The organism is Shewanella sp. 30m-14, assembly GCF_052977125.1.
Window position 1 is genome coordinate 1 of the sequence record NZ_JBRILW010000009.1, and the last position, 115343, is coordinate 115343.

87 protein-coding genes and 3 tRNA genes (1 of these 90 running past the window's edge) are annotated in these 115343 nt (G+C 44.1%); 41 read left to right on the forward strand and 49 right to left on the reverse strand.

The features are described from left to right. Nucleotides 1-263: 263 nt before the first annotated feature. The 9 genes from ACVBIU_RS08535 to ACVBIU_RS08575 all read right to left on the reverse strand — a co-directional run bounded on the left by ACVBIU_RS08535 (nucleotide 264) and on the right by ACVBIU_RS08575 (nucleotide 9302). On the reverse strand, nucleotides 264-2129 hold the full coding sequence (locus tag ACVBIU_RS08535; protein ID WP_447161597.1) for a SurA N-terminal domain-containing protein: 1866 nt from the start codon (nucleotides 2127-2129) through the stop codon (nucleotides 264-266). A gap of 214 nt (nucleotides 2130-2343) precedes the next feature. After that, nucleotides 2344-2616 carry an HU family DNA-binding protein gene (locus ACVBIU_RS08540; protein ID WP_447161596.1) on the reverse strand — a complete coding sequence of 91 codons (273 nt, stop codon included), beginning with the start codon at nucleotides 2614-2616 and terminating at the stop codon, nucleotides 2344-2346. A gap of 256 nt (nucleotides 2617-2872) precedes the next feature. Further along, nucleotides 2873-5230: an endopeptidase La gene (gene lon / locus ACVBIU_RS08545; RefSeq protein WP_447163526.1), complete on the reverse strand. Its 2358-nt coding sequence runs from the start codon at nucleotides 5228-5230 to the stop codon at nucleotides 2873-2875. Between the two features lie 148 nt (nucleotides 5231-5378). Then, the gene (gene clpX / locus ACVBIU_RS08550; protein WP_447161594.1) at nucleotides 5379-6656 is read right to left on the reverse strand and encodes an ATP-dependent protease ATP-binding subunit ClpX; all 1278 of its coding nucleotides are present in this window, start codon (nucleotides 6654-6656) and stop codon (nucleotides 5379-5381) included. 84 nt (nucleotides 6657-6740) lie between these two features. After that, the gene (gene clpP / locus ACVBIU_RS08555) at nucleotides 6741-7352 is read right to left on the reverse strand and encodes an ATP-dependent Clp endopeptidase proteolytic subunit ClpP (protein WP_447161593.1); all 612 of its coding nucleotides are present in this window, start codon (nucleotides 7350-7352) and stop codon (nucleotides 6741-6743) included. Between the two features lie 89 nt (nucleotides 7353-7441). Further along, nucleotides 7442-8746 carry a trigger factor gene (gene tig / locus ACVBIU_RS08560; protein ID WP_447161592.1) on the reverse strand — a complete coding sequence of 435 codons (1305 nt, stop codon included), beginning with the start codon at nucleotides 8744-8746 and terminating at the stop codon, nucleotides 7442-7444. A 255-nt stretch (nucleotides 8747-9001) separates the two neighbouring features. Continuing rightward, nucleotides 9002-9077, reverse strand: a tRNA-His gene (locus ACVBIU_RS08565). A gap of 8 nt (nucleotides 9078-9085) precedes the next feature. Then, nucleotides 9086-9162: transfer RNA gene (locus ACVBIU_RS08570), tRNA-Arg, on the reverse strand. A 63-nt stretch (nucleotides 9163-9225) separates the two neighbouring features. After that, nucleotides 9226-9302 (reverse strand) — tRNA-Pro (locus ACVBIU_RS08575). A 477-nt stretch (nucleotides 9303-9779) separates the two neighbouring features. Between ACVBIU_RS08575 and folD the strand changes: the two genes are divergently transcribed. Continuing rightward, nucleotides 9780-10634: a bifunctional methylenetetrahydrofolate dehydrogenase/methenyltetrahydrofolate cyclohydrolase FolD gene (folD, locus tag ACVBIU_RS08580; RefSeq protein WP_447161591.1), complete on the forward strand. Its 855-nt coding sequence runs from the start codon at nucleotides 9780-9782 to the stop codon at nucleotides 10632-10634. 257 nt (nucleotides 10635-10891) lie between these two features. Here folD and cysS read toward each other — a convergent pair whose 3' ends face one another. After that, the gene (cysS, locus tag ACVBIU_RS08585) at nucleotides 10892-12271 is read right to left on the reverse strand and encodes a cysteine--tRNA ligase (RefSeq protein WP_447161590.1); all 1380 of its coding nucleotides are present in this window, start codon (nucleotides 12269-12271) and stop codon (nucleotides 10892-10894) included. Nucleotides 12272-12579: 308 nt separating this feature from the next. Between cysS and ACVBIU_RS08590 the strand changes: the two genes are divergently transcribed. Then, nucleotides 12580-13074, forward strand: coding sequence for a peptidylprolyl isomerase (locus ACVBIU_RS08590; protein ID WP_447161589.1), 495 nt, complete (start codon nucleotides 12580-12582; stop codon nucleotides 13072-13074). A gap of 10 nt (nucleotides 13075-13084) precedes the next feature. Next, the gene (locus ACVBIU_RS08595; protein WP_447163527.1) at nucleotides 13085-13801 is read left to right on the forward strand and encodes a UDP-2,3-diacylglucosamine diphosphatase; all 717 of its coding nucleotides are present in this window, start codon (nucleotides 13085-13087) and stop codon (nucleotides 13799-13801) included. Nucleotides 13802-13860: 59 nt separating this feature from the next. Here the strand turns inward: ACVBIU_RS08595 and miaE are convergent, their stop codons facing one another. Continuing rightward, entirely contained in the window at nucleotides 13861-14643 is a 783-nt protein-coding gene (miaE, locus tag ACVBIU_RS08600; protein ID WP_447163592.1) for a tRNA isopentenyl-2-thiomethyl-A-37 hydroxylase MiaE, read from the reverse strand. 218 nt (nucleotides 14644-14861) lie between these two features. Here miaE and ACVBIU_RS08605 point away from each other — a divergent pair, with 218 nt between their 5' ends. Then, nucleotides 14862-15458, forward strand: a complete 597-nt coding sequence (locus tag ACVBIU_RS08605) for a Yip1 family protein (RefSeq protein WP_447161587.1) — start codon at nucleotides 14862-14864, stop codon at nucleotides 15456-15458. A gap of 149 nt (nucleotides 15459-15607) precedes the next feature. On the opposite strand, the gene glnS is transcribed toward ACVBIU_RS08605, so the two are convergent. From glnS to ACVBIU_RS08620, 3 genes are all read right to left on the reverse strand, one after another. Continuing rightward, nucleotides 15608-17278 (reverse strand): glutamine--tRNA ligase, encoded by a 1671-nt coding sequence (glnS, locus tag ACVBIU_RS08610; RefSeq protein WP_447163528.1) that lies wholly within the window; start codon nucleotides 17276-17278, stop codon nucleotides 15608-15610. Nucleotides 17279-17450: 172 nt separating this feature from the next. Continuing rightward, the gene (gene feoB, locus ACVBIU_RS08615) at nucleotides 17451-19745 is read right to left on the reverse strand and encodes a Fe(2+) transporter permease subunit FeoB (RefSeq protein ID WP_447161585.1); all 2295 of its coding nucleotides are present in this window, start codon (nucleotides 19743-19745) and stop codon (nucleotides 17451-17453) included. Further along, the gene (locus tag ACVBIU_RS08620; protein ID WP_012155917.1) at nucleotides 19738-19977 is read right to left on the reverse strand and encodes a FeoA family protein; all 240 of its coding nucleotides are present in this window, start codon (nucleotides 19975-19977) and stop codon (nucleotides 19738-19740) included. Before ACVBIU_RS08620 ends, feoB begins: the two co-directional genes overlap by 8 nt. A gap of 446 nt (nucleotides 19978-20423) precedes the next feature. Between ACVBIU_RS08620 and ACVBIU_RS08625 the strand changes: the two genes are divergently transcribed. The 16 genes from ACVBIU_RS08625 to panP all read left to right on the forward strand — a co-directional run bounded on the left by ACVBIU_RS08625 (nucleotide 20424) and on the right by panP (nucleotide 47533). Next, on the forward strand, nucleotides 20424-21383 hold the full coding sequence (locus ACVBIU_RS08625) for a DmsE family decaheme c-type cytochrome (protein WP_447161584.1): 960 nt from the start codon (nucleotides 20424-20426) through the stop codon (nucleotides 21381-21383). 15 nt (nucleotides 21384-21398) lie between these two features. After that, complete coding sequence (locus ACVBIU_RS08630) at nucleotides 21399-23519, forward strand: MtrB/PioB family decaheme-associated outer membrane protein (RefSeq protein ID WP_447161583.1); 2121 nt, start codon at nucleotides 21399-21401, stop codon at nucleotides 23517-23519. Between the two features lie 34 nt (nucleotides 23520-23553). Continuing rightward, nucleotides 23554-25482 (forward strand): OmcA/MtrC family decaheme c-type cytochrome, encoded by a 1929-nt coding sequence (locus ACVBIU_RS08635; RefSeq protein ID WP_447163529.1) that lies wholly within the window; start codon nucleotides 23554-23556, stop codon nucleotides 25480-25482. An 82-nt stretch (nucleotides 25483-25564) separates the two neighbouring features. Beyond that, nucleotides 25565-27724: an OmcA/MtrC family decaheme c-type cytochrome gene (locus ACVBIU_RS08640; RefSeq protein WP_447163530.1), complete on the forward strand. Its 2160-nt coding sequence runs from the start codon at nucleotides 25565-25567 to the stop codon at nucleotides 27722-27724. Between the two features lie 527 nt (nucleotides 27725-28251). After that, the gene (locus tag ACVBIU_RS08645; RefSeq protein ID WP_447163531.1) at nucleotides 28252-30588 is read left to right on the forward strand and encodes an OmcA/MtrC family decaheme c-type cytochrome; all 2337 of its coding nucleotides are present in this window, start codon (nucleotides 28252-28254) and stop codon (nucleotides 30586-30588) included. Between the two features lie 453 nt (nucleotides 30589-31041). Further along, nucleotides 31042-33363, forward strand: coding sequence for an OmcA/MtrC family decaheme c-type cytochrome (locus tag ACVBIU_RS08650; RefSeq protein WP_447163532.1), 2322 nt, complete (start codon nucleotides 31042-31044; stop codon nucleotides 33361-33363). A gap of 356 nt (nucleotides 33364-33719) precedes the next feature. After that, nucleotides 33720-35702 (forward strand): OmcA/MtrC family decaheme c-type cytochrome, encoded by a 1983-nt coding sequence (locus tag ACVBIU_RS08655; protein ID WP_447163533.1) that lies wholly within the window; start codon nucleotides 33720-33722, stop codon nucleotides 35700-35702. A 126-nt stretch (nucleotides 35703-35828) separates the two neighbouring features. Beyond that, on the forward strand, nucleotides 35829-36815 hold the full coding sequence (locus tag ACVBIU_RS08660) for a DmsE family decaheme c-type cytochrome (protein WP_447163534.1): 987 nt from the start codon (nucleotides 35829-35831) through the stop codon (nucleotides 36813-36815). A 13-nt stretch (nucleotides 36816-36828) separates the two neighbouring features. After that, a complete protein-coding gene (locus tag ACVBIU_RS08665) occupies nucleotides 36829-38946 on the forward strand; it encodes an MtrB/PioB family decaheme-associated outer membrane protein (RefSeq protein WP_447163535.1) in 2118 nt (705 codons plus the stop codon). Nucleotides 38947-39443: 497 nt separating this feature from the next. Continuing rightward, entirely contained in the window at nucleotides 39444-40022 is a 579-nt protein-coding gene (locus tag ACVBIU_RS08670) for a hypothetical protein (protein ID WP_447163536.1), read from the forward strand. 31 nt (nucleotides 40023-40053) lie between these two features. Next, nucleotides 40054-40695, forward strand: a complete 642-nt coding sequence (locus tag ACVBIU_RS08675) for a uracil-DNA glycosylase family protein (RefSeq protein ID WP_447163537.1) — start codon at nucleotides 40054-40056, stop codon at nucleotides 40693-40695. Nucleotides 40696-40804: 109 nt separating this feature from the next. Then, entirely contained in the window at nucleotides 40805-41974 is a 1170-nt protein-coding gene (locus ACVBIU_RS08680; RefSeq protein ID WP_447161573.1) for a sugar diacid recognition domain-containing protein, read from the forward strand. Further along, nucleotides 41971-42507, forward strand: coding sequence for a prepilin-type N-terminal cleavage/methylation domain-containing protein (locus ACVBIU_RS08685; RefSeq protein WP_447163538.1), 537 nt, complete (start codon nucleotides 41971-41973; stop codon nucleotides 42505-42507). The genes ACVBIU_RS08680 and ACVBIU_RS08685 overlap by 4 nt, the downstream gene beginning before the upstream one ends. Nucleotides 42508-42759: 252 nt before the next feature. Further along, a complete protein-coding gene (locus ACVBIU_RS08690) occupies nucleotides 42760-44118 on the forward strand; it encodes a GntP family permease (RefSeq protein WP_447163539.1) in 1359 nt (452 codons plus the stop codon). Between the two features lie 128 nt (nucleotides 44119-44246). Further along, nucleotides 44247-45401, forward strand: coding sequence for a glycerate kinase (locus ACVBIU_RS08695; RefSeq protein ID WP_447163540.1), 1155 nt, complete (start codon nucleotides 44247-44249; stop codon nucleotides 45399-45401). Between the two features lie 485 nt (nucleotides 45402-45886). Then, nucleotides 45887-47533, forward strand: a complete 1647-nt coding sequence (gene panP, locus ACVBIU_RS08700) for a pyridoxal-dependent aspartate 1-decarboxylase PanP (RefSeq protein WP_447163541.1) — start codon at nucleotides 45887-45889, stop codon at nucleotides 47531-47533. A gap of 128 nt (nucleotides 47534-47661) precedes the next feature. On the opposite strand, the gene ACVBIU_RS08705 is transcribed toward panP, so the two are convergent. Next, a complete protein-coding gene (locus ACVBIU_RS08705) occupies nucleotides 47662-48657 on the reverse strand; it encodes a zinc transporter ZntB (protein WP_447163542.1) in 996 nt (331 codons plus the stop codon). Between the two features lie 528 nt (nucleotides 48658-49185). Here ACVBIU_RS08705 and ACVBIU_RS08710 point away from each other — a divergent pair. Next, nucleotides 49186-49530, forward strand: coding sequence for a hypothetical protein (locus ACVBIU_RS08710; RefSeq protein WP_447163543.1), 345 nt, complete (start codon nucleotides 49186-49188; stop codon nucleotides 49528-49530). 443 nt (nucleotides 49531-49973) lie between these two features. On the opposite strand, the gene ACVBIU_RS08715 is transcribed toward ACVBIU_RS08710, so the two are convergent. Both ACVBIU_RS08715 and ACVBIU_RS08720 read right to left on the reverse strand, forming a co-directional pair. Next, nucleotides 49974-50459 carry a VOC family protein gene (locus ACVBIU_RS08715; protein WP_447161559.1) on the reverse strand — a complete coding sequence of 162 codons (486 nt, stop codon included), beginning with the start codon at nucleotides 50457-50459 and terminating at the stop codon, nucleotides 49974-49976. 463 nt (nucleotides 50460-50922) lie between these two features. Next, entirely contained in the window at nucleotides 50923-52644 is a 1722-nt protein-coding gene (locus ACVBIU_RS08720) for a phospho-sugar mutase (RefSeq protein WP_447163544.1), read from the reverse strand. Nucleotides 52645-52971: 327 nt separating this feature from the next. On the opposite strand from ACVBIU_RS08720, the gene ACVBIU_RS08725 reads away from it, so the two are divergent. Next, nucleotides 52972-53823 (forward strand): pseudouridine synthase family protein, encoded by an 852-nt coding sequence (locus ACVBIU_RS08725; protein WP_447163545.1) that lies wholly within the window; start codon nucleotides 52972-52974, stop codon nucleotides 53821-53823. Nucleotides 53824-53899: 76 nt separating this feature from the next. Here the strand turns inward: ACVBIU_RS08725 and ACVBIU_RS08730 are convergent, their stop codons facing one another. Together ACVBIU_RS08730 and ACVBIU_RS08735 are read right to left on the reverse strand one after the other, a co-directional pair. Next, entirely contained in the window at nucleotides 53900-54655 is a 756-nt protein-coding gene (locus tag ACVBIU_RS08730; protein WP_447163546.1) for a cytochrome b/b6 domain-containing protein, read from the reverse strand. A 358-nt stretch (nucleotides 54656-55013) separates the two neighbouring features. Further along, entirely contained in the window at nucleotides 55014-55685 is a 672-nt protein-coding gene (locus ACVBIU_RS08735; RefSeq protein WP_447163547.1) for a glutathione S-transferase, read from the reverse strand. A gap of 110 nt (nucleotides 55686-55795) precedes the next feature. Between ACVBIU_RS08735 and ACVBIU_RS08740 the strand changes: the two genes are divergently transcribed. Both ACVBIU_RS08740 and ACVBIU_RS08745 read left to right on the forward strand, forming a co-directional pair. Further along, the gene (locus ACVBIU_RS08740) at nucleotides 55796-58090 is read left to right on the forward strand and encodes a U32 family peptidase (protein ID WP_447163548.1); all 2295 of its coding nucleotides are present in this window, start codon (nucleotides 55796-55798) and stop codon (nucleotides 58088-58090) included. 200 nt (nucleotides 58091-58290) lie between these two features. Then, nucleotides 58291-59139, forward strand: coding sequence for a mechanosensitive ion channel family protein (locus ACVBIU_RS08745; RefSeq protein ID WP_447161553.1), 849 nt, complete (start codon nucleotides 58291-58293; stop codon nucleotides 59137-59139). 54 nt (nucleotides 59140-59193) lie between these two features. Here the strand turns inward: ACVBIU_RS08745 and oleD are convergent, their stop codons facing one another. The 6 genes from oleD to ACVBIU_RS08775 form a co-directional block, all read right to left on the reverse strand. Next, the gene (oleD, locus tag ACVBIU_RS08750) at nucleotides 59194-60291 is read right to left on the reverse strand and encodes a 2-alkyl-3-oxoalkanoate reductase (RefSeq protein WP_447163549.1); all 1098 of its coding nucleotides are present in this window, start codon (nucleotides 60289-60291) and stop codon (nucleotides 59194-59196) included. Between the two features lie 6 nt (nucleotides 60292-60297). Beyond that, entirely contained in the window at nucleotides 60298-62019 is a 1722-nt protein-coding gene (oleC, locus tag ACVBIU_RS08755) for an olefin beta-lactone synthetase (RefSeq protein ID WP_447163550.1), read from the reverse strand. A 5-nt stretch (nucleotides 62020-62024) separates the two neighbouring features. After that, the gene (locus ACVBIU_RS08760) at nucleotides 62025-62954 is read right to left on the reverse strand and encodes an alpha/beta fold hydrolase (protein WP_447163551.1); all 930 of its coding nucleotides are present in this window, start codon (nucleotides 62952-62954) and stop codon (nucleotides 62025-62027) included. A 132-nt stretch (nucleotides 62955-63086) separates the two neighbouring features. After that, nucleotides 63087-64136 (reverse strand): 3-oxoacyl-ACP synthase III, encoded by a 1050-nt coding sequence (locus ACVBIU_RS08765; protein ID WP_447161549.1) that lies wholly within the window; start codon nucleotides 64134-64136, stop codon nucleotides 63087-63089. 260 nt (nucleotides 64137-64396) lie between these two features. Beyond that, the gene (locus ACVBIU_RS08770) at nucleotides 64397-65713 is read right to left on the reverse strand and encodes a methyltransferase (RefSeq protein WP_447163552.1); all 1317 of its coding nucleotides are present in this window, start codon (nucleotides 65711-65713) and stop codon (nucleotides 64397-64399) included. A gap of 108 nt (nucleotides 65714-65821) precedes the next feature. Further along, the gene (locus ACVBIU_RS08775; protein ID WP_447163553.1) at nucleotides 65822-67000 is read right to left on the reverse strand and encodes a chemotaxis protein; all 1179 of its coding nucleotides are present in this window, start codon (nucleotides 66998-67000) and stop codon (nucleotides 65822-65824) included. A 274-nt stretch (nucleotides 67001-67274) separates the two neighbouring features. On the opposite strand from ACVBIU_RS08775, the gene ACVBIU_RS08780 reads away from it, so the two are divergent. After that, nucleotides 67275-67514: a DUF1289 domain-containing protein gene (locus ACVBIU_RS08780; RefSeq protein ID WP_447163593.1), complete on the forward strand. Its 240-nt coding sequence runs from the start codon at nucleotides 67275-67277 to the stop codon at nucleotides 67512-67514. Between the two features lie 100 nt (nucleotides 67515-67614). On the opposite strand, the gene ACVBIU_RS08785 is transcribed toward ACVBIU_RS08780, so the two are convergent. From ACVBIU_RS08785 to ACVBIU_RS08810, 6 genes are all read right to left on the reverse strand, one after another. Next, entirely contained in the window at nucleotides 67615-67977 is a 363-nt protein-coding gene (locus tag ACVBIU_RS08785; RefSeq protein WP_447161546.1) for a YajD family HNH nuclease, read from the reverse strand. A 79-nt stretch (nucleotides 67978-68056) separates the two neighbouring features. Then, nucleotides 68057-70033, reverse strand: coding sequence for a BCCT family transporter (locus ACVBIU_RS08790; protein ID WP_447161545.1), 1977 nt, complete (start codon nucleotides 70031-70033; stop codon nucleotides 68057-68059). Nucleotides 70034-70635: 602 nt separating this feature from the next. Beyond that, nucleotides 70636-71346 carry a phosphate signaling complex protein PhoU gene (phoU, locus tag ACVBIU_RS08795; protein WP_447161544.1) on the reverse strand — a complete coding sequence of 237 codons (711 nt, stop codon included), beginning with the start codon at nucleotides 71344-71346 and terminating at the stop codon, nucleotides 70636-70638. Nucleotides 71347-71367: 21 nt separating this feature from the next. Next, nucleotides 71368-72186, reverse strand: coding sequence for a phosphate ABC transporter ATP-binding protein PstB (pstB, locus tag ACVBIU_RS08800; protein WP_447161543.1), 819 nt, complete (start codon nucleotides 72184-72186; stop codon nucleotides 71368-71370). A gap of 31 nt (nucleotides 72187-72217) precedes the next feature. Then, the gene (pstA, locus tag ACVBIU_RS08805) at nucleotides 72218-73870 is read right to left on the reverse strand and encodes a phosphate ABC transporter permease PstA (RefSeq protein ID WP_447161542.1); all 1653 of its coding nucleotides are present in this window, start codon (nucleotides 73868-73870) and stop codon (nucleotides 72218-72220) included. 87 nt (nucleotides 73871-73957) lie between these two features. Beyond that, complete coding sequence (locus ACVBIU_RS08810) at nucleotides 73958-76213, reverse strand: ABC transporter permease subunit (protein WP_447161541.1); 2256 nt, start codon at nucleotides 76211-76213, stop codon at nucleotides 73958-73960. A gap of 260 nt (nucleotides 76214-76473) precedes the next feature. Between ACVBIU_RS08810 and ACVBIU_RS08815 the strand changes: the two genes are divergently transcribed. The 3 genes from ACVBIU_RS08815 to ACVBIU_RS08825 all read left to right on the forward strand — a co-directional run bounded on the left by ACVBIU_RS08815 (nucleotide 76474) and on the right by ACVBIU_RS08825 (nucleotide 79026). Beyond that, complete coding sequence (locus tag ACVBIU_RS08815) at nucleotides 76474-76974, forward strand: glycine cleavage system protein R (RefSeq protein WP_447163554.1); 501 nt, start codon at nucleotides 76474-76476, stop codon at nucleotides 76972-76974. Nucleotides 76975-77311: 337 nt separating this feature from the next. After that, nucleotides 77312-77896, forward strand: coding sequence for a hypothetical protein (locus ACVBIU_RS08820; RefSeq protein WP_447163555.1), 585 nt, complete (start codon nucleotides 77312-77314; stop codon nucleotides 77894-77896). Nucleotides 77897-78207: 311 nt separating this feature from the next. Next, nucleotides 78208-79026 carry a DUF2797 domain-containing protein gene (locus ACVBIU_RS08825; RefSeq protein ID WP_447163556.1) on the forward strand — a complete coding sequence of 273 codons (819 nt, stop codon included), beginning with the start codon at nucleotides 78208-78210 and terminating at the stop codon, nucleotides 79024-79026. Between the two features lie 166 nt (nucleotides 79027-79192). Here the strand turns inward: ACVBIU_RS08825 and ACVBIU_RS08830 are convergent, their stop codons facing one another. From ACVBIU_RS08830 to ACVBIU_RS08840, 3 genes are all read right to left on the reverse strand, one after another. Beyond that, complete coding sequence (locus ACVBIU_RS08830; protein ID WP_447161537.1) at nucleotides 79193-79606, reverse strand: hypothetical protein; 414 nt, start codon at nucleotides 79604-79606, stop codon at nucleotides 79193-79195. A gap of 73 nt (nucleotides 79607-79679) precedes the next feature. Beyond that, nucleotides 79680-80252, reverse strand: a complete 573-nt coding sequence (locus tag ACVBIU_RS08835) for a DUF4136 domain-containing protein (RefSeq protein WP_447161536.1) — start codon at nucleotides 80250-80252, stop codon at nucleotides 79680-79682. 206 nt (nucleotides 80253-80458) lie between these two features. Then, nucleotides 80459-83302, reverse strand: coding sequence for a collagenase (locus ACVBIU_RS08840; protein ID WP_447163557.1), 2844 nt, complete (start codon nucleotides 83300-83302; stop codon nucleotides 80459-80461). Nucleotides 83303-83517: 215 nt separating this feature from the next. Between ACVBIU_RS08840 and ACVBIU_RS08845 the strand changes: the two genes are divergently transcribed. The 8 genes from ACVBIU_RS08845 (at nucleotide 83518) to ACVBIU_RS08880 (ending at nucleotide 90361) form a co-directional block, all read left to right on the forward strand. Beyond that, the gene (locus ACVBIU_RS08845; protein ID WP_447162352.1) at nucleotides 83518-83802 is read left to right on the forward strand and encodes a hypothetical protein; all 285 of its coding nucleotides are present in this window, start codon (nucleotides 83518-83520) and stop codon (nucleotides 83800-83802) included. Nucleotides 83803-84088: 286 nt separating this feature from the next. Beyond that, a complete protein-coding gene (locus tag ACVBIU_RS08850) occupies nucleotides 84089-84682 on the forward strand; it encodes a LysE family translocator (protein ID WP_447162351.1) in 594 nt (197 codons plus the stop codon). A 20-nt stretch (nucleotides 84683-84702) separates the two neighbouring features. Beyond that, on the forward strand, nucleotides 84703-85269 hold the full coding sequence (locus ACVBIU_RS08855; RefSeq protein ID WP_447162350.1) for a DUF1415 domain-containing protein: 567 nt from the start codon (nucleotides 84703-84705) through the stop codon (nucleotides 85267-85269). A 71-nt stretch (nucleotides 85270-85340) separates the two neighbouring features. After that, nucleotides 85341-86105: a ribonuclease H family protein gene (locus ACVBIU_RS08860; protein WP_447162349.1), complete on the forward strand. Its 765-nt coding sequence runs from the start codon at nucleotides 85341-85343 to the stop codon at nucleotides 86103-86105. 101 nt (nucleotides 86106-86206) lie between these two features. Then, the gene (locus ACVBIU_RS08865; RefSeq protein ID WP_447162348.1) at nucleotides 86207-86626 is read left to right on the forward strand and encodes a hypothetical protein; all 420 of its coding nucleotides are present in this window, start codon (nucleotides 86207-86209) and stop codon (nucleotides 86624-86626) included. A gap of 117 nt (nucleotides 86627-86743) precedes the next feature. Continuing rightward, nucleotides 86744-88105 carry a leucyl aminopeptidase family protein gene (locus ACVBIU_RS08870; protein ID WP_447162347.1) on the forward strand — a complete coding sequence of 454 codons (1362 nt, stop codon included), beginning with the start codon at nucleotides 86744-86746 and terminating at the stop codon, nucleotides 88103-88105. A gap of 215 nt (nucleotides 88106-88320) precedes the next feature. After that, on the forward strand, nucleotides 88321-89535 hold the full coding sequence (locus tag ACVBIU_RS08875; RefSeq protein ID WP_447162346.1) for a hypothetical protein: 1215 nt from the start codon (nucleotides 88321-88323) through the stop codon (nucleotides 89533-89535). 394 nt (nucleotides 89536-89929) lie between these two features. After that, complete coding sequence (locus tag ACVBIU_RS08880; RefSeq protein WP_447162345.1) at nucleotides 89930-90361, forward strand: DUF2059 domain-containing protein; 432 nt, start codon at nucleotides 89930-89932, stop codon at nucleotides 90359-90361. 260 nt (nucleotides 90362-90621) lie between these two features. Here the strand turns inward: ACVBIU_RS08880 and ACVBIU_RS08885 are convergent, their stop codons facing one another. The 3 genes from ACVBIU_RS08885 to ACVBIU_RS08895 form a co-directional block, all read right to left on the reverse strand. After that, complete coding sequence (locus ACVBIU_RS08885) at nucleotides 90622-91584, reverse strand: universal stress protein (protein WP_447163558.1); 963 nt, start codon at nucleotides 91582-91584, stop codon at nucleotides 90622-90624. 1090 nt (nucleotides 91585-92674) lie between these two features. Next, complete coding sequence (locus tag ACVBIU_RS08890; protein WP_447162343.1) at nucleotides 92675-94267, reverse strand: ABC-F family ATPase; 1593 nt, start codon at nucleotides 94265-94267, stop codon at nucleotides 92675-92677. A 303-nt stretch (nucleotides 94268-94570) separates the two neighbouring features. Continuing rightward, on the reverse strand, nucleotides 94571-96826 hold the full coding sequence (locus tag ACVBIU_RS08895; protein ID WP_447163559.1) for a heavy metal translocating P-type ATPase: 2256 nt from the start codon (nucleotides 96824-96826) through the stop codon (nucleotides 94571-94573). A gap of 102 nt (nucleotides 96827-96928) precedes the next feature. Here ACVBIU_RS08895 and cueR point away from each other — a divergent pair, with 102 nt between their 5' ends. Continuing rightward, the gene (gene cueR, locus ACVBIU_RS08900; protein WP_447162341.1) at nucleotides 96929-97309 is read left to right on the forward strand and encodes a Cu(I)-responsive transcriptional regulator; all 381 of its coding nucleotides are present in this window, start codon (nucleotides 96929-96931) and stop codon (nucleotides 97307-97309) included. Nucleotides 97310-97357: 48 nt separating this feature from the next. Here cueR and ACVBIU_RS08905 read toward each other — a convergent pair whose 3' ends face one another. The 9 genes from ACVBIU_RS08905 to ACVBIU_RS08945 form a co-directional block, all read right to left on the reverse strand. Beyond that, nucleotides 97358-99391, reverse strand: a complete 2034-nt coding sequence (locus tag ACVBIU_RS08905; RefSeq protein WP_447163560.1) for a prolyl oligopeptidase family serine peptidase — start codon at nucleotides 99389-99391, stop codon at nucleotides 97358-97360. A gap of 92 nt (nucleotides 99392-99483) precedes the next feature. Continuing rightward, nucleotides 99484-99711, reverse strand: a complete 228-nt coding sequence (locus ACVBIU_RS08910; RefSeq protein WP_447162339.1) for a hypothetical protein — start codon at nucleotides 99709-99711, stop codon at nucleotides 99484-99486. A 273-nt stretch (nucleotides 99712-99984) separates the two neighbouring features. Beyond that, on the reverse strand, nucleotides 99985-100743 hold the full coding sequence (locus ACVBIU_RS08915; protein ID WP_447163561.1) for an SDR family oxidoreductase: 759 nt from the start codon (nucleotides 100741-100743) through the stop codon (nucleotides 99985-99987). Nucleotides 100744-100747: 4 nt separating this feature from the next. Beyond that, nucleotides 100748-101689: a 3-hydroxyisobutyrate dehydrogenase gene (gene mmsB, locus ACVBIU_RS08920; RefSeq protein ID WP_447163562.1), complete on the reverse strand. Its 942-nt coding sequence runs from the start codon at nucleotides 101687-101689 to the stop codon at nucleotides 100748-100750. Nucleotides 101690-101835: 146 nt separating this feature from the next. After that, complete coding sequence (locus ACVBIU_RS08925) at nucleotides 101836-103047, reverse strand: enoyl-CoA hydratase/isomerase family protein (protein ID WP_447163563.1); 1212 nt, start codon at nucleotides 103045-103047, stop codon at nucleotides 101836-101838. Then, nucleotides 103047-103850 (reverse strand): enoyl-CoA hydratase, encoded by an 804-nt coding sequence (locus ACVBIU_RS08930; RefSeq protein WP_447162334.1) that lies wholly within the window; start codon nucleotides 103848-103850, stop codon nucleotides 103047-103049. The genes ACVBIU_RS08925 and ACVBIU_RS08930 overlap by 1 nt, the downstream gene beginning before the upstream one ends. 86 nt (nucleotides 103851-103936) lie before the next feature. Continuing rightward, nucleotides 103937-105094 carry an acyl-CoA dehydrogenase family protein gene (locus ACVBIU_RS08935; RefSeq protein ID WP_447162333.1) on the reverse strand — a complete coding sequence of 386 codons (1158 nt, stop codon included), beginning with the start codon at nucleotides 105092-105094 and terminating at the stop codon, nucleotides 103937-103939. 237 nt (nucleotides 105095-105331) lie between these two features. After that, the gene (locus ACVBIU_RS08940) at nucleotides 105332-106831 is read right to left on the reverse strand and encodes a CoA-acylating methylmalonate-semialdehyde dehydrogenase (RefSeq protein ID WP_447163564.1); all 1500 of its coding nucleotides are present in this window, start codon (nucleotides 106829-106831) and stop codon (nucleotides 105332-105334) included. A gap of 199 nt (nucleotides 106832-107030) precedes the next feature. Further along, on the reverse strand, nucleotides 107031-108221 hold the full coding sequence (locus tag ACVBIU_RS08945; protein WP_447163565.1) for an acetyl-CoA C-acyltransferase: 1191 nt from the start codon (nucleotides 108219-108221) through the stop codon (nucleotides 107031-107033). 412 nt (nucleotides 108222-108633) lie between these two features. Here ACVBIU_RS08945 and ACVBIU_RS08950 point away from each other — a divergent pair, with 412 nt between their 5' ends. Beyond that, nucleotides 108634-109050 carry a DUF3568 domain-containing protein gene (locus ACVBIU_RS08950; RefSeq protein ID WP_447163566.1) on the forward strand — a complete coding sequence of 139 codons (417 nt, stop codon included), beginning with the start codon at nucleotides 108634-108636 and terminating at the stop codon, nucleotides 109048-109050. Between the two features lie 93 nt (nucleotides 109051-109143). Here the strand turns inward: ACVBIU_RS08950 and metA are convergent, their stop codons facing one another. Both metA and ACVBIU_RS08960 read right to left on the reverse strand, forming a co-directional pair. Then, complete coding sequence (metA, locus tag ACVBIU_RS08955) at nucleotides 109144-110082, reverse strand: homoserine O-succinyltransferase MetA (protein ID WP_447163567.1); 939 nt, start codon at nucleotides 110080-110082, stop codon at nucleotides 109144-109146. 75 nt (nucleotides 110083-110157) lie between these two features. Continuing rightward, nucleotides 110158-110559 (reverse strand): YbaY family lipoprotein, encoded by a 402-nt coding sequence (locus ACVBIU_RS08960; RefSeq protein ID WP_447162328.1) that lies wholly within the window; start codon nucleotides 110557-110559, stop codon nucleotides 110158-110160. A 217-nt stretch (nucleotides 110560-110776) separates the two neighbouring features. On the opposite strand from ACVBIU_RS08960, the gene ACVBIU_RS08965 reads away from it, so the two are divergent. Then, nucleotides 110777-111550 (forward strand): SDR family NAD(P)-dependent oxidoreductase, encoded by a 774-nt coding sequence (locus tag ACVBIU_RS08965; RefSeq protein WP_447162327.1) that lies wholly within the window; start codon nucleotides 110777-110779, stop codon nucleotides 111548-111550. Nucleotides 111551-111696: 146 nt separating this feature from the next. Here the strand turns inward: ACVBIU_RS08965 and ompW are convergent, their stop codons facing one another. Then, on the reverse strand, nucleotides 111697-112347 hold the full coding sequence (ompW, locus tag ACVBIU_RS08970) for an outer membrane protein OmpW (protein WP_447162326.1): 651 nt from the start codon (nucleotides 112345-112347) through the stop codon (nucleotides 111697-111699). Nucleotides 112348-113049: 702 nt separating this feature from the next. Here ompW and ACVBIU_RS08975 point away from each other — a divergent pair. Both ACVBIU_RS08975 and ACVBIU_RS08980 read left to right on the forward strand, forming a co-directional pair. Continuing rightward, a complete protein-coding gene (locus tag ACVBIU_RS08975; RefSeq protein WP_447162325.1) occupies nucleotides 113050-114153 on the forward strand; it encodes an efflux RND transporter periplasmic adaptor subunit in 1104 nt (367 codons plus the stop codon). Between the two features lie 9 nt (nucleotides 114154-114162). Then, nucleotides 114163-115343, forward strand: partial view of an efflux RND transporter permease subunit gene (locus ACVBIU_RS08980; RefSeq protein ID WP_447162324.1) — the 5' portion only. 1924 nt of this gene lie beyond the right edge of the window; the window shows 1181 of its 3105 coding nt (coding positions 1-1181); its start codon is at nucleotides 114163-114165; its stop codon lies beyond the right edge, outside the window.

Genomic DNA, 115343 nt, shown 5'->3' on the forward strand with positions numbered 1-115343 from the left:
GTGGTAAATAAGCTCTAAAGTAAAAGCCAATGCGATACACCACGAAGGACACTGAGCGCTGCGCTACACGAAGAAATGCATCAGCAAGATTAACTATAAGATAATAGCTTTGCTTTTTTGCTCTCCTTCGTGATCTCCGTGAAAGCGGAGCGCTTCATAGTGTGGCAGTTTATTCAGCCCATAAAAAAACCGGCCTCAGCCGGTTTTTTTAATGCCTCTATGAGGCGCACTGCTATTTATTAGTAGCGCATATTCAGCAATTCTTATTCAGCAACAGGGTATAAAACCTCACCCTTAGCTTTTAGCGTTGCAATCACAGCGCGGTAATCATTTTCACTGTACTGAGAGCTCAAACGTTGCTTCAGTGCATCAAGCAAAGACGCATCAACGCCTTCAGCCGCATTCACTTGCTTCAACACAACAACTGCATAACCGTTTGCTAGCGCTACAGTATCAACAGATGGCTTATCTGTTGGCTGTGCCATTGCAAAAGCTTTATTCACAATCGCGCCATCTACATCTTGAGCAAAGCGTGCAAGCTTATCTTGAACAACAAAATCAGCAGGTACACCAGACGCTTCCACAGCAGTCATCAGCTCTTGTGCTTGCTTGCGTGCAGCTTCATTAGCTTGCTCTTGCTTTAAGCGGTTAGCAATTGCATTACGCACATCAGCTAAATCCATTGTGCCTGCCGCTTTATGGGTATTGACGCGAATAACCACAACATGGTTCGGCTCAACTTCTAATACATCACTGTTCATACCATCGAGTAGCACATTCGAAGAGAATGCTTCATTGAGCAACTCTGGCTTGCTAAATAGTTCTGGCGGATTAGAACGAGTAAACTCAGCGGTGGTTTGAACTTCAACACCAAGATCCTTCGCCGCTTCAACCAGCGTATCAGGTACTTCGTAACTGCTATCAGCCAATACTTGCTGTAGCTCGTAGAACTTATCTACCGCTTGCTTATCTTGCAGCTGAGCAATAATTTTCTCTTTAACATCAGCAAATGGTGCTTGAGCGCCAGGCTGAATATCAAGCGCCTTAATAATGTGGTAACCAAAGTTTGTTTTCACAACATTTGAGTATTCACCTTTATTAAGTGCAAATAGCGCTTGGTCAAATTCAGGCTCCATTACGCCCGCTTCAAACCAATCTAGTTGACCGCCTTGCTCACCGCTAAAGGTATCTTCAGATTCAGTCTTGGCTATTTCTGCAAAATCCGCACCGTCTTGAAGCTGCTTATAGATTGCTTCTGCTTTAGCTTTCGCTGCAGAATCATCATCACCTAACTGCACTAAAATATGCGCAGCTAAACGCTTCTCTGCTTGAGTATACTGAGCTTGGTGTTCGTCGTAGTAAGCTTGTGCGTCAGCATCTGTTACAGTTACATCGCTAGCTAAGTCTTTTGCATCAAGTTCAATGTAATCAAGACTCACAACTTCTGGGCGAATAAATTGGCCAAGGTTTGAATCGTAATATGTCTTGATCTGCTCATCGGTCACACTGATATCAGCAAGGAACGGTGTTGCATCGATAACTTTGTAATCAATGTCACGAGTTTGACCTTGAAGATCAGCTAAATACTTAGCTTCACCAGGTAAAACAAATTCAGAGCCTATTAACGTCGCAACAAGTTGGCGGCGAGTCATATCAGTACGCATCATGTCGCGAAAAGAGTTGGCTTGGTAGCCTAGCTGACGCAAAATAGCTTGATAACGGTCATTATCAAAGTGGCCATCAGTTTGGAATGCTGGCTCAGCCTTGATAGCAGCGATAACCTGTGCATCAGATACGCGCAATCCTAACTCTGCTGCGTTTTGATCCAGCAGCTTCTCAGCCACTAAACGCTCCAACACACTTTGCTTAACACTTTGCATATAGTTGTCATCAGCAGACAAGGTGGCAAACATGTCGCCTAACTGTTGCTCCAAACGACTACGTTCGTTTTGATATGCTTGTTCTAAAGCTGAGTTGCTGATCTCTTCACCATTTACGGTAGCAGCTGCAACCTCAGTTGAAGAACCCAAATAACTACTTACACCTGTAAATGCAAATGAAAGTATCACTAGGACTAATATGCTTTTAGCAATGACACCCTGTGAGCCTTCGCGAATCTTTTCTAACATCAGACTTCTCGCTTGTTGCGATTAATAAAATAAAAAGGCGCATCACTGTTTGGATGCGCCTTTTTGTAATTTAAAGGAGGAGAAAATAAAAAACCTTCAGACTCCTGCTGGCAAAATTAAGGTGATACTTAACTTGTGCCCTTTCTATTTGTAAAAAGCACTGACAATCAGTGCTTTCTTCAAAAGCCTTACAAAGGCTGCATTGCTAACTTTATTAGTTAACAGCGTCTTTTAGAGCTTTACCAGCTTTGAACGCTGGAATATTTGCTGCAGCGATTTTGATCTCAGCACCCGTTTGTGGGTTACGACCAGTACGCTCTGCACGTTGACGCACTTCGAAAGTACCGAAACCAACAAGAGCAATCTTATCGCCTTCTTTAAGGCCGTCAGTAATAGCGCCGATGAAAGAGTCTAATGCACGGCCAGCTGCCGCTTTAGAAATGTCAGCACCAGAAGCGATTTTCTCGATTAGTTCAGATTTGTTCATGTCATCCCCTTGAATGTAATTTGTGCGCCGCACCCAAATTCTTGTCTAGAGCGGTCTGCGGAGGCTTTTTATAACAAGCTTAGAACCAAAGTTCAAGCCTTATAGGAAAACCAAATAAATAAATTAGGATACTACTCAAAACCAGTCACTCCAAGGGCTGGAGCGACTGACTCTCCACAGACTTAGGCTACCACAGCTTGATAGCTAGGTAAGCCCTTTTTACTGTTTTTTTAAAGCATTCCTGCAATTTATTGCGTTAGTCCACGTTTTCTACGACTTCGAAGCCTTCAACTGGTCGCTCTAACGCCAACTTAAGTACCTCATCAACCCATTTCACCGGGTAAATTTTCAGATCGGCAATAACGTTTTGAGGAATTTCTTCCAAATCACGCTCATTTTCTTTTGGAATAAGAACAACTTTCGTTCCACCACGATGGGCAGCCAGTAGTTTTTCTTTCAACCCGCCGATAGGTAATACTTCACCGCGAAGAGTAATCTCACCTGTCATTGCTACATCAGCACGCACAGGGTTACCTGTTAAGCTCGATACCAGTGCTGTACACATTGCTGCGCCAGCCGATGGACCATCTTTTGGTGTCGCACCTTCTGGTACGTGCACGTGAATATCACGCTTTTCGTAAAAGTCAGGGTTAATGCCTAGCTGCTCTGCACGCGCACGAACAACTGTCATTGCCGCTTGAATCGACTCTTGCATTACATCGCCAAGTGAACCGGTATAAGTCAGCTTGCCTTTACCGGGCACTGAAGTGGCTTCAATCGTTAGCAAGTCGCCACCGACTTCAGTCCATGCCAAGCCAGTAACTTGACCAATCTGGTTATTAGACTCTGCTTTACCGTAGTCACAACGCTGTACACCCAGGAATGACTTAAGGTTATCTTGGTTAACTTCAACGTGCTTAATGCTCTTATCCAGCAAAATCTGTTTAACCACTTTACGGCAAATTTTTGATAATTCGCGCTCTAATGCACGTACGCCCGCTTCACGAGTGTAGTAACGAATAATGCCGATAATAGCACTGTCATCTACTGTCACTTCTTTCGCTTTTAGGCCGTTACGCTCAATCTGCTTCGGCAGCAAGTGTTGCTTAGCAATATTGAGCTTTTCATCTTCGGTGTAGCCCGACAAACGAATCACTTCCATACGATCTAATAATGGACCAGGAATATTCATCGAGTTAGATGTAGCCACGAACATCACATCAGATAAGTCATAATCGACTTCCATATAGTGATCACTAAACGTTGAGTTTTGCTCTGGATCTAACACTTCAAGCAATGCAGAAGCCGGGTCACCGCGCATATCACTGCTCATCTTGTCGATTTCATCGAGCAAGAACAGTGGGTTTTTAACGCCCACTTTAGCCATTTTCTGAATAACCTTACCTGGCATTGAACCAATATAAGTACGACGATGACCACGGATCTCGGCCTCGTCACGCACGCCGCCTAAGGCAACACGTACATACTTACGACCGGTTGCTTTAGCAATTGACTGACCCAGAGAGGTTTTACCTACACCTGGTGGCCCAACTAAACAAAGAATCGGGCCTTTAAGCTGCTTTACTCGGCTTTGAACCGCTAGATACTCAAGAATGCGTTCTTTGACTTTTTCAAGACCAAAGTGGTCTGTATCTAATACATCTTGTGCTTTAGCCAAGTCACGTTTAATTTTTGATCGCTTATGCCAAGGCACTGAGACCATCCATTCAACATAACTTCTCACCACAGTTGCTTCAGCAGACATGGGTGACATCATTTTTAATTTATTCAGTTCAGCAGAGGCTTTTTCTTTTGCCTCTGTAGGCATTTGCGCCTCTTCAATCTTTTTCGCTAAACTTTCAAATTCATCATGAGATTCGTCAATATCACCCAGCTCTTTTTGAATCGCTTTCATTTGCTCATTCAAATAGTACTCGCGCTGACTCTTCTCCATCTGCTTTTTCACACGGCTACGAATGCGTTTCTCAACCTGTAACAGGTCAATTTCAGCTTCCATCATCGCCATCAAATATTCGATACGCTCGCTAACATTAACCATTTCAAGCACAGACTGTTTGTCTTCAAGCTTAAGTGGCATATGGGCAGCCATGGTATCAGCAAGTCGTGCAGCTTCATCGATCCCTGACAACGAGGTCAATACCTCTGGTGGGATCTTCTTATTGAGTTTGATGTAACCTTCAAATTGCCCAACAGCTGTACGAATAAGCACTTCCTCTTCTTTTTCAGACAGAGGTTCTGACTCAAGGTAGTGAGCAGTCGCTTGAAAAATCTCATCTTGCTCAGAGTAGTTGTCGATGCGTGCACGCTGCCCGCCTTCAACCAATACTTTTACCGTGCCATCTGGCAACTTAAGTAACTGTAAAATCGACGCGACTGTACCAACGTCAAAAATATCATCGCTAGTTGGATCGTCTAACTCTGCATCTCGCTGAGCGACTAAAATGATTTGCTTATCTTGCTCCATTGCTTTTTCTAAGCAACGAATAGATTTCTCTCGACCGACGAATAACGGAATTACCATGTGGGGATAAACCACCACATCTCTTAGTGGTAGTACGGGTAGTTCGATTCGCGCATCACGCTCTAGGGTCATAGCTCGATTCCGTTTTTTATGATTACTAATGAGTATATTGGGATGATTGGATAGGATTCAATGGCGAAAAAAAATTATTTAAAGAAGTGTACAAAAAAGGAGCCAATTTGGCTCCTTTTCAACTCACCATCAAACTATAGGTGAAATTTTATTCAGCTGTTGCAGCTTGCGCTTCGTTGTTAGCGTAAATCAGTATAGGTGTTGATTCACCTTTAACCACTGATTCATCGATAACCACTTTAACAACATCATCTGTCGATGGAAGATCATACATAATATCAAGTAGGATCCCTTCAACGATTGAGCGAAGACCACGAGCACCGGTCTTACGAGTTTGCGCTTTAAGGGCAATCGCCTTTAACGCATCTTCTCTAAACTCAAGCTCTACATTTTCCATCTCAAATAATGCAGCAAACTGTTTAGTGATCGCATTCTTTGGCTCTGACAGAATTTGGATTAACGCTTCATCGTCAAGCTCAGACAGTGTCGCAAGTACAGGTAGGCGACCGATAAACTCTGGGATCAAGCCGAACTTAACTAAGTCTTCTGGTTCCACTTCTAACAGTGAATCCGAGATAGTCTTCTTATCAGCTTCACCTTTTACTTTGGCGCCAAAACCAATACCAGTACCGACATGAGCACGCTGTTCGATGACTTTTTCCAGACCTGCGAACGCACCGCCACAAATAAACAAGATCTTAGAGGTATCAACCTGTAAAAACTCTTGCTGTGGATGCTTACGACCACCTTGTGGTGGTACTGCTGCAACAGTACCTTCGATCAGCTTAAGTAGTGCTTGCTGCACCCCCTCACCCGATACGTCACGCGTAATTGATGGGTTGTCAGACTTGCGACTGATTTTATCAATCTCGTCGATGTAGACAATACCACGTTGCGCTTTTTCAACGTCGTAGTCGCACTTTTGCAGTAGCTTCTGAATGATGTTCTCGACATCTTCACCTACGTAACCCGCTTCAGTTAGCGTTGTCGCATCTGCCATCGTAAATGGTACATCAAGAACACGTGCCAACGTTTCGGCTAACAAGGTTTTACCGCTACCGGTTGGACCAATTAGCAAGATGTTACTCTTGCCAAGTTCTACGCCATCTTTAGGGCTCGCATTTTTAAGACGCTTGTAGTGATTATACACTGCGACTGCAAGCACCTTCTTCGCTTTATCTTGACCGATTACATAATCATCCAAATGCGCTCTTAGCTCATGAGGCGTAGGCAACTTGTCTTGATCTTGCTTTGGTGAGATCTCTTTAATCTCTTCTCTAATAATGTCATTGCAGAGTTCAACACACTCGTCGCAAACATATACAGAAGGCCCAGCGATGAGTTTTCTTACTTCATGCTGGCTCTTACCACAAAAAGAGCAGTACAGCAGTTTTCCGCCGTCACCGTTACCTTTGTCTTCACCCATTACTTTACCTCTGTTTGCAGTAATCCTACTGCCTAAATCTTTTCATTACTTCATATTTGAGCATAGCTCAGAGGAGAGTAAAAATCAGCCTCGTTTTGCTATCACTGAATCGACCAATCCGTATTCAGCAGCTTCAGCTGCGCTCATGAAGTTATCACGGTCTGTATCACGTTCAATCACTTCAAGAGGCTGGCCAGTATGCTCAGCTAACATAGAGTTAAGCTTGTTCTTAATGCCCAGGATCTCTTGAGCATGAATAGCAATATCTGATGCCTGACCTTGGAAGCCACCTAATGGCTGATGGATCATTACTCTTGAATTTGGTAAGCAATGGCGCTTGCCTTCTGCACCGCCTGCTAATAAAAATGCGCCCATGCTCGCCGCTTGACCAATACACACTGTGCTCACATTTGGCTTAATAAACTGCATAGTGTCATAAATAGCCATACCCGCAGTCACGCTGCCACCTGGTGAGTTAATGTATAGATAGATATCCTTATCTGGGCTCTCTGATTCCAAAAACAGTAACTGAGCAACGATAAGGTTAGCCATATGTTCTTCAACTTGGCCAACGAGAAAGATCACTCGCTCTTTTAAAAGGCGAGAATAGATATCATATGAACGTTCACCCTTAGCTGTCTGTTCGACAACCATAGGAACGAGTGCGTTAAGTACTGATTCTGGCGCTTTGTGCATGATTAACTTCCCTAAATAAAAATGGCCCGCATGAGGAACCTCATACGAGCCATTATAAATGGCTAATAGCCATTTAAGTCAAGCGATGGTTACGCGCGACCTGTAGCCTTGTTCATAAATTCTTCAAATTTGACTGCTTTTTCAGTCAAAGTTGCAGTTTTTAACAAAGCTTCAACCGCTTGCTCTTCTAGAGCAACGTTACGCATGTTCTGCATAAGTTCTTCGTTACCATTGTAGTATGCTACAACTTCACTTGGATCTTCGTATGCAGAAGCCATAGAAGCGATCAAACCTTGAACACGCTCATCTTCAGCTTTAAGCTCGTTAGTCTTGATCACTTCGCCAAGTAGTAGACCTACTTTAACGCGACGTGCAGCTTGCTCAGTGAATAGATCAGCTGGTAGCTCAGGCATGTTTGCAGCTTGGTCGCCGAAACGTTGCATAGCTTGCTTGCGCAATACTTCAACTTCGCCGTCGATTAGTGCTGTTGGCAATTCGATGTCGTTTTGCTCAACTAGACCATTAAGCACTTGCTCTTTAACATTCGCTTTAAGCGCTTGCTCAAGCTCACGGCTCATGTTTTTGCTGATTTCAGCGCGAAGAGCATCGATGCCACCTTCAGTGATACCGAATAATGTAGCAAACTCATCGTTAACTTCAGGAAGGTTAGCCGCTTGAACTTCGTTCAGAGTAATAGCGAAAGTTGCTACTTTACCCTTCAAGTTTTCTGCGTGGTAATCTTCAGGGAAAGTCACTTCGATATTGAACTCTTCACCTGCTTTGTGACCTTCAACACCAGACTCGAAACCTGGGATCATACGGCCGCTGCCTAGTTGTAGTTCGAAATCGTCAGCTTTGCCGCCTTCAAACTCTTCACCGTCGATTGAACCAACAAAGTTGATTTTAGCTTTGTCGCCTTCAGCCGCTGCGCGGTCTGCTACTTCAAAAGTAGCGTGTTGGTTACGTAGCGTTTCAATCATAGCGTCAACGTCAGCTTCTGTTACTTCAGCAGTAGGCTGCTCAACAGTGATTGACTCTAGACCTTTTAGCTCTACTTCTGGGTAGATTTCAAAAGTAGCAACAAACTCAAAGTTTTCGCCTTCAGTTGAACCAGGAGTTAACGTTGGTGCGCCTGCTGGGTTTAACTTCTCAGCAATGATTGCTTCAACGAAGTTACGCTGCATCACTTCACCAGTGATATCTTGACGAATTGCATTACCATAACGCTTATTAATAACGCTTACAGGTACTTTTCCTGGACGGAAACCTGGGATACGGGCACGCTTAGCTTCGCTTTTTAATGCTTCTTTAACAGTGTTCTCGATCTGCTCAGCAGGTACAGAAATTGTTAGGCGACGCTCTAGGCCTTGTGTGGCTTCAACAGAAACTTGCATTTTTTTACCTCGAAATATGTCTATCGTCCTTTGCAATAGTCGAAAAATCAACTATTCAGGTATTCGTTTCTTGATCCGTAAATTTCACCAAAATGCCCATAATTACTGAAGATCGGCACAGGTATCTTTTAGTTGATAATTATCAAGACGCGACATTATAGCTATGGAATGCGCCAGAGTCGAGCCTCAAAGCGTGATTTACAGGTGTAAAAAAAGCGACCTGAGGTCGCTTTCTTAACTTCTTTGCAGAATGAGTGGGGTGACTGATGGGGTTCGAACCCACGACAACCGGAATCACAATCCGGGACTCTACCAACTGAGCTACAATCACCACAAAAATGGTACGCCCGGCAGGATTCGAACCTGCGGCCACCCGCTTAGAAGGCGGGTGCTCTATCCAACTGAGCTACGGGCGCTCGGTAATGAAATAAATTCCATTTCCTGAACTGGGCAACTAACGTGTTACGCTAGTTTAAATGTGGTCGGTGATAGAGGATTCGAACCTCTGACCCTCTGGTCCCAAACCAGATGCGCTACCGGGCTGCGCTAATCACCGAAATTTGAAACCTAATGTAAAGTACGTTTTCACGCTGGGACACCCTTTACTGTTTCTGGCTCTCAAGGACAACAACTTGCTGCTCGTTGAGAACGGAGCGCATAGTACCCCCGCACCTAAAAGTCGTCAATGACTTTTTTAAAAAATACACTCACATGGCTATTTAACACACTAACGGGTGCAGCTTTGACCATTGTGGCCAAAATTAAGACTACGCAGAGTGATTTGCTGCTAATGACTAACTAAAGTGACATAACTGGTATTTAAAACCAAACTTCAATACAGTTAATACTGCAATCAATTGCCTAAAGCTTAATACTGCAACCAAATGACTAAGCTAACCTTGTTCCATACAGAAAGTTATTATCCGTATATTAGAATTGTTTGTTAACAGTCTAAATCAATGACACCCTTGGTCTGTCCTGTTAAAATGCAGCCGTTTTCCATTATCGCGTCGTATAAAGGACACCAACCCCAATGACAGCCCAAAACATCGATGGTAAAGCGATTGCGCAAACCATTCGAACACAGCTCAAAGATAAAGTCACCGCCCGTAAAGAGGCTGGTCAAAGAGCCCCAGGTTTAGCCGTAATTCTTGTTGGAGCAGATCCTGCATCGCAAGTTTATGTCGGCAGCAAGCGCAGAGCCTGTGAAGAAGTCGGTTTTATATCTCGTTCTTACGATCTAGACTGCAGCACATCAGAAGACGCCTTATTGTCACTCATTGATGAATGTAACGACGATCCAAGCATAGATGGGATCTTAGTTCAGCTACCTCTTCCAGAGCATATCGAAGAATCGAAAGTTATTGAGCGTATTCGCCCAGACAAAGATGTAGATGGCTTCCACCCCTATAACGTTGGTCGTTTAGCTCAGCGGATCCCAGTACTTCGCTCATGCACTCCCATGGGGATAATGACACTGATCCAATCGACAGGTATTGATACCTTTGGTTTAGATGCTGTTGTCGTCGGCGCATCTAACATCGTTGGCCGCCCAATGTCACTGGAGCTGCTATTAGCAGGCTGCACGACCACAACATGCCATCGTTTTACCCGTAACCTTGAAGATAAAGTAAGACAAGCCGATTTAGTCATTGTAGCAGTGGGTAAACCTGGGTTTATTCCTGGCGATTGGATAAAGCCCGGCGCAATCGTTATCGATGTAGGTATTAACCGTTTGGAAAGCGGTCAGCTTGTAGGTGACGTACAGTTTGATGAAGCTGCCGAGCGTGCAAGTTTTATCACGCCAGTACCTGGCGGTGTAGGTCCGATGACGATCGCAAGCCTACTTGAAAACACGCTATATGCTTGCGAGCAGTATCACGATTAACAGAAGGTTCTAGTTTTAAAACAAGGTCCTAGGAAAAGCAGCTAACAGCCAAGACGGAAAAGCTATTTCCATGATATTCCATCTATCCATGTGTGGTGGTATAAATATTCCAGACCTAGTTACTCAAAAAAGAGATACCACACCTTTCCATCCATGGGGTGTGGCATAAGTGTTCCAGACCTAGTTACTCAAAAAGAAAAGCCTGCATTAAGCAGGCTTTTTTGATGTCTTACATCAGAGCAATCAGTGGTTAAGAATTACTTCTTACGCCAGGTGGTGCCTTCTGGACCATCTTCTAAAATCACACCTAATGCATTAAGCCCGTCACGTGCAACATCGGCTGCAGGCCAGTCTTTTTCTGCACGAGCACGGTTACGCTCAACAATTAAGGCTTCAATTTCTGCCACTTCGTCATCAGTCCCCTCTCCTTTAAAGAAGGTATCAACATCTTGACCTAAAATGCCTAGTACATCCGCCAGCTCTTTAAGTGCGACACCTAATGCTGAGGCTTTTGCCATGTCAGTTGCTTTTAAACGATTGATCTCACGCACCATATCAAACAATACCGAATAAGCTTCAGGCGTATTAAAATCATCATCCATCGCCGACTTAAACTTGTTAACGAAGTCTTCAGCAGGTGCGGCTTCAACCGTTAGGTCTAAATCTTTAAGTGCAGTATAAATGCGCTCTAATGCTGATTTAGCTTGCTTAAGGTTATCTTCTGAGTAGTTTAGCTGGCTGCGATAATGACCAGATAACAAGAAGTAACGAACCGTTGCAGCGTCGTAGTGACCCAGCACATCACGGATAGTGAAGAAGTTATTCAAAGACTTTGACATCTTCTCTTTATCTACCATCACCATACCAGTATGCATCCAATAGTTTACATATGGCGTATCATGAGCACAGCAAGACTGAGCGATTTCATTTTCATGATGTGGGAACTGAAGATCGCTACCGCCGCCATGGATGTCGAAATGGATCCCTAAATGCTTGCTATTCATTGCTGAACATTCGATATGCCAACCTGGACGACCAGGTCCCCATGGAGAATCCCAAGTCGGCTCGCCTGGTTTTGACATTTTCCACAATACGAAATCCATTGGATCGCGCTTAGTGTCTTCAATCTCGACACGAGCACCCGCTTGCAGTTGCTCAAGGTTCTGCCCAGATAAACGACCATATTCAGGGAATGATGACACGCTAAATAGCACATCCCCACTTGAAGCAACATAGGCGTGATCACGTTCTATGAGTCTTTCGACCATATCGATGATTTCAGGTATATGCTGTGTGGCACGAGGTTCATTATCTGGACGAGCCATGTTCAAGGCATCAAAATCTTTATGCATTTCAGCAATTAGACGCTCAGTTAACGAATCACAACTTTCATGATTTTCATTCGCGCGCTTAATAATTTTGTCATCAACGTCGGTAATATTACGTTGAAAATTAACGTCATATCCGCTGTATCTTAGGTATCTAACAATCATGTCGAAAGATACAAATGTACGCCCATGGCCAATATGACATAAATCATAGATGGTCACCCCACACACATACATGCCAACCTTTCCTGGCTGTATTGGCACAAACTGCTCTTTTTGGCGGGTAAGACTATTGTAAAGCTTCAACATTGATTATTCTCTTCAACGGCTATATTTAGAAATTAGTTGTTCAGTCTACCACTGCAAAAGTCGCTGTTCCAAGCTGTTTTCGTACACCAAGCCCGCAAAATTGAGCAGATATACCGCAACTAAGCAAGTTTGCGATCTTATCCCGATGATTCACAAGCGTTACAACAATGCTGTGGTGCACTTTCGATTCCAATATCGCATAAATGGTGCTTAATTTAATTAGCCAAACACACAATGCTTTATGGTTTTACGCAATTACGTTAGAATCCAACCATTATTACAGCGTGTTAAATGACGAGAGTTTAAATATGATCACACTTCATACAAACCATGGCGAAATCAAAATAGCTTTGAATACTGAAAAAGCGCCGAATACTGCCGCTAATTTCTTAAACTATGCTAAAGAAGGTTTCTACGATGGCACTGTTTTTCACCGTGTAATCGACGGTTTCATGGTCCAAGGTGGCGGTTTTACTGAAGATATGGGCCAAAAACGCCCTAACGAAACAATCGCAAACGAAGCAAATAACGGTTTATCGAACAAAATCGGTACTATCGCAATGGCTCGTACTTCTGATCCACACTCAGCAACTGCACAGTTTTTCATCAACGTTGGCGACAACACTTTCCTAGACTTTAAGTCTGAGTCAGCTCAAGGCTGGGGTTATTGTGTATTTGGTGAAGTAGTTGAAGGCATGGATGTTGTTAACAAGATTAAAGCCGTTAGCACTGGTAACCGTGGCATGCATCAAGATGTTCCTCTTGAAGCTGTTATCATCGAAAAAGTAACCATCGAAGAGTAACATTGCCTCGATGCGAACTCTATTTGTGGGCGATTTGCACCTAAGTGCCGATCGCCCCGATATCACCCAAGCTTTTCTTACGTTTCTCGATACTCAACTTCACGACACTGATGCATTATACATCCTTGGTGATCTCTTCGAAGTATGGGTTGGTGACGACATCGCTGAACCTTTTGCTAACCAACTTGCTGATGCAATAAAACAAGCCTCAAAAAAACTGCCTATTTACTTTATTCATGGCAATCGGGATTTCCTAATTGGCAATGCATTTGCTACACGTAGCGGTATGACACTGTTACCTGAAGTCTATACTTTAGATTTATATGGGGTAGCTACAGTGATTTTGCATGGCGATAGCCTCTGCACCTTAGATAAACCTTACCAGCGTTTTAGAAAATTTCGAAATATGAGCTGGGCCAAGTGGCTTTATGCGCATTTACCGCAATCTAAACGACTTGGTATTGCCAGTAAACTACGAGCAAAAAGTCAGAGCAGTAATCAACAAAAAAGTTATAGCATTATGGATGTTGAACCTGAGGCTGTGCTTGAGCTACTCGATGAGACGAAAACCAAGCAGATGCTCCACGGTCATACTCATAGACCCGCAATTCATCAACTTAACAATGGTAAACGCCGTATTGTTGTTGGGGATTGGTATGATCAAGGCAGCATGCTAAGTGTTAGTAAAGACTGTGTTGAACTGATAGAACTTCCTTTCGGCAAGTAGTTTACTGCTTGCCTCTTTAGGATTCCCCTTTAATGACAGCCTAAGTAAAGACAAGCAATTTAATTGCTTGTCACTGTTGCCAGCGGCGCCCCGCTATGGAACTTAAAATCTTCATCATCAGATAAAATAAGCTCCGCTTCTACTGCGGCAAAATGGGCTACTCTATCACTGATATCGGTAGCTGAAATAGCCTGCGCCAATGTCAGGTAATCTTGATAATGACGCGCTTCAGAGCGCAGCAAGGAATTATAAAACTTCTTTAGCTCTTCATCTAAATGCGGTGCCAACTTAGCAAAACGCTCACAAGAACGTGCCTCAATAAATGCACCAATAATTAATTTATCGACAAGCTTGGCAGGATCATGAGTTCTAACCTCTTTCATCATGCCTTTGGCATAACGCCCCGCGCGAATGTTCTGGTATTCAATACCTCGACTATGCATGATGACCAGTACCTGCTCAAAGTGATGAAACTCTTCTTTGATCAAGCGTACCATCTTATTGATTAAATCCCTGCCGTGTTCGAAATCATCACGAGCGATAAGCTCTGCTGAAAACTCATTTTTTTTACTGTCTTTGGCCAAAAAAGATTCTGTATTTCTGCCCTTATCATAAACAAATTCTTCATAGGGTTTTACCCAGTCAAGCAGCACTTGGCCACTTTGTTTATCTACGGCATATTTACGGACTAAAAACAGAGCCGTCTGCGCAGCCTTTAGCTCACAGTTACAATGATCGATTAATAGTCCTGTTAATTGCTCAGGTTTCTTTGCCTCTTCAACCCAACTATCTGGCGTTTCGCATTTTAAAAAATTGTAAATTGGCGCTAATAGCTGCTGCATGGCTAAGTTCATCCTGGTCCCATCTCGACCTTGTCAATAGGACACTATTTTATCAGCAATTTTCAGCAGAGTCCTAGCTTAACACCTATGATTAATTTGACAGGCTTGACTCTTAGCAGATTTTGTTCAATAAATAACCTTAGAGCTGTAACAAGTTCGTCTGCAGTTTGGCGAGCCAATTTAATATAAAAGTTAAATGCTAAACGAGGATAATTATAATGATATTGAATCACTTAATGGGGCTATACACTCATCCAAAGGAAGAGTGGCACACTATTGAAAAAAACCACGAAGCACTGCGCAGTAGCTTAAGCCATATCGTCATTGTTGCGCTTATTCCAGCTATCTGTTCTTTTATCGGCACATCTCAAATTGGTTGGGACTTAGGCGTTGGTGACCGTCAGTTCCTAACTGCGCAAAGTGCTATGATCATGTCTACTGGAATGTATTTTGGCCTAATCGCCGGAGTGTTTGCCCTCGCCTACCTCGCTTTTTGGATGGCAAAAACCTTCGATGCAAAACCGAGTTATACCCAAGCACTAGAGCTTGCAGCCTATACTGCTACACCGCTGTTTATGGTGGGCTTAGCGGCGCTTTATCCTACACTGTGGTTTATCATGGTTGTCGGGCTTGCAGGCCTTGCTTACTCGGTTTACCTGCTTTATACCGGTGTACCGATTATTATGAATATCCCAGAGGAAAAAGGCTTTATTTACGCAAGCTCTGTTGTGACTGCTGGCTTAGTCTTGCTGGTCGGGCTAATGGCTTCGAGCGTCATTCTTTGGAGTGTCGGTTTTGGCCCTATGTATCAATAAGCTCACTTTGACTACTTTCAACTCTTTATATTGATAGGTATTCATACCAATCAATATCACAAAGTAAGCCAGCGAACTCCAAAACACAAGCAACAAAAAAGCCGACATTATGTCGGCTTTTTTAGTGTTAATAAGTACTTAGATTAGGCTTACTCGAAAGAGTCTCTTAGTGGCACGGTTAAGTTAAACACTAACGCGTCCTCTGTAGAATCTTTACTGTCTGCGCAGAAGTAACCTTCACGCTCAAACTGATAAGCTTTTTCAGCTTCTGCAGTGATAAGGCTAGCTTCTACTAAACCATGCTTAGTTGTTAACGAGTGCGGGTTTAGCACTTCGTCAACAGACTCAGCAGCAGCTGGATTAGGGTCGCTGAACAATCTTTCATACATGCGAAGCTCTGCAGGTTTTGCAGTCGTTGCTTCAACCCAGTGAATAACGCCTTTAACTTTACGACCATCACTTGGGTTTTTACCCAAAGTCTCGTCGTCATAAGTACAGAAGATCGTAGTGATATTACCATCAGCATCTTTCTCACAACGCTCAGCTTTGATCACGTAAGCATTACGCAAACGTACTTCTTTGCCTTGGACTAAACGCTTGTACTTCTTGTTTGCTTCTTCGCGGAAATCATCTGCATCAATAAACAGTTCACGGCCAAAAGATAGCTCGCGCTTACCCATCTCTTCCTTGCTAGGATGATTTGCTGCGTTAATGATCTCAACCTGACCTTCTGGGTAGTTTTCGATAACCACTTTCACCGGGTTAATCACTGCCATTGCACGAGGAGCGAACTCGTTAAGCTCTTCACGAATACACGCATCAAGCATTGCAACTTCGACCATGTTGTCTTGCTTAGTAACACCAATACGCTTACAGAATTCACGAATAGACGCAGCGGTATAGCCACGGCGGCGGTAACCCGCAATCGTAGGCATACGCGCATCGTCCCAACCTGTTACTAGGTTGCGTACCACTAAGTCATTAAGCTTACGCTTTGACATTAATGTGTATTCAAGATTCAATCTTGAAAACTCGTACTGACGTGTTCTGTTTGGCGCTTGGAAGTCATCTAATTGATCTAGCACCCAATCATACAGTCTACGGTTATCTTGGAATTCTAGCGTACACAATGAGTGGGTAATGTTTTCAATCGCATCAGAAATACAGTGAGTAAAGTCGTACATTGGGTAAATGCACCACTTATCGCCCGTCTGATGATGATGAGCAAAACGAATACGGTAGATGATTGGATCACGCATACACATAAATGGTGATGCCATATCAATCTTAGCTCGAAGCGAACACTCGCCTTCTTTGAACTCACCTAAACGCATTTTTTCAAATAACGCCAAGTTCTCTTCAACTGAGGTATCGCGGTATGGGCTGTTCTTACCAGGCTCTTTAAGCGTACCGCGATATTCGCGAGTCTCTTCACCATTTAAGAAGCACACATAAGCTAAGCCTTTAGTGATTAATTCAACCGCGTACTGATGTAATTGGTCAAAATAGTTTGATGAATAACGAATATCACCATCCCACTGAAAACCGAGCCACTGCACATCAGCCTGAATAGAATTAACGTAATCGATATCTTCTTTTTCAGGGTTGGTATCATCAAAACGTAAGTTACATTGACCTTTATAGTCTTGTGCAATACCAAAGTTTAGGCAGATAGACTTAGCGTGGCCGATATGAAGAAAGCCGTTTGGCTCTGGTGGAAAACGAGTTTGAACACTCGTGTGCTTACCAGTAGCGAGATCTTCATCTATGATGTTACGTATGAAGTTACTAGGACGTACTTCAGTGTCCACATGACTCATGGAATTCCTCTTTGCGAACGATGATTAAAGACTAAAAATGCATAATCCTACAGATCTTGTAAAGGATCAACGACTGAGGTTTAAAAACCTCTCTAATGGCTATATTTATAGCGCAAAAAGCAGCGAATCATCGCTGCTTTTTATTATTTGATCACAGTATACGCTATTCGCGTTATTCAGTAATCACTTTAATGCCAGGGATAATGGTCTGTGTTTTCTTACCCTTTTTCTTTAGCCAGAGATAGAAGACAACTAAAGCTATTACGAAAAATCCTATCCATAAGCTTGATTGCAATGGGTGTTGTGCAAACGTTGCGCCTTGATAGAATACGGTAGCAACACCATAAGCTAAAGCAAATGTCCAAAGCCCTGCAAATCTTGCCCAACGGCTACCAAACTCGTTCACCAATGCGCCCATAGCTGCTACGCAAGGTGTATATAACAAGATAAACAATAAGTAAGCAAATGCAGCAGTGACCCCAGCGAAACCAGCCTGCAGTGCGCCAAAGGTCGACGTATCCACTTCAAGCTCTTCAGATGCAGCCTCTACCGATGACACATCCCCCACTGAAATCGATAACGGATCATCAGGGGCAATACCAAATAAATTCTCAGGGATTGTTGCTAGCGCTTCACTAAACGTGTCGCTTATTGGCGCTAAAGCTTCATCACCCGCACCGGCATCTGAATAAAGGCTATTTAGAGTACCTACTACGGCTTCTTTTGCAAAAATCCCCGTAATAATACCTACTGTTGCTGGCCAGTTATCTTGCTCAACGCCCATAGGGGCAAATAACGGGGTTACTTTTTGGCTCACTACACTCAATACTGACTCTGAACTATCTTCATGACCAAATGAGCCATCAGTACCGATTGCATTAACAAAGTTAAGCAGAGTCACTACAATCACAATCGTTTTACCCGCGCCCATGATAAAGCTCTTGGTACGCTTACCCGTTCGCGCCATGACGGTCTTGAACTTTGGTTTCTCGTAGCTAGGTAGCTCCATAACCACTGCGCTGCTAGAACCTGGAAGTAAGGTTGAGCGAAGTAATAATCCAGTACCGATAGCAGCAAAGATACCAATAATATAGAGCAAGAAAACTAAATTCTGACCCGATTCAGGGAAAAAGGCTGCTGCAAATAATGCGTAAACAGGTAGTCTTGCGCCACAAGACATAAATGGCGCCATCATACCAGTAACGATACGCTCACGCTCACTGCCTAGGGTACGGGTTGCCATAATCGCAGGTACCGAACAACCAAAACCAACAATCATAGGCACAAATGCACGTCCAGGAAGGCCAATACGGCGCATTAAACCATCAACAACAAATGCCGCACGCGCCATATAGCCAGAACCTTCAAGCACTGACAGCGCTAGAAATAACGCTGCAATGACCGGAATAAAGGTCGCAACAGTTTGAATACCTTGACCCACACCACCAGCGATAATGGTGACCAACCAGGCCGGAGAGCCTAGGCTAGACATGAATGCGCCTAAATGATCAACAAAAAGCGCACCTGCTGTAATATCGAAGAAATCAATAAATGAGCTGCCCACGTTGATACTGAACATGAACATTAAGTACATAACAAATAAGAAAACAGGAATACCTGCTACAGGGTGCAGTACAATTTTATCTAACTTATCGGTGAATGTTTCACGATTATCGCTATCTACTGAGCCGGTAAATACACGCTCAACGAAATCAAATCGCGTTGTCGCAACCATGATCTCAATGTCTTTCCCTTGGCTAGATAATGCCTGAGAGTATTGCTCTACTTCACTCGCCATTTGACTGTTTTTACACTTACCACAGCCTAATCCATTAGCCAGCATAGCCAGAGCACGACCGCGACTTAATGAGTCATCTTGAGCCAATAAATTGGTCACGCCCGCTTCAATTTCTGCGTCGTAATTAAGCACTAATGGCGCTTCAGAAACCTTACCGTCGAGTAAAGCAACAAATTGCAGCTTTATCTTTTCAATATCTTTTTCTTCACGAGAACACACTGCGACGACAGGGCAACCTAACTCTTCGCTCATTTTAGCGACGTCAATCTTAATACCACGTTCGAGCGCCGCATCAATCTTGTTCAGCACAACGACCAACGGAATGCCTAGCTCACGAAGCTGTACCGTTAGGTATAAATGGCGTTCAATATTAGTTGCATCAACAAGGTTGATAATGCCATCAATAGATTGTTCAGCTAGGTATTGCTGTGCAATCTGCTCATCTAACGAGCAATCACAACTATTACCCGCTGGAAGCAGATCGTAAATACCGGGTAAGTCAGTCAAGAAGACATCGGTGCCTTGCAGTGCAAACTGGCCAGTTTTTTTCTCAACCGTCACACCCGACCAATTACCCACTTGCTGGTTAGAACCCGTTAATGCATTAAACAGTGTGGATTTTCCCGCATTTGGGTTACCAACAGTTACGCAGTTAAATTGTTTAGCCATTCGCTTTTTCAACCTCAATAATATCTGCTAAATCGCGACGCATACATAATTTACTGCCACGGATATCTAACTCTACGCCCGAGCCCATCGGCGCTCTGCGGATCAAGGAGAATCGAGTATTTGGGGTGATCCCCATCGAAAGGAGTTTGCGTTTAACTACCGCGGGCAAATCTATCTGGCCCACTTGAGAAATTCTGGCTACATCGCCTGGATTCAATTCACTTAACTTCATTGTGCATTCCACCTATTTACAGGCCTCGACTCTCTTTGAAATTAATGCTGATTCTAAAGCAGACAAAAGAGTAATAACTTTACCTAGATCAACATTTCGGACTGTAAACGATAATAATTTTCAATTGTGTTCTCCATTATGTGACAAATATCTCAACTAATAAATGCCTACGCCGAGATAAATTTTCCTGCCGAACCACCACACTAATTAAGAATGGTTATTATTTAACAAATATCAGTTCATTGATTCAACAAACGGCAAGTGTGATCGGCATCACACTTATCGACTTAGTTCTATATAAATCAGTCTATCCAGTAAATTAAACACACATTTTTGTTATGGGATTGTAATAAACTCACCCTATAATTAAACATTAGTAATTTACATAATTACTAATTTTAAATTATCAAAAAATAATCGCTTTAAAGGCGAATGGGAATGAGATGATGAACAAGAACACTGGATGGTTCTCTAGCGCCTTGGTGCGTCTGCTGTTAATAACCTTAGTGGCATTAAGTACAAGCGTTTACTCCGCTCCGTGGGACGACCAAGATCCACAAGAAGTAGAAGCTATACTCGACAAAAAGTTTGCTGAAGGGAAATACTCCCCAAAAGGCGCTGACTCCTGCTTGATGTGTCATCGGAAAAATGAAACTGTCATGGCGCTATTTGACGGTGTCCACGGCAGCAGTGTTCAAGGATCACCAATGGCCGATCTTCAATGCGAAGCGTGCCATGGTCCCCAAGGTAAACATAATCGTGGTGGTAAAGAGCCCATGATTACCTTCGGTTCAAATTCTCCCGTCCCAGCTGAAAAGCAAAATAGTGTTTGTCAGAGTTGCCATAACAATGACAACTTCATGGCTTGGCAAGGCAATCATCATGACAATGCCGATGTGAGCTGCGCCGACTGTCACTTAGTCCATACAGGGCAAGACCCAATTGCACAGCGAAGCACGGAAGTGGCTGTGTGTACCAGTTGCCATACTCAGCAAAAAGCAGACATGAATAAACGCTCATCGCATCCATTAAAATGGCAACAAATGGTATGTACAGATTGCCATAACCCTCACGGAAGCTTAGCTGACGCCAATCTAAAGCAGATGAGCGTCAATGAAAATTGTTACTCGTGTCATGCAGAAAAACGTGGACCCAAACTTTGGGAGCACGCCCCGGTTACTGATGACTGTGCGACTTGCCACAATCCTCACGGCAGTGTCAATGAAGCCATGTTAACCACAAAACCTCCCATGCTTTGCCAGCAGTGTCACGCATCGGTAGGTCACACATCGAATGCCGTCTTTGGTGGTCAGCCTAACGCGTTTAACGCTGGGCAAAGCTGTATGAACTGCCATTCACAAGTTCATGGTTCAAATCACCCGTCTGGCAAATTACTGCAGCGCTAACAAGGAGTGGCCGTTATGTTTGGAATAAACAAAAATATCAACACGCCGCAGCAACTATCAATACTAGCGCTGGCCATCAGTGCCAGTATTTCCCCTGTGTTTGCAGACGGCTATGGCTTAAAGAATGTCAATAGAGACCAAGCAAACACCGCTGAGTGGGAGTGCAAACGCTGTAACGTTGAATCTGGCTTTAAAGGCAGCGTCGGCGTAGGAGCTGCTTATAATGATGCGTCAGATATTCACTTTGGCAATACGACCGGTACAGATAAAGATGGTGCAGTAGCTCATCTAGAAGCAGACTTAACTAACAAATCCGAGTCTGGCTACCAAACTTCTTTTGTTGCTGACAAGCTGGGTTACGACACTGGCAGTGCTCGCTTAGAAACTGGACGTCCAGGGCAATATAAGCTGGCATTCGGTTATCGAGGTTTTGCCCTATACGACACAAATTATGCCCTAAGCCCCTATACCAATAGCGGTGACGATCTATTGTTGCCAGCAAACTGGCAAGCGGGCGCAGTTACCTCACAAATGCCTAACTTACTCGAGGATGTCACTGACGTTGAATTAAAAATCCAACGAGAACGTTTTTTGGTCGATGCGCAATACAAAAGCTCATTTTATCAAGCTGACATCAATTACCGACATGATAAGCGAGAAGGAAAACGGACTTTCTCTGGAAACTTTCTCACCAATAGTGCAATGCTCGCACAACCAATCGATGACAGCACTGGTGAGCTAGGTGCAAAAATTTACTTTAATGGTAACGGCTGGCTCGTTGGCCTTGACTCAAGCTTTAGTCAATATAAAAACGACCATAACGCTCTCAATTGGCAAAATGCTTTTACGCCTACATTTGGTGCCGCCTACGCAGGCCAAAGTGCTGTTTCACCCGATAATAAAGCCTATCGTATTGGCGCCAATGCGCAACTTGGCGGCAACGGGCATCAAATACTGATGCATTTAGGTGTTGCAAGTTTTACCCAAGACGAAGCTTTCTTGCCTGCGACAATCAATGGACCAAGCCCCGCCTTGCCAACAACCAGCCTCGACGGCAAAGTTGATACCACAGATATGAAGCTCAAATACACAGGTCGTGTCATGCGCGGGCTAAGTATCAGGGCGAGCTACGACTATTCCGATAGAGACAACAAAACGGCACTTAACCCCTACCCTCAAGTCATAACCGACAGTTATTATGCCGGTAACGCAATCAACCCTGAGTACGATAGAACCAAGCAACAAGCAAAGGTAGGTGCAAAATATCGCTTTACTCGGACTATCTATCTTGATGCAGGCTATCAATATGATCATAACGACTATAGTGATTTAGACAGGGACTCATTGCAACAAAACGGACTGTTTGCTCGAGTGAGCTATCAAATTACACCGTCTTGGAGCACCTGGTTAAAAGCTGACTTTAGTGACCGTACAGGTAGTACTTATAAAGCAGTCACTACCACTGGTAGCCCAAGTAACCCATACCTTAGAAAATCCTATTTAGCCGATAGAGAGCGCCAAGAGTACCAGCTGAGTGTGAACTATAGCTCAGAGTCCAACCTCTCTGCGAGTGCAAACCTTAATGTCACCAGTGACGACTACGACGATACATTAGTTGGCTTAACAAAGGTCAATACTCAAGGTTATGACGTCTCTGCTAATTATCTATTAAGCGACGATATCATCATCAATGCCTTCCTCAATCAAGATTGGCGTGATAGCGATCAAGCCGGTAGTAGCAATTTTGGCCTGCCAAATTGGTACGTCAATACAGACGAGGAGTCTACCTTAGTCGGCGCAGGTCTCGACTACCTTCAGCTATTAGATAAGAAGCTCGATTTAGGGGTCGCTTACACCTACTCCGATGGTCAAAGTGATACTGAGATAACCCAAGGTCTCACTTCTCCCTACGGTGACTATTTTGCAAAGAAACATAACATCAATGCCTTTGCCAAGTATCAGCTTGGCGAGCAAATGGCGTTACGTTTTGATTGGATATTTGAAAACTATAAAGATTCTGATTGGCTAAACCAGGGGTTAACGGTCGATTCAATTCCCAACGTCTTAACGTTCGGCGACCTTAGCCACAATTATAGTGCTCACTATGTTGGCCTAACTTTCAGTTACCAACTATAGCCATGTCAATTAAAAGGAATTCAAGGACATCAATATGAAACGAGTCACTCAATCACTACTAGCTAAAAGTATTCCTCTAACGCTAATTGCCATGTTAACGGCTTGCGGTGGCGACGATGGTTCCCCGGGTAACCCAGGAGAACCAGGAGGGCCACCTGCAAGTGAAATTAACAGCCTGGATATCACTGTAAATGAAGTGCTATTCGACTCAGGTGTAGCAACGGTTAACTATCGCATCACCAATGAAAGCGACGAACCGGTAGTGGGTGTTCCCTCTGCTACGTATATTGCCGCTCAGCTATTACCAATGGGCTATACCAATGCCGGTAATGCCAGCCAATGGCAATATATCACGTCGCAATCTTGCCCTGGTTCTAAATGCCTTGGAGAGTTTGTCGACCATAAAAACGGAAAATACAGCTATACCTTTGATTATGTGAGCGATCGCGATAACGGCTTTTCATTCATCCCCGGAGCAACCCAAAGGATGGTTATCAAAGTGGGCGGGGATTCACTGAGTGATGGCACGAGTTTACCTATCACCAACCAATATTTAGACTGGCAAAATCTGGGCAGTGAGCCTGCATATACCCGAGATATTCTCGTCATGCAGAGCTGTAACACCTGTCATGATGATTTGTCATTCCACGGGCCCGCGGGTAAAGGAAGTTATAACGAGATACAAGCTTGTGTCACCTGTCATAACACTGACAGAGTCAGCAATCCTAGTAATGTATTTGCTCCTATGGTCCACACTAAGCACTTAGCTGGATTTCCAGTGTCTCTGGCTGACTGTCAAACCTGTCACGCTCCCGATGAGTCGCTCGCCCAAAACATGAATTGGACTCGCGTACCGACAATGGAAGCTTGCGGTAGCTGCCATACCAATATCGATTTTCCAGCAGGTCAAGGTCATCCAACTCAGGTCGATAATAGCAACTGTGTTGCGTGTCATAACTCAGACTGGACGATGAATGCTCATAGCCAAGCGAATACTGACGCAGTGCTTGGGCAGTTTAAGGCCGAAGTGGTCAGCGCTGAGCTCGTTGGCGATGCCGTTAACTTCTCGATAAGACTATCGAACCCAGCAACGAATGAGGTTTATGCAGACAGTGCCGATAAGCTTAACTTTATAAATGATCTACGTGTTTATGCCAACTGGGGCATTAGTGTGGATTATACGACTCGCAGCGCTAAATCGATAAAGCTGCAAGACGCACAGCCTATCTCTGGCAGCAACGGCATTTACCATTACCAAATTGCTGGGCTCACCTTAAGCGCCGATCCAGCAACAGATAAAGGCACACTCGCCCTTCAAGGTAAGTTATGTAGCGATGCAACTATGTTAGCGAGTTGTGACAATACCGACTCAACCACCACGATAAAGTCTAGCCATCAATTCTTTAGCGCCACTACCATTACAGAGGTCGGTCGAAGAGTCATCGTCACCAACCAAACATGTGGCAGTTGTCATGGCGATCAACAGTTGAACTATCACGGCTCTCGTAACGATCTTGAAGGCCAGTGCCAAGTTTGCCATAACCGTAATATGCAAGCTGACGCAGGCTCTGATAATCCTGGTGCATCAACGGCCGATTATAAGCATCTTGCTCATACTCTGCACGCAGGCTCCAGGGAAAGTTACCCTGACATCAACTACCCAGGCAATATTGGCAATTGTGCTCAATGCCATACAACTGATGAAGCCGGCACATTAACAGCCGCCCTGCCTCTAAACACAGCCGTGCAACCTTTGGCCTTTAATAACGGAACCTTTACCAGTGCAACATCTGCCATTTGTAGTGATTGCCATTTAAGTGAAACGGCCAAATCACATATGACTCAACAAGGTGGTGTATTTAATGGTACCGAAGCTGACGCTATGGCGGGCACTGAAAGCTGCGCCACATGTCACGGTCAAGGGGCTGCGTTCGATGTCTTAAAGGTTCACCCAATACAGTAAGCGCAGAGGCCTAGAACTGAGGTTTTAGGCCCTGTTCTTTAAATAAACAGTTTGTGATGTAAAACAATTAGCGACATAAAGAATGGAACGCATAATTATGGATAACAAAATTCGACACTTAAAACTGAGTTTACTTGCACTCACCGCTTCAGCGCTGCTTTTTGGTTGTAGCGATGGTAATGACGGAGCCGACGGAAAAGATGGTGTAGTTGGAGTCAATATCGATTCAGCCACTAGCGTCCAGGCGCAATTTTCAGAAGCGACTGTCACTGATGGTACCGTAACAGTGAACTTCAACCTAGAAAACGCTAACGGCGTAGCTGTGCTGGGTCTAGATAAAGACTATGACTTACGCTTTGGTATTGCACAGCTTGCCAAAGTAACTGAAACCATTGATGAGGTCGAGTACGACAGAGGTTATCAATGGCAGGCTTATATTAATGCACTGAAAGAGCCTGGCACTCCACCTGCTGACACGAGCGACCTAAATCCATCGCCGCAATATCAAGCCAACGTTGAAGCTGCCAAGAACTGTGAAGATTGTCTGGTCGATAATGGTGATGGTAGTTACAGCTACACCTTTCAACAAAATATTGCCAACGTTACTGAACCACTCGCAATCACCTACGGTGAAGATAATACCCATAGAGCAACAATGGAGTTAAAACTTCCCCAAGCAACGGCAAACGCACACTACGATTGGCAACCCTCAACAGGTGCTACGACAGACATTCAAACACGTAATGTCGTGACAATTGAAACCTGTTATACCTGTCATCAGCCAGAGAGTCTTGAGCTTCACGGTGGCCGACGTATTGCACTAGCCAATTGTGCTAGCTGCCATACATCTACCTCTGGCGACCCAGAAAGTGGTAATAGTGTTGACTTTACCTACATGATCCACGCAATTCATAAAGGCGAAGATAGAGAAACCAGCACACCCGACGGTATGGTACCAGCGCCATACAAAATTGTTGGTTACGGTGGTAGCGTACACGATTACGGTAAAGTTATGTTCCCGCAAAAGCCTGCTGCAAACTGTGCCTCTTGCCACGTTGAAGGCGAAGGCGCACCAGCAAATGCAGACTTGTTTAAAGCTGACTTAAGTAACACAGCTTGTATTAGTTGTCATACAGAGAAGCCATCTCAAAACCATAGCAGTACCAATTGCGTAGCTTGTCATAACTCAACCGACACTTACCCAGGTACAGGTAGTGCAGAAAAACGTCACGGCGATGTATTAAAGGCATACGTTGACGCCAAAGCCATGGGAGTCATGTTCAGTAATGTCGGCCTTGACGGTAATGGTAAACTCACATTTGACGTTCAAATTCAAGATAGCAATGGCGCTGCAATTGGTTCTGAGTTTATCGAAACAGGCACCCGTGTAGTTGTAGCCTGGGACACTAATAAAGACTTCCCTGCTTATGCCACTGCACCATATAGCCAGCGTCGATTCAAGCTATCAGACGGCACCTATGATGCGGCAACGAAAACCTTCACGATTGTGGGTAGCACATTTGATATGCCAGCAGATGCTGATGGAAAGACCTTTGAGCTTTGGTCAGCAATCGAGGTCTGCTTCAATAATGGTGGCTACGGTGTAGCAGAAATCGTTATGACAGAGTGCTCCGACAAAACTCGCTCGGTAGCGGTTAAAGAAGCGCCTTATCAATTTGTGTGGTCCGGCACAGGAGTCGATGAGACTATGCAGGCTGCTATGCGCCGCTCGATTATTGACGCCGCAAAATGTCAAAGCTGTCACAACCAGGAAAATTACCATTACAACAATGGGTATAACTGTCAGACCTGTCATACATCAGACAAGACAACTAAAACCGATAGCACTTACCCTGGTGGTAAGAAAGCCACTAGTTATGCATTTAAAGCACACGAAGCTGATGGACATTACCTAAAATATGCTGGTGTCCAATCTGGTACTGTGCTGAAAACTGACTGCTCAACCTGCCACACCTCTGATGGTATTCAATTAGGTCGAGCTAGCGATCGAGTATGGCGCTACGGTGATACAACAACTGGCGCTGATATATGGGTTTCATCTGATGCGGGCGCTTGCCTAAGCTGTCACCAGAAGTACCTAAGTGACTCTGGTGCAAATCATATCGTTGCGAACGGTGGTATTTTAGATGGTATGAGCGCAGATGATGTGAGAACTCGAGCTTCAGAGGCCTGTTCTACCTGTCATAATCCAGCGCAGTTAATGCAGATCCATGGTAACTAATTGTGGATATGATTAACACTCGCTAAAGTAAAACTAAAAAGAGGCTACGGCCTCTTTTTTATGGCCCTCTCACCGCTTCGACAAACATTAAGTTCAACAGCAAGCTGATTGATTTAACATTACCACTAACAAGACTCAACTCAACACAAACATCAAACGCTAACTGAATAACATTCAACCCCTACAATGTAAAAGTTTGGTTAAACCTCAAAGCTCATCCATGGCGGCATGTTTGATTCAAATCAATTTCCTATACAAATTAACCTAATTGCTTAAGCCTAACTTAAGCTTTAACCGCTCAAAATTAACACTGGTTTAAAGCTGGCCTTAGACACGATATAACTATATGTAAATAATGGGTATTAACATAATTTAACACCCTATTGTTCAGCAGATGACTCAGTTCACATTTAATCCCCTCACCTCAAAGTCAGCGACCTCTTTTGAGTAAGATCATGTTGAGGAAGATCCTCATGCTTAAAGAGGTACAAACCTCACAGCAGATATAACCTATGCAGGGAATAAAAATGATGATGAATCGGTATAAACTTACAAGCGCTGTAAAATCAGCCATCGGCATCGGAGCGTTTGCAATTGCTCTGATCGGTTGTGGCAGCGACGGCAAAGATGGCGAAGACGGTAATAATGGCAATATCGGCATCGATATCCAACAAGCGACTAGCCTCAAAGCCAATATCTTACATGCAACAATCACTGAAGGTGTTGTTGCCGTAGACTTTGAACTGCTAACGGCTAATGGCGTTGCGGTATCAGGCTTAGAGTCATTCGATGACATTAACGCCTTAGGCTTTGGTATCGCAAAGCTTGATGCATTGCAAAAACGCGACCGTCCGTTGCCAGGCTTTGACAGCCCTGAGCCGGAAGCGACGCCGATGAAAGGAGAGAAATCATCACAGTGGGTTAGCTATATTAATAGCATCAAAATCCCTGGTAGTATCGCCGATGGTCAAGCGTTACCAGAAGGATGGGATAAACATCAAGGCCCACAAATTCAAGCGAATATTGAAACTAGCTGTAAGACGGCCTGCATCGAAGTACTCGCTCACGGTGAATATCGCTACACCTTTTCTAAAGCGCTCAACCAATACGAGCAAATTGAAGGCTTAGATACCGAGTTTAAAAGTGAGTTAACTCACCGCATCACGCTAGAACTAAAGCCGACCAATGTAGTCAGTAACGCAACCTTAATTAACACCCATTACGATTTCATTCCAGCTCTTGATCGCGAAGCCGAAGCGGATGAAACCCGTAACTTGGTAGATCTACAAGAATCATGCATTCGCTGCCACAATGACAACTACGAGCACGCATGGGCACCTAAGCTATCAATGCATGGTGGTAAGCGCATTGAAATCGAGAACTGCGTCGTCTGCCATACCACCTATTCAGGTGATCCAGAAACTGGCGCGACTATCGATATGGGCTCTATGCTGCACCAGATCCACAAAGGTCAATACTTTATGATTGGTTATGGCGGAAAAGCGCACGACTACAGTGAAGTCACCTTCCCAGCAGATGCTAAAGCGTGTCAATCTTGTCATATCGAAGGCGAAAACGCGCCAGCTCAAGCGGAGCAGTTTCACTTCCATAGACAGGAAGCCTGCCTAAGTTGTCACGAAAAATTCGCAGCGCCTGAATGGGATGGTACAGCCCGTGGTCTATTCCACTCTGAGCAATTCCCACAATACGTTGAACGTGATTGTGCAGCTTGTCATGCCGATGACAGTAACCCTATGGGCGCAGCCAAGTTCCATTTAAGAAGTGAGTTGGAACGCGCAATAGTTAAACAAGACTTTAATTTCGAAGTCACTAATAGCGCAATATCGTTTGATGATGCAACTGACGCAACCTTGTCATTTACCGTCACATTTGATATAGCACTTGAATCATCGCCTAGCGAGTTATCGTTCTTTAAAGAACTAAACGTAATTGCAGCTGGTTCGACAGAAACTGATTTCAATAACTATGACAGAAGCCATAAAAATAGAAAGTCGTGGAATGTTGCTTCGTCTGCATTAATTGAAAGTGGCATCGTTTCTGTTAAAACTGAAGATAACAAGTCATACGACTATGCCATCAACAGTATAAATGCTGCTGATTTTGGTACTCAAAACTCAGGTAGCCTATTTGTCGGCGCTCGTTTATGTACGAACCCAGATAGTGAAGAGGTGATAGCCTGTGACGATGAAGGTGTTGTATTCACCACCATCAATGCTGACTCAACAACATTTGGTATAATTCAAGATAGTCGCCGCGTTGTATCTTCCGATAACGCTTGTCAGGGTTGTCATGATAATAGCTTAGACATTACTAAACATCATCCAGCAAAATCTAGCTCATGTGTAGCATGTCATTCGCCAGAGGCGACCGTATTGAATAATGGATCATTTACTGATGGCTCTTGCGCTTCATGCCACACAGCAGAATTAACCCAACGTCATAATGGCCGTGAGCTTAACAACGGTTTTGACTATAAAGTCTTAATTCATACGCTTCACGCAAACAAGCGTGACTTACGTCAAGGCAGTGAACAGATCACCTTTACCAAGCATTATGGTGATTGTGCTTCTTGCCATAATAAAGGGCAATTAGCAATGAGCGATACCGCAACGTTACCAGCGGTTATGGCAAAGCTTGACGGAGAAAATGTTGAGTACTCTCCAATTGCAGCTGCTTGTGGCTCATGCCACACAAAAGAAAGCTTCGGTGCTCACGTAGAATCTAACGGTGGCGTATTTGGTGCCCCACGTGGTACTTATGACGGCACAGAAAGCTGTGCAACTTGTCACGCTGAAGGTAAATCTTTCGGGGTAGACAAAGTACATCCAACTAACTACAAATAGTCTTTAGCGTCCCCGTGATTAACGGGATAGCAGACTTAACTCCACAGCAAAGCGAGAAGTTTATCTTCTCGCTTTTTTTTATGTCTAAGAAGCAATCAACCACTAGCATATTGTCGCCACTATGTATCGGTAACATAACGAAAAAACATCCAAGCAAAGAGGTGAAAACTTAAGCGTCAACCAATCAACATTTATGCAACAAACGGAGTTCTATTTGCGAGCAATTCTTAAACGATAATTAAATTAGTCCTAAAAACACTCTTTTCTGACTACCTCTAAAGAAATAGTCAGATCTCAATCACATAAAGGGGTTAAAACACCTGCTAATTGCTTCCCGCTTAGTTAGCCTTAGAAATGGAAATAAAATTCCACACATTAATTACGGGTTAAAGAGAGTCATTCTCATACAACTAATGTAATTGGTGATGAATAAAACTATTGCAGGGACAAAAAATGATGAAAAAATTTAATCTAAGCGCTGCTTCAAAAGCATTGCTTACAGCCGGATTGCTATCACTAGCAGTTACCGGTTGTGGGAGCGATGGCGATAATGGTAACGACGGCCAAGATGGCGTGATTGGTGTAAGCATCGACAATGCAAAAAGCATGAATGCAATCTTCACCAATGCAACTGTTGATGCGGGTACTGTCACAGTTGATTTTAAACTTGAAAACGACAACGGCGTAGCTGTTCTGGGTCTAACAAAAGACCACGATTTACGTTTTGGTATCGCTCAGCTATCTCATGTCACAGAGTTGATGGGTGAAACTGAAGTCGATAGAGGCTTCCAGTGGCAGGCATATATCAACGCAGAGAAAACACCTAACCAAGACTGGATCCCTGAGGGCGAGACAAATATCAAACCTTCTAATCAATTCCAAGCTAACGTAGAAAAAGCGTCTAGCTGCGAAACTTGCTTTGTTGACAATGGTGATGGCACCTACAGTTACAGCTTCCAGCAAAATGTTGCCAATGTAACCGAACCTGTTGCCGTAGCCTATAATGCTGAATTTACCCAGCGTGCAACACTTGAGCTAGAACTACCTAACTTTGCTGCTAACGCTCATTTTGATTGGCAGCCATCAACAGGCATGACCGATGGTATTCAAACTCGTAACGTCGTTGCGATTGAAACCTGTTACACCTGTCACCAGCCAGAGAGCCTCGCTTTCCATGGCGGTCGTCGTATCGATCTTGAAAACTGTGCTTCTTGCCACACAGCAACATCTGGCGATCCAGAGACCGGCAACAGCGTCGATTTCACCTACATGATCCATGCTATTCATAAAGGTAGTAACAGAGAAATCAACACACCTGAAGGTATGGCTCCAGCTCCATACAAGGTTATCGGCTACGGCGGTGGCGTACATGACTACGGTAAGGTGATGTACCCACAAAACCCTGCAGCAGATTGTGCGGCGTGTCACGTTGAAGGCGAAAATGCACCTGCAAATGCAGATCTTTTCAAAGCAGACTTGAGCAACACAGCTTGTATCGGTTGTCACACTGAAAAGCCTTCTAGTAATCACTCAAGCACTAACTGTATGTCTTGCCACGATAATGGTAATGAAGCTTATGGTCGCAGTGCAGAGAGAGCCCATAGCGACGCAACCAAGCGTTACAAAGAAAGCCAAGGCTATTCAGCTAAATTTAGTAATATCGAAGTTAGTAACAACGGTACCAAAGATGTATTAACTTTTGATGTACAGATTTTAGATGAAAAAGATGCGCCAGTGGCAATAGAACTTATCAAAAACCCTAGCCAGTACACACCATCTAGCATCTACTTATCTTGGGATATAGATAAAGACTACCCAGCATATACAGACGAAACTAAGTACAGTGCCCGTGGTTTTGCTTTACTACCACCGGCTAACCCTTGGGATCCTGTTGTATCAACCTACAATCCTGAGACTCATACTTTTAGCATTAATAGCACCAACAGCAAATTAGTTCTACCGGCTTTAGAAGGTAAGAGCGTAGAGTTATTTGCAGGTGTTGCCACTTGTTTCAGCAATGGCGGTTTTGGTGCTCCACTAGTTAAGCCTATTGCATGTGATACAACAGATGATAAGGGGAACTCAATTGCCTCTTATGCATACATTCAAGATGAGCCACTACGCTTTACTTGGAATGGCACTGGTGTTCAAGATACCAAAAAGCCAGCAATAGAGCGTCGTGATATCATCGATGCAGCTAAGTGTACTAGTTGTCACAATCAAGAAATTGTTCACTTTGACAACGGCGTAAACTGTCAGGCATGTCACGTGCCAGATAAAGGCGTAACAGAAGTTAAGAATGAATTCTACCAGTCAACTGGTGAAATCAAATCTACAAGCTTCATCTATAAAGCTCACAAAGCAGAAGGTCACTATACAGGCACTGTTGTTAAAACTGACTGTATGACTTGTCACTCTAAAGGTGAAGGCTACTCAGGTCCAGTGTATGGCTTTGAATTAGGCCGCAGCGCGGGTACAGCCCATGCGCTACCTAAAGACCTTTCTCAAAAAATACCAGAGGATATTCGTAATCCAGAAAACGATGCAGATAAAGAAGCAAAGAAACTGTGGATTAAAGAAAACACTTGGTACGCTTCTCCAGATGCAGCTGCATGTATGAGTTGTCACCAGAAGTATATGAGCGATGCAGCGCTGAGTCATATGACTACCAATGGTGCATACTTTGGTCCAGAGATGTCTGAAGCCAAAAAAGCAGTAGAAACTTGTTCTACTTGTCATTCTCCAGAGCAAGTAATGCAACTACATGGTCAATAGAAGTTAATCGACTAAGCTTATTAACTGATTAATCAAAAAGGGAGGCATTGCCTCCCTTTTTAATGGGAACAATTATCAACACCCATTAAAAACTTTATTACATTTATCACTCACATAAGCTTAATAATTTCAACTTTTAACCTCTCTAGCCTCTCCCCTGCATACCTCTTTAGAAATAGACAGATCTAGGTCACATCTTAGCACCTGTTATGCAGATTTTAGCCCTACATTACGTTAGCCTTTCATTGGGGAATCTTATTTCCAGCATTGACTTAAGCGGCAATTAAAAAATTACAGTCGGCTTCACTAAATCTAGCCACACGCCTAAGACAGTGCCAAACCTATGCAGGGAAAAAATGATGAATACTAATAAATCTAAAATTGCGCTGCTTCTAGCAGCAGGTGCTGTCTCTATGGCCCTTACAGGCTGTGGTGGCGACGATGGTAACGACGGTAATCCTGGCAATCCAGGTGGCCCAGCAGCTGATTACATCAACACGCTTAACCTAAAGGTGACTGACGTCACTTACACTGATGGCGTACCAACCATTAATGTTTTTGCGACAAACGAAGAAGACCTCCCAGTTGTTGGTCTTACCGCGCTTGAAGTGAAAAAAGTGGTACAACTTATTCCACAGGGTGCTACTGGTGCGGGTAATAGTGCAGAGTGGCAATACATTGGCTCACAAAAAGAATTTGAAGATCAAAAGAATGGTAACTATAGCTTTACCATTCCTGTTGAAGGCTACAACTCTGAGCTAACTCAACGCTATAACGTCATTGCAAGTGCTTCAACCCTCGCTGACGGTACGACTACAGTACCTCGCACTGAGCTGTCACAAGACTTCTCAGGCGAAGGCTACGAAGCGACATACACTAAAGATGTTGTTGCGACTGCAAGCTGTAACTCATGCCACGCTGAAGGTAAGAAAATTTACCACGGCTATACCACTTCAGAAACCTGTGCTGCTTGTCATACACAAGAGATGGCTGATGAAAAAGGCAAACCTCAAGTTGCTTACAATCACTTAATCCATAACGTACACAACAATGCCAAGATGTACGGCAGAAACATGGACAAGAGTGCCGATAAAGCCAACGCAATCGTGCAAGATAACTGTACGACTTGTCACGTAGCACCAGAAGAAGGCAGCGACGAGTTAAGCGAATGGGGTAACTGGTCACGCGTTCCAACCATGGAAACCTGTACTAGCTGTCACGTTAACATTGACTTTAAGGCTGGCCAAGGTCACTCACAGCAAGCTGACAACTCAAACTGTATCGCCTGTCATAACGCAAGCTGGACAGAAGAGTTGCATACTGAAGGTTTTGCACAAAAGAAAGCTTTCATCGAGCAGTATGGAATGGAAGCTAGTTTGTCTGCATTAAAAACTGACTCAGGTAGTGATACAACTCTAAGTGTTACGATTACCGATGCCTCAGGTACTGCAATTGATGCAACAACTATTGTGGACAAGATTGAACAACTTGAAACCATCACCAATGTTGGACCGAATTATCCTGTAATGGGTTACAAAACTAATCCAATAAACGGTACCGAGAAAGTTATTATTAACTTAACAGAGACTGATATTGTTGATGGTAAGTTCGTAACGGTAATCAAAGATCTACCTTACGGTGATGCAAAAACAGATACTGACACCGCGTTCAGTTTAATCGGTCTATCTCTATGTAATGATGGTGAGACGGCAGTTAAGTGTGAAGAAGGTGTATCACATACTAGTATGAAGGCCGCTATGGCACATGGCACCTTATCTGGTCAAGCGCCAAGCGTACGCCATACCGATTCAGTTAACTTTAAAGCGTGTGAAAGCTGTCATGCCACCGAATGGGAACTTCACGAAAAGTACCATGCTGGTTTTGTGATGACAGAACAGCTTGGCCGTGAAAATGCTGACGGTGAAATGGTTGTTGGTGTTGACGCTTGTGCAACTTGTCATACTCCTGACGGAGTCGGTTATTCTGGAAACTCATTAGCACTAGAGATGAGACTGCATAAGACACATAGCCAAGGTGACTACGCAGTTATCGCAGGCATGAACTGTGATCAATGCCATAGCGACTTCAATCGTGACGCATTCAAGAAGAAAGGTGCTATCGAAACATCTAGTGGTGCATACAGCACACCTATTGCAGCAACCTGTGTGTCTTGTCATAGCTACAACATGGACAGCTTCAAAGCCCACGCAGAAGGCCAAGGCGCGATTGTTAATAACTCTGAAATGACAAAACAACAAATTAGCGATGCAGCTCAGCTAGAAACCTGTTTCTTCTGCCACGCGCCTACTCCAGGCGATCACACTGCGGTAAAGATGTAATTTGCGCAACACTCAATGACTCTCGTTGTTAACGACTTAGTTAACGCTTGAGTCCAGAGTTTTGAAAAAAGGGGGAGGCCTCTCCCCCACTTTCTCTTCAAAATTGTGCAAATTTAGGAAGCTATTATGAAGATCACTAAAAAATTAAAAACCCTACTGCCAGCCTTGATGGCGACGGCTGTACTGTCACTAGGTTTTGCTCAGACGGCGACTGCGTCAAAGTGGGATGCTAAGATGACGCCAGATGAAGTTGAAGCCACACTGGATCAGAAATTTGCTGAAGGTAAGTACTCACCAAAAGGTGCTGACTCTTGCCTTATGTGCCACAAAAAATCTGAAAAAGTGATGGACCTATTTAAGGGTGTTCACGGCTCAGTTGATTCAAGCAAGAGCCCTATGGCTGGCCTTCAATGTGAAGCGTGTCACGGCCCAATGGGTAAACATAACCGCGGCGGTAACGAGCCAATGATCGCTTTTGGTCCTGATTCAACACTGAGCGCTGAGAAGCAAAACAGTGTTTGTATGAGCTGTCATAAAGACGACAAGCGTATGGATTGGAATGGTGGACACCACGACAATGCAGACGTTGCTTGTGCTTCTTGTCACTCGGTACACACAGCCAAAGACCCTGTTCTTTCTAAGAACACTGAAATGGAAGTGTGTACTAGCTGTCATACTCAGCAAAAAGCGGACATGAACAAGCGTTCAAGCCATCCAATGAAGTGGGCGCAAATGGTGTGTAGCGATTGTCATAACCCACACGGCACCATGAGTGATTCAGATTTAGTTAAGCCTAATGTTAACGAAACCTGTTATTCATGCCATGCAGAGAAACGCGGCCCAAAACTGTGGGAGCATGCACCCGTTACTGAAGACTGCGTGACATGCCACAACCCACACGGCAGCGTTAACGAAGGCATGCTAAAGACTCGTGCTCCACAGCTTTGTCAACAGTGCCACTCATCGGCACATAGCGGTCAAGCGCTATTTGGCAACACTGAACAAGGTTCAACTGTTGGCGGTAACGCAATGACTGGTGGACGTAGTTGTTTGAACTGTCATAACCAGATCCATGGTTCTAACCATCCATCTGGCCAACTATTCCAGCGCTAACGGAGACGAGAAGATGAAATTCAAATTAAATTTAGTCACGCTCGCTTTGCTTACCAACGCCGGAATGTTTATGTCTGGTGCAGCTATCGCAGCTGATGGTTATGGCATTCAAAATGCGAACACCGAAAAAGTAAAATTCGACAAGTGGGTGTGTAAAAACTGTAAAGTCGAAAAAGGCACTGTAGGTACTGTTGGCGTAGGCGCGGGTTATAGCGACAGCGATGATATTCGCTCCGCGAATGCCTTTGCAACTGAAGGTGGCTTTGTCGGTAAAGTTGACGCTGATGTGAAATACACTGGCGAAAATGGCTACCAAGCCACTATCGAAGCTGACAATTTAGGCATGGAAAATGGTCGTGCCGAGATTAATGTCGGTAAGCAGGGTCAATACAACTTGAACCTAAATTACCGTCAAATCAAAACTTACAAAACCGATGAGGCGATGAGCCCTTATCAAGGTATTGGCGGTGATGATCTAACGCTTCCTGGCGATTGGGTTCATGCCGGTAGCACACAAGACATGACCAGCTTGTCTTCAAGCTTAAACCCACTTGAGCTTTCACTTAAGCGTGAACGTGCTGGCTTAGGCTTTGACTATACGTTTTCAAATGAGCAAGGTGAATCATTATGGAGCACCTACGTTAATTATCAACGTGAAGACAAAACTGGTCTTAAACAAGCATCTGGTAGCTTTTACAACCTGTCAATGATGCTTGCTGAACCTGTGGATTACACCACAGATACTGTTGAAGCTGGCGTACGCTTCTCTGGAGACAACTGGTTTACTTCGGTTAATTATAACGGCTCTATCTTCAAGAATGAGTATAGTGAACTGTCGTTTGAGAATGCGTTTAGCCCAACCTTTGGCGCGCAAACTACTGGCTACATGTCACTCGATCCTGATAACGAAGCCCATACGGTATCTGTTCTTGGTCAATATGTTGCTGGCCGAACAGTGATGAATGGCCGTTTTTACTTAGGCCAGATGACTCAAGATCAAGACTTCAATACATCGGGTTATGGTTATCAATTGCCAAGTGAATCACTTGACGGTCGAGTCGACACGCGCGGCGCCACCCTAAAAGTGGTTTCTCGTATTAATCGTCAACTGCGTTTAAACGCAAGCTATGATTATAGCGACCGCGATAACAAGACCAATGTTGAAGAGTGGACGCAGATCAGCATCGATTCTACTACGGGTCAAGCGGCTTACAATACGCCATACGACATCACCACTCATAAAGCTAAACTAGGTGCAGACTATCGTCTTGCTCGCGGCCACAAGCTTGAAGGTGGCTTTGACTACCGTAAGGATGAGCGTAGCTATTCAGATCGTGAAACCACTGATGAAAGTACACTTTGGGCTAAATACCAGCTCAGTGCTTTTGCCAACTGGAACATGTGGATTAAAGGTAGCTACGGTCAACGTGATGGTTCTAAGTATCAAGCGTCTGAGTTGACATCTGATGAGTCAAACGACCTACTGCGCAAGTATAACCTTGCCGATAGAAACCGTACTCAAATCGAAGCACGTGTTACCCATAATCCAACTGATAGCTTAACGCTAGACTTTGGTGCTCGTTATGCGCTTGATGATTATAACGAAACTCAAATCGGTCTGACCGAATCGAAAGATATGAGTTATGACGCTAGTGTCAGTTACCTAATCAATGATGATATGACAGTAACGGCTTTCTATAACCGTCAGAACATAGATTCAGATCAAGCAGGTAGCACTAACCTTGGTGCACCAAACTGGTATGGTGTAGTTGAAGATCAATTCGACATTATCGGTGCAGGCTTTAGCTACAACAACTTGATGGAGCAAAAGCTACGTCTAGGTGTTGATTACACATACTCAGACTCAAACAGTAACACTCAAGTCACCCAAGGTATCACCGGTGATTATGGTGATTACTACGCTAAAGTGCATAACGTCAATGTTTACGCCTTATACAAAGCAACAGAGAAAATGGATCTGCGCTTGGACTATAAGATGGAAAACTATAAAGACAACGATGCAGCAAATGACATTGCAGTAGATGGCATTTGGAACGTGTTAAGCTTTGGTAATAATAGCCACGACTATAATGCACACCTCATCATGCTTAGCATGAGCTACCGTTTGTAATTCAAGTAAACCTCGGTACATCAAAAAACCCGCTTAATGCGGGTTTTTTATTGCCTATAATCGTCGCTATTGTCTTCGTGCTTGGCTTCTCTGTGTGACCGTTGCAAAAAATTTACATCAACCATAACTCTTCCATAAGTGCTTATCTACCATGAAGCGCTTCGCTTTCACCGAGTTCTCGGAGGAAAAGCTTAAAGATAAAACTCAACGAACTTAGCTTTTGTCTTCGTGCTTGCCCTCTCTGTCTTTCATGGATAGCCACTTTTGCCCTAATACTGTTTAGCTAGCGCAGACACTATAGAGTGACCAGTCAGCCCAAACACCGCAAACAATTAAGTGAAACCCCAAACAATTAAATGAAGTCCAGAACAATTAAGTGAGCTCGATCACCGCAAAGATAAAAATTCGCGCTAAAAGCTCGCGTCATCTCCATTCAACTTGAACTTATCACTGCTTTAGTAGATCTTAATATCATCATATTCATTTAAAGACTTCTCATGACTCGTTCAACATCTATTTATAAAGCTGCTCTTCTTACAATCTTTATTGCACCACTTCCCGCATTTGCTATGGCGTCTGACACCACCAACGTGTTGCTGCTCGCTATAACACTTGGCGGTTTCAGCTTGTTTAATTTACTGCTCAATGCATTGTTTTACTTTACGGGTAAATATCACAGCCGTAACTTTGCCAAAATGCATACGCTTGTCGCCATTATCCCGTCGGTTATTGCGTTGTTTGTCGCCCTAATCTACTTCGATACTGCTGGTGCTATTTCGATGAATATTGGTGTGATTATTATTGCCATCGGACTGAGCTTATTACCACTTCAACTGAACTTGTCAGCCACTAAAGCACCGACTAAAAACAGTGCGTTAATTATTGCACTCGCCGCTATCTCGCTATTAATCGCTGCTTATTTCGTTACACCTATCGCCATTTTTGCAATTGCATGCGCCCATGTCGCCTTGATTAGCCAAGCCGACATTAAAGTGAAGTTCTTAAGCCTATCAACCCTTGCTATTGGCTACGGTTACCTAGGCTATTGGGCTTACCAAATCATTCAATATAGCTAGGTAACTAGCAGCAAAACCAAAATTAAATACTATGCCTAACGAACCTAGTTTCACACAACTTCAAGTAGATATTGCACGATGCCAGATTTGCGCAAAGGCTTTGCCGCTTGAGCCTAGGCCTATTGTTCAGTTAGGCAAACAAGCCAAAATCCTGATAGCAGGCCAAGCACCAGGACAAAAAGCACATGATAAAGGCCGCCCCTTTGATGATGCTAGTGGCGAGCGCCTGCGGACATGGCTTGGTGTGACTAAAGCACAACTTTACGACCCTAACTTGTTTGCCATTTTACCTATGGGCTTTTGTTTTCCCGGTAGTTACACCACTGCCGATAAAAAAAGTGGTGATAAACCACCCCGTCCAGAATGTGCCCCAAAATGGCGCGCCGATGTATTAAAACAACTTGAGCAGATTGAGCTCACTCTAATAGTTGGAAAATATGCTATTGAGTGGCACCTAAAGCAGAATCTTAGCGTCACTGAGTCGGTAGCTAACTGGCACACATTGTGGCCAAACACCTTAGTGATGCCGCATCCCAGTCCAAGAAATAATATTTGGCTTAAACGAAACCCTGATTTTGAACAGCTGATTATCCCTCAATTACAAAAGCGTGTTGCCCTGTTAATTGCCGCAAGCCAAACGCAGCGCACAAATGCCTATCAAGCTCACAAATAACTTATAAAGTAATGCCACATTTCATCAGTTTAAGGCACTGTAGCAATACTTTACGCCGATCACCATTAGGCAAAAACGTCGATTATTTCAAGCATTAGTGAGGCTAAACGTGTACTTTTTAGATGGTTCTTTGGCACGGCAAATCGTTAAGCGCACCATGAAGATCATTGGTCACAATATTAATGTGATGAATAATCATGGCGTGATTTTGGGTTCGGGTGAATCCCACCGCATTGGTGCTATCCATGAGGGTGCACTACTTGCGATTAGCCAGCAGCGAACTGTTGAGATCAGCACACAAAGTACTGGCACGCTACAAGGTGTTAAGCCAGGAATTAACCTGCCCCTGCACTATAAAGGCGAGATTATTGGCGTAATAGGCATAACCGGCGAACCTGAAAAATTACACAGTTATGGTGAGCTACTCAAGATGACTGCTGAAATTATTGTTGAGCAGGCCAATACGATAGAACAAGCTCAATGGCAGTATCGACAAAAAGAGGAGTTGATCATTGAGTTGATTAAATCGGAAGGGCCATTTACGTCTCATCAGCGTAACTGGGCTTCTCAGCTTAATATCGATCTTGATGCGCCCCGTGTGGTTGCCGTTATTCAAGTACAGACTGATGAAGAGGAAACCGCGGCTAACTCGATGCTAAAGCAAGTATTGCACCTGCTGGAGAACCCATCGCGCGGCAATCTAGTGGCGATGACGTCGATGACTGAACTCGTCATTTTAAAACCTGCTTTCCTCGATGGAAAGTCCTGGGATCCCGAGCTTGAAAGTGAACGTATCGATCAACTCCTCAGCAGGCTTCCTAAAGAGTTCAATCGTCGTCTTAAGATCGCACTCGGACATTTTTTTCCTAAACCACAAGAGATTAATCGCTCCTACCAGACGGCATTAGAAACCTTGGCCATTGGCCAACAGATGCAGCCCGAACACAGTAAATACCTTTACGAAGACTATTCGCTACAGGTGCTATTATCCGTTCTGAAAGATAATTGGCGTGGTAAAGAACTGCTCTGCCCCTATCAAGCACTCATCAAGGCTGATAAAAATGGTCAATTGATAAAAACGCTGACCGCTTACTTGCAGCACTTTGGCGACCTGCAACTGTGTGCTAATGTTCTCTTTATTCACCGAAATACGCTACGCTATAGACTCGACAGGATCCAACAAATAACCGGCACAAATATCAATCAACTCGATGGATTATTGCAACTGTATATTGGCCAGGTGGTACTAAGAAAATCTCAAACGATAGGAGCTGTATGACCTTAACCTCTGCACGTAAACGTGGTTTTACCCTCATTGAAATAGTCGTGGTGATCATAGTACTAGGGGTTTTAGCGGTTATCGCCTTACCCAAGTTTGTTAATTTTCACGCCGACAGTAAAGTCGCAGTGCTAGAGGGTATCGCTGGAGCGATGAAAAGCGGTCTTGATTTAGTCCATAGTAAAGCGATGATTGAAGGGGAAAATGTCGGTTCTGGTAGCATTGAATATGCAGGAGTCACTATTCCGCTTTACAATGGCTACCCTGCAGTCGATGGTAACGATAGCTTCGATGAGCTTAATCGTCAGGTTCGTGCTTGGCTTGATATCGATTCAGTATCACTGACCACCATTAAACTTGATAATGATGCTGCGCCTTTCTTTGTCGACAAATCGAGCCCCAACAATCAGATTTATATATTTTTCTCCGAAGATCTTAATGATAAAAGCGTCAGCTTTAACTGTCATATTCGTTATGAAAATGCCATAAACGCCACAGAGCCCGTTATCACTGTCAAGCACAGTGATTGTTAATATAAAAGCTTTAAATAGAAAGCGTTAAATAAAACTCTAACTCAAAAAGCCCTCTGCGCCTCAATTGTGCATCCGCACAAAATATTTGTATTCATCTCATCAAAATTCGTGAACATCGCCAAAGAAATATTCCTTTCACCGCCGCATAATATTTCGGCCTGAAATACCTTGGTCAGCACTGTCGAAACGGTGCGCCAACCTGGCTAAAACAACAATACCTTACATATAAAAATACCCATACAGGGATCCCCTATGAGCTTAGTACTGATCTTACTGGCTGTAATTGCGTTTATCGTTATCGCCACCTCTAAATACAAACTACACCCTTTTTTAACGTTAATTCTCGCATCGTTTCTAGCGGCCTTTGCCTACGGCCTGCCGAGCGCTGATATCGCCAAAACCATCACCTCAGGTTTCGGCGGGATCTTGGGCTACATCGGTCTCGTCATCGTCTTAGGTACCATCATAGGCACTATTTTGGAGAAAAGCGGTGCGGCAATAACCATGGCTGACGTGGTGATTAAGGTTCTGGGCAAACGTTTCCCAACGCTAACCATGTCGATTATCGGTTATATCGTGTCTATTCCTGTGTTTTGTGACTCAGGCTTTGTCATTTTAAACTCACTTAAACAGTCGATGGCAAATCGTATAAAGGTGTCGAGTGTTTCTATGAGCGTGGCATTAGCTACAGGCTTGTATGCGACTCATACCTTTGTGCCACCAACGCCTGGTCCAATCGCCGCTGCAGGTAACTTAGGTCTAGAGTCAAACTTAGGTTTGGTAATTTTCGTCGGGATCTTTGTTGCAGCAGTTGCTGCTTTAGCCGGTACACTGTGGGCCAACCGTTTTGCCAATACCCAACCTGATGGCGAAGGTGCAGAGGAGCTGTTAACTCAAAAGGATAACTTCGAAGAGCTTAAGCAAACCTACGGTACGCTTCCAAGCCCGACTCGTGCATTTGCGCCGATTTTTGTGCCAATTTTCCTTATCTGTCTAGGATCGATTGCTAACTTCCCCTCTGCGCCACTTGGCGATGGCATGCTTTTCGATATCTTGGCCTTCTTAGGGCAGCCAGTTAATGCCTTGATGATAGGTTTGTTGCTGTCTCTGTCTTTATTAAAGAGCAAGGATAAGATTAAAGAATTTAGCGACCGGATCAGTCAAGGCTTAGTGGTTGCTGCGCCTATTTTATTGATCACCGGTGCAGGTGGTGCATTTGGCGCCGTGCTTAAAGCCACCGACATCGGCACCTTCTTAGGCGAATCACTGTCTGCATTAGGCATAGGGATCTTTATGCCATTTGTCGTTGCTGCAGCCCTTAAATCGGCGCAAGGCTCTTCTACCGTTGCCTTGGTCGCGACCTCGGCTCTGGTTGCGCCAATGCTAGGTGATATCGGCCTTGCCAGTGATATGGGCCGCGTATTAACAGTGATGGCCATTGGTGCAGGTGCAATGACAGTTTCTCATGCCAACGACAGCTTCTTTTGGGTCGTTACGCAGTTTAGCCGCATGAGTGTTAAACAAGCTTACAAAGCCCAAACCATGGCAACCCTGATTCAAGGTGTTACGGCTATGGCTTTGGTTTACCTACTAAGCTTAGTGTTACTTTAACGCTCTTTGTTCGATACAAATAGGCAAGCCTTGAACGTCTTGCCTACTGTACAGACATGAATCCACACTAGCATCATTACAAGTCTGTTAGCCCTTTTTTAGCCTGACTCGTTTTATAGGAATACTGCATGAAAATTGTGATTGCCCCCGACTCTTTCAAAGAAAGCCTCACAGCAATGGAAGTGGCCAATGAGATCGAGCGAGGATTTCGCACGGTTTTGCCAACAGCCGAGTACATTAAAGTCCCTGTCGCAGATGGTGGCGAAGGCACGGTACAATCCATGGTGGATGCAACCCAAGGCTCTATCGTTGAAATAAATGTGACGGGGCCTCTGGGCGATCGCGTGGCCGCTTTCTACGGTATTTTAGGTGAGGGTTACCAAGGCAGTAAAAAGACCGCTGTAATTGAAATGGCCGCCGCCTCTGGCTTGCATTTAGTCGCACCAGATAAGCGCAACCCACTTATCACCACCAGCTACGGCACAGGTGAGTTAATTGTCGATGCATTAAATCGCGGTATCGAACATATTATTATCGGTCTTGGCGGCAGCGCGACTAACGATGGCGGCGCTGGTATGGCTCAGGCCATCGGCGCGCATTTACTCGATAGTGCAGGCAAAGCGCTCTCACCAGGAGGCGCTGCTTTAGCTGAGCTAGTCAGTATTGATTTAACCGACTTGCACCCGCTTATCAAAAAATGCTCTTTTGAAGTGGCTTGCGATGTTAACAACCCGCTTTGCGGTGACAAAGGCGCATCGGCAATTTTTGGCCCACAAAAAGGCGCTACGCCAGCAATGGTTAAGCAGCTTGATGGCACGCTTAGTCACTACGCCGACATCATAGCTAAAAGTGGGTTCACAGATAATCGCGACTATGCCGGAGCGGGCGCCGCTGGAGGCATGGGCCTAGGGGTAATGACCTTTTTAGGTGCAGAGCTTAAACCTGGCATCGACATCGTTATGGAAACAGTTAGTCTCAAAGATCTGGTTATAAACGCGGATTTAGTCATTACCGGCGAAGGGCGACTCGACAGCCAAACCTTACACGGCAAAACACCTATGGGCGTTGCAAGTGTCGCCAAAGCGCAAGGTATTGCGGTTATCGCCATTGCCGGCTGCGTGAGTGATGATGCTAACATGTTACTTGAGCATGGCATCGATGCACTGTTTTCAATTACGCCAAGAGCCCTGCCCCTTGCAGAGGTGTTAAGCAGCGCTAAACACAATCTCTACAGCACTGCGACGAATGTAGCGGCGCTATACGCGCTATCGGCGGCGAAATAAGCTGAGCGACCCGCGAGTACCGTTCACTTAAAGAAGTAACTCAGAGAGTTTGATAACTTTAAAAGATAAGAGTCGGCCACTGAGAACATGAAGACCACGAAGCAATACTGTCCGAGTTTTTCTTCGTGCCCTCTATAAAGTAAGCGAAGCAAATGAAGTGTTCGCTTCGTGGTTTATAAGCTTTTAAAGCCAAGATCCCTGCTTAAACTGGGTTCTTGGCTTTTTGTTTACGAATCAAGTTTGGCTTAACTTACCGACATTGGCGCATAAGTTTTTTGTTTTTAGTGACCACATGAAAACGCCTTGCACTTAAGAGAAATCTATCCATCTATATCTCGGCGCTTTACAGCAACCAAGATGCCCACTTTATTTTTCTACTTGATGCGCTATACAGCATAAAGTAAAGTGACCGTCCGTTTTGACCGTCCGTTTCGAAAAGCTGTTCAGCTCAGAAAGCAGCGTGATTAGTAGAGAAAGTTAGCCCCATGACAGCAAGAAAAGCCACCGCTTCAGAAGAGGCATTACTGCGAATTTTTACGGTTCCAGAAGCCCCAAATTCAACCCTGAGTGTAATTGAGCAGAATATTTCACAGAATTTAATGGGTTTCTTGCAAGAAAGTGTGGTCACGGTAGAGAAACCCCTCACAGAAGTTGAACTTGATTTTCAGCAGTATCATATTCCGGCTGCGCCGCAATTTGTCTCTGACTACGCCGACAATATGATGCAAACGCTGGTTGCACATTCGGTGCATACCTCTGCGCCAAGTTTTATTGGCCATATGACCTCTGCATTGCCCTACTTTGTATTACCTCTGTCTAAGATGATGGTAGGACTGAACCAGAATCTGGTAAAAATTGAGACATCTAAAGCCTTCACGCCACTTGAACGCCAAGTGCTCGGCATGATGCACCATCTTGTTTATGCCGAGAATGAATCGTTTTACCAAAGCCAGATGCACAGCGCCGATGTCTCTTTAGGCGCATTTTGCTCCGGCGGAACAGTCGCTAACATTACCGCGCTATGGACAGCACGAAACCAACTGCTTAAAGCGGATGGCGACTTTAAAGGCATCGCCAAGCAAGGGCTGCTCAAAGGGTTACGCCACTATGGCTATGACGATTTAGCCATTTTAGTGTCTGAGCGCGGACACTACTCGCTGGCTAAAACCGCCGACCTACTCGGTATTGGCCGAGAAAACATTATTCAAGTACCCACATCAAACGATAACAAGGTCGATGTGGTTAAGATGCGTGAAATAGCTAAGCAACTTGAACAAGATAACATTAAAGTCATGGCAATTGTCGGCGTTGCAGGTACCACTGAAACCGGCAATATCGACCCGCTAAATGCATTAGCCGATCTAGCCGCTGAGCTAAATTGTCACTTTCATGTTGATGCAGCTTGGGGCGGCGCGAGCTTACTATCCAATAAGTATCGTCACCTACTTGCAGGTATTGAGCGGGCTGATTCAGTCACCATCGATGCCCACAAACAGATGTATGTGCCTATGGGCGCTGGCATGGTGCTCTTTAAAGACCCGACCTTTGCTAATGCCATTAAGCACCACGCCGAGTATATTCTGCGTCAAGGCTCAAAAGATTTAGGCAGCCAAACCCTTGAAGGCTCACGCCCGGGAATGGCGATGCTAGTCCATGCTTGCCTTACCGTGATAGGCCGTGAAGGCTATGAGATTTTAATCAACAACAGCCTTGAAAAGGCGCGTTACTTTGCCGATTTAATCACCAATGAAACCGACTTTGAACTGGTATCTAAGCCTGAGCTTTGCCTGCTCACCTACCGCTACGTTCCACAATCAGTGCAAATCGCTATGGCTAAAGCGCGTGAAATAGGCGATATAGCCTCGCTCACTAAGTTTAATGCGCTACTAGACGGTCTCACTAAGTTTGTGCAAAAAACTCAGCGTGAACAAGGTACCTCGTTTGTATCGCGTACCCGTATTAATCCTGAAAACCACCTGCTAATGGATATCAAAGCCGTGGTATTTAGAGTGGTGTTAGCAAACCCGCTAACTAGCCATGAAATTTTACAACAGGTGTTAGCGGAGCAAGTAGAAATAGCCAATAGCGAAACGCAATACTTGCCCGAGCTACTTACGTTGGCACAAAGCTAACCTTGTAAAAAAGTTAACATTAGGAAAAAGCTAACAACAGTTAACGATTAATTCAGTCGCGATCTGGTTAGCAGGCAATATCCAACCTTGAACTTAACATGATTTCCAGGTTGGATTTATTCTTAGAATTAAAGCCACTTACGCCAGTAAAACAAGCCCAAGAGCAGCCCCATAATACCAGTGCACATCCCGACTACAATCCAAAATGCCAACTTATACTCCACACCGGGCATTCCCCCAACGTTGATGCCCATCAAACCGGTAAAAAAGCCTAAGGGTAAAAAAACCGCAGCGACAATCGTTAACACGTAACTGCGCTGATTCAAATCATCAGCAACTTTACTTGCCAATTCATCATGAGCCATACTGGCTCGCTCCTTTACCGCATCAATATCCTCAATATGACGGATCTGACGCTCTGCAATGCTCCGAAGGTTAAGCCGATCCAACTCATTGAGCCAGCTTAACGGCTCAGAAATCAAGCGATTCAGAGCTTCTCGCTGTGGAGCAATATAACGCCGGATCCCTATACTTTGTTTGCGCACTCGTAATAGCGCACTACGGATATCTTTAGGCTCGCCTAAAAACAATTCATCCTCAACCGTCAACAAATCATCTTCGAGTAGATCGACTGTATCGGTCGTTCTCCTCACTATGCGCTCTATCCAACTAACTAACAATGCAGCGATATCCTTTGGGCCAACATGTTCTGCTAAGTCGCTAGTCAAATCTCCGGTGGATAATAAAATTCGCTTTCGAGTACTGATCAATACGCGGCCATTAGTCCATATTCTTACAGAAACCATATCCTCAGGTTCAGCTCCAGGATTAAGATTTACACCGCGTAATATAATGAGCAGATTTTCGCCACGAGTGAGCACGTGAGGTCGATTACCTTCACTTAAGAGTCCATCGACAGCAACTTCATTTAAACCACTGCAGTCTTTAATCCATTGCTGTGCTTCAGGTTCATCATAATCAAAATGCAGCCAAAGATGTTCTTGACTCGGGGTAACGTCTAAGACTTCCCGCCAAGCAATGTTGGTCGCCCCGCCCTTGCCATCCAGCTTTAATGCGTGGATCAAACCCTTTGGTTCTTTTTCAGAATCAATCATCTGCAGCATATTATTAAATTCCAAATAAAAAACTAAACTAAATATTTTGATTATCGAAAGCTTGCACCAAAATAAGTCTAGTTGCTCTGCCATAACATTTATTAGTTAAAGCATGATATATCAATCCTATCAAGTAACACCCAATATTCAATTGCTTGCGCTAACGTATTTACCCTCATGCATTGATACTTATGCATTGATACTCATGCATTGATACTCATGCATTGATACTCATGCATTGACTATCAGACCATGCTAGTAAAATCGATAGTTAACCAAATCGATAATGAGTTAAATAAATCGTTTATTAAATCAACAGTTAGCTAAATCGAGAATGGATTAAGTCTAGAATGAACTAAGCCGAGAATTAGCCGTTCTTGCGTAGCTTGCCCATTGCATAAAAGTCATTGAAAAATGCTCAATTGACTCCCAGCTTATTACGCTTCAACCTTTTGTTAAATATGAGCAAAGATAGAAACTGTCAACGATTGCATAAATCAGACACATCAAGGATAGATAAGGGTTAAGGGAGCAAGGATGACGGATTTAAAAGGTAATTTAAAAAGTGAGCTATTAGCACTAGGCTATCGAGTCGAACAGCAAGACAGCAAGCTCAAAGTAAAACTTGGTGGATTGGCGACCCCCATCTATATCGAACATGACATAGCCAAAAATAGGTTTATCGTGAATACCCAAGATCTTAGAAACGCTGTTAGTTATGCTTCGCAGTTTTTTTTTGCACAAATCTCTTTATCGGGCTGGCAACAAGCGCTGCTATTTAGCATGACTGCCATAGGTGGTTTAACCATAGTACTGACAGAACTCAAAGCACAAGCGCTAAAACAGCAAGTCGCTTTATTTAATCAAATAAATATCCCATAAAAATGGCCTCTGCAGATCAATAATCACCATGGTTCGATCAACTGCGGTGTACCTACAGCAGTAACGGCCCAAACGCAGCCCTAAGTAGCCTTCACTGCAACTCAAATATTGCTAACAAAAAAGGCCGACACTTGGTCTCAATGCTGGTAAATTAAGCCAAAACTTGATTAATAAACAAAAAACTAAGAACCCTGCACAAACTGGGTTCTTGGCTTTAAAAGCGATAAACCACGAAGCGCTCACTTCGTTTGCTACACTGAGGGCACGAAGAAAAGCAAAAGCTCTTGGTCGCTTTCTTCGTGCTCTTTGTGCTCTTTGTGCTCTTTGTCCCCTAGGTGGTTCATTCTTATCTTTCTAAGTCATCAAATTTTCTCAGACTAACTTCATTAACTTACCGGCATTGGACACTTGGTCTGCCCTTTTATAATTACCAATAAAATCAGTTACTCATATTCAGAAGAGTAAGTCTCTTGGTAAGTATGGGAGTAAAGCTCAAATAGGTTCCCAAATGGATCTTCTAAATACACCATCTTAGCTTGCTTGCTATCATCTTCTGGATGATAACGCATAATATCCATTCGGACTTTGCCACCAAACTTTTCAGTACGTTCTATCACGCCGTGAAAGTCATCCGTTTGTAGACAAAAATGGAAAATACCAATCCGAGAAAAATCCACCAGGTGACGCTCTTGGCGCTGTTTCATTTCAAACAGTTCAAAACCAATACCGTCTGCCGTGACTAAGTGAGCAATATTAAACCCTTTAAAACCTTCACCAAAAACAGCAACACACATTCTACCAATTGCAGTTTCACGCTCTTCTTCTACTTGCGTGTTGCCCATGACGACTTCAAGACCTAAAGCTTTAGTATAAAACTCAACCGCTTTGTCCATATTGCCTACCATGATACCGACATGATTCATTTTCATAATTATCTCCAAAGACTAATATTTAATTCATAACTTGTTTCGATGAAGTGAGTATATGGCGCATAAAACATTAATAAAAATTATCAATAGTTATTAAATTCATAATCACCTGTTATCATTAAATCAATAACCATTAGCTATCATCAATTCATTACACGTGCAGCGACAGCAGCCTTTTTATCAGTTCCTAGATCGTAGTCATAAGTGACACTACTCCCTTACTAGAAAAGATTAGGCGATTTGATAGCGAGGACAGCCACTGATATAACGGCAGTGGTAGAGGTGGGACCTAGTTAGTTAGCCCTAAGGGAGGTTCACTCTCCCTCAAGGCTTACTGTGAGCAGCTAACGGCTTGTGTTCAAAGTTACGTGTTCAATATTAAGTTCTAAGAGCTAAGTGCTAGATACCGTCTCACTAAGTGCTAAATATTAATTGCTAGCATCAACTCAGCAGTAAAATAAGTTTACTTAGGCAGCGCCGCCTGATGCGCCTCAATAAAGCGCGTCATTTCTACCTGCGCGCGTTGCTGAGCACTCACCAAGGTGTCTTCAGCACTCATAGACTCAACAACCTCGTAATAACACTTAATTTTAGGCTCAGTACCCGACGGTCTTACAATCACCCGCGAGCCATTTTGCAGGCGATAAATCAGCACATCGCTAGCCGGTAGCGCAATATCTTCCTCGCTCCCATCAGAAAAGAAGCGTTTACCTAGGCTAATATCATCAGTCGATATCACCTTATGGCCTGCAATCTCTACTGGAGGATGCTCTCTAAGGTAAGCGCCGATATTGGGCGTTGTTGGCTTTAACGCAATACTCACTTGAGCATTAAGGTGGAAGCCATGTTCACGGTAGATCGTTTCTAGCCGATCCCAAATGGTTTGTCCTTGGCTGGCAAGTTCTGCGGTTAACTGCGCAAACGCAACGATTGCCGACAAACCGTCTTTGTCCCACACCATAGAGCCTACGGTGTAACCGAGCGCTTCTTCGTAAGCAAACACAAAGCGGTTATCGTCAGTCTCTTCACTCATGCCCACATTGGTTAGCCACTTAAATCCTGTCAGTGTCGTTAGGCAAGTGCCATTTAGACTCTGGGCAACCTTTGATAATAAACTCGATGATACAATCGTAGTGCAAGTTAAATGGTGATTGTCACTAGCGTGAGTTAACAGATAATGGCCAAATAGCACACCGACCTGATCGCCCGTTAGCATCTGATAATCACCAGAAGCCGTTCGGACTGCGACGGCAAAACGGTCAGCATCAGGATCGTTTGCACAGGCAAGCATGGCATTGTGCTTTTTAGCCTCAGCAATCACCATATCCATCGCCCCTTTCTCTTCAGGGTTAGGAAAGTTTACCGTAGGGAAATCACCATCAGGCTCTGCCTGCTCGGCAACCGAATACACTTGCGTGAACCCTGCATCTTTTAATACATCGAGTGCCATCTCGTTACCCACACCATGCATGGCGGTATACGCCATACTGACCAATTCAGGTTGAGTATTATTTTGCAGCACTGGGGCTAAACTCACGCCCTGGCGATAAGCATAATAAAAGTCATCTTCAAGCATGATAAGCTGACCAGCAGCTTTTGCGATCTTAAGGTCGAGCAATGGAATGGCCACTGTAGCAGCCTTATCAATACAGGCAGCAATACCACTGTCATGGGGCGGAATGATCTGCGCGCCATTACCCCAATACACTTTATAACCATTGTATTGCGGCGGATTATGACTCGCTGTCACCACGATGCCAGCTGCGGTGCCAAGGTGCAGAACACCAAAGGCCACCAGCGGCGTTGCGGCTACATTGGCAGTGAGGTAGACCTTTATGCCCAGAGCAGCCAATACACTGGCTGTGTCATGGGCAAACTGCTTTGAGTCGTGACGACCGTCATAACCAATAACCACGCCGCGAGTCGCAACATCGCTAATTTGCGCTTTAAGGTATGCGCCAAGTCCTGCTGAAGTTTGCTGCACCACCAAGCGATTCATTCGAGTCGGACCAGCGCCAACCACGCCACGCAATCCCGCAGTACCAAAGGCGAGTCGACCAGCAAAGCGCGCCTCAAGTTCTGCGCTATCATCTGAGTCCAGCAAAGCTTGCAGCTCTTGTCGCATCAATGGGTCTGGGTCACTGGCCATCCAATGTTTTACTCTTAATGATAATTGCGTATCCATCACTCACTCCATTTGCTATTTACACTGGCACGGGAATCAAACAAGGCAAGCTATTTGATTTCCATTGCATCAATTTACGTTAATTAAACACTAAGCCTAGCAGCTCACTTGAACAAGACAATTTGCATTAAGTTTTCATCACAAATAGCCAAAGGCTTAAGATCCTTTTGAGTCATTAACCACCCTCTCTTTTTGTCTAATCAAGCTCGCTTGCCCACCGCGATATTAAGTTTTAAGCAGCATAAACCAATCAGTATAAGAAAGTGATTCGATAATCGTGTAAAATTACCAGCTTGCTAAATAACACCCTGTTGCGAACTGTTAATCATGAGCCCGTTAAAAATAGAAACCCATATCAAAGTCCAGTCCAGTGAAATTGATGCTGCTACCCTGCTCGCAGAAGATACGGGCTTATCCAAGCAAATTATTAAGCAAGCAATGCAAAAAGGCGCGGTTTGGCATAGTCATGGTAAGCAAACCAATCGCCTTCGCCGCGCGAAAAAAGCATTAAAGGTCGGTGATCAAATCCACCTCTATTACAACCAAGCAGTGTTAGATGAAAAGGTCAATGATGCAGAGTTGCTGTTCGATGAGGGGCAATACAGTATTTGGTATAAGCCTTTTGGCATGCGCTGCCAAGGTTCTAAATGGAGCGACCACACCACCATTAATCGCTTTGCTGAAACTCACCTTGAACCTGCCAGAAGCGCTTACATCATCCATCGATTGGATCTCGCCGCCACCGGATTGATAGTCTTAGGCCATAGCAAAAAAGTCACCGCTGCGATTGCTAATCTATTTGAGACCCGTGCACTGGATAAATTTTATCAAGTGATTGTTGAGGGCAAGTTCCCCGATGGCAAGGTCACAATCGACACCGATGTTGATAATAAGTCGGCGCTGTCGCATGCTCATCGTCTTGAATACAACAGCGAGCTTAATCAGTCGAAAGTACAGGTAAAGATTGAGTCTGGACGTAAGCACCAAATTCGCATCCATATGGCAAGTATTGGTCACCCAGTGGTCGGTGATCGGCAACACGGCAATGGCAGCGAACTCACACCTAACCTACAGCTCACCTCTTGCCATTTAAGCTTTACCTGCCCAATGAGTGCTGAGCACAAAGTATTTGAACTGCCGCAAAGCTATCGCCCAGAGTTTCAATCACAGCGTAAATAGCAAGTTGTAGACCAAACATAAAAAAGCCCGCTATATGCGGGCTTCTTATTAAATATTAGCTCATAAACTATCTAGCTTACTCGTCAACAGGCTTATCTTTAAGGTACTTTTTACCAGAGAACATCGCTGAGACAATTCCTGGCTGATGGCGTAACTCTGCGATGACGACACCGACTATATGAATAAATATCAATAGCATGAGTAAATATGAACCATAAAGGTGCACCTTACCTATAATACTTTTATAGGGCTTTAACTGTGCCACTTTTTCTTGATTAACCCCAGTGTCATCATAGGGTTTGAGCGAGGCTGGTGCGACACCATCTTGTGCTAAATACTCAGCAACCGTCCCACCTAATGGCGGGTAATACACATCTGTCCCCGCGCGGAATAATCCTGTCGCCATAATCACAATTAACAACACAAATATTACTGCAACAGCTAATTTACCCAACGGGTTATGACCCAGATATTGTGGATTTTCTCCCGCTTTTAACGCATTTCGATAGTCTCGGCTCTGCTTAAGGCTAGGCAGCATATGGGCGAACTTTGTATAGCGACTGCCAATAACACCAAATAGCAACCGAATCGTTAGATTGACCGCAAATAGGTAACCAATAATGATATGCAACTCTTTGAGTTTTATTTTTGCAGCTAGACCCGTAATCCCAAGTTCTGACTTAAATAACATAATCAAGCCAACAAACATTAAGCTGGTTACCAAAATAAGGTTAATCCAATGGAAAATCCTAACCGACTTGTCCCAAACGACATATTTAACCCACTTGCTCTGTTCGCTGTTCTCTTTGCCCGTCATAAATTCATCACTCATTATTTCAGTTCTATATTGCGTAAAGGAATACTGCTAAAAGGTTTACCCATCTAACCTGTGCTAACCTGTGTTAAACATCGCGCGTACATATTTGAGCGGCGCCATAAGTGCAATCACATCACAAAACTTTTGCTAATTGATGGCAAACGCGAGAAGCCAAGCGTAAGGTCTGAATATACCTCAGCCCTAATACTGACTTTGAGACTCACTTAAGAGCTCACTTTGATGGCTACATTAATGGCTTCATTAATGTTAGGCACTCATTATAACTCAACAGATTTAAGTTTCAGTTAATATTCGTTAATAAGCAACAACAGGCTCTTAAACATTTACTTTGGATCTAATGTGTTGAATCGTATTACAAATCATTAGCGCTAAACACTATCCCTTCACCTGTTTCTAGCCATAATGGATGCTGAGTCATTACTTTGCTAAACATTCGACTTTGTAAATAACTATTAAGCCAATCCCTCAAGTTGGGATAAGGTGATTGCCGATACCATTGCCGCTCGACCCGAGCAAACTGACGTATAAAAGGTAACAAGGCTAAATCAACCAAACTGGGGTTATCTGACATTAAATATTTGTGTTGGGTTAATCGTTGTTCAAGCCCCTTTAAATAGGTTTCACAGGCCTCTCTATCTTCAATAAGAGAGGCTTCATGGTAGCGTTTTGAGCAACGATACTTTTCCAAGCAAACTTTAAACTCTGTATCAAAAACCGTGATAAGCGCGAGCATCTCATCTAATGCTTGTGGATCTGCGTTATCGAGATGGTCATCTGGATCACTTAAGGTTAATGCCCACAGCATCACCTCTAGGCTCTGTTCGATAACCTTACCATCTGCTTGTACCAAAACCGGCACCGTGCCTTTAGGTGATGCTTGAAGAAGTTCAAGCGGCTTATTACTTAAGACGAGATCCCGTAATTCAACCTGCTGCCTCGAGGCATAGATAGCCAATCTTGCACGCATTGCGTATGGGCAATTTCTTAACGAGTAGAGTACGGGTAATTGTATGCTTTTATCCATTGTGACTTGCAGAGCTCCATTAGCAAATGCGAATAATTTACTTTAACGATATTCATTCGCAAAATATACGGGTAACATCCCCTCTAAATTTATGACAACAAGTGGTAACCATGGATCCGAAAATTGAATTATTAGCACCGGGCGGTGATGTCGATGCGATAAAAGCGGCCATTATTGCAGGAGCCGATGCAGTCTACTGTGGCTTAGATACGTTTAATGCCCGTAACCGCGCCGCTAATATTTCCTTTGAAGAACTGGTTGGCATTATTCGACTTGCACACCAATACCAATGTGAAATATTTCTCACGTTAAATATTGTTATCTTAGAGCAAGAGTTTAAGTCTCTCGCTAAGCTATTAAGTCGTCTGGTTAATACCACCTTAGATGGCGTTATCGTACAAGATATCGGTATGTTCCATCTGCTTACCAAGCATTTCCCGAGCTTAGCAATCCATGCATCCACGCAGTTAACCACCCATAATGCTGGCCAACTGCCTTTTCTTAAAAAGCTTGGTGCATCACGGGTAAACTTATCAAGAGAACTTAACTTACGTGAGATCACGGCGCTCACTGCAACTGGTCGTGAGCACGACATTACCACTGAGGTGTTTGTACACGGTTCTTTATGTATTGCTTTCTCAGGGCTATGTTATTCCACCTCAGCAAGTGTCGGTAACTCAGGCAATCGCGGTCGATGCAGTCAAGCATGCCGTGAAGAATATCAAACCACGCCATCGGGCAATAATTTCCCGCTAAACATAAAAGATAACTCGGCCTTTTTCGATCTCCCCGCCTTAATCGAAGCCGGAGTGCATTCATTTAAAGTTGAAGGACGCATCAAAGGCGCGAGTTATGTTCATACCGTCATTGACAGCTTTCGTAAGCAAATTGACGGCTACTTAGCCACAGGTGAGCTACTCGAAGATGGCGAACGCCTTTATAAAGTATTTAATCGAGATTTGACTAACGCCTTCTTAAAAGGCGATTTAAATCAATCGATGTTTATCGATAATCCTCGTGATCACTCGAAAAACCATCTAAAAGACAAGTTAACTAACAATGGCAGTCAATCCATCTCGGTGGTGCAGATCCACGATGCTGAGCAAGCACTGCAAGTAGAGAAAAGCCAGATCCAGGCAAGCGTGACCGATAAGATAAAGCACTTAAGCATTGAGAAGCTACCGCTAACGCTCGCCTTTGCAGGCAAGCTCGGTAGCCCCCTATCAATTAGGGTTAGCACCAAAGACTTTGTTGTGGGACAAACCCAGCTTGAGGCAAAACATTTTGTGGTGCAATCACGTAGCTTACTGGTTAACAGTGACGATGCGTGTATCGATAGCAGCGCCATTGAGAAACGTTTTAAAAGTTTAAACAATGCCGAATTTAATCTGCAACTACTCAATATCGACGACTTAGCGACAGGGTTAAGTATCCCGTTTAAAGAACTGAGCGTGCTTAAAAAACAGATACAATTTCAACTCAACCATGAAACGCCAGTATTGCCCACAGTTGAACTGCCTAAACTGGTTAATCATCCAAAGCCAATACCTAGCCAACAAGCAAAACTGTCGATATTAATCTGTGATGAGGCCGATACTGCGCTACTTGATGCCACCGACGCAGACATTTACTTTAAGCTTCCTGATGCTTACAAGCGGGGTTGCACTCAATATGTTGATTTCTTAAAAGCTAACCCACGACTCATCCCTTGGTTCCCATCGGTACTAATTGGTAAAGACTTTGATGTGGCTATCAACCTATTAGAGCAAGTCAAACCGGCACTGATTGTGACCAATAATACCGGTATTGCCTACCGAGCATACGAGCTAGGTATTAAGTGGATTGCAGGGCCGTTTTTAAACACGACTAACTCCTATGCGTTACTTGCATTACAGGAGCAGTTTGATTGTAGTGGTGCCTTTGTCTCAAATGAGATAAACCTGCAGCAGATAAAACACATTGCTCGTCCTGCCAATTTTAAAATGTTCTACAGCATTTACCACCCTATTCTATTGATGGCCAGTAGGCAGTGTTTTTTCCAACAGAGTGTTGGTTGTGAAAAGCCCCGTATCGATAATGGCTGTATGTTGTCATGCGATAAATCGACAAGCATTACCAATCTTAAAGGTGATAATTTTGCGATTGATAAGCAAAAAGCAGGCTATCCAAGCATTTACAATCAAGATCAGTTTTTGAATATTGAGATCATCAATGATCTTGCTCATCTATTTGATGGCTTTATGATTGATCTAACCAATATCGGTTTAGGTGATAAAACCGCCCCCGATAAAGTGGCGCTCATCGAGCAGTTTGAGCAACTATTGCAGGGCGAACCTCAAGTCGTCGACACGCTTAATCGCATGGTGCCGCAATCAACAGTGAGCCAGTATCACAACGGTTTATAATAACCAAAACGTCAATCCCTTCACTTGAGGGGGTTGGCGGTGTGATGATTAAGTCATATAAACAGCCGGTTTAAGTCAGGCTATCGCCATAACACGATAATTTTGCTTATAATGTTTTAGATTGGTATTAATAAATCACTGCCTTACAGTGATGGCTCAGCGAACGTTATTACTTTAATTAAAATTCAAAAGAGGGCTTTGTGGAGAATCTAACACTAGTGGTCGATTTTTTATTAAACCATAAACTGTTACTTACAGTCCTAGTCATCGTCTTAATTTCACTTGTTAAGCGCTTAATCATTTCCCAAATTCGTGGTGATGTGGCGTTTCTCACTGAAATTCAGCGCAAGTGGATGTCTCGTACTAAAAACGGCACTTTTATCTTAATTCTTGTGATTCTGTTTATGCTATGGCAGACAGAAATCAGCAAATTTGCCCTGTCGGTGACCGCGATTGCGATTGCGTTTGTTGTGGCATCCAAAGAAATTATTTTGTGTTTTACCGGTTCGATTCAAAGAGCGAGTTCGCGCTCGTTTGTGATTGGCGACTGGATTGAAGTAGGCAAAATATGTGGCGAAGTGATTGAGCACAACTTAATGGCAACGGTTATTCAAGAAATTGATCTATACCACGGCCAGTATCACTTCACCGGTAAAACAGCCACCTTGCCTAATAGTATGTTCTTTAGCTATGCGGTGAAAAACCTCAACTTTATGAAGCGTTATGTCTACCATGACTTTAGTATTACTGTGGTGGAATTTTATAACTTGTACCCACTGTTCCCTGAACTCCATGAGAAAATTGAAGCACATTGCGAAGACTTTTATGAAGTGGCTAAGCGTTATAATGGCATTATTGAAAAACACGCAGGTGTCGACCTACCAGGGCCTGAGCCGCATATTCATATCAATAGTGGCGTAAATGGCGAACAAAATGTTCATATCATGATTTTCTGCCCGACAGAGCAGGCTGTTCATTTAGAGCAGTTAATCAGAGAAGATTTTATGATTGCCTACCATGAGGCATTTGGTAAAGAAGAGATTATTTAGAACTTAGATAAATTGAATCTTTGCGTCTGTAATGACGCAAAGCTCTGCTCTTGTTTATTGTAAAGAGGTCTTAAGTCGCTTCATCCCTTCATCAATACTCACTAAGGCGCTATAACCGAGATCATTTTTGGCTGCGCTGATATCAAAATAATGGCTGGTCGAAAGCTGCCTTGCGACAAAACGCGTCATGATTGGCTCTTGCTGCTTACCTAATAAACCATAAACAGCCTCAAGCACACACCCTGCCATATAAGCCACATGACTCGGTACTCGCTTTGTCACTGGTGCAAACCCTTGGCAGGCGAGGATTTTGTTTAGCATCTCCGCCATAGTAATCGGCTCATCGTTACTCAAATAATAGGCTTTACCAGCACAAGCGGCACGACTCGCATCTTCACTGCAAAGTTTAACCGCGGCCAAGATATGAGCGTAAGCTGCATTGCCCACATAGATGGTATCGACTAGCTTGTCTTGCTTGCCCACCAGCTTCAATTTACCTGCTACTGCACGTTCAAGCACCCGTGGTACGAGATGTGGATCGTTTGGCCCCCAAATAAGATGTGGCCTTAGCGCTGTGGTGCCTAAGTGTTTGCCATTACCCAGTATGCAACCGTTAGCGTTAAGCATCATCTGCTCGGCTATCGCCTTAGACTCGCCATAATAATTCAAAAAATGTTCAGCATAGGGCGCGGATTCATCATTGCCTGCTTCATCTTCCCCAGCAAAGGTGACACTTGGCGTGCTGGTGTAAACCAAACGCTCAATATGACGCTTTTTACAGGCATCAATAATGTGGCGAGCACCGTCGACATTGGGTGAAAAATAGCTTTGTTTACTGCCCCAGACTCCCGCTTTGGATGCGACATGAAACACTAAATCACAGCCTTGCATAGCCGATAACACTGCCTGCTCGTCAGCGATATCACCTTGGATCATATCGATGCCCATTGCATCTAATGCTGGATATGCTCCGCGGGCAAACCCTGTGACTTTAATACCCGCAGCGAGTAGACGCTCACAAATGGCTTTACCTAAGAAGCCTCCCGCTCCAGTAACAAAGGCGCGATTAACCTTGTACTTAAGCGCCGTTAACGCGGCCTGCTCTTGAGGGGGGAAATCATTCAGGCTAAGCGTATCGATAACAACTGACAAAATAGATTATTCCTTGATCTGCTTTTGTGCCCAAACAGCTAATTTCTCACGGAAAATTTTAGCGTTATGACGAATATCAACAGGAAAATCGGGGTGAATTAAGAATCGCTCAATACCTCGAGTCTGCGCATGTTGCTCGGCAATCGCTCTAAGTTCACTATAAAGCACAGCAGATAGTGAGCAGGCTACAGACTGTTTTAGCTCTATACACACAAGTGGCGTTACCTTGCCAGCAATGTTAACGCCCACTAACGCACTACGTTTTACGTCGCTATGAGTATTAAAGATGCGTTCGCAGGGAATAGAGTAATAACGTTTAGTCTGGTTATTGGTTGCTGGTAAAGCATCTGCATCGACTCTATGCGCCTTTCGGCCACACATCCACAATAAACCATCACTATCTAAATAACCCAAATCTCCCATACGGTGGCGAATACTGTCACCATCTTGAATTTTTGCCAGCAAGGTTGCACTGTCGCGCTGATAATAACTGCGACTCACCATGGGGCCTTTAACAACGATTTCGCCAATTGCATCAACAGATAAGGCTAAGCTGTTATGCCAGCGCGCTATCGGCTTCTCATCGATAGCTATGATGGCAATTTCAACGCCATCAATCGCTTTACCCACACAAATTCCGCCGCCGTTATCGGTTACCAAAGTTGTGTCAAACAAGGCTTGGCTTCCTATTTTGCTAATAGGTAAAGACTCGGTTGCGCCATAGGAGTTAAGCACTTCAACATCTTGATTAAGCATCAAGCTAAAGCGTTTAATCGATGAAATTGTTGCTGGCGCTCCCGCTGAAATAACACGCTCAATGCTGCTAAGTTTATGCGCTTTAGACGCTCCCGCTTGCCCCAATCGCTCTATTAGAGCTGGGTTTACAAACATATTGCTGCATTGATACTTATCTATAGCTGCAAAGATAAATTCAGGATTGGCGGTAATCGGCTTACTGGCATCCATATCAGGCACAATTGATGCCATGCCTAATGCGGGGCCAAATAATGAAAATAGCGGGAAGGTGGCTAAGTCTCGCTCACCGGGCTTGATCCCATAATCATTTTTAAGCGCTGTAATTTGCGCCTCAAACATCTTATGAGAATAAATTACGCCCTTAGGCGTCCCCGTGCTACCGCTAGTAAATAAAATCGCCGCCATGGCATCTTGATCTAGCCATTGCATCTCAAACGGCTGAGAAGGCGCTGATTGATTGGCTTTCAATAAGCTATCTAAATGAGCAGCCCCTGTTAATGCCCGCACTATCGAGCTACCGCCGACATTGATCAGGTGTTTAACGGTCGATTTTCCCCAACCAAATAGGCGTCTAGCGATATGGGCCTTAGGGATCCCGATAAAAATATCAGGCTTAGCCTCTTCAAAACACTGCTTAAGGTTATTAATCCCCATACCCGGGTCGACTAGAATTGGAATTATTCCGGCCTTAAACAGGGCAAAGGTTAAGCAGAAAAAATCGATACTCGGCGTCACCATCAACACCGCCTTCATACCTGGCGCTAAACCATGACTGAGGAGCGCGCTGGCTATCTCATCACTTTTAGCATTAAGGGTTTGAAAGTCCATCTCTTGATAACGCAGCCCACTGACGGCTCTGCTGTTAGACTGCTGCACTGCAACTGCGAGAGAGTCAGGAAGTGTCTGTGCGGCACTAACTAAATGACGGCACAAATTTGCGCCGTCATTGTTTTGATTAACCAGTGTTGCCATCGGCTTTACGCTACCGACTCAGTGTTAGATACTGGGTCTGGGTTAGCTTGCGTATTCACTTCGGTTTCAGCCATAAAGTCTTTAATGTGGCCAATGACTTCATCGCTCGCGTCTTCAAGAATATAGTGACCACAATCGCTAAACTCATGCACCTTGGCATGAGGCATTCTTTGCTTCCACTCGGTTAAGAAGTGCTTATCGAACACAAAATCTTGCAAGCCCCAACAGATCACGGTGGGAACATCTTTGAATTTAGACAAGCTAGCAGCAATATCTGACACTAACTCATAATTGCGATCGCCAGGTTTTAGTGGAATGTCCTGCACAAAGCGCAGTGTCGAAATTCGGTTCGCCCAAGAGTTAAAGGGAGCAACGTACGCTTCGCGAATATCTTTATGCATAGGCTTACGCTTAACACCAACGTAAGATGCAGCCGACGAAAACGCATTAAAACCACGCACTAAAAACGTGCCTAGCAAAGTATTGCGGCAAATCGATAGCGCCCACGGGAATGGCTTACTCGCTGGAAGATGAAATGCGCCAGTATTAAGGATAACTAAACGTTTGATACGTTCAGGGTAACGCGCCGCGTATCCCATGCCTATCATTCCGCCCCAGTCATGTACCACCAGCGTAATGTTTTTTTTCACATCTAAGTGTTCGAGTAAGGCTTCTAAATCATCGATACGGTTTTTAAGGGTGTAGTCGTAACCACTGTCGTCAGGCTTATCAGACAAACCACAGCCGATATGATCAGGCGCAATGCACTGATGCTTATCACTTAATGCACTGATAAGGTTGCGATAATAAAAAGACCAGCTCGGGTTACCGTGTACCATCACCACAGGCTCACCTTGGCCTTCATTGACGTACTGAAGCTTGTTGCCGTTTCTATCTAAGTAGTTACGTTTAAAAGGGTGCAGAGTGTCTAGCATGACGTTTCCTATCTTTGTGTTACTTGTCGAACGCTTTATTAGCTAAAGGGGGCTAGCCTGTATATGGACAAGCTTCCTATTAACGTAAGTGTGTGAACTCTTACTCGTTAGCGCTTACCCATATATAGTGACTTACCACTTAAGACCTAACATCATGCAGTTCAAACCACTGCCTATTCCTAAAAAGCTGACCTGATCGCCGCTTTTCAAAAAGCCTTGGTCATGTGCCATTGCTGCCGTAACGGGCAATGAAACCGTGCCCATATTGCCAAGCAACTTATAGGTTGGAAATTCTTTCTCTTCAGGGATATTCAATGCACTCAGTACATTACGACGATTCGACGCGCCAACCTGATGACAAATTACTTTATCGACCTGCTCAACTAACCAGTTACGCTGCTCAAGAAAGTGACTCCACGTATGACGTGCAAGCTCCACACCTTCTTTAAGCAGGGCGACACCGTTGGTGCGCATATATTCGCGATACAGTTGTGGGCCCGCTTCTTCAAGCCCCCACTGACATAAATCATAATGCTGCGGCGCCGACAAGTGACTCGCACCCAATAATTGGTGCTGGCGATTGCCTTTAAGATTTAAGCTGCCATCGGTCAACAACACCGCTACCGCACCAGAACCACCCGTTAAGGTTGCCAAAGACTGCGCGTAGTTTTGCATGGTTGGCTCTGCCAGCATCTTATCTATGGTGATATCAACGATATGACGCGCCGACTCACACGAGACCACTAGGCCAGCTTTAATTTGACCAAGCTCAATACGGTTCGCAATATCTAAAATACCCGATAGCACACCTAAGCATGCATTACTGATATCGTAAATCGCGGTATCTTTAGACACGCCAAGCTCTGCCGCAATACGACAAGCTGTTGCAGGTTCGTGTTGATCGCGGCAAACACCGGTGTAAACCACTGCGCCCAAATCACTGATCTGCACACCGGTTTCATCAATGGTTTTATGTGCCGCGGCTAAAGCACCATCAGATAAACGGTGCCCTTTTGGCCACCAGCGTCTTTCATGGATCCCTGTCAATGTAGCAATCTGCCCCATTGGAATACGAAACTTTTGATATAAAGGCGCTAAACGAGATTCTAGCTCCGAAGTCGATACAACTTCAGGCGCTAACTCGTAGGCCATACTATTAATAAAAACGCGGGAATATTTCATGAAACTGCTTATCGTCACTCACAAGATAGGCGAATTTACAGCCCATCTAGATAGTTATTTATTATTAACCAGCCATTTGAGCAAGAAAAAGCTGATGATTCAATAAAAAACCTCATTACTGAGCAGTTTTAATCCAACCTATCATAGACTTTACTTACTAAAGAGCCTCTCTTTTCGCGCGGATTCAATCACAGCTAACTTAATTACAACTTAATAAACAGTTTGTTACGATAAGATTAAATTGAGCTAGCCTGAAAAATCTATTTAAATGCGTGAATTAGCGCATTTCGCGGCGTAATACTGTTTGAACAAAATTCACTCAAGGTTACTCGGTAGCCCTGCTCTTCAAGAAAGCATACTCTGTCAAGTAACAGCCATTGTTCGACGAGCGCCCTAAATAGATGCGCCACAAGATCGATGCGTCGAGTTAAGCGCTGACGCAGTTCTCCAATCACCAAATACTCTTGCCAATCGATATCAGCAGGTAAAGCTAACCCTTTCGCGTCAGCCGCCCAACGACAAAACACCGCAAAATCATCATTTAACTGACTCTGCTTGATTGCGGGAACAGGTAGATACTCATCAAGACCGCGCACCTTGCGCTGCAACGCATCAAAACCGAGTCGCCAAGCCATCTCCTGCAACCGGTAACCCTTATGCTTGTCGTTAGCAATAACGCTTTGCTGTAAGGGCAACTGCAAGTCTGCACGGCTTAGTTTAAGCTCACTCGCCTTAGCCACTGTCGATAGCGCTTGATACTGCTTGGCTTGAATAAGGTGATAACAACAAGGTGAAATCACCAACTGCTTGGTACCAGCATCACTGGCATGCTGCAGTAGTTTAACATGCAAGTCGCCGCAAGCGTGTAGCGCTACGGCAAGTTGCTCAGTATGTAACTGCTCACTTTGGCCAGCAAAGGCATCTGCACAGATAAAAGTTTGTGGTAGTTGCCATTTTATTGCAAATTGCTCACCGGCTTCACACAGGCTTGGCTGCCATTCAAGACTGACCACTTGTCTTTGGTGGGCTTTTGCAATGAGCCGACCTAAGTGACCTTTTCCTGCACACCACTCAAGCACTGGCGTATCATCAAACGGAAGTGTGGCAACAAATGCATTAATCTGTTGCCACTTACGGCCTTTAATATGGGCACTAAAATGGGGCTCATCTTCTGCTGTTAACAGTGCTGTTGATGCTAATTTTTTTGTTGAGCTTGTTGTTGATTTTGTCGCAACTCTGGAGCCAATATCAGCACCTATGGCTGATTGCAGCAATAACTCAAGCGGCCATGTTAAACCTTGAGCAAGCAAATCCTCTGACAAGGCTCCTAACAAGGCTTCATTCAATCTATTTTGACAAGCATCAATGGCATCAAGTGAGTCGTCAGTGAGTTGCCAAACCGCTTTAGCTAGTCTTGGAAAGCTTTCGCTCCAAGGCAGCTCGTTGCACTCAAAAGAGCGGCTACGCCATAGCGACTGACTCTGCGTTAACAGCGCGTCTATCTGCTTAAGTTTTTGCGCTGCGCTTAATGCAGCTTGCTTACACAAAGGTAGAGATTGAGTTGAAGTGACAGTCATCTTTTTAGCTAATTTAATGTTGCAACACACAGCGGTTTAGCGCTGCAATAAAAACGAGCACCCTATGAAGAGTGCTCGCCAGTTTAACATGTCATCGGCTAGATCCGATTAAGCTTTTTGCTTAACTTCGGGTTTTGAGGCGTTTAGCTTTTTAATTTGCATACGCTTACCTAACCACACCCCTAGGCCTAATGGCGCGAAAAACACCACCAGTAGGAAGAGTACGAAGTACAAAATCAAGCTCTTAAGAGTCTTGGCCAACTCCTGAAAAACCACCTCTACCGCATTTTGTGAAATCTGCTCTAAGTCAATCGCCGCTGCTGCGCGCTCACGAGCAACCATCGCTTCTAGGGCAATACGCTCATTCTTCACCATAACTTCTAGCGCCTGACGCTCAACCGACAACTGCTTTAGCTTATCATCGGTACTGGCACTGAGTTGATCTAATAGCGGAGTGAGCTCTTTACGCATATCAACGGCTAAACTTTGCATCATTTCAGGGCTTTGTGCCATTAACTGCTGGAACTTAGCTGAGGTATCGCTAATATTTGTTAGCGTGCGCTGAATTTCATCGGCATTAATGTTGGAATGCAAGGCATATAGCTCGGCTTTCCAGCCTAAAATTTTTGGCATCTGCTCGGCGATCATCGCCATACGGTCAGAGATATCACTCATCACCTCAGGGACGGTGCCGAAAGTCGTCACCGCATCAAACTCACTGATCTTATGGAACTCAAGCCATTCGGTAAATGCCGATTCCCGTGCAAACGCCATATCCTTTATGGGGTGGCTCGCAGCGTATTGCTTCACGAACTCTTGATTCTTTTTAAAATTAGCGCCACCTAGATTTTTAATTGTGCGCTCAAACTGATCTCGTAATTTGATACTGGTCTCAACAGCGACGGGTTGTTGCTCTGCAAATAAGTTTTTGCCCGCTCCCGTTTCAAAAAACTGTGCCATCTGCTCGGTAAACACCCAAGTATCAATCATCGCTGCTGTTGGTGATGCTTGAAAAATCGTGTGTTGTAGATTCTGCTCGGCGTTAATCTTCCACATTAAGGTGTTTGACTTAATCGCAATACTGTCGGTATTACGCTCTATCAGATCAGCAGCGCTCTCTACCTGGCTATAAAAAACCGTACTAAAGTCGCGACTAAAAACGCGCATATTGAGTTGATCTTTTGGCAACGGCTCAATGCCGCTTTCCAATTTAATTTCTAACAGTGAACACGCACTTGTCAGCAACGCGACAACGGCTATCAAACAAAAGCGAAACATCGCTTTCATAACTCCTCCAGAAAATACACAATTCATTAGAATTTATTTGAAATTCAATTAAAATAGTTTATTAAAAACATCAACTTATAATTCTACCATCGGACATCAACAATACCTATCGCTATGTCTACTTACCTCATTAGCCATATTATGAATTAGCCACGTCAATACCAATGTCAAAGCCAAGCTCTAGGCCAATGAAAAGAGTTTCACTTGTAAGCTAATTCTAGCTAACTTAGAATCTGCCGCAAATTCGAACAAGAAATACAACACAAACCTTATGATGCAATCACCTTGTGTGGCCAAATGCGGCTTAAATGATGAAGATTATTGTATGGGCTGTTATCGCCATATCGATGAAATAGTCGGTTGGGGGCAGGCAAGCGATGAACGTAAAGCGCTCATTTGGCAAAATCTGGCTGAGCGCAAGGCCAAGATGCAAGGCGGGGAAAATAGTGCCATCCTCAGTCGGGCCAAATGGATTGAAGCCCAGAGCAGACTAGAACGCTCAGAGGCCGATTAATCAATCCTGTTCCTGTCCTAAATATATAAACACATCCCAGGATGAGATATTTAATACAAAAAAAGCCGCTCATTCGCGGCTTTTTTAAACTCTTTACGGTCTACTTTTTCAGCATACTCTTCAAATCCGCAAATGGATTGTAAGTCGCAGCTTCAACTTTGTTTTCTGTCGTAGAACCATACTGAATAAGCTCTTCAAACTTAGAGTGCTCATTGTCATGACAATAAAGGCACAACAGCTCCCAATTAGAGCCATCTGATGGATTATTATCGTGGTTATGATCACGATGATGCACCGTCAACTCTCTTAGGTTGGCATTGTTAAATTCACGAGTACAGCGGCCACAGACCCAAGGATAAAGCTTAAGCGCCTGCTCACGATAACCCACTTCACGCTTGGCTTTATACTCTCTCGCCTCAGCTAATACTCTATCTAACTTACTTTGCCCTTGATTGGTCGACATGCTGTTTCTCATTAAAGTTTGTTACCTAGAGCCAATTGTATCACTGACCCTAGGTACTTTTCACCGCAAATTACGCGAATTATTTAGCTTCGCTACCTAAGTACTCTGAGCTTGAAAGATGTAGGTAGTGCAAGTACTTTTCGTACTGCGTCACCACATCTGCCAGTAGCTGATCTTGAGTAAAGCCCATTACATCGTAATGTTGACCACCGTGTTCTAAGAATACTTCCACACGGTAGTATTCGATATCACCGTCAGCCACTTCACTTTCGAGCGGATTGGTAATGCTAAATGCGCGGGTACGTAGACCGTAAACGAAGTCATTATGATCTTCACTTGGAACCACAAAGCGTACACGGTTATCAAAGTTTAAAATCTCAGCCGTAATTGAGCGACTTAAGAAGCTATCGCGTACTTTTGTTAATGCTGGCTGAGCCACACTATCAAGGAAGCTCTGCGCTTCTTCTTGGCTCGGATGCGATAGTAAAACATCAATATGCGACTCCCAGCTCACATTGGTCTTGGTAAACTGCACACTGGTATTATGTGATTGCACGCTGTTGATTTTTAACCAGTCATCTTTAAGCGCAATGTACAGACCGAAACACATGAGCAGCATAACGATAAGGAACGGCAATGCACTTGCTATCGCAGCAGTTTGCAGCGCTTGTAAACCACCGGCTAATAACAAAACAGAAGCAACTACACCTTGCATTAATGCCCAGAAAATACGCTGCCAAACAGGTGCATCATGATCACCACCAGAGGTCAGGTTATCGATAACTAACGAGCCTGAATCAGATGATGTTACAAAGAAAGTCACCACTAAACACAGTGCAATTGTCGATAACAAGGTTGAAAATGGCATATGTTCAAAAAACACAAACAAGGCCACCGATACGTCTGACGATACCGCGTCAGACAGATAGGTTCCGCCATTTGAAATCACTTCAATAGCGCTGTTACCAAAACCTGTCATCCAAATAAAGGTCAATGTCGATGGAACAAACAATACGCCCACCAAGAATTCACGAATAGTACGGCCGCGCGAAACGCGGGCAATAAAGGTTCCGACAAATGGTGACCATGAGATCCACCACCCCCAATAAAGAAGGGTCCAGCCACCAAGCCAATCGTTCTTCTGCTCATAAGCATATAAATTAAACGTCTTACCGACGATATCGCTTAAATACGCCCCGGTGTTTTGTACAAATGCTTGCAGTAGCTCTACTGTAGAGCCAAATAGTAATACACATAGGAGTAACAATACCGCAAGCACTAGGTTGAGCTCACTTAAACGTTTAACGCCTTTGTCTAAACCTGAAAACACCGAAACCGTCGCAATCAGACATACACCGATAATCAAAGCCACTTGCACAGTGCTATTAACCGGCACATCGAGTAAGTAATTAAGGCCTGAGTTTAACTGTAATACACCAAAACCAAGTGATGTAGCCACACCGAACATGGTACCTAGCACCGCAAAAGTATCTACAGCATGACCAATTGGACCATAAATCTTGTCACCAATCAGCGGATACAATGCACTTCGTGGCAGTAGAGGAAGCTTATGTCGATATGAAAAGTACGCCAAACTCAATGCAACAACCGCATAAATTGCCCAAGCATGAATACCCCAGTGGAAGAAAGTGATCTTCATGGCGTCTTTTGCCGCTTGAATCGTCATTGGGTCGGCATCGGGGGGAGACAAGTAATGCATTACAGGCTCTGCCACACCAAAGAACATTAAGCCGATACCCATACCCGCTGAGAACAGCATAGCAATCCAGCTCTTATAGGTGTAATCAGGCTCTGCGTGATCTGGGCCTAGCTTGATATCACCGAAGCGACTTACCATGACAAAAATAATAAAAATCAGGAAAACGGCAACACCTAAAATGTAAAGCCAGCCCGCTTTAAGTTCGAACCAGGATTGAGCTGCTTTGAAGACGTCTTGTGATTGAGTCGGCCACACGGCACAAACAAATACCATTAACGTTATTAGAATGACTGAAGAGAAAAAAACTGGTGGATTAATACTCGATTTTATCGACATAGAATTACCGCAATAAATAAAGAACACACAACATCGCCTAGCGTTGTGTGAAAGGGCCGCCAGGACTTAGAAATGTATTACCAAATATAAGCACACACCGACGGGATCATTATTTTGTGGTTTAACCCGCTGTGATACTCACCTTAGAATGATTAGAAAATCTCGAGCATCATCTGAAACTAGCTTCACCTAATATTAGGATCACGCAAACTAAAGATAGCACTGTCGATTAATTAACATCTATTACCAATAGTGATAAATACCCTTTCTTTTTAGTTGCTTTCAACAACCAAAAAATAAGTACTTACTTACCGCTAAAGGCTAACAAATCATATTGAATAGCCCAACCCAAAATTGCCGTGTAACGACATGGTTCAACTATTAAATAGAATTTGGCTCACAGGTTTTAACAACACAAAATTCACTTACACTATACATTATTTATCGAGTCGATGTTTTCGTCTATAGCGCAGAAACAAAAAAAGCAGCTTATCGCTGCTTTTTTAATTAACTCAATTCAACATTTAACCAGAATTGTGAACTCAATCTCACTGCGTTTTTTTAACAACTCAATCAAAGCAAAACACAATGACTCAAAAACCTTAAAGTTTAAGATCTTTTTCCATCTCTTCGTATGAGATATGGCGTACATCTTTACCTTTCACATAATAGATAATGTACTCACAAATGTTCTGACAACGGTCCCCAACACGCTCAACAGCACGGGCGGCCCAAAGCACATCTAACACTTCAGGAATAGAGCGCGGATCGGCCATCATATAGGTCATCAGCTGACGAATAATGCCTTCATACTCTTTATCAAGCTTAGTGTCTTCTTTGTGCAGCTCAAATGCGACATCGGCGTCCATTCGAGCAAGAGCGTCGAGGGTTGAATGCAAAGTACGTGTGGCATGACGCCCCATGTTTTCGATACTCACCAATAAAGGCTGCTGATTTTTAGAGCGCTTATCCATGGCCGCTTTGGCAATTTTTACGCAGGCATCACCAATTCGCTCTAAGTCAGTAATGGTCTTAGAAATAGCCAATACTAGACGTAAATCACTTGCTGCTGGCTGACGCTTAGCGATAATGCGCGCACATTCTTCGTCAATCGCCACTTCCATACCATTGACTTTGTGATCGCCTTCTATCACTTTTTGCGCAAGCTCGGCATCTAGCGACCCAAGGGCATCTAATGACAGCTCAAGTTGACGTTCAACCAAGCCGCCCATCGCCAACACGCGATTGCGAATATCGTCAAGCTCAGCATTAAACTGACCAGAGATATGTCTATTTAAGTTCATGTTTTCCATTGCTGTAACTCCCTATCTCTCTTAACCGTAACGGCCAGTAATATAATCTTCCGTCTTCTTCTTTTTAGGCGTCGTAAAGATGGTATTGGTATCAGCATACTCAATCAGTTCACCCATATACATAAAGGCGGTTTGATCTGACACGCGCGCAGCCTGTTGCATGTTATGCGTAACAATAACAACGGTATATTTTGATTTAAGATCGGTGATCAACTCTTCAATGGTCAAGGTTGAAATCGGATCCAATGCTGATGTGGGTTCATCAAGTAATAATACTTCAGGTTCAATCGCAATCGCCCGAGCTATCACCAAACGTTGCTGCTGACCGCCAGACAAACCAAAAGCATTATCATGCAGCCTGTCTTTTACCTCATCCCAAATCGCAGCGCCACGTAATGAACGCTCGGCAGCATCATCAAGTTCGCGGCGATTATTAACCCCTTGCAGGCGCAAACCATAAACCACGTTCTCGTAAATCGATTTAGGGAATGGATTCGGACGCTGGAATACCATACCGACGTTACGGCGTAGCGCGGCTACATCGACCTTTTTGTCGTAAATATTTTGGCCGTGCAACATGATCTCACCACCAATATGGCAGTTATCGACCAAGTCGTTCATACGGTTAATGCAGCGAAGTAAGGTCGACTTACCACAACCACTCGGACCGATGAATGCCGTCACCTTTTTCTTAGGGATCTTCATCGATACATCAAATAGTGCTTGTTTGTCGCCATATTTAAGATCTAAGTTGCGGATCTCTAAGGCTGTTTGTTCTTTTGTTAGGTTTTCTAGGTCTAGCATATCAGTCTTCATTACCGATTGATCTATTGAAATCATGTTATTTCCTACTGCTTAGGATAATCGTCAATTAATGCTCAAGCGAACGATATTTTTCGCGTAAGTGGTTTCGTACACCAATGGCAGTTAAGTTAAGTGCCACAATTACCGAGACCAAAAGGAACGAAGTAGCGTATACCAAGGGACGCGCCGCTTCTACGTTAGGGCTTTGGAAACCAACATCATAGATGTGGAAACCTAAATGCATGAACTTACGTTCTAGATGCACAAATGGGAAATTCATATCAATAGGCAATGTCGGCGCAAGCTTTACCACCCCGACTAACATCAGCGGAGCAACCTCACCTGCCGCACGAGCAACTGCCAAAATTAACCCCGTCATAATGGCAGGGCTGGCCATTGGGATAATAATGCGCCATAAGGTCTCTGCTTTAGTGGCACCGAGCGCCAAACTGCCCTGACGAACAGAACTTGGAATACGGCTGAGGCCCTCTTCTGTTGATACGATGACAACAGGCAAAGTCAAAATAGCGAGGGTTAACGCCGACCAAATTACACCAGGCGAACCAAAGGTCGGCGCTGGTAGTGCTTCAGGGTAGAACAGCTGATCTAGCGTGCCACCAAACATATAAACAAAGAAACCTAAACCAAATACACCGTAAACAATCGATGGCACACCCGCTAAGTTAATCACCGCAATACGGATCATCTTAGTAATGGGGCCTTTCTTGGCATATTCGTGCAAGTAGATAGCGGCGATAACCCCAAATGGCGTCACAATTACCGCCATCAACATAACCATAAACACGGTACCGAAAATCGCAGGGAATACGCCACCTTCGGTGTTGGCTTCGCGTGGGTCGTCACTGACGAACTTACCCACTCCAATAAACCACTGGCCAATTTTCCCCATCACACCTAAACGGTTGGCATAGGTCACATCTAAGATAGTATCGAGTTTTAATGTCACCTCTTCGCCACGCATGTCACGAATAATAACCGAATCTCTACCCGCTTCAGTTTTAAAGGCAAAGAACTCTTTTTCTACGATTTGATACTCGGCATTTAACTTAGCGCGCTCAGCGGCTATCTCGGCTTTACGACTGTCGGTTAAGGCGTTATCTAACTCATAACGACGAGACTGTAGACGTAAGTTTTCAAGCTCATAGTTAATTGAACCAATCACACTTTTTTGCAGAGCAAGCGCTTCATCGTTCAGTTTAACCGCTCGCTCTATATGGCTTTCAAAATCCGCTTCAACATTTTGGGATGATAATCGCTTACCGTCCTCGATAATCGCCACAGGGAAGCCATAGAAGTCACCATTTTTACTGCGCTCGATAACGGCTATATTTTCAGGCTTAGAACGAGAGATAATATCTGTTGCTAAAATCCAGCGAAAATCTAACCCAACAAACTCGCGGTTACCGGTTTTAACCAGATAACGGATGACGTTCTCGCCGACTTCTGAGTCAAACTTATGCCCAGCAGCAAGCAGGCGCTCTGTTGGCACTTCCTCTTTATCGTAGATTTCACCAATAAGTGTATAACGCTCACCTTGTTGGTTCTTCATCTCCCACTGATAAATATCAGCAGGCCAGAAGTAACTCAGACCCCGCCAAGCAATTAATAGCAATAACCCGAGTACCGCAATCAAACAGATACTGACTGCGCCACTGGTCATCCAAATCCAAGGAGACCCCGATTTAAACCACTTACCCATTAGCTAAACCTCTTAAAGCGACAGGTGAACGAGTACTTATATATGTCGTCATAAAATTCATTTTCTTATCATCCATAACAATACGCTTTAAAGTGAGCTATAACGTTCACGTAGACGCTGCCTCACCACTTCTGCAATCGTGTTGAAGAAGAAAGTAAAGATAAATAGCACAAAGGCCGCCAAGAACAACACACGATAATGCGAGCTACCAATCGCAGACTCTGGCATCTCTACCGCGATGTTAGCCGCCAGTGTTCTCATGCCCTCAAACACGCTCCACTCCATAATCGCCGTATTACCTGTGGCCATAAGTACAATCATGGTTTCACCCACCGCGCGGCCAAGGCCCATCATGACAGCTGAAAAAATACCAGGGCTTGCCGTCAGCAATACCACCCGAGTTAATGTCTGCCATGTGGTTGCACCCAGTGCCAAACTGCCGTTTGATAAGTGACGAGGCACCGAAAACACTGCGTCTTCTGCGATAGAGAAAATCGTTGGGATAACCGCAAAGCCCATGGCGATGCCCACGACTAGCGCGTTTCTTTGGTCAAAAGTAATGCCGAGCTCGTTGGTGATAAACATACGAGTATCGCCGTCAAATAAGGCCAACTCTAGACCAGGGCTAATAGCAAACGAGAACCAGCCAATGAAGATAATCACAGGCAGTAACATGAGCTCTTGATAGGTTTCAGGTAAGCGTTGCTTCCACTTTGCAGGCAGCTTGTACCAAGCAAAAGCGGTACTTAAAATCGACACCGGCAGCAAAATGAGTAAGGTCAATATTCCGGGCAAGTTATCTTCTATCAATGGGGCTAACCAAAGACCGGCTAAGAAACCTAAAATAACCGTAGGTAGCGCTTCCATTATTTCAATGGTCGGCTTTACGATGGCGCGCACTTTAGGCGACATAAAGTAAGCGGTATAAACGGCGCCTGCAATGGCTAAGGGGGTGGCAAAAAGCATGGCGTAAAACGCCGCTTTCATGGTACCAAACGCTAACGGCATTAGGCTGAGCTTTGCTTCAAAGTCATCCGAGCCCGACGTTGATTGCCACACATATTGAGGCTCAGGGTAACCTTCGTACCACACCTTCTCCCACATGGCGCTCCACGACACTTCAGGGTGACTGTTCGATACACTAAATAGATGAAGCTTGCTGCCAGCTTCGACGATCAAGGCATTTGATCTCGGACTAAAACCGGCAGTACCAGGATTATCTAGCCCAAAGTTCATCGAGAAGAGCTCTCTCTCACTGGTGGTATAAAGCAAGCTTAAGTCACCGTCTTCTGTAATGGTGGCAAAGCTTTTTCGATAAAATTCTGAGGCTACGCTCTTAATATCGCCATGGCCTTTAAAGTTACGGATCTCCTGGTATTGACGACCTTGCTCACCATTCACTTGAAAATACTGCTGCACAATTCCTGTGTCATAACTCACCAGTAACGAGCTAGCGCCAGCAAGTAGCGTCACATTTGTCACATTTGCCTTAGCGCGCCCCAGTGACAGCACTTGGCTAAGTTGCACAGCTTCTGCATCACGAATATCGTAAATAAATAGTTTATTGTCAGAACTTAAAATAAGTTGGCGCTGGTCTGGTGTCATCAGCTGCTGCTGAACATTAACCGGTGAGTCAGGAATAATACTATTATATGATCCCCACTCCACCTCTTCGGTCATCATATTCTCTTCACCTTCCTGGCGAGAGAGATGCCACGCTTTGTCGTCTGTCTGGTACACAAAGCTCATTTTGTCGCTACGGTAACCAAATACTAAATGATTTAGCGCGCGAGATTGTCGATCCGCGGTTAATACCTCATTGTTGTTATAAAAACGAAGTTTAGGGGTGATCAAGCGCTTATCATTTGGATAAGTGACCTCAAATTCAAGACCAGCAATAATCACCTGGCCATTACTCAGTCCCAGCGCAAAGCGTTGCTCACTTGGCGCTCCAGCCGAACTACTGACAATCTCTGTTCCCGCTGGCGTATTAATTTGTTCACTGCGTATTAGTTGAGAAGTTTGAGTGTCATAAAAATCGACTTTGCCAAGCTGAGATACGCGATACATGATCTCATTTTGCTCATCACTTCCTACCATCAGTGCAGGCTTTGGGTCGTAATACTCAGCGCTCACGACCGGTGTCACTTCGGCACTATCGAAGATTGGCTTTATCACATAAAGTAGATAAAAGAAGATCAGTAATAGCGCCACAAACACCATGATCCCACCAATGGTGACACCAATTTGGGCTGCTTTATCCTTGATTGCTCTGCGCGAAGAACCATTATTTATCAATAGGTTTTTCGTAGCAGGTCCAGGTTGAGATACCTGAGTTTCCATTAAGAACCTCGATTATTATAAAGCCAGTTAAGTTTTTTAACTGGGATTGCATTAACGACTATGCTAACACTAATGTTTTAAAACAATTTTTGTGCACGCGTAAATTTATGTGGAGCATTATATGACGCAAAAATGACACTAGTGTTACAGCGGTTAACTTATACTGTTCCGATTTTGAATTTGGCTATATTAGGCGTTAACCCCCTGCAAAACCAGGCAATAACGATCGACTATTTAGATAAATAAGGGAGTAATATCAAATGTTAAAATACCTAGTTACCCTACAAGCAAGCGATAGAGAAGGCTTAGTTGAGCAAATAGCCCATGCGGTTAGTCGCCATGGTGGCAACTGGCTAGATTCTGAACTACGTCATATCGATGGTATTTTTGCAGCGATCCTACTGCTGGAAGTCCCAGCCGCTCATTGGGATGAATTGATCGAAAATCTCGAGATGCTTGAGGGAGTATCGTTAACCTACTCCAAAACCAGTAAGCCACAGGCTAAAATTAAGCATGTAAGTTACTCCCTCGTTGCCTATGACAGACCGGGGTTAGTACATGAAATCTCAAATAAAATTAGTGCACTTGGGATCAATATTGAGCATATGAGCACACGTTACGAGAGTGCCAGCCATTCGGGTATAGCCCTGTTCAGAGCCGATTTTAATGTGGGAATGAAAGATGCGAATGATGAAGAGCAATTGACCCAAGCGCTCCACAGCATAGGTGATGATGTACAGCTAGATAAGCTGTCAGCGTAACCTTAACACAAGCCTGACTCGCCGCAGAGTCAGGCTTGTGTTAAAAAAGGGGCTAGATGTCGGTCTCATAGTCTTCGTAGTCGTAATCTGCTTTATTGGTATTTAACTCCCCTGTACAAATCAGATAACTAAAAGCCAAGCAATGGCATCAATAACGTCGGCATTAGGCTGTAAATTGGTTACATTGACGGCAGTTAAATGCTCATGCTAGCATCGGCGGCGATCAACTCTTTAATCAACTTAAACATCTGAAAAATAAGCTTTAAAAAATCAATAAGGACGTTCTTCGTCATTAAAATGGAATAAAATATCAACATTACTTATCTGCGCCGCATTAGTGTTTTTCCTGCTATTTGCAACGTTAGTAGTCGGTTCGACTCAACTTGTCTCATCAAAGCTAAATGCAGATAAAGAGTACAATCATCTTAAGTACCCCATTCATATTGTTCTGGTCGAAGAAAATGAGTTTGCCTATACTTATTCAGCAGAAAAAGGACAGCAGTTACTGCCACCAGGTACACATTTTACCCTTGATCTGCAGGTAGCTTTATTTAATACCTCTGCAAGAACGATAGAAATCAATCAACCACCTCTACTCGCTAAAGATATTGCTCATAGAGATTATCACTTAACCTTGAGCATGAGTTATCAGCTCGACAGTAAGCAGATCCCACAAGTCATTCCAACAAAACACATCGACACCGAAGCCAAGCATATTAGTGCAGCTGCATTTAGAAACACCATCGCAAGCTACTACTTGGCAAAAGACCTGCCTAAGTTTCAACAAGAGGCATGTGATGATTTGAAAAAACGCATTCAACAAAATCTATTAGCCCAAGGCTATCTGCTAACAACAATACATTTTGGCAATTTAACGACTCGAGACAATCCAAAACTGGAGTTAAGCCTCGGTCAATGCTAACCCCCTAAAATAAGTGCCTAAACCAGGTTTACGCACTTATTTTAACCGAACCTATTCGCTCATCAATCCCGGCTTACTTTGCGACTTGTCCTCGCGCCTTTAAATCAGCGAGAATTATTTTTGGCGCTTACAAGTCAGTACCATGTATCCCCATATCATAATCATTGTAATGTCATAGCTCTGAACTCTGAGCCATAAGCTAGATGTCATTGCAATCAAGCATTCCCACACTAGCAATCGAAAAAACCATTCCAAAGCTGGTATAACAATCTGTTAGACTAAGCGTAAATCTTAAAAAGAATTAAAATGTCATGCTTGGAACCTTAAGAAAAATGCGCAGCCACTTGGATGAGAATCATCTAGTGCAATATCAGCTACCTGTTGGCGAAGAGTTACTGGATCTAAATCCATTAATTGGTCAACAACTGACGTTAACTCATACCGGTAAAATCCTCTGTTGTAGCTGTGGTAAGAAAACTAAAAAGAGCTATTCACAAGGCCACTGCTATGTGTGCATGCAAAAACTTGCGAGTTGTGACATGTGTATTATGAAGCCAGAAACGTGCCACTACGCTGCGGGCACCTGTCGTGAGCCATCTTGGGGTGAGGCTAACTGCTTCGTACCACACTATGTGTACTTATCAAATACCTCAGGTGTAAAGGTCGGTATTACCCGCCATACCCAGCTACCTACCCGTTGGATAGATCAAGGTGCAACTCAAGGCCTGCCTATTTTTAAGGTAGAAACACGCCTACTTTCAGGTTTAGTTGAAACCGCGCTAGCTGAAATGATTGCCGATAAAACTAACTGGCGCACCATGCTTAAGGGCAACGCCGATGACTTAGATCTAAAGCAACAGGCCGCAACGTTAATTCCCCATATAGCAGAGCGTTTAAAAGAGATCACTGCAGAGCACGGCGAGTTTGCAGTGTCGAAGCTTGACGAGCAAATTCAAACAATTAACTACCCAGTTAGTGTGTTTCCAACCAAAATCAGCTCTCATAACTTTGATAAAAAACCTGAAGTATCGGGAGTATTACAAGGTATTAAGGGCCAATATCTAATCTTTGATACTGGTGTGATTAATGTGCGTAAATTTGGCTCTTACGAAGTCAGTGTGAGTTATTAACCCTAGCTCACAGCTATAACGTCAAACAAAAATGCCCTCTAAGCAGGGCATTTTTATTGCTGAGGTGAAGTTATATTCATTGCGCGTTGATTATCGTCTAAACGGCTAAATCTAAGCCACTAAATCCAAACTGCCGTTCTAAGTGGCTGGATCTAAGTGGCTGGGTTTAAGTGGCATCAGGAAACTGCCCTAAGATTTGCAGCTTACCTTTTTTGCTTACGCCAACCACACCTAGAGTTTGGCTACCGACGCTATCATAAGTAAGCTCAATTGATTTAAGCTCTCCCTTAGGGACACTGATACTCCGGCTCGACAACCCTTTTGTAAGGATCCCGAGGTTATCAACCTCCTTCTTACTGCCATCAGCCATTATCAATACGATTTTATGTAAGTTAACCGTCCCCTGAATGCACTTCATCTTTATGTGACTAACCTGCTTTTCAGTTTTTTTCGGTGTGACGGTATCGGTTTCCGTTTTGTAGCTGACCGTTTTTTCACTGATCTGGCTCCACTGTCCAGCGTAGGCGTTTACGCTACACACAAACCCAAAAATCAAGGCTGGAACAATTAAAAACTTCATCGTAATCTCCCTTTACTCTTACTATTCAAATTGTCAGTCACGGTGCAAAAGCCTGGGCTTACCAAGCAGACTTTTAAACAACCGGCACAGGTTTTAGCATAGTCGAAAGCAACTGTTCAAAACGTTGCTCTCTTTGTTCAGGGGTTTTATCTAGCTCAGTAAAACCTTGTGCGAGCACTCGCCAAACCGGCATTGGATTATTAGGCGTAAATAGCGCTACTAACACTGAGCCTTTTTCATATTTATCATCGACCCCTTGCGTAGATAAACCGGCAACTAAACCTGCCCGTTTTAATATTTCTTTATCACTCATTTCTGACTCTAACGCCAAGCCAAATCCAACCAATACACCTGGAGTTTCATTGGCTCTTGCTAAATGATACCCCTTGGCCTCCATAGACTCCGTAATAGCATGCTGCATATGATTGATAACGACTTGATTATCGATTTCGTCACTAGCATGTACAGCAAACATAGTTGGGTGCCAGGCAAAGGCTGTAGAAGATTTGTTTAATAGAGCAAGGTTCCCTGTCGTCACCATCGTTGTGCGTGTCGCAGCCATTTCAGCTTCGACATTGTCAGAGCTTGTACAGCCAGCTAAAAAAGACAGCCCGAACACTATCAAAAAGATATATTTTTTAATCATAAGTTGAAAATCCCTCTATTTATCTTGCACCAGCGTAACAGGTTAAACATTAACCTAACCTGACTTGCAGTGCACTGTCGACCATTAACGGTTGATTTACGAGCGCCTTTAGACTGATTTTATTCACAAATAAAAAAACCGACTCCTTTGAGTCGGTTTTTACTAAGCAAATGTTTTGCTTCTGAGCGAAAGAAACTTGTCCCGTCTTACTTAATATTAACCACTAAGCTTGCACCGCTGCTTGATGGTGCACCATCAGCGCTGATGTAGTACCAACCTTCTGCTGGAGCACTAATCGTCAAGCTTTCGCCATTACCTTGGTTTTCAGACTTAACTTCATACGAGCTTGGGTTTGCCCATGTTTGGCTATTGCCATAAAGATTAACATCGCCGCTACCGTGGCCACTTGCAACACTCACTTCTTCTGTTCCTGCTGGCACATAGAAGTAGTAGCTAGAGTGACCATCTTCGATACAAATCGCTTCACCAAACTCGACACCGCCATAACCGTATGGAGATTGTGTTGCACAAGCATCAGCAACAGCTACCGGAGTGGTTCCTGTATCGCCGCCTTCTGTAAGGCTAACTTTAAGGCTTACACCATTAAAATCTTGGTACGCTAGTAAGCTGATATATACCCAACCACGGTTAGCTATCACGCTTAGCGACTCTTCGTTACCATCATTTTCTGATCTCGCATCAAAGTCTAATGGCTTAGCCCAAATATCTTGGTTAAAGAACAAATCAACATCACCTTCACCACCCGATGTTGTGATATAAAGCGGCGTATTATCTTCTTCAACATAGGTGTAGAAGTAATTAATATCGCTGCCTTCAACACACTCAACATTTTCTTGAGTTAGCTTGCCATCTCTAATAGTGGCTGCGCCGCAATGCTCAACTGGGTCAACTGGCCCATCAGTATCAGCGTTATCACCAATTCCATCACCGTCAGAATCAGCCCACTCAGTAGGATCTGTTGGGAAGACATCAGCGTTATCACCTACGCCGTCACCATCGGTGTCTGACGTTTCAGTTGGATCGTTCGGGAACGCATCTTGACTATCAGGTACGCCATCGCCATCAGAGTCAACTGGCGGAGTAATACCGGTGTCAATTGAATCATCATTACTGGTCACTGATCCCAACCAAGTATTCCATTCACTATTATAATTTTGGCCAATCGTATTATCGATATAAGTTAACCAGCCATCGGCATCACCGCCACGCGCTAGCACCAATAAGGCATCAACATCACTTCTGTGGTTTTCGAATAGGAAACGAACCGCTAAGTAACCCCAGCCGTAAACACGGTCCGAACCACTGTTATAAGTATTCGCCAAAATCTCACTTAGGCTGTAAGCCTGTGAGCGCCCCATATCAACAGCCCCATCGTTACGATTTTGCTTAGAAATATACTCGGCTAAACCTTCAGTCCACCAAACTGACTTACCCGTATCAATATCAAAGTAGTTAAATGCGCCATAAAGGTTAAAACGACCATCTAAATAATGAACATACTCATGCTTGAGGTTCCACACCAAGATCTCATCAGTCCAAGTTGCTTCATGAGCAATAAATCGTGCCTGGTTGCCCTCTTGCGACGGCGTACCTTCTAAGTACATGCCACCATTGTTAGTGTTAATTCCAAAGATGACGCTGGCATACTGCGCATAATCATCATAACTATCGAAAATATTGACCTCAAGACTCTCATTTAAGTCATCAGCAACAGGCTGGTAGCCAGTAGCGAGTACATTATGGAATAGTGTTTCTTCACCGCCCATCAAATCACATGATGCTTGAAGCTCATCATTGGTTAACTGTTGCGCACGAATATAGATAGTGTCACTACAGTTGTAGTTTATAGGTAGAGCCGTTTGCTCAAGCTCCTCTTCCCAACCACAAATACCAAACTGCTCACAGTCACCTGGATTGTAATAATCAAGGTAACCCGCGGCGTCAGCCCACTGTGCAGACATGCGCTCAAATTTACTCATGTAAAGCTGCACACCGTCATTAAGACGTGTTTTTAAGCTTTGAGGTAGATCCCAATAGGCTTGATACTCATAGAAACGACCAAATTCATGAAAGGCGTCCGTTGATTCATATTGGTAATTAGAGTTTATAATGTAATCGGCTGTCGCGATATTCAGCAACGCATCAATCAGCTCACCATGTTCCATGGCTTTACTGTTGTAGTCTTCTTCCCAGCTACCGTAATAAAGCGTAGTTAGGGCACTGGTCATTGCTGCACGGTGGCGATTGCTTGCCAAAAAGTCTGCATTAAACCTTTGTAAGTAATCGGTGATCACTGGCACGCTTTCTAAAACACGATCAGCACTCGCCCATGAAGTGAAAAACTCCATCAAGGTGTCACCGGCAGTCGAGCTTAAATCAAACAATTTGGGGTTTTTCGAATACTCAACTAACGCCCCATAAACTGCATCAGCCGCCTGTGTATCACCGTAGGTTAAATCGTCATTATAAAACTCAATATAAAAGGCGCCGCGTAAAAAATAGAACAGGTTACGCATTTCATTGCCATTGCTGCTGTCATAGGTAGCGGCAATATTTTTTACCTGGTTCGCAACAGAAACTACATTTGCAGTTTGGTAAGCCGCAACCGATACCGCATCATTTCTAGAATAAAGCTCTGAGATACAAGAGATGTCGGCTTGTCGAACAAAATCAAATAATGCTTGACCACTTAAATCGGCAAGCTCACTACTACACATGTTCTCTTCTGCTTCAGCTGCAGGGCCTACAGCCCCCATTGGGCCTTCAACTTTCTTTTGTTTATTTTTATCTATGTTCTGACGCTGGGTCTTTTCAGCATTTTGTTGCTTACCAGGCACATTCGCGCCCTTTTCAAAACGACTTTTTAAGTCATTACCGTGTGCCGCTTTGGTGGTTTCTTTCGCTGTTGGCGCGACTTCCCCAGATGCTAATGCAGCACTAGGAAAGAGTATAGCGGTGCAAGCTAATGCTAAAGCATGTACTTTAAAAGTACCTTTGTTAGCTTGTACTTTAGATGATTCTATTGACATATTTGACTCCAATTATTATCGCGACTTTGTCGTAAAATCACCTAAAGCTTCAAAGTGATCTATTAACCTGTATTCGGTAAGGTCTTGCACGATTGAGATTGTATTATTCTTATATTGTTAATCTTTTGTTAAAAAAGATTGGTTAATTTATAATTTATACAATATCCATAATCAAGTGATAAATATGGGTGAGCATGCATATAGAGCGCTATTTGATGAATGAACATTCAAGAGTCAAAGAAGTGACTCCCCCATTAACAATGACATTGCCTGTAGGTGAGTCTAGAAGGTACGTGGATTGGTATAAAAAACAGCCAACAGCAAAGACTAAACCGTCAGTATTAAGCCAATCGAATAAGCGTAAAAAAGCTAATCTTAAAACGATAAAGTCTTCATTCAATAACAAATTAGAAGCAGCAGACAAAATACACAACAGCGATATTAGACGCTCCTTTGTTATCGAACACTCCCCCTTTCAATCTGAGATAAAGAGCGCTTAACTTCCAATTCATGTTGCAGATATTAGCCATATAAAAATGAGTCAAATAAAAAAAACGCCTAAAGATTAAGCCTAACAATCTGCTTTTAACGACTAAATATGCAAGTATTAAACTTTGATTACACCGATATAATAAAAAAAGATAACTTATAACCCTTTCGTGACAACATCCTGATTACAACTCCGCTAGATAATATTTTCCTCCAGGCTGACTATCACGCTAGAATGCATTTTCCTTTAGTTTGTTCTCTGTTACTCGTTTACGGGGCCCTTTCAGGTTTAATATTATGGAACTCATTTTTACCATTGCACTATTTGCCTTTTCATCGGGGATCACCCCAGGCCCAAACAACATCATGCTAATGTCTTCAGGTGTTAACTTTGGGGTTAAGCGCAGCCTGCCTCACTTATCTGGTATTTGTATTGGCTTTCCGGCAATGGTGTTGGCCATTGGTTTAGGCCTCAGTGCAGTGTTCCAAAACTACCCTGTTTTACATAGCATTATTAAGTATATCGGTATCGCTTATATGCTCTATCTAGCCTGGTTGATTGCTAATAGCAGCGCCAAGATGAATGGCAAAGATACGACCGCCCCACTGTCTTTTATGCAGGCCGCCGCTTTTCAGTGGGTCAACCCTAAGGCATGGATAATGGGAATAGGCGCTGTTGCAACTTTTACCACCATGAGCCAGGCACTTGCACCGCAAGTCGTCACGATCGCGTTAGTCTTCTTTTTTATTGCTGTACCAAGTGCATTTGTCTGGTTAGGTTTTGGTGTCGCATTGAAACGATTATTAAAGAACCAAAGACAGCAAAAAATATTTAATGTCACTATGGCACTCTTGCTTGTGCTATCGATCCTGCCTATGATCGCGCCATAACTCCTTCAAGGCTGCATCTGATGACTCAGATAATCGATAACGAATTACAAGCATACGCAACAGAAACTGAAAACTGGGTAAAGCAAGTGATTATGAAATATAACATTTGCCCATTTGCCCGGCGTGAAGTCGAGCGCGCGAGTATTCGCTATGCCGTCATTGATGAGTCTCGCATGCAAGATGTACTGCAAGCGCTTATTACAGAGTGTGCTTATCTTGATGAACACACTGATATTGAAACCACACTGTTTATCATCCCACGTGGTTTTGAAGGCTTTTACCTTTATTTGGATTTAGTCGATATTGCCAATGACCTGTTAATCGAACAAGGTTATGAAGGTGAATATCAGCTAGCGAGTTTTCATCCCGATTATTGCTTTGAAGATGAACCGCAAGACTCTGCAGCAAACTATACCAATCGCGCGCCTTATCCGACGTTGCACATTATTCGCGAAGCCAGTATGGAATTAGCGCTAGCGACTTATGATGAGCCAGAAACCATTCCTGAGCGCAACATAGCCTTTGCCGAGCGTAAAGGTACTCAGTTCTTTGTAGACTTATTAGCCCACTGTAAAAAAAGCCAATAAGCATACTCAATGGCAACGCCATGTTGGTTGTAGCCAAATCATTAATTATCAAGATTTAGGACATAAGCTTTATGGCTAAAAAGTATTACGTGGTATGGGCTGGTCGTGAAACCGGCATTTTCACTAGCTGGGATTACACTAAAAAGCTGGTCGATAAATTCCCACAAGCCAAATATAAGTCCTTCCCTAGTGAAGCCGAAGCGAAAGCTGCCTTTGCAACAGCGCCGAGTTATGGCAATGGCGTGAAAAAAACAACATCAGGCGCAGCGAAGACCAAAACGGCCGCTAAAGCCAGTCTTGATATCGACTTAAGTCGCTGCGATGTGTCTATTTTTACCGACGGTGGCTGTGAGCCTAATCCCGGCAAAGCGGGTTCTGGTGTCGCGGTTTATCATAAAGCCCAACTCACAGAGCTGTATTACGGACTTTATAATGCCAACGGTACTAATAATTCGGCTGAATTAAATGCCCTGCATCAGGCGCTATTGATTGCCGAAAAGGCACTAAAGCAGGGGCTAACGGTGCAAATTTTGAGTGACTCTCAGTACTCGATAAACTGTATCACCAACTGGGCTTACGGCTGGAAAACCAAAGGCTGGAAGCGCAAAACGGCGGGTGACATTAAAAACTTAGATATTATTCAGCAGTCCCACGCACTTTTCGATTCATTAAAGGACACGTTGGCGATTCAACATGTGGCCGCTCACGTGGGTATTGAAGGTAATGAACTGGCTGACCGCATGTCGATTTATGCCATTGATAAAAAAGATCCCGCATTCTGCCGTTACCCCGATCCGATAGTCCTCAGTGAAATCCTCAGCTTAAGAGCAGGCTAAGGCTAACGCCACGATTACATTACCGCCCAGTTGACACTTTATTACCGTTTATTCTCCTTTCGAGTTAGGTTTAAAGTGCCGGCTGTGGCACAATCGCCAGCATGAAAATCTACGCCCACATACATAGAGCCCCTATTCGCGTCATCCGTATCGGAAGACGTCGTGTTTGGCTGCGCCTAAAACGCGATATGTTAGTGTTGCAAGACGCGCTTGCTCAAGAAAAACAGGAGACTAAAGATATGTTAGTCACCTATAAGCGCCATACACGTAGACAAGCATCAAAAGAAGAACTGCTAGAAGCCAATAAGCAATTTGGCGATTTATTAAAAGGCCTTGGGCTAGGCGTGTTTGCCGTTTTACCCTTTGCACCTATCACGATCCCAATCGTGGTAAAACTGGGTAAGATTGTCGGCGTAGACGTATTGCCTAGCTCTTTTAATAATATGTCAGAGCGTAAGGCCAGTATCAAACGCGTCGCTAATGAAGCAAGATTACAATCAAGTTCTGAGCAAATTAAATAACTCTGCAATTAAGTTCTGAGCCAGTAAATCCTTTCGCCCCACCTTTCTCCCAAGTGTATAGCCTGATACTCTTAGCCTTAAGTCATTCTCATCATTAATAACAAGAAGAGTCCTTACATGAGCAACCTTATTATCTCTGGTGCTTCAGGCATCCCCTTATCTATTTTTAATAGCGACACATTTGTCGCTTGGCGCCAAGCGCAACCGCAGCGCATCCAAAACTGGCTCAACAGTACTCAATTTAACGGCAAAGGCGTAAGTTTACTTCCCAGCACTGAAGGCGAGCTAGAGCAGGTTATTTTTGTCAGCGATAGCGATGATTCGTACTGGCTATGCGGCGAGCTTGTAAACCAGCTTCCCGCAGGGCAATACCAGCTAAATGCCAATGAGCCACAGATAAAAACCGCCGCATTTAGCTGGGGACTTGGCGCATATCAATTTGATCGTTATAAGAAAAATACAAAAGAGCTACCAGTACTTATCGTACCAACGCAAGCACAAGCTGATGAAGCCAACAAGTTTATCCGCTCAGTGTCACTGGTACGCGATCTGGTCAACACTCCAGCTGCTGATATGATGCCACAACACCTTGCCGAAACAATGATAGTGATGGCACAAGAGTTTGGCGCTGAAATCACCCAGATTGTGGGTGATGAACTGCTTGAGCAAAACTACCCAACCATTCATATGGTTGGCCGCGCCAGTGAAAACCTACCGCGCTTAATCGATCTGACCTGGGGTGATGAATCAGCACCTAAATTAACCCTTGTTGGTAAAGGGGTCTGTTTTGACTCTGGTGGGCTGGATCTTAAACCGGGATCAGGTATGCGTCTTATGAAAAAAGACATGGGCGGCGCAGCGCACGTAATTGGTCTCGCGCAGCTGATTATGGCGCATAACTTACCCGTTCGATTGCGTGTATTAGTACCCGCTGTTGAAAACGCGGTATCGGCTAACGCCTTTAGACCAGGAGATGTCATCACCACACGTAAAGGCATCACTGTTGAAATCGACAACACCGACGCCGAAGGCCGCTTAGTCCTGTGTGATGCACTCGCCGAAGCGAATAACGATAAGCCTGAACTGGTGATTGATTTTGCCACGCTGACAGGGGCAATGCGCATTGCGCTAGGTACTGAGCTACCAGGCTTTTTCAGTAATGATGACGACGTGGCAGCAGGCTTTACCGCATCTGGCCTTAAAGTGGACGACCCTGTATGGCGCATGCCGCTACATAGACCTTATTTAGAGTTAACCGGTAGTGATATTGCCGACTTGGCTAACTGCGCCAAAACGCCATTTGGCGGTGCAATTACTGCCGCGTTATATCTAGAAGAGTTTGTAGATAAAGGGATTAGTTGGAGCCACTTTGACGTAATGGCATACAACGTACGTAAGTTACCGGGTCGCCCTGTTGGCGGTGAAGCCTTTGGTATTCGCGCGGTATTTGATTACCTGCAAAATCGCTTTAAAGCCTAATTAGCCTTAGCAAACATACCTATTAAAGGCCCGCATGTCGGGCCACATCTAAAACCTTACACCTCATACTCGATCGCATAGAGGATTTCGTTCACGATACGACATTAACAAGGTTAAAAAGTTCCCCTCAAAAATCCTATCAACATCACATTATTAATCAATCAAACTCTGTAGGTGCTGTGATTGCGTATTCAGTCACAATCTAAAGTCAAATTATGGATATGATTCATGCTCCTAGTCCAATGTCGGATTATGAACATGAGAATAAAAAAGTGAAAAAGCTAAAGTTATCTATTTTAATTGGTGCGTTACTTGGCGCACCTACGGTTGTAATGGCAGATGAATTCAAACCTTCTGTTGATTTAGGTGGTGCAGTTAAGGTTAAGTACTTCGTTGATGATGGCAATGAAGCCTCTAAATCAAATGGCGGCACATTCGCATTTGATGCATTAGAACTTGATATCGATAGTCAGATTAGTGAAAACTGGACAGCAAGTGCTAAGTACGTTTTCAAAAACTCTTCAAGCAACCATTTCATTAAATACGCTTATGCTGCGTACAATGGTGTTGAAGATTGGCAGTTCCAGGGCGGTGTTATCAGCAAGCCATTTGGTAATAAGAGCTTCATCTCACACAACTGGTGGGAAAGTATCAACTACTACATGGGCTTTGAAGATGACTACGATTTAGGTGCTAAAGCTATCTATAACACAGGTAACTGGACATCTGAAGTTGCCTTCTTCAAGAACAGTGAATACTCGTCATCAGATACCCGTGGTTACGCTGCTGATGGGTTTACAGGTTCTGTAGGTGACAACACCTATAACAACGAAGAAACCAACACATTCAACATTCGTCAGTCCTACGTTTTAGACTTTGATAAGTTAACTGTACAACTTGGTGCGTCTTTAGAATATGGTCAGTTATATGATGACGGTATGCGCAATAACGTTAATACAGGTAAAGACGGACACGGTACATCGACAGCTTATGCTATCCACTTAGATGCTCAGTACAGCGGTTACCAGCTACAGCTACAGATGGTCGATTATGACTATGACCAATTCGATAACGAAGACAAGAATGGTCTATACGCAATGAAGATGGGTGGCGGCGCTTATGAAGTTGCAGCTAAAGGCCAAATCTTTGCTGCGAACGTTGCCAAGACTATCGGTTATGACTGGGGCACTGTGACGCTTTATAACGATTACAGCCACTTGACACCAAACACTGATGTTAACGCTAGCCTAAATGACTCAGTGATCAATACCACTGGTATGAGCATTGCAGTATCTGACTTCTACATTTTTGTCGATCATATCTACGGTAAGAATGCAGTATGGATTGGCGGTCAACAAGGTCTTGGTATCGAAAATCAAGATGATGATTTCTACTCACTATTTAACGTCAGTGTTAGCTACTACTTCTAATATTGATGGTTAGGCGACGTATTTTATAAGTTGCTATCACGCAAGGCGGACAAGCGTTTTATTACCTTTCAGCCTTGCGTGATCTTTACAGCCATTATTATATTCAAACTACTCCACCGCACTTTGCTTGATTCAGTGCTATGTATGAGTGCTATGTATAAGTGCTGTGCTTAAGTTCTCGCTTTAGAACATGCCGCGCTTCACACAGCCCCTACCCCACAAATTTAGCTTTCACAGCAAAGCGCTCTGCTCTATGCTGTCATCTTACATAAAACAGCAATAAATCTGATAACTTATGGCTGCATTCTAGGGCTTACCTTGGTCAGTTTTAATCAATGTAGCTAACTGAAATAATGACTCAGCTTTACACTCAATTGACAGCAGGATGCTCAATATGAAACTCGCAATACTTCCTCTTCTCGCCTTCATCACCTTTTCTAGTCAGGCTTATGCAGAACCCGCTTCTGCAGAAAGTGTTAAGCAGCTAATGCATAAAACCGGAGCAGGAGAGCTAGGCATACAAGCCATGAACCAGATGCTACCTGCACTAAAAAACTTAGTTCCCGATGCGCCTGAAGCATTTTGGAGCGACTACATGGCAGAGTTTAATCCAGACGATTTGATTAAAATGACGGTGCCGATTTACCAAAAGTATCTTACTGAAGAGGAAGTTCAAGCCCTTAACGCTTTCTATGACACACCAGCAGGAAAGAAACTAATAAAAGTACAACCTCAGATCATGCAAGAGTCGATGATGGCAGGTCAACAATGGGGTCAAGCTGTTGCACAAGATGTGATGACCAAATACCAAATGCTAAAGCAATAGTCACTACTTAGCTCGCTGTAGTCCTTATAGCAGTCTGTATAAGAGAATGTTCTACTTCAGCGTATTTTGGGCAAACAACGTCAAAGAACCTAAATGGTGGAGTGGTTATGCCCTTAGGAAAGCATTCAACGCAGAAGTCAGCTACAAATCACGCCTAAAAAGCTGAGCTGTAAAGTTTGCACTAGAACTAGAACTAGCATTACCGGATGCGAAAACATCCGGTAATTGCTTGAACACCCGTAATTGTTAAATATTAACGATTAACTGATAGGAGACTCAAAACCTTCAGGCTTTAATGCCACTAACGAGCACGTAATCGATTGCAAAATATTTTCCGCAGTATTACCGATAACAAAGCCTGGAATACCAGTCCTTGCCAAAGTTCCCATCACTAAGATATCCACATCCTTTTGGTTTACAAACTCGGGAATTTGAACATCAGCAGCACCTTGCAGATGGTGAATGATAATGTCACCGCCAATACCAGATTGCTCAATGAGGCTATCTAATGCTTCACGATGACGCACCTTTGAGGCTTCAAGCTCTGTGTTAAGTTCGTCCTGATCAATTTTAATCCACAGACTGTTTCTCAGGTAACTTTCGAGTTGATACTCCCAACAAGACAAAACATGTAATCGATAATCACATCGGTTAGCAATATCTCGTGCTAACTGCAACATTCTGAGTGAAAGTGCGTTTTCTTCAAGACTTGTACTAATCGGATCTATCGCAACGGCAACTTGTCGTTTATCCAGCGGTTGATGGACTGAACGATTAAGCCAAACAGGGCATGGGCATTTTCGCAATAATGTCATATCGATAGCCTTGAATCCTTCACCAGTTTCAGACAAAGGTTCGGCATCTTTAATCAACAGATCATACTTATGCTTCAGGATATGTTTAATAATGTTTACCGCAGGTTTTTCGCCACTAAATACCTCTAAAGGTAAGGGAGTATCAGGCTCTGCAATGTGATTTAGCAGTCTGCTTTTATCTATTTGTTGATTGACGGTTTGCCGCAGGGCATTTTCATAAGTCTCTTGATATTGATTAATATTGTGATTGTGATTGGTATTGAGTGAGTTAGATGAGAGTGGCGGGCAAACAATCAAGCCTTTCAACTGTGCATTATTGGCTTGAGATAATCGTAGAGCTTGCCCTATTGAGTCACTGTCACTCGGTAATCCTTGACTAACAAATAATATATTCTTGAAGCTTTTCATCTCTACCTCCGTGATGTAGTGCACGCTGAGGGCTGTCATTAAGTTTTACCAGGAAATTGGCTTCAATAAATTGGGCGTCCGACGCTAAACTTAACATCGGTGTTATCAGCCCAAACATCTCGAATCCTTTATTCCATAGCGACAACAACACAGCTAAACGTAACAGGTTCTTTCAAGTATTGTTCTACGCAGGAAAATTATCCAATATGAAGTGTGAATAGATGCTCGGTAGGAAAACAAGATGAAAACTCATAACATCGCTACGGCAAGACCGAGTTATTGAGCTGCTATTTACAAATAAAGGTCAATTGTATGAATCAACGCTGAGGAGTATGAGGAGAGGATGATACTGCGCATGGCCATTCCTCATTCGTATCGTTAGCAGCTGGTCGATGAAGGCTAATTTAGTAATGGGAACGACAAGAAATTATAGTAATGGCTTGATCAACCTTAATAACCCCTGAATAGTAATTAAAACGATTAAACGATTAAACGGTTAAACGGTTATGTATAAAAATAGATCCGTCATTTTCCCTTGGTAATTAGCAAACCGACAAAATCAGTTGGTAGTTAAAGTACGACATAATCGCTTGGTGATCACACACAGCCTCAGTTGTTACAAACTCATTTTTGGACCAAAGCTATCCAGCACGGCGAATATGGCAAAGCCATGTGCTAATAAGCGAGAGTTAGGGTAGCGAACGAGCCGTTAAACACGGATGTTATTGGGACACGGTGATCACAAAGAAGAGCTACAGTCGAGGTCAGTTAAGCTCTTCATCGTTAACTTTATCTTTAGCTATAGCTTCGTGTTCTTCGTGAAAGCACAGCGCTCCGTGGTGAGATGAGTGCTTTAAAATAGAGTTATGTCGACGCTACATTGTAAGTGTTAGCGAAACCATTTTGGTAAATGTCTAAATTAGGCATCTAAGTTAGACATCTAGTCACAGTGACAAAACGTAGGCTAAGCACATGTTTCAGACACAAAAAAGCCCGATTGCTCGGGCTTTTTTATAACGCGATTAACAAGCGCTATCGATAAGGTGCTCAATTGGCCTCTCTATTGGATAAAGAGACAAGGTCTATAAATTTAACCTTCGATACCTTTGCTCGCTAGGAACTCATCATAAGTACCTTTGAAATCATTCACGCCATTTGGTGTAATTTCAATAATACGGTTCGCTAGTGACGATACAAACGCGCGGTCATGGCTGACGAACATTAGTGTACCTTCGTACATTTCTAGTGCGTTGTTCAATGACTCGATTGATTCCATATCCATGTGGTTAGTTGGTTCATCAAGTAGCAAGATGTTTGGCTTTTGCATAATGAGCTTACCAAACAACATACGGCCCTTCTCACCACCAGACAGCACTTTTACAGACTTCTTGATGTCGTCTGAACCAAACAGCATACGGCCTAGGTAGCCACGTACTGACTGGTCGTCATCTTCTGGTTTGCGCCATTGGCTCATCCAGTCAAACAAGGTCATGTCGTTAGCAAAATCTGACTCGTGATCCTGTGCGTAGTAACCAATCGCCGAATTTTCAGACCATTGGATAGTACCTGAATCTTGTGGGATATCGTGTACAAGAGTACGTAACAGTGTTGTTTTACCTACACCGTTGTCGCCCAAGATCGCAATACGCTCGCCCACTTCTGCAATGATATTAAGATCTTTAAATAGCGGGTGATCGAAGCCTTTCGTTAAGTCTTCAACAATTAGAGCGTTACGGAACAACTTCTTCTCTTGTTCGAAACGAATAAATGGGTTTACACGGCTAGATGCCTTAATTTCATCAAGCTTGATCTTATCGATAAGCTTGGCACGTGATGTAGCTTGCTTTGCTTTAGATGCGTTAGCAGAGAAACGTGCAACGAAGCCTTGAAGCTCAGCGATTTGCGCTTTCTTCTTAGCATTATCAGACATCAAACGCTCGCGAGACTGCTGCGCTGCCATCATGTATTCATCGTAGTTGCCTGGGAATACGCGTATATCACCGTAATCTAAGTCAGCCATGTGAGTACAAACAGAGTTCAAGAAATATCTATCGTGCGAGATGATAATCATGGTGCTGTTACGTTGGTTTAGCATCTCTTGCAACCAGCGAATGGTGTCGATGTCCAAGTTGTTGGTTGGTTCGTCAAGTAGCAGTACATCTGGATCTGAGAACAATGCCTGAGCCAAAAGTACACGTAGCTTAAAGCCTGGTGCGATTTCGCTCATTAGTCCGAAATGCTGTTCAACACCAATACCCACGCCCATAAGTAGTTCGCCAGCACGAGATTCAGCGGTATAACCGTCCATCTCAGCGAACTCCATTTCTAAATCAGCGACTTTAATGCCGTCTTCTTCAGTCATTTCTGGTAGTGAGTAAATACGGTCACGTTCTTGCTTCACTTTCCAAAGCTCTGCGTGGCCCATGATTACGGTATCAACTACGTTGAACTCTTCGTAACCAAATTGGTTCTGGCTTAGCTTACCTAAACGTTCGTTCACGTCTAATGAAACGTTACCACCTGTTGGCTCTAAATCGCCAGCAAGGATCTTCATAAAGGTTGATTTACCACAACCGTTAGCGCCGATCAGACCGTATCTGTTTCCGCCGCCAAACTTAATTGAGATGTTTTCAAACAGCGGCTTAGCGCCGAACTGCATGGTGATATTAGCTGTAGTAATCAAAGTGACAATTCCGCTTTTGGTTATATGATTAACGTCATCATAGATAAAACAAAAGCCAGTAATGCCAGATCATGGCAATTCCAAGATCCAACCTACTGGCCGAAGGCCGACGCAAGTGCGCATCGAACCCGTAAAATTAAGCGCGATACTATAGCATTTTAGCCTAATTTATCAACTACCAATACTCTGTTGCAGCGACTTTTAAACGCATCTGCTTATTATCTTTACACATAGAGCAAACCTCAGTCGCGAAAGCCAACAACACATTAATCATTAGTGCTTAGCAACACTTTATCAACGGCATCATTTTAATCTCTGTTTGCGTAAGCGATTAGCGTTAGTTACCACCGTCAGTGACGATAATGCCATCGCAGCTCCAGCAACCACAGGGCTGAGTAAAATCCCGGTGAATGGGAACAGCACACCTGCCGCAATGGGGATCCCTAAGCTGTTATAAATAAACGCGCCAAACAAGTTCTGCTTGATATTCGTCATGCTTGCTCGTGCCAGCGCCAAAGTGTCACTAATCACCATGAGTCGTGTTGATAACAACGTAAAGTCAGCACTCTCGATGGCAACTTCTGTACCACTGCCCATTGCAATACCGACATCGGCGCTCATTAGCGCTGGCGCATCATTAATGCCATCACCAACCATAGCAACTACTTCACCTGCTTGCTGTAATTCGAGCACCTTTTGCTGTTTCTGCTCGGGAAGCACCTGAGCAAATACGCTATCAATACCCACTTTGTCAGCAACTGCTTGAGCTGTTAGCGGGTTATCCCCAGTCAATAGCACGACCTTTAACCCCTGCCTTTTCATTGCCGTCACCGCTTGCGCCGCATCGGCTTTTATCGGGTCGCTGATTGAAACTATGGCTACCAGCACACTATCCATCGCTACAAATACGGGGGTTTGCCCCTGACTCGCAAGCTCTGACACCTGTTTTTGATAGCCCGATAAGTCAGCTGGATCTAACCCTGCTTGTTGCATTAGGCTCATATTACCCACGGCATATTGACGTCCAGCAACAACCCCAATAATCCCTTTTCCTTGCACATTGCTAAAGCTGTCTGGCTCATTGAGCGTAATCGATTGCCGCTTTGCCTCGGTAATTATCGCGCTGGCAAGTGGGTGCTCAGAATGTTGCTCTAAGCTGGCCACATGTTCGAGTAAGCTCAATTCATTGACGCTGTTATCCAATAGCAACATCTCTGTCACCTCAGGTGAGCCCTGAGTCACTGTGCCTGTTTTATCTAACACCACTGTTGTGATCTTACTGGCGGTTTGCAACGCTTCACCATTTCTGACTAAGACGCCCATCTGCGCGGCGCGCCCTACCGAGACCATAATCGACATCGGTGTGGCTAAGCCTAATGCACAGGGGCAAGCAATAATCAATACACTGGTTAACACAACTAACGCATGAGATAACGCGGGCTCAGGGCCCACTAGGTACCAGATAACCGAGCTAGCTATCGCAATGACGACAACCACGGGCACAAAGTATGCTGATATTTTATCGGTTAAGCGCCCAATGGGCATCTTAGATACTTGCGCTTGCTGCACTAGTTCAATAATTTTTGAGAGCTTAGTATCTTCAGCAACAGCTGTGACCTGATAGATAAGGCTACCGTTACCGTTAACCGTCCCAGCACTAATGGTATCAGCCTGCGCCTTGTGCACAGGGACTGGCTCACCCGTTAACATCGACTCATTAATAAATGTCTCACCGCTTATCACTACACCATCGAGTGCGACTCGGTCTCCCGGACGCAGTCTTAAACGATCACCTATGTTTAGCTGATTAATTTCAACCTCTTCATCACCCGAGTCACTGACTCGTATTGCGGTTGTGGCCTGTAGCCCTAATAAACGCTGCACCGCTTCGCTGGTTTTACCGCGAGCGCGTAGCTCTAATGCGTGACCGAGATTAATTAACCCTAAGATCATGACACTGGCTTCAAAATAAACGTGCCTGGTATCGGTAGGAAACCACTGCGGCGCAGTTACCACCATCATCGAATAGATCCAAGCAGCGCTCGTACCTAAAGCGATAAGCGTATCCATATTCGCGCTTTTAGCCTTAATGGCACGCCACATACCTTGATAAAAATGCCTGCCTGTTAGCGCCATCACCAACAAGGTGATAATACCCACTATGCCCCAAGCTAACTGTTGATTAGCGCTGTTGACCATCATCTCGCCGCCGAGTAAGCCCCACAACATTAATGGCACACCAAGCCCTAAACCTACGGCGGCCTGCAACATTCTTAAGCGATACTCTTTACGCTCATCTTCACCTTTTTGCGCAGCGCCGCTTTGGGCGTCGATGACAAGCTCACTGTCATAACCCACACTGCTTACGATTGCTATCGCTTTTTTCGCTGAGATCTCACCTGACACTAATACTAATTTATCGGCTAAATTCACCCTTGCCGATAAGCTATGGTTATTGCCGTCGCTCTGGTCTTGATTAACGTTGTCGAATGCGGACTCAATCTTTGCGACACAACTAGCGCAGTTCATTTTAGGCACGTACAGATTGATATTAGCCATGAGAATATTCCCCGATTTGTTTCTTGATTAAACTAAGCGTAATGTCTCCTATAAGGGGAGAGTCAAACCGAATTTTTATTTTCTTATAGGAGCTGAGTATTAATGAAGATTGGTGAAGTAGCAAAACTCACAGGTTTATCGGTAAAGAGCATCCGTTACTACCATGATATCGGTTTAGTCATGGGTCAAAGGGGAGATAATGGCTACCGAGAATACAGCGACAGTGCCGTTAACGCGCTGCAATTTATCCAGCACTGCCGAGCATTAGGCTTTGCACTGGAAGATTGCAAAGCGTTACTTGAGCTGCAAAATAACACCAGTCGTAATGCGGCTGATGTAAAAGAGCTTGCCTCACATCACTTGCAAGATATTGAGTTACGGATTAGCCAACTCAACATCTTACGAGAGCAACTCTCGCAGCTGATCCATGATTGCCAAGGTGGAGAACAGCCCAACTGCGCCATATTAAAGGGTCTTAGATAAAGCGCAAAAGTGGCTCATTCATTAGGTTTCCCCCTTCAAAGCCGCCCGTTATCTTCGTCGCAGATTGTCGATATTATCAATGGCCAAAGGCGGGATGCTACCCGCTGGGGTAAAACCAAATATCTGCCCATAAAATGATAACTCAGCCTCTAACGCTTGCTTCTTGCTTTGAGGCGAGACTCTATTGGCCGCATCATCATTAAATTCAAGATAAGCAACTGGGATCCCTTTCTTTTCCACTGCTTGGTAAATAATCTGTGACTGCTCTGCAGGAATAAGCGAGTCATTCACACCCTGAATAAGCAGTAACGGCTCATTGACCCCTTTAAGGTTATACATCGCTGAGCGCTGTTTAACGTTATCCATATTGCCCAGCAAACGAGTTAGGTAACGAGACTCAAACTTATGCGCATGACGTTTAAACTCTTCCATATCGCTGATCCCAGAGTAACTTACGCCAGCACCAAAGGTGCTGTAATACGCCACAGCTGACAACGCAGTAAAGCCACCAGCACGGTTACCTCTAATGGCCAGTTTCCGGCCATCAACTGAGCCACGATTAACTAAAAACCCTGCCGCTCTCACGGCATCATTAACATCAGATTTACCCCAATTGCCATATAGGCTATTACGGTAATCTCGGCCAAAGCCCGTGCTGCCTCGGTAGTTGACATCAAACACCGCAAAGCCACGGCTGGTCCAATATTGGATATCTCGCCTAAATGCACGGCTCGCTTTAGCTGTAGGACCAGGGTGAAGCATCATGACCAATGGCGGTTCATGATCTTTGGGGCCTTGAAAGTTGGGGTTTTTAGGCAGATACAGATAGCCATGGGCGGTCTGATTATCACCGGTTGTAAAGCTCAAGCTCTGTGCTCTTGAAATATAGTTAGGATCCATAACGGTTAGCCTCGGTGTATACACTAGCTCAGCCGCGCGGCCCTGGATCTTGTAAATCCCCTTTTCAGGGGTTTCTTTTGCCCCTACAAATAGCACTTGGTTTTCATGCTGAGTAACGTAGGATATTTCTGCAAAATCAACCGCGATGGGCTCAACAATACCGTTTAAGGTATCGATACGAATGAGCTGAGCCAAGCCTTCGTGGCTAAAGCTGGCAATTAAGCTGTGCTCGTTTTCAAACGCATAACTACTTTGCCCTATTTGCCAGTCAGCAACCGCAAACTCAGCTTGTTTTTCTAGCACGATTTCAGGCTCAAGTTGCGCATCTAAGCGATAGATATTCCACCAGTTATTAAAGTCTGCAACAAAGTAAAGCTGGCCCGTCGGGCTAAACAAAGGTTGAGAGATAGAGCCTTTTTTTGGCATCTCAATTTGCCTTGAATTAACAATAACGCCCTTTGAGTCAAGATCCGCGAGCCACAACTCGGTGTTATCCCATGGCATATTAGGGTGGTTCCATGACACCCAAGCCAGCTGGGTTTGATCCGGTGAAAGAACTGGCTTTGAATAAAAGTCGGCGCCAGAGCTCAAGATCATACCTTCATCGGCATAGGACAAGTTGATCCCCACAAGACTGTTAACCGGCCCATTTTGACCACGGTGGTCTTCACGAACACAAATTAATCGAGAGGCTTTGGGGTTAGAGATGCAACCAGCGTGACGAGTACCATTAGGTGTTAATGCAAATGGCGCTTGATTCGGCGCTATTCGATACAAGATTTGATCTGAAAATTTAGTCGCAAATAGGCTATTACCAATAGCCACAAAAGGCGCGCCGCCATATTCATGCACTCGGCTGCGAATATTGAAATTTGACGACACCACTTTATTGATAGAGCCATCAAGGTCGAGTCGATAAACGCCCTTCTTGCCAGCATTATCGGCATTAGACTGCACAAAATAAATGCCTTGAGACGTGGCACGAACATCACTAATGTCATCGGCTAAATCATAGACATCTTCCGGTGTAACCGGAGACTCCCAACTCCCAAAGTCGGCAAGGGTAATACCCTCAACTTGTCTTGGCACTTCTGCAATATCAGCCTGCTTGGGCGCTTCATTACACCCCATTAGTAGCAGGAAACTGACTAAGGTGAGTATCGCTAATTTAAACGCTATCATTGTGCCTCTTAGCAGCCAATTATTAACACATAGCCAAATGATGAGAGGTAAATTCATGTTTAGAGGTCATTTACAGTCTCATTCGGTGTACGTTACTTTCGAGTCCATTTTTTGGTAAACCAGCGGATCGCAGCCAGTTGCTTGGATTTACTTAATCCAAAATAGATGCACACCCATGGCGAAAGCAGAATATACCAAGGGGTTGCCGCTGTGCTTCTGCCGGTAAATAACAGATAAAAAAAGCCAAAATAGATCACCAGCAGACCGACGCAGCCTACAACAAACATCATTAATTTCGTCGCCCTTTCAAGCTTATCCATTTTGTTCCCATATTGCTTTTATTCTGGCGCTATTATGACCTATAGCTAAACCATTATTCAAACTCTGTTAATGGCGCATAAAAAAACGGGCTGATGCCCGTTTTTATCGATGAATTAAAACTTACAGACGAATACCGCCAGCGATTTCAAATACGCGGCCGTTTACTTGGCCATGTACATAGACATTTTCAATGATAAAACGCACTGTTAAGTCTTACTCTAAACGCCCGGGCAATTGCCACCATTGATGGGACCTCTGTGCCAGTCACAAACTTATAAGCGAATGCCACCATCGATTTCAAATACGCGGCCGTTAACATAATCATTTTCAATGATAAAGCGTACCGTCGATGCGATCTCTTCTGCTTGACCTAAACGACCTACTGGTACCATCTTCTCTAAACGCTCAAGCGCTTCAGGCTTCATTGCCGCAGTCATTTCAGTTTCAATTACGCCCGGTGCAACCGCTGCGCTACGAATATTGTAGCGAGCCAGCTCTTTGGCCCAACCTACGCTCATTGCCGCAACGCCTGCTTTTGACGCCGCGTAATTTGACTGACCTACGTTACCCGCTTTAGCAAGACTTGAGATATTAATAATCACGCCTTCTTGCTTAGTTTCTATCATGGCTGCTGCCGCTTCACGGCCACATAAAAATGAACCTGTTAGATTGACGTTGATGACAGACTGAAATTGATCGAATGACATACGATCAATCACTTGGCCTTCTTTGGCTTTGAGTAAAAAGCCATCACGCAAAATACCTGCGTTGTTAATGAGCACGTTTACCTGACCAAAGTCTTCCTTAATAAACTGGAAAGTGGCAAATACGTCTTCTTCATCGGTGATATCTACGGCATAACCTTGAACTTCAGTCGTTGCACCTATGTTGGCACAGGCTTTTTCCAACTTTTCTTGGTCAACGTCGATAAGTGCTAGCTTGGCACCTGCAGCCGCTAAATTCTCCGCCATGGCGTAACCTAGTCCACCTGCACCACCAGTAATAACAACAACCTTATCTTTTAAATCCATTGGATCACCCTTTGTTTTTTATCTGCTCAGACTGAGCAAACAGCTCAAAAATACTCGAAAAATCTCGTTTACCATTACCTTGTTTCGCATGGTTTACATAGAGGCTTCGCGCTAATGCGCCCATTGGCGTGCTTGAATTGGATAACAGCGCCGCCTCTTGCGACAGCCCTAAATCTTTCACCATCAAGTCAACCATAAAGCCGCCTTGATAACCGTTAGATGACGGCACCGACTCCATCACATCTGGACACGGATTATATTTATCTAACGTCCAATTGCCGCCACTACTGACTTTCATAATATCGGAAAGAACTTTGGGGTCTAAACCATGGTCCACTCCCATCTGTAATGACTCCGATGTGGCAACCATTAAGACAGAAAGCAGCATATTATTACATATTTTAGCCACTTGCCCAGCACCCGGACCTCCTGCGTGGAAGATATTAGCGCCCATCGCGTTTAATACGCCTTGTGCCTGTTCAAAAGCCTTATCGCTGCCGCCACAAATAAAGGTTAATGTTCCCGCCGCTGCGCCCGCTGTGCCTCCCGATACTGGCGCATCGATAAAGGCTAAGCCTTTGCTTGCAGCATGCTTAGCCACAAAGCGGGCACTGTCTGCATCAATGGTTGAACAATCGATAAGTAAGGTTCCTGGAGCAACCACATCAATTAAACCTTTTTTGGTATCATCGTTTGCATCCTGGCTTGACTCATTCGTCACATACAGACTACGCACATGCTTACCCGCAGGTAGCATAGTCACAACAATATCCGCGCCAGCCGCAGCGCCGCAGGCACTCGTTGCCATCAGTGCGCCTTGATTGCATAATGCCTGCATTGCCGCTGGTACCAAATCAAATACTTTAACGGTAAAACCCGCTTTTATCAGGTTGACCGCCATTGGCCCGCCCATGTTTCCTAAACCAATAAATGCAACTGTACTCATTATTCACTCCGGTTCACGTTTGTGAGTGTTGGGATCTTAATCCCTGTCGCGGCCAATACCACTCACCGCTCATTTATCTTGCGTGAAAGCGCACTCATGTGCGCTATCGTGCAACGCTTAGCTAATGTTAATCTTTAAGCGAATGGCTAATGTAAATCTTTAAGCGGATGGTTTTCATCATCCCAAGGCGATTGCAGCAGAGCTTGTGCATAGCCTTGTGGGAGCGCCGCAACATCTGCAAAGCGCCACTGCGGATTGCGGTCTTTGTCGATAAGCAAAGCACGCACACCCTCAGCAAAATCCGCCTTAGCACAGCAATTAACGCTTAAGCCAAGCTCAAACTTAAAACACTCTGCTAAGCTCAACTCTTTACCCTGTACTTCAGTCAGCTTTGATTGCAGATGCACAAGACTTAAACTGATTGGGCTACCCGCTAACATGGTTTTTAGCGCTTTTGCTAGCCAGGGCTTTGCCTCTAATACGTTTATCTCTAACACATTTCCCTCTAACGTATTGCCCTCAAGCATGTTCGACTCAAGTTGGCAGACTCTGCTTACTATTTCACCAAGACTTCCCGACATTAACTCATCAATTAATGACTGGTTTTGCTCAAGCACGCTCTTTGCTAGCGGCGTTTTACAGCCAGTACCCATAATATTAAGCACTGCGGTTAATGCTTGATGATTCGCATCATTGTTATCGCCCCAAGGTAAAACCGTTAATTGGTCAAACAGAGCGCTTTTATCATCGCTATTGAGATAGTGATTACCAATGCCTACATAATAAGCGTCTGCGCCGCTCATGTTGTAAGCGGTCATCCCTAAAAACAGGCCGCTTTTACCCGGCATACGGTTTAAGAAGTAACTGCCACCCACATCAGGATATAGACCAATAGTGACTTCTGGCATGGCAATGCGCGAACGCTCAGTGACAATGCGATGACTCGCGCCAATCATTAGCCCCAAACCGCCGCCCATCACAATGCCGTCGCCCCAAACCAATACTGGCTTACCAAAGCTATGCAGCAGATAATCAAGCTCATACTCTTGTTTAAAAAACTCCGTCGCCGCCTCAGTCACTTCGCCCGGTGTTGTTATTGATGCCTGGTAAATAGCGCGCACATCGCCGCCAGCACAAAAGGCTTTTTCACCTGCACCGTCTAGTACAACTGCAGCTATATTCGGGTCACTTTGCCATGTGATGAGCTGCGCAGTTAATGCCTGCACCATGTTTAGGTTCAGTGCATTAAGCGCTTTTTCGATGTTGAGCGTTGCCACACCAACTTGCTTACCCGTATCGGTATTTAAGGTACTAAACAGCACTTGTTCATGACTTGCCTGCATATTGAGCTCGCTCATTAGCCGTTCTTCCAATTCGCTTTACGCTTATTTAAAAAGGCATTTACCCCTTCCCCCTGATCTGCTGTATCAAACAGTTCAACAAATAGGTCGCGCTCTAACGGTAGCGCATCAATTCTTGGCATGCTGCGTCCAGCCTGTATTAATGTTTTACACGCCTTAATACTGCTCGGGCTTTGATTTGCCACTTTATCTGCAAGTGCCATTGCGGCATTAAAGGCATTACCTTGCTCAACCACTTCTTCAACTAAGCCTATCTGCTCAGCTTTGGCAGCAGTAATACGCTCACCACATAAAATCATGCGCTTGGCCCACCCCTCACCCACTAGCGCGGTTAAATTTTGGGTACCACCTGCACAAGGAAGTAAACCGACTGTCGCTTCAGGTAGCGCGAGCTGGGCTTGCTGTTCACAAATACGTAGATCGCAGGCAAGCGCCACTTCTAAACCGCCGCCCATGGCATAACCGTTAATGGCCGCAATTGATACACCTCGAAACGCACTTAAGGTTTCAAAGGCTTCACCAAAGTAACGTGCCATATCGGCTGCATTTTGCTTATCGCCGTCTGCAAACAGCTTTAAGTCTGCGCCTGCCGAGAAGAACTTTTGCCCTTCGCCCGTGATCACCAAAGCATAAACATCTTTGTTTTCGTTAAGCGCTAATACTTTGTATTTTAGCTCTTGTAAGCTCGCTGCCGTCCAGGTATTGGCTGGCGGATTGTTCATGCTGATCACCGCTGTGTGACCGACGATACGCTCGATTAATAAAGACTGTTGCTCTAAATCCTGATGTTCCTGAGACATGGTAACTCCCTATACAAAACTGAAATCAAGTTAGGCGGCTAGCTCGTTTAAACGATGCCGCTAATACTGTGCGCTTATAAGATGGCTTATAGAATGGCGCCTGCGTTTTCATCTAACAAACGGCGCGAAATAATTAAGCGCATGATTTCGTTAGTTCCCTCTAAAATTTGATGCACTCGCACATCTCGCACATAGCGCTCTAATGGATATTCTCGAATGTAACCATAGCCACCATGAATTTGCAGCGCAGCGTCACACACCTGAAAACCGATATCGGTGGCAAAGCGTTTTGCCATGGCGCAATACGCTGTGGCTTCTGGATCTTGCTCATCTAACTTAAATGCAGCTAAGCGCACAAGTTGGCGCGCAGCTACCAGCTCAGTCGCCATATCGGCGAGCTTAAATTGCAATGCCTGAAACGCCGCTAACGGCTTACCAAACTGCTTACGCTCATTCATATATTGAGTCGCACGTTCAAGTGCGGCTTGGGCGGTACCAATTGAGCAGGTGGCAATATTGATGCGGCCCCCATCAAGTCCCTTCATGGCAAAGGTAAAGCCTTGACCTTCTTCACCGAGTAAATAAGCAACTGGCACCCGTACGTTTTCAAAGGTGATTTCACGGGTTGGCTGGGCGTTCCAGCCCATCTTATCTTCCGCTTTACCGTAAATAACTCCGGCAGCATCGGCTGGAACCGCAATCGCTGAAATGCCTTTAGGGCCCGCCTCTCCGGTGCGGCACATCACCACTAATAGCTCAGTGGCTCCCGCGCCAGAGATAAACACTTTAGAGCCTGAAATGACGTACTCATCGCCCTCACGTACCGCTTTAGTTTGCAATGCAGCAGCATCACTGCCCGCCCCTGGCTCAGTTAAGCAATATGATGCTAGCTTTTCACCTGTAGTGAGTGACTCAGACCACTCTTGACGTAATACTGCTGTACCAAAGCTGGTGACCATCCAAGTGGCCATATTGTGGATAGTTAGCATGGCTGTAGTTGCGGTGCAGCCCATGGATAGTTGCTCAAAAATAATCGATGAATCTAAGCGTGATAGTCCCATTCCGCCTTCAGATTCTGGCGAATACAGTGAGCAAAAGCCTAGCTCGCCCGCTTTTTGAATCACATCTTTGGGAAAGTGATGCTCTTCATCCCATTTGGCGGCAAAGGGAGCAAGCTCCTCTTTAGCAAACTGCTGGGCTAAATCGGCAAATTGGCGTTGGTCTTCATTGAGATTAAAATCCATCGGGGTACTCCTGTTGTCCTGTCGATTGCCTAAACTAGTTATCTCGTTTCAGGCTGTGGGTCTTTTGCTAGTACAGCCTTTAAAGACATGTGCTGCCGACCTCTATTCGTTATAACTTACGTGTTTAATCTGCTTGGTGTCGCTAGTAGGCTTAGTGCCATGTTGGCGCTAAGCCTACATAGCTAAGCCTGCATAAGTAGACATCATAGCCACCCATTTGGGTGGCTATTGTGACGATTACTTAAGGTCGATAGTCATATTCGGTGCTGATGCAACGGCAATATCTGACTCAAACCAGCGAGCTGTGATGGTCTTGGTCTCAGTATAGAAACGTACCGCTTGCTTACCGTATGCGTGCTGATCGCCATAGAAACTGCCTTTCCAACCAGTGAACGAGAAAAAAGGCAATGGCACTGGAATGGGGACGTTAATACCCACCTGACCCACTTCAATCTCGTGCTGGTATTTACGTGCAGCTGCCCCACTGGCGGTAAAGATGGAGGTACCATTGCCGTATGGGCTGTCGTTCACTATCGCTATCGCTTCTTCTAAGGTTTGGGCATTCATGCAGCACAGCACTGGGCCAAATATCTCTTCTTTATAGATGCTCATATCAGTCGTGACTTTATCGAATAGAGTTGGGCCAACCCAATTACCCGACTCATAACCTTCAACGGTAAAATCGCTACCATCGAGTAAGCAATCGGCGCCCTCCTCAATACCTTGTGCAATCAGGCTCACTACGCGCTGCTTAGCGGCAGGGCTAATTACCGGACCATAAGCGGCATCTTTATCATCCCAAAGTCCTGGTTTGACTTTAGCTATCGCCTCTTTTAACTCAGGGATCCACTCTTTTGCTGCGCCAACAAACACAGCAACTGAAAGCGCCATACAACGTTGACCCGCCGCGCCAACAGATGCGCCAACTAAGTTATTAATCACTTGTTGTTTATTGGCATCAGGCATAATCACGCAGTGATTTTTAGCCCCGGCAAAGGCTTGGACACGCTTTAAGTTATCAGTACCGGTTTTGTAAATGTATTGACCCACATTCACCGAACCCACAAATGAGATGGCTTTAATATCTGGGTGAGAAAGTAAAACATCCACAGCCGTTTTATCGCCGTGAACCAGCTGCACTACGCCTTTTGGTGCGCCCGCCTCTTCAAATAGCTCTATTAAGCGCTGCGGCGTCATTGGATCTTGCTCTGATGGCTTTAAGATAAACGTGTTACCGCAAGCGATGGCTAACGGGAACATCCACAGTGGGATCATCGCTGGGAAGTTAAATGGGGTAATACCCGCGCAAACACCCAGTGGCTGGGTATAGCTGTAAGTGTCGATTGAACGTGCCACGTTTTCAACGGTTTCGCCCATCATCATAGAGGCAATATTGCAGGCATGCTCAGCCACTTCGATGCCACGCCATACATCACCTTTGGCATCATCAAATGTTTTTCCGGTTTCTTGGGCTAAGATAGTGGCAATTTCGTCGTGATGTTGTTTTAAAAGGTGCTGATATCTAAGCATCACACGAGCACGCTCTGAAACAGGCACCTCTTTCCAGCTTTGAAAAGCGGCTTTAGCACTGGCTACCGCACTTAACACTTCGGTATGGTTCGCTGCATTTACCACTGCGATGGTTTCATTATTGGCAGGATTGGTCACGGCTATCTGCTTATCACCTTGGCCTAATACCCATTCGCCGTTGATGTAATGTTTCACTTGAGTTGTCATATCGCTTCCTACTTTGGCAATGTCATTTGCTGACATTTGCAAAATGATGAACCCGCTCGGCCAATTTATTATTCTGGTATTGCGAGTAAACACATCGGTTCACTTGCTATTAGTACCTTGCTTATTAGCATTTTGGCTTTAAACGGGTTCGGTCTTGTTGAATACTGTCGTTTATCTTTTATTTGCTACAACCGAGCCTTTAAAGCTCAATTGCCATCGCTGTTGCCTCGCCGCCACCAATACACAGTGATGCTACTCCGCGTTTTAAGCCTCGCGCTTTAAGGGCATAAATCAAAGTCACCAGTACACGCGCACCCGAGCAACCAATAGGGTGGCCTAGCGCACAAGCGCCGCCATTAACATTGACTTTATTGCCGTCGAGCCCAAGCTCAGAAATGGCTAACATGGTGACCATGGCAAAGGCTTCGTTGATCTCATACAGATCCACGTCCTCTTGAGCCCAGCTCACTTTATCGAGCAGCTTGTTCATCGCGCCAACAGGAGCGGTAGTAAACATTGATGGTTGTTGTGCGTGAGTGGTGTGCCCCTTAATGGTTGCCATCACATCAAGACCTAACTCATTAGCTTGTGCGCGGGTCATCAACATCAATGCGGCTGCGCCATCTGAAATGGAGCTAGAGTTCGCGGCGGTAATAGTGCCGTCTTTGGCAAAAGCTGGGCGCAGTGTTGGGATTTTGTCTGGGCGAGCGTTACCCGGCTGCTCATCGGTATCTACCACGATATCGCCGCGGCGGTTTGCTACGGTTACCGGCGTGATTTCATCGATAAAGGCACCTGAATTAATAGCGCTATTGGCTTTTTCCAGTGAGCTCAGTGCAAAGCTGTCCATCTGTTCACGGGTTAGCTTAAAATCGTCTGCGGTGTTTTGCGCAAATGTGCCCATTGCCCCACCGGTATATGCATCTTCAAGACCGTCAAGGAACATATGATCCAGCACCTTACCATGTCCCATACGCATGCCACCGCGCGCGTTATCTAACAGGTATGGCGCTTGGCTCATGCTTTCCATACCGCCAGCAATAATCACATTCGCGCTGCCAGCTTTAATTAAATCATGGGCTAACATGACGGTTTTCATGCCGGATCCACACACCTTGTTGACTGTCGTTGCGCCAACCGATAGTGGCAGCTCAGCGCCTAAGGTTGCTTGGCGTGCTGGCGCTTGACCTAAACCCGCAGGCAGTACGCAGCCCATCAATACTTCATCAACCAGTCCACCAGCTAGACCGCTTTGTTGCATCAAGCCCTTGATAGCTGTTGCGGCGAGCTTTGGTGATGTAACACTGGATAGTGCACCTTGGAATCCGCCCATTGGGGTACGCTTTGCTGCAACGATAACGATATCTTGATCTAACTTAACTGAACTCATAATTACTCCGGTAATACGCTAGTTAACCTTTAATAGAAGCGGTCCAAAGCCGTGCAAAATGTAGGTTGCTGCAAAGTTTCGTGTTGACCGCCGCGAGGTTATTGCCTAGTTAATATAAAGTGCGCTTCTGCTCAATATTTAACACTGTGACGTTTACGCGAACGTAAAGCAAGGGTTGTTTGGTCAAACATCTACCAAAGTATAGGACTGAGTTGTCACATAGAATTTACACTAGCGGGGGAATACAGACTCTGCGTTTTGTTACTTGTGATCAGCTTGAGGTGCACTAGCCTTTTATTATTAATACAGCAAATAGTTATACCAATCAGTTACACGTTTCACTGCACATAGCATGTTGATGCTCTATCGATTGCAATGCGAAACATGATGAACAAATAACCAAAGGATGCTTATGAAAAATATATCGATATTGTTAGTGCTATTGACCAATATAATGCTGAGCGGCTGTGTTGCTGTTGGGGCGGTAACCATAGGAGCGGTAACTTATTATAAAAGTTCGAAGCATGAAGTGGCCACTGTGAATATAAAAGCGACACCAGAGCAAATCTATCAAGTCGCACTAAAAACCATTCAAGCTAACCCCTTGCTGGCCATAGCATCGAGCTCTATAAAAAATCACGCTATCGAAATTACCAAGGGAGATTTAAACGCAAGTTTAAAGGTCTCAAGCATAGCGCCTGACTTATCTCAACTTCTGATCACCTCTGATGTGGATCCGCAACCAAGCACACAATTAGTCTTAGATGGCGTTTTTACCGTTTGTCGCTCACTTGATGCACACTGCGTTTTGGTTGCTGATAACAATTAAACTTACACGCTAAGTGAAACCGCCTTATACCAAAATGCCGATATTCAATAAAGAACATCGGCATTTTGCATTAGCGAGTTAACCCCTTAACAATTAAGACTCCCAGGGGGTAATTTCGGTCATATCATCGAGGTTATAAGGGGTAAGCTGATACACATAATAGTTGAGCCAATTACTCACCAACAGACTACCGTGACTGTGCCAGCGTGCGATAGGTTCTTGCTCAGGATCATTATTTTTAAAGTAGTTTTGCGGTAAGTCAGGCATTAACCCCTGAGCGAGATCGCGCTGGTACTCATCTTTTAAGGTCGACTTTTGATACTCAGGATGGCCCATTACAAATAGGTTGCGATTATTCTTACTGAGTACCATATAGGCACCTGCCTCATCAGATTCAGTCAATACCTCAAGTTCTGGATGCGCACGTAGCTTGTTAATGTCCATCTCAGCAAAACGAGAATGTGGTGCAAAGAACTCATCATCAAAACCACGTAGTAAAGGGTAATGCTCTGTAGTGCGGCGATGGTTATAGACACCTGAGCGCTTTGTTTTAAGCAATGATCGGTTTAAGTCAAATAGATGAAACAGTGCAGCATGCGCTGCCCAACATAAGAAAAGAACCGAGGTAACATGCTGCTGCGACCAGTCAATAATCTCACGAATATGATCCCAGTATGACACGTCTTCAAACTCAACCTGCCCAAGTGGCGCACCAGTAATGATTAAACCATCGTAGTTTTTCTGGCGCACATGCTCAAAGTCTCGATAAAAATTATTCATGTGATCGATTGAGGTATGTTTGGACTCTTTATCGTGAATTCTGAGTAGATCCACATCAACTTGTAGCGGAGTATTCCCTAAAAGACGTAACAGCTGCGTTTCGGTCTCGATTTTATTCGGCATTAAATTCAAAATTAACACCTTCATTGGACGAATATCTTGATTCGCTGCCCGAGTTTCAGACATAACGAAGATATTCTCAGATTCCAAGATCTCTGCCGCGGGCAGATCATCGGGGATTTTAACCGGCATAGCGCGCCTCTTTTCTAATTCGAATGACCTATCAGAATGAGACGCGCCGTTTAAATTAACTCGTGGTCAATTAATTTAACGTGCCACCTTCTGCACTAAAACTGACATTGGCTCACTTGAGTCCAAATCAATTCGATAAGCTTGTGTATTGATAAACATCAACTTGTCATCAAGACTAATGCGCGCCCCAATCGTATAGGTATGGCCGTCTTCAAATTGATCTCTATTAATTAAAAACTGAAAAGGTGTTGGTGTGCTGACATCATTACGCTCAAACTCTGCAATCACTACAGCAGGCGCATCCATTAAAGACACATCCTGAACTTGTACAGTGATGACGGCATCTTCAGGGAGTATCATGCGCTCCTTGTACCAAACTTCACCTTGGATCTCCACCACTGCATTAGATGTTGCACAACCGGTCAACATACTTGCAGCTACCACTAAAGGTAATAAAGGCTTAAACCACCGTTCCATATTTATACTCCTCATAATACATTAAGACTTCTAGAAGTCTATATGTCCGTACTTGAAATTATATCAGTTAAATAGAAAAGTCTATTAGCTACCTATCGATAACAGCTGTTAAAGAATAGGTATTCTCACAATCCTTGTCACAGCAACTGACAATTAATCTTGTTCTAATACACTTATCTTTCTATGATAAGTTACCTATTCGAAGTCGAATACCCATATGACACAAGCAACTGCAATAATTGTGGGCGCTAGCTCATTACTCAGCCGTGAAATTGCAAAACAACTTGCAGATGAAGGCGTTGAACTGGCCCTGTTAGCACAAGATCCACAATCTCTTACCGAGTTTAGCCAATCCTTGCCCACTAAGGCGCAGGTTTTTCCATTGAAAATTGATGATCCAGAAGCCGTGATCAGTACCATTAATGCTGTTTGGCATTCTCTAGGCGGCGCTCATCTTGTTCTGGTTAATACAGGGTTAACCCATTACGATCCTGAGCTACCATGGCAACCAGAGCAAGATATCATCACAGTAAATGTGCAAGGCTTTTCAGCCATTTGCAATACTGCCTTTAGGCTATTTCGCGATCAAGGCTATGGTCAACTTGCGGCAATTAACTCGATAGCGGGTCTAAGAGGGGGTCCGAGTGTCGCCTATCACGCATCGAAAGCTTATGCACAAAACTACTTTGAAGGCCTAAGCATGCATGCCCAGCGTTTAAAGCTGCCTATCACGATTACCGATATCCAATTAGGCATGTTAGATAAAGCGGCCATGCAGCAAAATCGTCTGTGGTTGTCGCCACTGCCAGTTGTAGCTAATCAAGTGATTAAAGCGATGAAAGCAGGCAAGCGCAAAGCCTACGTCACCAAACGCTGGCGCCTAGTGGCATGGTTGACTAAAGGTTTACCTGAGTTTGTCTACAATACTCGCCACTGGAAAACCAAAGAGCAGAAAAAAGCTGAGCGCGCAGCTAAGAAAGAATCTAAGTAATACGCTTATGTGACTGCACTGATGTTAATGCACTTAGGCGATTTTACTTAAGAGCAGTATAAAAAATACAAAGTATAAAAAAGGAGCCTACTGGCTCCTTTTTTATCGGTTAGATTTGTCACTTATGACAATTCTAGACACTAATATTAGAAAGTGTAACCTACGCTAACCATGTAAACCCATGGGTCGATATCTGTTTCGACTTTTTGAGGAGCATCCCCTAAATTAAACTTAACGTCGGTACTGATCTGTGCGTACCAAACAGAGGCATTAATTAGCCAGCTATCATTGATTTGATAGTCTAAACCTACTTGGGCAGCCGCCCCCCAAGAGTTTGACAAGCTCAATTCTGACAAACCTAAATCTTTAGCTTCTTGAGTGAACTCATTGTCATAGAAATTAGTGAAGTTAACACCCGCACCAATATATGGACGTAGTTTAGATTGTGCATCACCGAAGTAATATTGAACAACTAAAGTTGGTGGTAAATGTTTAGTCTCAGCGATCTTACCTAACGAACCCAGTGAAATATCATGACTAAATGGCGTCGCAGCAAGTAACTCAATACCAATGTTATCAGTGATCATATAACCAAAGTTCAAACCAAGCTGTGTATTATCACTCACACTAAATTCTGCGACATCTGCAACAACAGGGCTAGATTCATTTGGCGCAACAACGGCAACACCAGCACGAACGATAATATCACCAGCTTGGTGAGCTGATACAGAAGAGGCGAAACCGGTAGTGAGAAGGGCTGTGGCGATTAAGCTAGAAACGATTTTTTTGTTCATCATACTACTCCATTAATACAACACTTAGCGCTGTTTTTATTATCAATATCCTTACATTTGTGTGCATCCTGCCTGATTAACACCTCTTTAAATTTGATCTAAATCAATACAAGCATCGAATACTCACTTAGAGATACATAAAGGCGATCTTGATCACACTTGCAAGACGATGCCGCATACCATAGCGTTGAATTTTGTGACAAAAGCCAACTAAGCTCACTTAACGAGCTAACGCAATAAAAAGTCAATGCAACAATAAATCAACCTGCCAGCGATAAGTTTCTCAACGCTCGCAAGCAACGGACCTAATCACATTCAGAATCGTTATCGGTAAAACAGATGAGTACACCTAAGATTTATTTTTCCAGAAATTAAATTCACGTGAGCCTGTGCTGATAACTGAGGAATAGATACTAAGCAATAGATGCTCAGCGATAGGCGATAGATGTAAGGCGCTAATGGGGAGCAGAATGTACAAAATATTGACAACCTAGGGCGATCTGCAGCATACCCCAACTTCCCCTAATAGATGCCGTGCCAATAACTTTTATGCAAAGCAAGACCTTAGGGTAGTAACACCATTAGTGTCAGACCTACTTAAATCAGACTTATATTCTTGCTGGTCTTATTAATTAATCCTATGTTTAGTGGAGTCGCTATATTTACTGTTAAGAAAAAACACCTTACAACAATTGGAGATAGGATATGAACAAATGGGTAATAGGGGCTGTAACCGTTGCCATACTCGCCTTTGGCAGCGTCATCGGCTTTAATCTTTTTGTTAATAAAAAAATCGAAACAAAACTCGCCAATCTGCCCGAACCCGTTTATCCCGTGACCATTGAAAAACTAACTCCAACGACTTGGTCACAAAACATTAAAGCAATTGGTTTTATTGAACCCAACCAAGGGGTCAATATCTCTAATGAAGTGGCAGGGCTTGTTACTGCAATTAATTTTGAAAATGGTGATAAAGCCAAGGCGAATACAACCCTGGTCAACATCAATTCGTCAGTGCAAGCTGCACAGCTAAAGGAGCAAGAGGTTCAACTCCCCTCAGTAAGGGACGATTACAACAGGCAACTAAAACTCTACCGAGATAAGTCGATATCAGAACAAAGTTTACAGACAGCTCAAGCTAAATATGAAGCACTGCAAGCCAACATAGAAAGCCTTCAAGCAAATATTGAGCTTCGTCAAATTAAAGCCCCCTTTGATGGCGTACTGGGAATTAGAAATATCAACCTCGGACAATTCCTTTCTGCAGGCACCAACATTGTTCGTCTAGAAGACTTATCAGTCATGCGCGTTCGCTTCAGTGTTCCTCAATCTCAAATAGGTAAACTGAGTGTCGGTCAGCCTATTACGTTAACCGTTGACTCCTATCCAGAGCGGATATTTTCAGGAAAAATTAACGCTATCGAACCTGTTATTAATGATAAAACCGGCTTAGTGATGATTCAGGCTGAACTGCCAAATGATGATCAAACATTACGAGGCGGTATGTTCGCGGAAGTCAATGTTGGCTTAAGTGACCTCGAGCAGCAATTTGTATTACCACAGACAGCCATAGTGTTTGCTTTATATGGTAACTCAGTTTTTGTAATAGAAAAGCAAGGTGATGACACGCGGGTTAAGCAGGTAACGGTTGAAATATTACAAAGAGACGGTAACTACGCATTAGTTAAAGGCGCCTTGAAGTTTGATCAAGACGTTGTGACAACCGGTATTCTCAATCTGGGTAATAATACTAAAGTCAGCGTAACACCGAACCCAATTTCGCTTCCAGATAAAATGCCGAAGCTGTAGGAGCGACATATGAATTTCACCGACACTTTTATTCATCGCCCCGTCATGGCTGCTTCTCTGAGCATTCTACTCTTTATTCTTGGCCTCAATGCGATAAAAGATCTGCAGGTCAGACAATATCCAGAGATGACCAACACGGTCATTACAGTAACGACGCCATATCCTGGCGCCGATGCCGAATTAATTGAGGGTTTTATCACTCAGCCTTTAGAGCAAGCCTTATCCCAAGTGGATAATCTTGACTTTATGACCTCATCAAGCCAACTTGGCACTTCGACTATCACACTAAATATGAGGCTTAATACAAACCCTGAAGAGGCATTGGCAAATGTATTGTCTCAAATAAACTCGGTAACGAACCAACTGCCGAAAGAGGCCTATAATCCTTCAGTCACCTCCTCTACCGGGGCGACAACCTCTATCATGTATATCTCTTTTTTCAGTAAAGAACTCGACTCCAGTCAAATCGTCGATTACCTTGAAAGAGTTGTAAACCCTCAACTATCAACCGTTAATGGTGTCTCTAATATTCAGATGATGGGGGGCACACCATTCGCACTCCGCATATGGCCTAACCCGATAAAACTGGGTCAATATAACCTTACCACCGCCGATTTAATCAGTGTTTTACAACAAAATAACTATCAATCAGCAGTCGGTCAGTTTAATAGTAGTTTCACTATTTTAAATGGCACAATTGATAGTCAGGTCGACACCGTTGACGGGCTCAAAAAATTAGTCATTAAAAGTGATAATGGCCAAATTGTTCAGCTACAAGATGTGGCAGACATCAGCCTTGGAAAAAGCAGTGACAGCACTCGTGCGCTCGCTAACGGTCGAGAAGCCGTGATTATTGGTATTAATGCGACTCCGACAGCCAATCCACTTGATGTTGCCGCAGGAATACGAACCCAGTTTACTTTGATTGAAAAAAATCTCCCGACTACCATTCAATCGACGCTAATCTATGACTCTACGCTGGCTATTACAGATTCGATTGATGAAGTTGTAAAAACCATCGCTGAAGCCGCTGTAATTGTTATTATCGTGATCTTGCTTTTTCTTGGCTCCTTCCGTGCGGTCATCATTCCGATTATCACTATTCCACTGTCTTTAATTGGCGTGATGGCTGTAATGCAAGTATTTGGCTTTTCTATTAACCTCATGACATTACTCGCCATGGTATTAGC

Bases quoted from the DNA above. Each gene is read 5' to 3' on its own strand.
- ACVBIU_RS08960 (WP_447162328.1), bottom strand. From the start codon at position 110,559: ATGGAACGGTGGTTTAAGCCTTTATTACCTTTAGTGGTAGCTGCAAGT.
- ACVBIU_RS08535 (WP_447161597.1), bottom strand. From the start codon at position 2,129: ATGTTAGAAAAGATTCGCGAAGGCTCACAGGGTGTCATTGCTAAAAGC.
- lon (WP_447163526.1), bottom strand. From the start codon at position 5,230: ATGACCCTAGAGCGTGATGCGCGAATCGAACTACCCGTACTACCACTA.
- ACVBIU_RS08655 (WP_447163533.1), top strand. From the start codon at position 33,720: ATGATGAATACTAATAAATCTAAAATTGCGCTGCTTCTAGCAGCAGGT.
- clpX (WP_447161594.1), bottom strand. From the start codon at position 6,656: ATGGGTGAAGACAAAGGTAACGGTGACGGCGGAAAACTGCTGTACTGC.
- ACVBIU_RS08630 (WP_447161583.1), top strand. From the start codon at position 21,399: ATGTTTGGAATAAACAAAAATATCAACACGCCGCAGCAACTATCAATA.
- ACVBIU_RS08845 (WP_447162352.1), top strand. From the start codon at position 83,518: ATGAATGAACATTCAAGAGTCAAAGAAGTGACTCCCCCATTAACAATG.
- ACVBIU_RS08605 (WP_447161587.1), top strand. From the start codon at position 14,862: ATGATATTGAATCACTTAATGGGGCTATACACTCATCCAAAGGAAGAG.
- metA (WP_447163567.1), bottom strand. From the start codon at position 110,082: ATGCCGGTTAAAATCCCCGATGATCTGCCCGCGGCAGAGATCTTGGAA.
- ACVBIU_RS08840 (WP_447163557.1), bottom strand. From the start codon at position 83,302: ATGTCAATAGAATCATCTAAAGTACAAGCTAACAAAGGTACTTTTAAA.
- ACVBIU_RS08855 (WP_447162350.1), top strand. From the start codon at position 84,703: ATGACTCAGATAATCGATAACGAATTACAAGCATACGCAACAGAAACT.
- ACVBIU_RS08740 (WP_447163548.1), top strand. From the start codon at position 55,796: ATGGATCCGAAAATTGAATTATTAGCACCGGGCGGTGATGTCGATGCG.
- ACVBIU_RS08925 (WP_447163563.1), bottom strand. From the start codon at position 103,047: ATGAGCGAGCTCAATATGCAGGCAAGTCATGAACAAGTGCTGTTTAGT.
- ACVBIU_RS08860 (WP_447162349.1), top strand. From the start codon at position 85,341: ATGGCTAAAAAGTATTACGTGGTATGGGCTGGTCGTGAAACCGGCATT.
- ACVBIU_RS08640 (WP_447163530.1), top strand. From the start codon at position 25,565: ATGGAACGCATAATTATGGATAACAAAATTCGACACTTAAAACTGAGT.
- ACVBIU_RS08690 (WP_447163539.1), top strand. From the start codon at position 42,760: ATGAGCTTAGTACTGATCTTACTGGCTGTAATTGCGTTTATCGTTATC.
- ACVBIU_RS08705 (WP_447163542.1), bottom strand. From the start codon at position 48,657: ATGCTGCAGATGATTGATTCTGAAAAAGAACCAAAGGGTTTGATCCAC.
- ACVBIU_RS08695 (WP_447163540.1), top strand. From the start codon at position 44,247: ATGAAAATTGTGATTGCCCCCGACTCTTTCAAAGAAAGCCTCACAGCA.
- panP (WP_447163541.1), top strand. From the start codon at position 45,887: ATGACAGCAAGAAAAGCCACCGCTTCAGAAGAGGCATTACTGCGAATT.
- ACVBIU_RS08685 (WP_447163538.1), top strand. From the start codon at position 41,971: ATGACCTTAACCTCTGCACGTAAACGTGGTTTTACCCTCATTGAAATA.
- folD (WP_447161591.1), top strand. From the start codon at position 9,780: ATGACAGCCCAAAACATCGATGGTAAAGCGATTGCGCAAACCATTCGA.
- ACVBIU_RS08965 (WP_447162327.1), top strand. From the start codon at position 110,777: ATGACACAAGCAACTGCAATAATTGTGGGCGCTAGCTCATTACTCAGC.
- phoU (WP_447161544.1), bottom strand. From the start codon at position 71,346: ATGGAAAACATGAACTTAAATAGACATATCTCTGGTCAGTTTAATGCT.
- ACVBIU_RS08670 (WP_447163536.1), top strand. From the start codon at position 39,444: ATGACTCGTTCAACATCTATTTATAAAGCTGCTCTTCTTACAATCTTT.
- ACVBIU_RS08945 (WP_447163565.1), bottom strand. From the start codon at position 108,221: ATGAGTTCAGTTAAGTTAGATCAAGATATCGTTATCGTTGCAGCAAAG.
- ACVBIU_RS08625 (WP_447161584.1), top strand. From the start codon at position 20,424: ATGAACAAGAACACTGGATGGTTCTCTAGCGCCTTGGTGCGTCTGCTG.
- ACVBIU_RS08835 (WP_447161536.1), bottom strand. From the start codon at position 80,252: ATGATTAAAAAATATATCTTTTTGATAGTGTTCGGGCTGTCTTTTTTA.
- ACVBIU_RS08765 (WP_447161549.1), bottom strand. From the start codon at position 64,136: ATGAAATATTCCCGCGTTTTTATTAATAGTATGGCCTACGAGTTAGCG.
- cueR (WP_447162341.1), top strand. From the start codon at position 96,929: ATGAAGATTGGTGAAGTAGCAAAACTCACAGGTTTATCGGTAAAGAGC.
- ACVBIU_RS08760 (WP_447163551.1), bottom strand. From the start codon at position 62,954: ATGCTAGACACTCTGCACCCTTTTAAACGTAACTACTTAGATAGAAAC.
- ACVBIU_RS08815 (WP_447163554.1), top strand. From the start codon at position 76,474: ATGTTAAAATACCTAGTTACCCTACAAGCAAGCGATAGAGAAGGCTTA.
- ACVBIU_RS08710 (WP_447163543.1), top strand. From the start codon at position 49,186: ATGACGGATTTAAAAGGTAATTTAAAAAGTGAGCTATTAGCACTAGGC.
- ACVBIU_RS08950 (WP_447163566.1), top strand. From the start codon at position 108,634: ATGAAAAATATATCGATATTGTTAGTGCTATTGACCAATATAATGCTG.
- miaE (WP_447163592.1), bottom strand. From the start codon at position 14,643: ATGCAGCAGCTATTAGCGCCAATTTACAATTTTTTAAAATGCGAAACG.
- ACVBIU_RS08935 (WP_447162333.1), bottom strand. From the start codon at position 105,094: ATGGATTTTAATCTCAATGAAGACCAACGCCAATTTGCCGATTTAGCC.
- ACVBIU_RS08715 (WP_447161559.1), bottom strand. From the start codon at position 50,459: ATGAAAATGAATCATGTCGGTATCATGGTAGGCAATATGGACAAAGCG.
- ACVBIU_RS08650 (WP_447163532.1), top strand. From the start codon at position 31,042: ATGATGAAAAAATTTAATCTAAGCGCTGCTTCAAAAGCATTGCTTACA.
- ACVBIU_RS08780 (WP_447163593.1), top strand. From the start codon at position 67,275: ATGCAATCACCTTGTGTGGCCAAATGCGGCTTAAATGATGAAGATTAT.
- ACVBIU_RS08870 (WP_447162347.1), top strand. From the start codon at position 86,744: ATGAGCAACCTTATTATCTCTGGTGCTTCAGGCATCCCCTTATCTATT.
- ACVBIU_RS08810 (WP_447161541.1), bottom strand. From the start codon at position 76,213: ATGGAAACTCAGGTATCTCAACCTGGACCTGCTACGAAAAACCTATTG.
- cysS (WP_447161590.1), bottom strand. From the start codon at position 12,271: ATGTTGAAGCTTTACAATAGTCTTACCCGCCAAAAAGAGCAGTTTGTG.
- ACVBIU_RS08595 (WP_447163527.1), top strand. From the start codon at position 13,085: ATGCGAACTCTATTTGTGGGCGATTTGCACCTAAGTGCCGATCGCCCC.
- ACVBIU_RS08885 (WP_447163558.1), bottom strand. From the start codon at position 91,584: ATGAAAAGCTTCAAGAATATATTATTTGTTAGTCAAGGATTACCGAGT.
- ACVBIU_RS08620 (WP_012155917.1), bottom strand. From the start codon at position 19,977: ATGAAGTTAAGTGAATTGAATCCAGGCGATGTAGCCAGAATTTCTCAA.
- ACVBIU_RS08720 (WP_447163544.1), bottom strand. From the start codon at position 52,644: ATGGATACGCAATTATCATTAAGAGTAAAACATTGGATGGCCAGTGAC.
- ACVBIU_RS08825 (WP_447163556.1), top strand. From the start codon at position 78,208: ATGCTTGGAACCTTAAGAAAAATGCGCAGCCACTTGGATGAGAATCAT.
- ACVBIU_RS08590 (WP_447161589.1), top strand. From the start codon at position 12,580: ATGATCACACTTCATACAAACCATGGCGAAATCAAAATAGCTTTGAAT.
- pstB (WP_447161543.1), bottom strand. From the start codon at position 72,186: ATGATTTCAATAGATCAATCGGTAATGAAGACTGATATGCTAGACCTA.
- ACVBIU_RS08910 (WP_447162339.1), bottom strand. From the start codon at position 99,711: ATGGATAAGCTTGAAAGGGCGACGAAATTAATGATGTTTGTTGTAGGC.
- ACVBIU_RS08785 (WP_447161546.1), bottom strand. From the start codon at position 67,977: ATGTCGACCAATCAAGGGCAAAGTAAGTTAGATAGAGTATTAGCTGAG.
- pstA (WP_447161542.1), bottom strand. From the start codon at position 73,870: ATGGGTAAGTGGTTTAAATCGGGGTCTCCTTGGATTTGGATGACCAGT.
- ACVBIU_RS08775 (WP_447163553.1), bottom strand. From the start codon at position 67,000: ATGAAAGCGATGTTTCGCTTTTGTTTGATAGCCGTTGTCGCGTTGCTG.
- feoB (WP_447161585.1), bottom strand. From the start codon at position 19,745: ATGGCTAAACAATTTAACTGCGTAACTGTTGGTAACCCAAATGCGGGA.
- tig (WP_447161592.1), bottom strand. From the start codon at position 8,746: ATGCAAGTTTCTGTTGAAGCCACACAAGGCCTAGAGCGTCGCCTAACA.
- ACVBIU_RS08915 (WP_447163561.1), bottom strand. From the start codon at position 100,743: ATGGATTTAAAAGATAAGGTTGTTGTTATTACTGGTGGTGCAGGTGGA.
- ACVBIU_RS08635 (WP_447163529.1), top strand. From the start codon at position 23,554: ATGAAACGAGTCACTCAATCACTACTAGCTAAAAGTATTCCTCTAACG.
- ACVBIU_RS08790 (WP_447161545.1), bottom strand. From the start codon at position 70,033: ATGTCGATAAAATCGAGTATTAATCCACCAGTTTTTTTCTCTTCAGTC.
- ACVBIU_RS08770 (WP_447163552.1), bottom strand. From the start codon at position 65,713: ATGACTGTCACTTCAACTCAATCTCTACCTTTGTGTAAGCAAGCTGCA.
- ACVBIU_RS08725 (WP_447163545.1), top strand. From the start codon at position 52,972: ATGAGCCCGTTAAAAATAGAAACCCATATCAAAGTCCAGTCCAGTGAA.
- ACVBIU_RS08830 (WP_447161537.1), bottom strand. From the start codon at position 79,606: ATGAAGTTTTTAATTGTTCCAGCCTTGATTTTTGGGTTTGTGTGTAGC.
- ACVBIU_RS08940 (WP_447163564.1), bottom strand. From the start codon at position 106,831: ATGACAACTCAAGTGAAACATTACATCAACGGCGAATGGGTATTAGGC.
- ACVBIU_RS08975 (WP_447162325.1), top strand. From the start codon at position 113,050: ATGAACAAATGGGTAATAGGGGCTGTAACCGTTGCCATACTCGCCTTT.
- ACVBIU_RS08895 (WP_447163559.1), bottom strand. From the start codon at position 96,826: ATGGCTAATATCAATCTGTACGTGCCTAAAATGAACTGCGCTAGTTGT.
- ACVBIU_RS08675 (WP_447163537.1), top strand. From the start codon at position 40,054: ATGCCTAACGAACCTAGTTTCACACAACTTCAAGTAGATATTGCACGA.
- ACVBIU_RS08665 (WP_447163535.1), top strand. From the start codon at position 36,829: ATGAAATTCAAATTAAATTTAGTCACGCTCGCTTTGCTTACCAACGCC.
- ACVBIU_RS08540 (WP_447161596.1), bottom strand. From the start codon at position 2,616: ATGAACAAATCTGAACTAATCGAGAAAATCGCTTCTGGTGCTGACATT.
- ompW (WP_447162326.1), bottom strand. From the start codon at position 112,347: ATGATGAACAAAAAAATCGTTTCTAGCTTAATCGCCACAGCCCTTCTC.
- ACVBIU_RS08850 (WP_447162351.1), top strand. From the start codon at position 84,089: ATGGAACTCATTTTTACCATTGCACTATTTGCCTTTTCATCGGGGATC.
- ACVBIU_RS08880 (WP_447162345.1), top strand. From the start codon at position 89,930: ATGAAACTCGCAATACTTCCTCTTCTCGCCTTCATCACCTTTTCTAGT.
- ACVBIU_RS08905 (WP_447163560.1), bottom strand. From the start codon at position 99,391: ATGATAGCGTTTAAATTAGCGATACTCACCTTAGTCAGTTTCCTGCTA.
- ACVBIU_RS08730 (WP_447163546.1), bottom strand. From the start codon at position 54,655: ATGAGTGATGAATTTATGACGGGCAAAGAGAACAGCGAACAGAGCAAG.
- clpP (WP_447161593.1), bottom strand. From the start codon at position 7,352: ATGCACAAAGCGCCAGAATCAGTACTTAACGCACTCGTTCCTATGGTT.
- ACVBIU_RS08735 (WP_447163547.1), bottom strand. From the start codon at position 55,685: ATGGATAAAAGCATACAATTACCCGTACTCTACTCGTTAAGAAATTGC.
- glnS (WP_447163528.1), bottom strand. From the start codon at position 17,278: ATGAGTCATGTGGACACTGAAGTACGTCCTAGTAACTTCATACGTAAC.
- ACVBIU_RS08875 (WP_447162346.1), top strand. From the start codon at position 88,321: ATGGATATGATTCATGCTCCTAGTCCAATGTCGGATTATGAACATGAG.
- ACVBIU_RS08645 (WP_447163531.1), top strand. From the start codon at position 28,252: ATGATGATGAATCGGTATAAACTTACAAGCGCTGTAAAATCAGCCATC.
- mmsB (WP_447163562.1), bottom strand. From the start codon at position 101,689: ATGAGTACAGTTGCATTTATTGGTTTAGGAAACATGGGCGGGCCAATG.
- ACVBIU_RS08930 (WP_447162334.1), bottom strand. From the start codon at position 103,850: ATGTCTCAGGAACATCAGGATTTAGAGCAACAGTCTTTATTAATCGAG.
- oleC (WP_447163550.1), bottom strand. From the start codon at position 62,019: ATGGCAACACTGGTTAATCAAAACAATGACGGCGCAAATTTGTGCCGT.
- ACVBIU_RS08865 (WP_447162348.1), top strand. From the start codon at position 86,207: ATGAAAATCTACGCCCACATACATAGAGCCCCTATTCGCGTCATCCGT.
- ACVBIU_RS08660 (WP_447163534.1), top strand. From the start codon at position 35,829: ATGAAGATCACTAAAAAATTAAAAACCCTACTGCCAGCCTTGATGGCG.